Annotated in this window: 72 protein-coding genes and 3 pseudogenes; 43 read left to right on the top strand and 32 right to left on the bottom strand. The window is 73.2% G+C overall.

What is annotated here, in order from left to right; translation table 11 throughout:
• From J2S44_RS42805 to J2S44_RS42780, 6 genes and pseudogenes are all read right to left on the bottom strand, one after another.
• Window positions 1–355 (bottom strand): annotated as a pseudogene (locus J2S44_RS42805) (hypothetical protein); the annotation flags it as partial.
• Window positions 356–690: 335 nt separating this feature from the next.
• Complete coding sequence (locus tag J2S44_RS42800; protein ID WP_310429422.1) at window positions 691–3468, bottom strand: DUF5682 family protein; 2778 nt, start codon at window positions 3466–3468, stop codon at window positions 691–693.
• Window positions 3465–4580, bottom strand: a complete 1116-nt coding sequence (locus tag J2S44_RS42795; protein WP_310429420.1) for an ATP-binding protein — start codon at window positions 4578–4580, stop codon at window positions 3465–3467. Before J2S44_RS42795 ends, J2S44_RS42800 begins: the two co-directional genes overlap by 4 nt.
• Window positions 4581–4602: 22 nt before the next feature.
• On the bottom strand, window positions 4603–5976 hold the full coding sequence (locus J2S44_RS42790) for a vWA domain-containing protein (protein ID WP_310429418.1): 1374 nt from the start codon (window positions 5974–5976) through the stop codon (window positions 4603–4605).
• Window positions 5973–7313: a hypothetical protein gene (locus J2S44_RS42785; RefSeq protein WP_310429416.1), complete on the bottom strand. Its 1341-nt coding sequence runs from the start codon at window positions 7311–7313 to the stop codon at window positions 5973–5975. The genes J2S44_RS42790 and J2S44_RS42785 overlap by 4 nt, the downstream gene beginning before the upstream one ends.
• Window positions 7313–7810, bottom strand: coding sequence for a hypothetical protein (locus tag J2S44_RS42780; RefSeq protein WP_310429415.1), 498 nt, complete (start codon window positions 7808–7810; stop codon window positions 7313–7315). Before J2S44_RS42780 ends, J2S44_RS42785 begins: the two co-directional genes overlap by 1 nt.
• Before the next feature lie 91 nt (window positions 7811–7901).
• Between J2S44_RS42780 and J2S44_RS42775 the strand changes: the two genes are divergently transcribed.
• The 6 genes from J2S44_RS42775 to J2S44_RS42750 all read left to right on the top strand — a co-directional run bounded on the left by J2S44_RS42775 (window position 7902) and on the right by J2S44_RS42750 (window position 12970).
• A complete protein-coding gene (locus tag J2S44_RS42775; RefSeq protein WP_310429413.1) occupies window positions 7902–8639 on the top strand; it encodes a formylglycine-generating enzyme family protein in 738 nt (245 codons plus the stop codon).
• 10 nt (window positions 8640–8649) lie between these two features.
• On the top strand, window positions 8650–9111 hold the full coding sequence (rnhA, locus tag J2S44_RS42770) for a ribonuclease HI (RefSeq protein WP_310429411.1): 462 nt from the start codon (window positions 8650–8652) through the stop codon (window positions 9109–9111).
• Between the two features lie 9 nt (window positions 9112–9120).
• Window positions 9121–10062 carry a phosphotransferase family protein gene (locus tag J2S44_RS42765; RefSeq protein WP_310429409.1) on the top strand — a complete coding sequence of 314 codons (942 nt, stop codon included), beginning with the start codon at window positions 9121–9123 and terminating at the stop codon, window positions 10060–10062.
• Window positions 10063–10207: 145 nt separating this feature from the next.
• Window positions 10208–10951, top strand: coding sequence for a lytic polysaccharide monooxygenase (locus J2S44_RS42760; protein ID WP_310429407.1), 744 nt, complete (start codon window positions 10208–10210; stop codon window positions 10949–10951).
• A gap of 485 nt (window positions 10952–11436) precedes the next feature.
• A complete protein-coding gene (locus tag J2S44_RS42755; protein WP_310429405.1) occupies window positions 11437–12279 on the top strand; it encodes a lytic polysaccharide monooxygenase in 843 nt (280 codons plus the stop codon).
• A gap of 82 nt (window positions 12280–12361) precedes the next feature.
• Window positions 12362–12970 carry a DUF305 domain-containing protein gene (locus J2S44_RS42750; protein ID WP_310429403.1) on the top strand — a complete coding sequence of 203 codons (609 nt, stop codon included), beginning with the start codon at window positions 12362–12364 and terminating at the stop codon, window positions 12968–12970.
• Window positions 12971–13007: 37 nt separating this feature from the next.
• On the opposite strand, the gene J2S44_RS42745 is transcribed toward J2S44_RS42750, so the two are convergent.
• From J2S44_RS42745 to J2S44_RS42710, 8 genes are all read right to left on the bottom strand, one after another.
• Window positions 13008–13547 (bottom strand): acyl-CoA thioesterase, encoded by a 540-nt coding sequence (locus J2S44_RS42745; protein ID WP_310429401.1) that lies wholly within the window; start codon window positions 13545–13547, stop codon window positions 13008–13010.
• A gap of 24 nt (window positions 13548–13571) precedes the next feature.
• Window positions 13572–16499, bottom strand: a complete 2928-nt coding sequence (locus J2S44_RS42740; RefSeq protein WP_310429399.1) for an AfsR/SARP family transcriptional regulator — start codon at window positions 16497–16499, stop codon at window positions 13572–13574.
• Between the two features lie 42 nt (window positions 16500–16541).
• Entirely contained in the window at window positions 16542–16949 is a 408-nt protein-coding gene (locus J2S44_RS42735) for a hypothetical protein (protein ID WP_310429397.1), read from the bottom strand.
• 13 nt (window positions 16950–16962) lie between these two features.
• On the bottom strand, window positions 16963–17472 hold the full coding sequence (locus J2S44_RS42730) for an EndoU domain-containing protein (protein ID WP_310429395.1): 510 nt from the start codon (window positions 17470–17472) through the stop codon (window positions 16963–16965).
• Between the two features lie 3 nt (window positions 17473–17475).
• Window positions 17476–17970 (bottom strand): WXG100-like domain-containing protein, encoded by a 495-nt coding sequence (locus J2S44_RS42725; RefSeq protein ID WP_310429393.1) that lies wholly within the window; start codon window positions 17968–17970, stop codon window positions 17476–17478.
• Window positions 17967–18293, bottom strand: coding sequence for a hypothetical protein (locus tag J2S44_RS42720; RefSeq protein ID WP_310429391.1), 327 nt, complete (start codon window positions 18291–18293; stop codon window positions 17967–17969). Before J2S44_RS42720 ends, J2S44_RS42725 begins: the two co-directional genes overlap by 4 nt.
• Complete coding sequence (locus tag J2S44_RS42715; RefSeq protein WP_310429389.1) at window positions 18290–18718, bottom strand: YbaB/EbfC family nucleoid-associated protein; 429 nt, start codon at window positions 18716–18718, stop codon at window positions 18290–18292. The genes J2S44_RS42720 and J2S44_RS42715 overlap by 4 nt, the downstream gene beginning before the upstream one ends.
• 73 nt (window positions 18719–18791) lie before the next feature.
• Entirely contained in the window at window positions 18792–19697 is a 906-nt protein-coding gene (locus J2S44_RS42710; RefSeq protein WP_310429387.1) for a helix-turn-helix domain-containing protein, read from the bottom strand.
• 125 nt (window positions 19698–19822) lie between these two features.
• Between J2S44_RS42710 and J2S44_RS42705 the strand changes: the two genes are divergently transcribed.
• Entirely contained in the window at window positions 19823–20674 is an 852-nt protein-coding gene (locus J2S44_RS42705; protein ID WP_310429385.1) for an SDR family oxidoreductase, read from the top strand.
• A 76-nt stretch (window positions 20675–20750) separates the two neighbouring features.
• Here J2S44_RS42705 and J2S44_RS42700 read toward each other — a convergent pair whose 3' ends face one another.
• Both J2S44_RS42700 and J2S44_RS42695 read right to left on the bottom strand, forming a co-directional pair.
• Window positions 20751–22595, bottom strand: coding sequence for an acyltransferase (locus tag J2S44_RS42700; RefSeq protein WP_310429383.1), 1845 nt, complete (start codon window positions 22593–22595; stop codon window positions 20751–20753).
• Window positions 22596–22721: 126 nt separating this feature from the next.
• On the bottom strand, window positions 22722–23663 hold the full coding sequence (locus tag J2S44_RS42695; RefSeq protein WP_310429381.1) for a TIGR02452 family protein: 942 nt from the start codon (window positions 23661–23663) through the stop codon (window positions 22722–22724).
• A gap of 108 nt (window positions 23664–23771) precedes the next feature.
• Here J2S44_RS42695 and J2S44_RS42690 point away from each other — a divergent pair, with 108 nt between their 5' ends.
• From J2S44_RS42690 to J2S44_RS42680, 3 genes and pseudogenes are all read left to right on the top strand, one after another.
• Window positions 23772–24152 (top strand): hypothetical protein, encoded by a 381-nt coding sequence (locus J2S44_RS42690; RefSeq protein ID WP_310429379.1) that lies wholly within the window; start codon window positions 23772–23774, stop codon window positions 24150–24152.
• 176 nt (window positions 24153–24328) lie between these two features.
• Window positions 24329–28081: pseudogene (locus J2S44_RS42685) on the top strand (GH92 family glycosyl hydrolase); the annotation flags it as partial.
• Between the two features lie 93 nt (window positions 28082–28174).
• Window positions 28175–30121 carry an Hsp70 family protein gene (locus J2S44_RS42680; protein ID WP_310429377.1) on the top strand — a complete coding sequence of 649 codons (1947 nt, stop codon included), beginning with the start codon at window positions 28175–28177 and terminating at the stop codon, window positions 30119–30121.
• 8 nt (window positions 30122–30129) lie between these two features.
• Here the strand turns inward: J2S44_RS42680 and J2S44_RS42675 are convergent, their stop codons facing one another.
• Window positions 30130–31287 (bottom strand): FAD-dependent monooxygenase, encoded by a 1158-nt coding sequence (locus J2S44_RS42675; RefSeq protein ID WP_310429375.1) that lies wholly within the window; start codon window positions 31285–31287, stop codon window positions 30130–30132.
• Window positions 31288–31346: 59 nt separating this feature from the next.
• Between J2S44_RS42675 and J2S44_RS42670 the strand changes: the two genes are divergently transcribed.
• The 3 genes from J2S44_RS42670 to J2S44_RS42660 all read left to right on the top strand — a co-directional run bounded on the left by J2S44_RS42670 (window position 31347) and on the right by J2S44_RS42660 (window position 35760).
• Complete coding sequence (locus J2S44_RS42670) at window positions 31347–31877, top strand: TetR/AcrR family transcriptional regulator (RefSeq protein ID WP_310429373.1); 531 nt, start codon at window positions 31347–31349, stop codon at window positions 31875–31877.
• Window positions 31878–31914: 37 nt separating this feature from the next.
• Window positions 31915–32631 (top strand): GNAT family N-acetyltransferase, encoded by a 717-nt coding sequence (locus J2S44_RS42665; protein ID WP_310429371.1) that lies wholly within the window; start codon window positions 31915–31917, stop codon window positions 32629–32631.
• A gap of 132 nt (window positions 32632–32763) precedes the next feature.
• Window positions 32764–35760, top strand: coding sequence for an NACHT domain-containing protein (locus J2S44_RS42660; RefSeq protein WP_310429369.1), 2997 nt, complete (start codon window positions 32764–32766; stop codon window positions 35758–35760).
• Here J2S44_RS42660 and J2S44_RS42655 read toward each other — a convergent pair.
• On the bottom strand, window positions 35705–36226 hold the full coding sequence (locus J2S44_RS42655; RefSeq protein ID WP_310429367.1) for a hypothetical protein: 522 nt from the start codon (window positions 36224–36226) through the stop codon (window positions 35705–35707). The genes J2S44_RS42660 and J2S44_RS42655 overlap by 56 nt on opposite strands.
• Window positions 36227–36316: 90 nt before the next feature.
• On the opposite strand from J2S44_RS42655, the gene J2S44_RS42650 reads away from it, so the two are divergent.
• The 4 genes from J2S44_RS42650 to J2S44_RS42635 all read left to right on the top strand — a co-directional run bounded on the left by J2S44_RS42650 (window position 36317) and on the right by J2S44_RS42635 (window position 41341).
• Window positions 36317–36952, top strand: a complete 636-nt coding sequence (locus tag J2S44_RS42650) for a hypothetical protein (protein WP_310429365.1) — start codon at window positions 36317–36319, stop codon at window positions 36950–36952.
• 115 nt (window positions 36953–37067) lie between these two features.
• A complete protein-coding gene (locus J2S44_RS42645; protein WP_310429363.1) occupies window positions 37068–38315 on the top strand; it encodes a glycosyltransferase in 1248 nt (415 codons plus the stop codon).
• Window positions 38316–38509: 194 nt separating this feature from the next.
• Complete coding sequence (locus J2S44_RS42640) at window positions 38510–39502, top strand: intradiol ring-cleavage dioxygenase (RefSeq protein WP_310429361.1); 993 nt, start codon at window positions 38510–38512, stop codon at window positions 39500–39502.
• A 174-nt stretch (window positions 39503–39676) separates the two neighbouring features.
• Entirely contained in the window at window positions 39677–41341 is a 1665-nt protein-coding gene (locus tag J2S44_RS42635; RefSeq protein WP_310429360.1) for a cholesterol oxidase substrate-binding domain-containing protein, read from the top strand.
• Between the two features lie 101 nt (window positions 41342–41442).
• Here J2S44_RS42635 and J2S44_RS42630 read toward each other — a convergent pair whose 3' ends face one another.
• From J2S44_RS42630 to J2S44_RS42605, 6 genes are read right to left on the bottom strand one after another with little or no spacing between them, the layout of a single operon-like run.
• Window positions 41443–42960, bottom strand: coding sequence for a TRAFAC clade GTPase domain-containing protein (locus J2S44_RS42630; protein ID WP_310429358.1), 1518 nt, complete (start codon window positions 42958–42960; stop codon window positions 41443–41445).
• 35 nt (window positions 42961–42995) lie between these two features.
• Window positions 42996–45395: a GTPase-associated protein 1-related protein gene (locus tag J2S44_RS42625; protein ID WP_310429356.1), complete on the bottom strand. Its 2400-nt coding sequence runs from the start codon at window positions 45393–45395 to the stop codon at window positions 42996–42998.
• A gap of 9 nt (window positions 45396–45404) precedes the next feature.
• On the bottom strand, window positions 45405–46598 hold the full coding sequence (locus tag J2S44_RS42620; RefSeq protein WP_310429354.1) for a TRAFAC clade GTPase domain-containing protein: 1194 nt from the start codon (window positions 46596–46598) through the stop codon (window positions 45405–45407).
• On the bottom strand, window positions 46595–49225 hold the full coding sequence (locus J2S44_RS42615; RefSeq protein WP_310429352.1) for a SaeA-related protein: 2631 nt from the start codon (window positions 49223–49225) through the stop codon (window positions 46595–46597). Before J2S44_RS42615 ends, J2S44_RS42620 begins: the two co-directional genes overlap by 4 nt.
• Window positions 49226–49230: 5 nt before the next feature.
• The gene (locus J2S44_RS42610) at window positions 49231–50820 is read right to left on the bottom strand and encodes an Hsp70 family protein (protein WP_310429350.1); all 1590 of its coding nucleotides are present in this window, start codon (window positions 50818–50820) and stop codon (window positions 49231–49233) included.
• Between the two features lie 2 nt (window positions 50821–50822).
• On the bottom strand, window positions 50823–51341 hold the full coding sequence (locus J2S44_RS42605; protein WP_310429348.1) for a molecular chaperone GrpE: 519 nt from the start codon (window positions 51339–51341) through the stop codon (window positions 50823–50825).
• Between the two features lie 178 nt (window positions 51342–51519).
• Between J2S44_RS42605 and J2S44_RS42600 the strand changes: the two genes are divergently transcribed.
• The gene (locus tag J2S44_RS42600) at window positions 51520–56775 is read left to right on the top strand and encodes a tetratricopeptide repeat protein (protein ID WP_310429346.1); all 5256 of its coding nucleotides are present in this window, start codon (window positions 51520–51522) and stop codon (window positions 56773–56775) included.
• On the opposite strand, the gene J2S44_RS42595 is transcribed toward J2S44_RS42600, so the two are convergent.
• Window positions 56770–58356: an Hsp70 family protein gene (locus J2S44_RS42595; RefSeq protein WP_310429344.1), complete on the bottom strand. Its 1587-nt coding sequence runs from the start codon at window positions 58354–58356 to the stop codon at window positions 56770–56772. The genes J2S44_RS42600 and J2S44_RS42595 overlap by 6 nt on opposite strands.
• Window positions 58357–58404: 48 nt before the next feature.
• Here J2S44_RS42595 and J2S44_RS42590 point away from each other — a divergent pair, with 48 nt between their 5' ends.
• Both J2S44_RS42590 and J2S44_RS42585 read left to right on the top strand, forming a co-directional pair.
• The gene (locus J2S44_RS42590) at window positions 58405–58917 is read left to right on the top strand and encodes a toll/interleukin-1 receptor domain-containing protein (RefSeq protein WP_310429342.1); all 513 of its coding nucleotides are present in this window, start codon (window positions 58405–58407) and stop codon (window positions 58915–58917) included.
• On the top strand, window positions 58914–59426 hold the full coding sequence (locus J2S44_RS42585; RefSeq protein ID WP_310429340.1) for a RipA family octameric membrane protein: 513 nt from the start codon (window positions 58914–58916) through the stop codon (window positions 59424–59426). The genes J2S44_RS42590 and J2S44_RS42585 overlap by 4 nt, the downstream gene beginning before the upstream one ends.
• 12 nt (window positions 59427–59438) lie before the next feature.
• On the opposite strand, the gene J2S44_RS42580 is transcribed toward J2S44_RS42585, so the two are convergent.
• Window positions 59439–60713 (bottom strand): flavin-containing monooxygenase, encoded by a 1275-nt coding sequence (locus J2S44_RS42580; protein WP_310429338.1) that lies wholly within the window; start codon window positions 60711–60713, stop codon window positions 59439–59441.
• 157 nt (window positions 60714–60870) lie between these two features.
• Here J2S44_RS42580 and J2S44_RS42575 point away from each other — a divergent pair, with 157 nt between their 5' ends.
• The gene (locus J2S44_RS42575) at window positions 60871–62046 is read left to right on the top strand and encodes a tryptophan dimethylallyltransferase family protein (RefSeq protein WP_310429336.1); all 1176 of its coding nucleotides are present in this window, start codon (window positions 60871–60873) and stop codon (window positions 62044–62046) included.
• A gap of 660 nt (window positions 62047–62706) precedes the next feature.
• Here the strand turns inward: J2S44_RS42575 and J2S44_RS42570 are convergent.
• Window positions 62707–63894 (bottom strand): ROK family transcriptional regulator, encoded by a 1188-nt coding sequence (locus J2S44_RS42570; RefSeq protein ID WP_310429334.1) that lies wholly within the window; start codon window positions 63892–63894, stop codon window positions 62707–62709.
• A 285-nt stretch (window positions 63895–64179) separates the two neighbouring features.
• Here J2S44_RS42570 and J2S44_RS42565 point away from each other — a divergent pair, with 285 nt between their 5' ends.
• The 15 genes and pseudogenes from J2S44_RS42565 to J2S44_RS42495 all read left to right on the top strand — a co-directional run bounded on the left by J2S44_RS42565 (window position 64180) and on the right by J2S44_RS42495 (window position 84073).
• On the top strand, window positions 64180–65289 hold the full coding sequence (locus J2S44_RS42565; protein WP_310429332.1) for a sugar phosphate isomerase/epimerase family protein: 1110 nt from the start codon (window positions 64180–64182) through the stop codon (window positions 65287–65289).
• Between the two features lie 28 nt (window positions 65290–65317).
• Entirely contained in the window at window positions 65318–66499 is a 1182-nt protein-coding gene (locus J2S44_RS42560; protein ID WP_310429330.1) for an ROK family transcriptional regulator, read from the top strand.
• A 70-nt stretch (window positions 66500–66569) separates the two neighbouring features.
• Window positions 66570–68168 carry a sugar ABC transporter ATP-binding protein gene (locus tag J2S44_RS42555; protein WP_310429328.1) on the top strand — a complete coding sequence of 533 codons (1599 nt, stop codon included), beginning with the start codon at window positions 66570–66572 and terminating at the stop codon, window positions 68166–68168.
• Window positions 68165–69220 (top strand): ABC transporter permease, encoded by a 1056-nt coding sequence (locus J2S44_RS42550; RefSeq protein ID WP_310429326.1) that lies wholly within the window; start codon window positions 68165–68167, stop codon window positions 69218–69220. The genes J2S44_RS42555 and J2S44_RS42550 overlap by 4 nt, the downstream gene beginning before the upstream one ends.
• Window positions 69221–69333: 113 nt before the next feature.
• A complete protein-coding gene (locus J2S44_RS42545) occupies window positions 69334–70380 on the top strand; it encodes a substrate-binding domain-containing protein (RefSeq protein ID WP_310429324.1) in 1047 nt (348 codons plus the stop codon).
• 51 nt (window positions 70381–70431) lie between these two features.
• Window positions 70432–71577: a Gfo/Idh/MocA family protein gene (locus tag J2S44_RS42540; protein WP_310430159.1), complete on the top strand. Its 1146-nt coding sequence runs from the start codon at window positions 70432–70434 to the stop codon at window positions 71575–71577.
• A gap of 210 nt (window positions 71578–71787) precedes the next feature.
• A complete protein-coding gene (locus J2S44_RS42535) occupies window positions 71788–75063 on the top strand; it encodes a ThuA domain-containing protein (protein WP_310429322.1) in 3276 nt (1091 codons plus the stop codon).
• 185 nt (window positions 75064–75248) lie between these two features.
• Window positions 75249–76358, top strand: a pseudogene (locus J2S44_RS42530) (inositol-3-phosphate synthase); the annotation flags it as partial.
• Between the two features lie 215 nt (window positions 76359–76573).
• Window positions 76574–77575: an SCO3242 family prenyltransferase gene (locus tag J2S44_RS42525; protein WP_310429318.1), complete on the top strand. Its 1002-nt coding sequence runs from the start codon at window positions 76574–76576 to the stop codon at window positions 77573–77575.
• On the top strand, window positions 77572–78750 hold the full coding sequence (locus J2S44_RS42520; RefSeq protein WP_310429316.1) for a sugar phosphate isomerase/epimerase family protein: 1179 nt from the start codon (window positions 77572–77574) through the stop codon (window positions 78748–78750). The genes J2S44_RS42525 and J2S44_RS42520 overlap by 4 nt, the downstream gene beginning before the upstream one ends.
• Window positions 78747–79379 carry an EboA domain-containing protein gene (locus J2S44_RS42515; protein ID WP_310429314.1) on the top strand — a complete coding sequence of 211 codons (633 nt, stop codon included), beginning with the start codon at window positions 78747–78749 and terminating at the stop codon, window positions 79377–79379. Before J2S44_RS42520 ends, J2S44_RS42515 begins: the two co-directional genes overlap by 4 nt.
• A 235-nt stretch (window positions 79380–79614) precedes the next feature.
• On the top strand, window positions 79615–80466 hold the full coding sequence (locus tag J2S44_RS42510) for a TatD family hydrolase (RefSeq protein WP_310429313.1): 852 nt from the start codon (window positions 79615–79617) through the stop codon (window positions 80464–80466).
• 1 nt (window position 80467) lies between these two features.
• The gene (eboE, locus tag J2S44_RS42505; protein WP_310429311.1) at window positions 80468–81625 is read left to right on the top strand and encodes a metabolite traffic protein EboE; all 1158 of its coding nucleotides are present in this window, start codon (window positions 80468–80470) and stop codon (window positions 81623–81625) included.
• Window positions 81622–83016 (top strand): alkaline phosphatase family protein, encoded by a 1395-nt coding sequence (locus J2S44_RS42500; protein ID WP_310429309.1) that lies wholly within the window; start codon window positions 81622–81624, stop codon window positions 83014–83016. Before eboE ends, J2S44_RS42500 begins: the two co-directional genes overlap by 4 nt.
• A gap of 13 nt (window positions 83017–83029) precedes the next feature.
• Window positions 83030–84073 (top strand): polyprenyl synthetase family protein, encoded by a 1044-nt coding sequence (locus J2S44_RS42495; protein ID WP_310429307.1) that lies wholly within the window; start codon window positions 83030–83032, stop codon window positions 84071–84073.
• Between the two features lie 160 nt (window positions 84074–84233).
• On the opposite strand, the gene J2S44_RS42490 is transcribed toward J2S44_RS42495, so the two are convergent.
• From J2S44_RS42490 to J2S44_RS42480, 3 genes are all read right to left on the bottom strand, one after another.
• Window positions 84234–84710, bottom strand: coding sequence for a Pycsar system effector family protein (locus J2S44_RS42490; protein WP_310429306.1), 477 nt, complete (start codon window positions 84708–84710; stop codon window positions 84234–84236).
• Window positions 84711–84841: 131 nt separating this feature from the next.
• Window positions 84842–86953, bottom strand: coding sequence for an Hsp70 family protein (locus J2S44_RS42485; protein ID WP_310429304.1), 2112 nt, complete (start codon window positions 86951–86953; stop codon window positions 84842–84844).
• Between the two features lie 40 nt (window positions 86954–86993).
• The gene (locus J2S44_RS42480) at window positions 86994–87464 is read right to left on the bottom strand and encodes a MarR family winged helix-turn-helix transcriptional regulator (RefSeq protein WP_310429302.1); all 471 of its coding nucleotides are present in this window, start codon (window positions 87462–87464) and stop codon (window positions 86994–86996) included.
• 106 nt (window positions 87465–87570) lie between these two features.
• Between J2S44_RS42480 and J2S44_RS42475 the strand changes: the two genes are divergently transcribed.
• Both J2S44_RS42475 and J2S44_RS42470 read left to right on the top strand, forming a co-directional pair.
• A complete protein-coding gene (locus tag J2S44_RS42475; RefSeq protein ID WP_310429300.1) occupies window positions 87571–87945 on the top strand; it encodes a DoxX family protein in 375 nt (124 codons plus the stop codon).
• 133 nt (window positions 87946–88078) lie between these two features.
• Window positions 88079–90184 carry a M1 family metallopeptidase gene (locus J2S44_RS42470; RefSeq protein WP_310429298.1) on the top strand — a complete coding sequence of 702 codons (2106 nt, stop codon included), beginning with the start codon at window positions 88079–88081 and terminating at the stop codon, window positions 90182–90184.
• Between the two features lie 221 nt (window positions 90185–90405).
• Here J2S44_RS42470 and J2S44_RS42465 read toward each other — a convergent pair whose 3' ends face one another.
• Together J2S44_RS42465 and J2S44_RS42460 are read right to left on the bottom strand one after the other, a co-directional pair.
• Window positions 90406–91410: a sugar phosphate isomerase/epimerase family protein gene (locus J2S44_RS42465; RefSeq protein ID WP_310429296.1), complete on the bottom strand. Its 1005-nt coding sequence runs from the start codon at window positions 91408–91410 to the stop codon at window positions 90406–90408.
• 256 nt (window positions 91411–91666) lie between these two features.
• Complete coding sequence (locus tag J2S44_RS42460; protein WP_310429294.1) at window positions 91667–93124, bottom strand: aldehyde dehydrogenase family protein; 1458 nt, start codon at window positions 93122–93124, stop codon at window positions 91667–91669.
• A gap of 100 nt (window positions 93125–93224) precedes the next feature.
• Between J2S44_RS42460 and J2S44_RS42455 the strand changes: the two genes are divergently transcribed.
• From J2S44_RS42455 to J2S44_RS42435, 5 genes are all read left to right on the top strand, one after another.
• Window positions 93225–94385: an MFS transporter gene (locus J2S44_RS42455; RefSeq protein ID WP_310429291.1), complete on the top strand. Its 1161-nt coding sequence runs from the start codon at window positions 93225–93227 to the stop codon at window positions 94383–94385.
• A gap of 167 nt (window positions 94386–94552) precedes the next feature.
• A complete protein-coding gene (locus tag J2S44_RS42450) occupies window positions 94553–96349 on the top strand; it encodes a serine/threonine protein kinase (protein ID WP_310429289.1) in 1797 nt (598 codons plus the stop codon).
• A gap of 213 nt (window positions 96350–96562) precedes the next feature.
• Window positions 96563–97807, top strand: coding sequence for an ABC transporter substrate-binding protein (locus J2S44_RS42445; protein WP_310429287.1), 1245 nt, complete (start codon window positions 96563–96565; stop codon window positions 97805–97807).
• Window positions 97804–98679 (top strand): carbohydrate ABC transporter permease, encoded by an 876-nt coding sequence (locus tag J2S44_RS42440; RefSeq protein ID WP_310429285.1) that lies wholly within the window; start codon window positions 97804–97806, stop codon window positions 98677–98679. Before J2S44_RS42445 ends, J2S44_RS42440 begins: the two co-directional genes overlap by 4 nt.
• Window positions 98676–99488 (top strand): carbohydrate ABC transporter permease, encoded by an 813-nt coding sequence (locus J2S44_RS42435; protein ID WP_310429283.1) that lies wholly within the window; start codon window positions 98676–98678, stop codon window positions 99486–99488. The genes J2S44_RS42440 and J2S44_RS42435 overlap by 4 nt, the downstream gene beginning before the upstream one ends.
• Window positions 99489–100198: the final 710 nt, after the last annotated feature.

The following is a 100198-nucleotide window of genomic DNA, read 5'->3' as shown; positions in this document are numbered from 1 at the left end:
CCCCGTCCGGCACCTCGTGCAGCCGCCCGGGCGCCGGATGCCGTTCCTCCAGCACGGCCCGCTGCGCGGCCGCCGCCTGCCGCGCGCGTGCGTCCACGGCCGCCAGTTCCCGCAGATAGGCGACCACACCGGCCGGCAGGTCGGCGACCGTGTCGGCCGGTAGGTGGGCGGTCGTGTCGGCCGGCAGGTGGGCGGCCGTATCCGCCGGCAGGTCAGCACCCGTGTCGGCCGGCAGGTCGGTAGCCGTGTCGGCGTCCGTCCCCACGTCGACCGGCGGCACCGGCGCCACGATGGTGCCGCTCGGCAGGCCCGGCCGCGCCACCCGCGCCGGCCGCGGGACCACGACGCTCTCCATGCCCGCCACGCTATCCGGCCGGCCGGCGACCACACAGGACCCGCGAACGGGGTACGGCCGCGCACGCGCCGGCTTCGGTGATCACCCACCCCGCGAGCGGCGAGGAATACCGGAATACGAGCACGCCGGGAGCGGAAGGGCAGACCGGGTCCGCCGCACGTCGCGTGCGAAGCCCGATTGGCCCGCGGAGCCGTGCGGCCCGCGGAGCCGTGCGGCCCGCGGAGCCGTGCGGCCCGCGGAAGCCGTGCGGCCCGCGGAAGTCGTGCGGCCCGCGGAGCCGTGTGAACCGCGGTGAGCGGTGCCGCGCCCGGGTCGCCGGGCGCGGCACCGGTCGGTCAACGCACCAGCAGCGCCACCGCCTCGGTCGTCTCCGCGTGCGTGGCCAGGAGCGCGGCCACGGCGGAACCGTCCGGACCGGCCGGCGGGCCGGCCGGAGCCCACTCGCCCGCGCAGCCGAGCAGCGACGCGACCGCGCCGGTCGTGGCCGGCTGTGCGGCCAGCAGCGCGCCGGCCGGGCCGCGGGCGGGACCCGCGCCGGTGGCCGGTGCGGTGCGGGGCCGGCGGGGTGGCGCGTTCCACGGCGCGACCCAGGAGTCCACCGCGGGCAGCGTGCCGGGGAACGTGCGGCCGGCCTCGCGGGTCAGCAGCGGCACCAGCTCCGCGGCCTGGTCCTTCAGCGTCATGATGAGCGTGGGGAGCCAAGGGAGCAGCACCGGGTCGGGCAGCCGGGCGAACGCCTTGGAGAGCGTCTCGACCACGAACGGGGCCAACCGCGGCACGGACTCCAGGGACTGGATGAAGCCGGCCACGTACTGCGGGACCGCGGGCACCACCAGCGGGTTGCCGAGCAGCCCGTCGATGCGGGACCGCAGGTCCGCCATCGTCAGCACGCCGAGCTGGTGCAGCGCGGCCCAGAGCAGCGCCACCTTCGCCGGGTGCTCCGGGTGTGACTGGCGGACGGCCAGTTCCAGCTGTGCCCGGTCGCAGCCGAGCGACAGCGCCAGGCTCTCCATGCTGAACAGGAAGCCGAGCATGGCGCCGACCTGCCGGACGCCGGTGTCGTCCGCGACGAACGCGGTCGGCAGCAGCGTGCAGTAGTGCGCGTACCCTGTCCGGACGAACGACTCGGACCAGGCGGGCAGCGTCGGCGTGGTGGCCCGGTAGTGCGCGAGCAGCCGCCGGATGCGGCGCAGCACGGCCGGGGCCTCGTCCACGGTGCGTTCCGCGGCCAGCAGCTCGACCGCGCGCTGGCCGAGCTCGTCGGTCAGGCGCGGGCTGTTCAGGAACAGCAGCGAGTCCTCGACCGCCTTCAGCGCGGTGGCGGCGGTCGCCTTCGGGTCCCAGGCGACGCGGCGCAGGCGCTGTTCCAGGACCTGTTCGACGGTGACGCCCTCGTAGCCCAGCTCGATGATGGTCCGCTGGTGCCGGCCGAGGTCGAGGTCCCAGCTCTCCTGGATGTGCTTCTCACCCAGCCGGCGGGAGCCCATGATCGGGCGTACCGCCTGGTCGGGCAGCAGGTAGCGCAGCATCCAGAGCAGCTGCGAGCACGGTGCCAGTTCCGGCTTCGCGGCCAGGTCGAGCAGCGCGCGCTGGATGCTGCGCTGTTCAAGATTGAGGCCGAGCGGGGCGAGCCGGTCGTAGACGTCGCGGGCCAGCGGCGGCAGCGCGTCGTACCCGACCTGGCCGACCCGGTCCCCGCCGAGCAGGATCTCGCAGAGCCGGCGCACGTCGCGGCGGCCCGGCACGGTGTCCTTCTCGATGCAGGTGACCGCCGCGTCCTGGAAGTCGTACGGCGTCGGCCGCGCGCGTCCGCGCATGCCCGCGAGCAGGATCGACGTCTCGAACACCGCGATCGCGTCCGCGGTGCTGGCCAGATAGCCGTTGCGGCGGGCCAGCCGGACGATGTCGACGCACCAGCCGCGCAACTCCTCCTCGTCCAGCCCGTGCAGCGCGGGCGGTCCGGACAGGTAGCCGGTGAGCTGGTCCGCCACCGGCGCGTCCGGCGTCTGCGCGGGCAGCTTCGCCGGTGCGCGCCTGCTGCCCTTCTGCCCCTGCAGCTGGAACGGCTTCAGGCGCGTCCGGGCGAGGTTCTTCTGCCAGGTGGCGGCCGCGATCGAGACCGAGCCGGGTGCGAGCCCGAACTGCGCCTCGATCGCGGAGTGGCTGGACGGGATCAGGCCGTACAGCCACGTCGTCGCGGTCCGCGGCGTGATGTCGAAGTCGGGCGTGCCGGGCGCCGACCCGACCTCCGCGAGCCGGCTCGCCGCGTGGAACGCGCCGCAGACGTAGAGCCCGTCGGCCCGGTCGATCCCGGAGGACGCCAGGTGCTGGCGGATCCGCGTCCACATGTAACGCTCGCGGTCCTCGTCGGACGCGTACCGCCGGGTGCCGTGCGGCGCCAGCCGCCGGAACAGCGAACCGATCAACACCATGACCTGCCGGTACGTGTCGTAGTCCGCGCCCGCGAGGGGCTGCTCCACGTACTGGTCCCACCACTCGGACCAGTGCCGGACCCGGCCGTGGTGCAGCAGGTGCTCCTCCAGCTCCGCGAACCGGGGCCGCAGGTCGCCGATCTCCACGCCGACCGCGTCACCGTGCAGGTCGTCGTCCGCGTCCGCCGGCTGCTCGTGCGCCTCGGACGCGTCCGGCTGCCACTGGAAGACGTGGTCGGTGGAGCGGTCCACCAGGACCAGTTCCACGCCGGGCGTCTCCAGCGCGTACGAGATCGCCTGGTACTCCGCGGACGCCTCGGTGATCGGCGCGATCACCGACAGCGGTGCCGACTCCTTCGGGAACCCGTCCAGCTCGGACGCGAACGACTGGAGTGCCACCGGCAGCCGGCAGTTGCGCAGCTCGGTCAGCAGCGAACCCATGTCCTCGCACAGCTCCAGGTAGATCACCTTCGGCTGTTTCTCCCGGAGGCGGCGCACCATCGCCAGCGCGGAGGCCGGGGAGTGATGACAGACCGGGAAGATCTCGAGCGGTTCACGGAGAGCGTGATCCACGTCGTCGACGATCCCGCTGAGGATGTCCGGCAGCGTGGCCGGGCCGCCGGCGAGCGCCTCGGCGGCGCCGAGCAGCTGCGTCCGGAGGGCATCGAACGGCCCGCTCACGACAGGGTGGCGATCGCCTGGCGACCACCCTCCAGGAAGCCGTTCCACTCGCCGCCCGCGTCCTTGCTGCGCGGCTCGATCACGCCGTGCCAGTACTTGTTCAGGATCGCCAGGTCCTCCGGGCTGCGCCGGGCCAGCGACCCGACCAGCGACGACGCGAGCGTCGCCGACGTCAGCGACGCCGCGCCGAAGAAGTTGCTGTGCAGGATCGCGTCCTCCAGCACGCCGATCTGCTCGGCCGTGGACAGCGCGGACTCCAGGCGCTCGTCGTCGCTGGTCGCGGACGCGGATGCGGCCCGCAGGTCGGCGAACGACTGGAGCAGCACGTCGAGCAGTGTCGGCGGCACCTCGAGCTCGATGTTGTGCCGGCGCAGCAGCTCCTCGGTGCGGAACCGGACGATCTCCGCCTCGCTCTTCTTGTTCGTCACCACCGGGATGCGGACGAAGTTGAAGCGCCGCTTGAGCGCGGAGGACAGGTCGTTGACGCCCCGGTCCCGGCTGTTGGCGGTCGCGATGATCGAGAAGCCCGGCTTGGCGAAGACGATGTTGTCCTCGTCCAGCTCCGGGATGGACACGTACTTCTCGGACAGGATCGAGATCAGCGCGTCCTGCACGTCGCTGGTCGACCGGGTCAGCTCCTCGAACCGGCCGATCACACCGTTCTCCATCGCGGTCATGATCGGTGACGGGATCATCGACTGCCGGGACTGGCCCTTCGCGATCACCATCGAGACGTTCCACGAGTACTTGATGTGGTCCTCGGTCGTGCCCGCGGTGCCCTGCACGACCAGCGTCGAGTTCCGGCTGATCGCGGCGGACAGCAGCTCGGCCAGCCAGCTCTTGCCGGTGCCCGGGTCGCCGATCAGCAGCAGGCCCCGGTCGGAGGCGAGCGTGACGATCGCGCGCTCCACGAAGCTGCGGTCGCCGAACCACTTCTGCGGGATCTCCCGGTCCAGGCCGTCGGCGCGCTCGGAGCCGAGGATGAACAGGCGCACCATCTTCGGGCTCAGCCGCCAGGAGAACGGCTTCGGGTTGTCGTCGATCGACTCCAGCCAGTCCAGCTCGTCGGCGTACTTCGCCTCGGCCGGGGCGCGCAGCAGCTCGTTGCTCATGTTCGTGTTACTCCTTGAGGTCTCAGACGAGGAAGTTCTTGAGCTCGTGGACGAGCTTCTTGATCCGGCCGGAGAGCACCGGGGTGCCCTGATCCTTGAACCGCTGCCGGAACCACGGGTTGACGGACTGCTGGCCGCCGCTGCTCACCGAACCGACCGGGATGAAGCGGGCGCCGGACCGGTGGATCGCGGCGAACCCGTCCCAGCACTCCTGCTCGCGCCACTCGTAGAAGTCGGAGATCCAGACGACCACGGTGTTGCGCGGGTCGACGATCTTCGGGCGGGCCAGCTCCAGCGCGGCCGTGCCGTCCGTGCCGCCGCCGAGCTGGGTGCGCAGCAGCACCTCGAACGGGTCGTGCACCCACGTGGTCAGGTCCAGCGCGCGCGTGTCGTACGCGATCAGGTGCACGTCGACCTTGGGCAGGCCCGCGAAGATCGACGCCAGGATGGTGCAGTTGACCATCGCGTCGACCATCGAGCCGGACTGGTCCACCACCACGACCAGCCGGGCCGGCTCGACGCGCTTCGCGGTCTGCTTGTAGTACAGCCGGTCGACGTAGAGGCGCTCGTCCTCCGGGCTCCAGTTCGGCAGGTTCTTCCAGATCGTCCGGTCGACGTCCAGGTTGCGGAACACCCGCTTCGGCGGGATCGACCGGTCGATCGTGCCCGTGCTGGCCTGCGCCACCTGCGTCCGCAGCACCTGCGCGACCTCGTCGACGAACCGGCGGATCAGCGCCTTCGCGTTCGCCAGCGCCACGCCGTCCAGGTTGTCCTTGTCGCGCAGCAGCTGCTCGATCAGCGACATGCTCGGCGTGAGCTTCTTCGCCAGCCGCGGATCGGCCAGCACCTCCCGCAACCGCATGCGCTTGATCAGGTCCGCCTCGATCGCGGCCAGCGCCGGCCCGAGGTTCACGGTGAAACCGCTGCCGGGCGCGTTACCGGCGGCGCTGCCCCCGGTGCCGGTGCCGCCCTCGGCACCGCCGGCGCCGGTGGCCGCGGCCCGTCCGCGCAACGCACCCGGCTCGCAGCCCAGCGCCCGCTCGAACCAGCCCGCGTCGGACTGCCAGCGGGCCAGCTGCTCCGCGGTCACGTTGCCGCCGCCGGTCGCGAACACGTTGAGCAGCAGCTTCGACACCAGCGCGGCGCGGCGGACCTCCCGGTCCCGGCCGTCGTCGGCCGGGGCCATCAGACCGTCGATCTCGGCCTCGAGGTCCGGGTACCGCTGGACGACGCTGTCGACCGAGACGGACGGGTCGAGCAGCAGCGCCGGCAGACCGAGGTCGTCGACGATCGCGACGCTCGCGGACTCCAGCGTGGCCTGCTCCTCCGGGTCGAACAGGCGGGCCAGCAGCCGCCAGTAGAGCACCTGCCGACGGTTCTCATGCGCGGTGGTCACTGTCGCAGCAGCCTTCCCGCGCGCTCACGCAGCACGTCGACCGCGGTGCCGGCCGCCGCCTCCGCCTTCGCGGCCTTCGCCTCCGTCGGGCCGAACGCCCACTCGCCCGAGTGCACGGTCACCTGCTTCTTCTTCACCGTCGCCTGCACCGCGAGCGGCTGCACCGACCAGCGGCCGTCCCACCGGAGCAGGCCGAGGCAGGCGGTGGACGCGTCGGCCAGTGCCGGGGTGAGCGGCCCGGCCGCGGGCAGCCGGTCGTAGTCGACCGGGAGCGTGACGCCGCCGACGTCGAAACCGTCCAGCAGCACCGGCGTGGCGAGCGTCGTCGGGTGCCGGTCGAGCGGCGGGATCGCGGGCAGCGTGGCCGCCCCCAGCCGGACCCGCGCGGTGGTGATCGGGTCCGCGGCGTCGCCGGGCGTGGCCTTCGCCTCGTCCCAGATCAGATCGCCGGCCGGGGTCAGCGCCATGCCGTCGATCTCGGCCGTGGTGCCCCCGGTGACCATGGCGCGGAAGACCGGGAAGCCGGCCAGCATGCGCCACGCGGACGGCCCGGTGATCGTGTCGACCTTCGCGGCCGCGACACCGGTCCGGACCACCCGCACCTCGTCACCGGTCTCCAGCAGCGCGTGGACCTGCGCCTGGAACACGGTCGGGTGCTCGTGCAGGTCCACGCCGAGGTAGAGCAGCCGGCCGCTGACCGGGGTGGCCTCGAACGCGGGGAAGTCGTCCTGGCTGAGCAGCAGCCCCCGGGTCCACAGGTCGGCCCAGCGGCGCACCGGCACCCGGTCGAGCGTGGCGACCGGCGCGGCCGCGCGCAGCTCACCGGCGAACCCGTCGAGCAGCACCGCGAGCCGCCGCTGCGCCGGGTCGGCCAGCAGCGCCGACACCGCCTGCGCACCGGCCGCGGCCAGCTCGTGGTCCACGCCGTGCCAGCCCGCGATGGCCAGCTCGCGCAGCCAGGACCGGCCGCCGGCGAGCAGGCCGGGCGCGGCCTCCGCGGCCGCACCCGGCTCCCACGCCGCGCGGGTGCGGCCGAGCGCGGTGTCGACCGAGCCCAGCAGCGCGTCGTGGACGGCGCCGAGCAGCGCGGTGCGGGCACCGGCGAGCGCGAGCAGGTGCTCGTCCGTCACCGTACCCGCGATGATCTTTCCGACGGAGTCGGTGACCCGGTCGGCGAGCGGCGACCCGGCGAACGCGGCCGCGAGATCCTCCAGCGCGGCCGTGCGCTCCTCGTCGAGCCGGGCGAGGCCGTGGGTGAGCGCGTCGTCCAGGCCGTCGACCAGCGCGAGGGACTCGTCGACCCCCGCCGGCGCGGCACGCAGCGCATCCGCCAGCATCAGCGCACCGCCCCGGCGGCCGGGAACCACTGCAACTCCGGCAGCGGATCGGTGCCGGCCGGCAGCTCCAGGTAGGCCAGGTGGCGCAGGAAGCCGGCGAACACCTCGGCCGCCCGGTTCGGCGCGGACGTCGGGTGCAGCGCGGACATCACGCTCGCGCCGTCGGCCACCTCGACCTTCAGGTAGCGGGCCACCCGCTCCGTCCCGTACTGCAACTCGGCCTCGGTGATCATCGCCTCAATGTGTTTGCAGGCATGCGACGACTGGCTGAGCCCGCCGCACGGGCGGTTGTTGTTGGTGTTGCAGCTCAACCCGTGGTCGCCCGCGGTCACCGACGACACGTAGACGCGCTCGATGTCCGAGCCGCTGGACACCACCCCCTGCAGCCGTCCCTCCGTCAGCTCCACGAACGGCACCTTGGCCAGCTTTCGCGGCCGTGCCGGCGCGACGACGGGCGCTGCGCTGCGCCGCTCGTAGGCGACGCCATCGCTTGTCACAACCAGTCCTCCTCACGAACAAGTGCCCGTAGTTGTATCGGAGCGGTGCGACAAAAACCGGTGACCTGGCGCTCTGGCATGATCTCCGGTCATGTGGGAGACGACGTCCGCCGGCGGCCGACCGGCCTGGCGGCACACCGCGTCCGGGGTGCTGTTCCGTGCGGTGCCCGCCGGCACGTTCCGGATGGGCCTGTCCGAGGCCGAGGAGGCGACGCTGGCCGGCGTCGAGTTCGAGGACGGCGGCCTGACGCCCGCGGACCTCGCGCAGATGCGCCCGGTCCGCGACGTACGCGTCGACGGCTTCCTGATGGCCCGGCACCCGCTGACCGTCGCACAGGTGCGGCACTGGCTCCCGGACTACTCCGACGACTACGCAGACGGCGACGACCACCGGGTGGCGCGGCTGGAGTGGCCGGACGAACTGCTGGAGAAACTGCCGTTCCGGCTGCCCAGCGAGGCCGAGTGGGAGTACGCGGCCCGCGCCGGCACCACTACGCTGTGGCACCGCGGCGACACCCCGCCCGGCGAGGACGCCGTGCTCGACACGTTCGGCGACGAACGCGCGACCGCCGCCTCGGAGAACCCGTTCGGCCTGGCCGCGATGGGCGCCACCGCGGACCTGTGCGCGGACACCTACCTCGACGGGTACGCGGACGCGCCCGCCGACGCCCGGCCGCGGCACGCCGAGGACGCCGACCGCGTGGTCCGCGGCGGCGCCGCCGACCTCTACCCGTGGCAGGGCGTCGACGAGTGGCTGATGCTGCTGCCGTCCACCCGCTACGAGTTCGGCGAGTTCGCCTCCGTCCGGCCCGTCGCACCCCTGCCGTAGGGTGCTCGCCATGACGGTCGTGGAGATCTTCACCGACGGCGCGTGCCGCCGGAACCCCGGTCCGGGCGGCTGGGGCGCGCTGCTGCGCTACGGCGAGCACGAGCGCGAGATGTGCGGCGGCGAGGCGGGGGAGACCACCAACAACCGGATGGAGCTGATGGCCCCGATCGAGGCGCTGGAGACACTGACCCGCCCGTCCGAGGTGCACATCCACACGGACAGCACGTACGTGCGCAACGGCATCACCACCTGGATCAAGGGGTGGAAGCGCAACGGCTGGCAGACCAAGGACCGGAAGCCGGTCAAGAACGCGGACCTCTGGCAGCGGCTGGACGAGGCCTGCAAGCGGCACACCGTCGAGTGGCACTGGGTCAAGGGCCACGCCGGCCACGTCGAGAACGAGCGCGCCGACCGCCTCGCCGCCAAGGGCCTGGAGAACGCGGTCGCGGCGGCCCAGCCGGCCCGGGGTTAGCCTCGGCGGATGGTGATCGAGCATGGTTATCGGCGGGAGTTCCCGCGGGAGCGGATCGAGGACGTGCTCGGCCGGGCCGGGGTGACGGCCGGGCTCGCGGACGTGCGGGAGCTCGCCGGGGGGACGTTCAACACGGTCTTCCGGCTGCGGCTGACGGACGGTGCGCGACTGGTTCTCAAGGTGGCGCCGCCGGCGGAGGCGCCGGTGATGCGCTACGAGCACGGGCTGCTGGCGGCGGAGGCGCTCTACTACGAGCGCGCGGCCGGGCGGGCGCCGGTGCCGGAGGTGGTGCACGCGGAGCCGGACCTGCTGGTGATGACGGAGTTGCCGGGCGGGACCGTGGCGGAGCACCTGCGGCACTACTCGCCGGCGGCGCGGGCGCGCCTGCGTCACGAGCTCGGTGGGCATCTCGCGCGGCTGCACACGATCACCGGTGCGGGCGGGTTCGGATATCCGGCGGATCCGCTGCGGGCCGGCTGGCCGGAGGCGTTCGACGGCATGGTCGGCGCGCTCCTCGCGGACGCGGCGGAGTACGGCGTCGCGCTGCCGATGCCGGCCGAGCGGATCCGGCGCCTGATCGACCGGGCGGGCCTGGACGAGGTGACCACGCCGGTGCTGGTCCACTTCGACCTGTGGGACGGCAACATCCTGATGTCGCGGGGGCGGGTCACCGGGCTGATCGACGCGGAGCGCGCGTTCTGGGGTGACCCGGTCGCGGACCTCCCGTCGCTGTCGCTGTTCGGCGAGATCGACGAGGACTTCCTGGCCGGTTACCGGGAGGCGGGCGGCACCTTCGGGGCGGCGGAGGCGCGACGGCTGCGCGCCTACCGGGCCTACCTCTACCTGATCATGTGGATCGAGGGCGGCCCGCGGCGGTTCACCCCGGAACACCTGGAACGGCGGAGGAGCGAACTGCGTACCGTCTTCGATGGATTCGGCGTTTACTGTTAATTAGGTTTTCAGTAGACTGGCTGGCACGTCAGGCGCCTGGTGGAGGGCGTTCCGGCGGTTGGGCCGCAGCGCTGTGCGGGAAACGAGCAGCAGCGCGCAGGCATCGGCCGCGGCCCGTGGATCCCCCCACTCGAAGGAGCCCGTCATGCGGAGACCCCTCGTCACCCTGGCCCTGCTCACGCCGCTGTCCGTCCTCGCCACCACGTTCGTCGCCGTGTCGCCGGCCGGCGCGCACGGGTACATCTCCTCGCCGCCGAGCCGGCAGGCGCTCTGCGCCAGCGGCACGGTTGCCAACTGCGGCGACATCCAGTGGGAGCCGCAGTCCGTCGAGGCGCCGAAGGGCCGCACCCGGTGCAGCGGCGGCGTCGGCCGGTTCGCGCAGCTGGACGACGAGTCGAAGGGCTGGCCGGCCACCTCGGTCGGGTCCAGCGTCACGTTCAACTGGGTGCTGACCGCCCGGCACGCGACCAGCACCTGGCAGTACTTCATCGGGTCGGCCAAGGTCGCGGAGTTCAACGACGGCGGTGCGCAGCCGGGCGCGACCGTGCGGCACACCGTCAACTTCGGCGGCTACGGCGGCCGGCAGCGGGTGCTCGCGGTGTGGAACGTCGCGGACACGCCGAACGCGTTCTACGCCTGCGTGGACCTGCAGTTCGGCGGCGGCACCACCACACCGCCGACGCAGCCGCCGGCCACGCCCCGGCCGCCCGCCACGCCGACGCAGCCGCCGGTCACGCCGCCGGCCGGTGGCACCTGGGCGGCCGGCACCGGCTACACCGTCGGTGCGATCGTGACCTACGGCGGCGCGAGTTACCGCTGCACGCAGTCGCACACCGCGATCGCGGGCTGGGAGCCGCCGCACGTGCCCGCCCTCTGGGACCGCGTCTGATCCGCCGGTCCGGGCATCGCCGCGGTGCGGTGCCCGGACCGGCAACCGATCAGAACCCCTTCCCGGGTACGCCGGGCGGCGCGCATCCGCTCGGAGCCGGCTCCGCCGGCGGACGGGCCGTCGATCCGCTCACGTGGCGGGCCCGGGGCGCGCATGCCCGGACGATGGGACGCCGGTGAGCGCCCGGCGCCGGGGCGCACGGCCGGCCGTACCCGGCGGGAATGTGATCTGGATCTATCCGTTGACGGCCGGCGGCGCGCTGTGGCCGGGACCGTCCACGATGGCCGCGGAGGACGCGACACCGCAGCTCCGATCCGGCCTCGGACCGCCCGCGCACCGGGCCGGGAGAAGATCATAAAGAAGATTTAGGGAACGCATGATCTTACTTTAGGTGCCCCTCTTCTAGCGTGAGTTCCACGCTGAGTGACACCAGGGGCCGGGTGATCACAGAGGCGCGTCCGTCCTACGAAGGAGCACCGTTCGTCATGCGTAGAACCCTCACCACCTCCCTGCTCGCGCTGGGCACCGTCGCCGGTTCCCTGGTGGTCGCGTCGCCGGCCAGCGCGCACGGTTACATATCGTCGCCGCCGAGCCGGCAGGCGAACTGCGCGAGCGGCGCGGCCAAGGACTGCGGCAACATCCAGTTCGAGCCGCAGTCGGTCGAGGGCCCGAAGGGCCTGACCAGCTGCGACGGTGGCCTCTCGCAGTTCTCGGTGCTGAAGGACGACTCGCGGGCCTGGCCGGTGACGAACGTCGGCACGTCCACCACGTTCAGCTGGGTGCTGACCGCCCGGCACAAGACGTCGACGTGGCAGTACTTCGTCGGCACCAAGAAGATCGCGGAGTTCGACGACAAGGGCGCGCAGCCGTCCGCCACCGTGCGGCACCAGGTGAACCTGAGCGGCTACTCCGGCAGGATCAAGGTGCTGGCCGTGTGGAACATCGCGGACACGCCGATGGCGTTCTACAACTGCGTCGACCTGAACGTGGGCGGCACCGGCGGCAACACGCCGGCCAAGCCGGCACCGGCCCCGGAGCAGCCCGCACCCCAGCAGCCCGCCCCGCAGCAGCCCGCGAACCCGGCGCCCGCGTCGCCGTCCGCGTCGGCCGGCACGTCCGCACCGGCCACCGGCGGCAACACCGGCGGCAACACGGGTGGCGGCAACACCGGCAGCGGTGCCGCGACCGACTGGAAGAGCTGGACCGCGTACCGGACCGGCGACAGGGTCACGTTCGAGGGCGTCACCTACGAGTGCCGCCAGGGCCACACCACGCTGCCCGGCTGGGAGCCGCCGATCGTCCTCGCGCTCTGGCTGCCGGTCAAGTGATTCTCCGTGCGGGACCCGTTCCGACCGGCGGGTCCCGCACGGTCCCCCTCGCCCACCGTTGAAGATCGCTAGGAAGCCCACCATGACACGCCGCCCCGCCGCCGCCCTGCTCGCCGTCACCGCCCTGACCGCGCTCCTGACCGCCTGCGGCACCGCCCCCGCCACGCCGTCCGCCGACCCGACGCCCGCGGGCGGTGCCACGGCCGCCGCGAACACCGGCGGGCGCAACGACCACGACGTGATGTTCCTGCAGATGATGGTCAACCACCACGAGCAGGGCGTCCAGATGGCGGAGATCGCCACCGAGAAGGCCACCAGCGACGAGCTGAAGACGCTCGCCTCCGCGGTCGTCGCCACCCAGAAGGACGAGATCGCGACCATGAAGTCGTGGCTGACCGCCTGGGGTGAGGCCGACCGCGCCGACACCGACGTCAACCTGCACGCCGACCACGGCGGTCTGCCGGCCACCACGCCCGAGGAGATCGAGTCGCTGCGCGACACGCCCACGGCCGACTTCGACGGCACGTTCCTCGCGCTGTTCACCGGCCACCAGCACAACGCGGTCGAGATGGCGAAGACCGAGACCACCGAGGGCGAGAACCCGGACGCGAAGGCGCTCGCCAAGAGCATCGACGACTCCCGCACCGCCCAGATCCAGCTGATGCTGAAGATCAGCGCGGGCACGATCTGACACCCACCCGGGGGTACGGCGTGCGCCGTGCCCCCGGTCAGTCCACCAGCACGTCGGCCTCCGTCATCGGCATGCGGGCGACCGCGGTCCACCGGGCGGCCCACTCCGGGACGTCGGTGATCCGCGGGTCCGGCACGGCGGCGAGCAGGTCCTCGCGCCGCACGGTGCCACCGCGGCGGTCGAGCATGCGGATACAGGCGATCACCCGCGCGACGACCTCGCCGCCACGCACGAAACGGTGCTCGAAGACGATGTTCGGGCCGTCCAGGCCGAGGAAGCGCGTCTCGACCGCGAAACGCTGCCACAACCGCAGGCCACGCCGGTAGCGGACCACCTGGCCGGCGATCACGCCGTACCAGCCGAGCCTGCGGAAGATGTCGCCGTACCCGCTGCGGATCACGAACTCCCAGCGGGCGAACGTGGCCAGCGTCAGGTACGTGCCGTTGTTCATGTGGATCAGCGCGTCCAGGTGGTGCGGCCACACCCGCATCGGCGACGCCAGCGTGGCGAACGGGTCGACGCGGGACCGGAAACGAGACCTGACCAGGCGGTACGCGTCAGTGAGTGCGAGGAACATCCCGCGATCGTCGGCGCACCGCCTTCACGCGACCTTCAGATCCGCGCAGACCTCGTCGACCAGGGCCGCGAGCGGGCGGATGCGGCCGGTCCGCCACTGCACCTCGAAGTCCTCGTCACCCAGCTCCCGCCGCAGCCCGGCCAGCTCCCGCTCCTGCTGCTCGGCGAGCCAGGAGAAGAAGCTGCCGCCGGCGGCCCGGCGCACCTCGTGACCGGCGGACAGCAGCATCACCTCGTGCCGCGGCCGGCCCAGGTCGCCGTAGACCAGCGACGCGTAGAACAACGCCAGCGACGTGCCCCACAGCAGGCGGTGCTCGGCGAATGCGCGCAGCGCGCGGCACAGCCCGGCGGCGCCGGCCAGCGGACCGGAGAGGTTGCGGGCCGCCTCCGCGCGCAGCAGCCAGGCGTAGGCCAGCACCTCCGGATCACCCACGTCGCGCAGCACCGACTCCGCCTCGGCACTCAACGCGGCCGTCAACCCCCAGTCGCCGCGTGCGCTGGCGGACAGGCCCTGCTGGGTGAGCGTCCAGCCGAGCAGCCACGGCCAGTCCGCGGCCACGGCCACGGCGTGCGACTCGGCCATCAGCTCGTCGGCCCGGTCGTGCGAACCGCCGAAACCCTCCGCCGTGGCGAGGCGGCGCAGCGCCAGACCGTACCCACGCCGGTCGCCCGTCCGGGTGAAGATCGTGGCGGCCTCCCGGCCGGCGGCCCGGGACGCGGCCAGGTCGCCCTGCATCGAGGTGAGCAGCGTCAGGCCGCTCAGCGCCCGGGCCCGCACGGCCGGCGGCACCGGGCCGCGCGCCTCGAGCGCGAGCGTCGTCCAGCGCCGGCCGACCACGTACTGGCCGCGGCTGTGCCAGTACGTGCAGAGCGCGGCGGCGACCCGCAGCGCGGTGGCGGCGTCGTCCCGGGCGACCGCCCACTCCATCGCGGCCCGGAACTGCTCCATCGTGGTGTCGAGCAGGTGCATCCACCGCTCCCGGGCGCTGCCGACCCGCTCGTTCCACAGCGTGTCCGCGAGCCCGGCCACCAGCGCGGCGTGCCGGTCCCGGACCGTCGTCAGCTCGCCCCGCGCGTCGAGGCGCTCCAGCCCGTACGCGCGCAGCGTCTCCAGCATCCGGTACCGGTCCGCCTCGCGCAGCAGCAGCGACTTGTCGACCAGCGCCGCGACCAGCCGGGCCACCTCGGCCGGCGGGAAGTGGTCCGCGGCGAGCTGCTCCGCCCAGTCCAGGCCGAAGCGGCCGGCGAACGCGCTCAGCACGGTGAACAGCCGGCGTTCGTCCGCGTCGAGCAGCCGGTAGCTCCAGTCGACGACCGCGTGCAGCGTCCGGTGCCGCGGCGCGGCCGTCCGGTCACCGCGGCTCAGCAACCCGAACCGGTCGTCGAGCCGGGCCGCGAGCTCACCGGGCGAGAACGCGTTCATCCGCGCGGCGGCCAACTCGATCGCCAGCGGGACACCGTCCAGCTTCCGGCAGATCGCGGCGACCGCGGCCGCCGTCCCGTCGGCCAGGGCGAACCCGGGGTCGGCGGCGCGGGCCCGCTCGGCGAAGAGCCGCACCGCCGGCGCGCGGCCGGCGGACTCCGCGTCGTCCTCCCCGGTGCCGGGCAGCGCGAGGCCGTGCAGGGGCAGCAGCGCCTCGCCGGTGATGCCGAGCCGCTCCCGGCTGGTCGCGAGGACACGCATGCCCGGGCATGCGGCCAGCAGCGCGGCGGCGAATCCGGCGGCCGCGTCCGTCAGGTGCTCGCAGTTGTCCAGGACGAGCAGCCCGTCGACCGCGCGCAGGTGGTCGAGGACCAGGCCGGTGCGGGGCCGGGCCGGGTGCGACGGCAGGCCCAGGGCGTCACCGACCGCGTCGGCGAGCAGGTCCGGCTGTTCCAGCGCGGCCAGCTCGACCAGCCAGGCGGTGCGTGCCCGCCCGGCGACCTCGGCGGCGAGCCGGGTCTTGCCGACCCCGCCGACGCCGGTGACGGTGACCAGGCGGTGCGCGCCCAGCAGCCGGCCGGCCGCGGCCAGTTCCCGCTCCCGGCCGACGAAGCTGGTCAGCGGCCGCGCCACCGACCGGGCCGGCGCGCCGTTCCCCGCGTCCGCGGCGTCCCGGGCCGCGGACGTGCCTCGCGTCCCGGCGGCCTCTCCCGCTCCGGCGGCGTCAGGTGCTCCGGCGGCGTCACGTGCTCCGGTGGCGTCAGCTTCGGTGGCGTCCGCGCGCAGGATCGTGGTGTGCAGTCGTTGCAGGTCCGGGCCGGGTTCGACGCCGAGCCGCTCGGCCAGTTCCCGGCGGGCCGCACCGAACGTGGCCACCGCCTCGCCGGTCCGGCCGGCCCGGAACCGGGCGCGCATGAGCTGCCCCCAGAACCGCTCGTTCAGCGGATGCTCCGCGACCAGCGCGACCAGCTCGGCGATCATCTCCTCGTGCCGTCCCACGGCCAGATCCGCGTCCCCGCGCGCCTCGATCGCCCGGATCCGCAGCTCCGCCAGGCGCGCCGCCTCCGCCTCCACCCACGACCGATCCGCCACGTCCGCGAACGCCGGCCCCCGCCACAGCGCGAGCGCCGCCCGCTGCCGCGCGGCCGCCGCCCGATGGTCGCCCCGCCGGCCCGCGCCCAGCCCGTCCGCGACCATCCGCTCGAACCGCCACCGGTCCACCGCGTCGTCCGGCACCCGGAGCAGATAACCCTGGTCGTGCGTCTCCAGCTCGGTCGCCGGCCGGCCGCTGACCTCACGCATCGCCCGTCGCACCTCGGCGACCCGCACCCAGAGCAGTTCCGTGGCGCGCGGCGGCGGCGACTCCCACAGCATCTCGGCGAGCCGCGCCGCGGAGACCACCGTGCCGGCCCGCGCCAGCAACGCGGCCAGCAACGCCCGGTGCCGCGGCCCGCCCAGCCGCACCGGCGCACCGTCCCACCACACCTCGAGCGGCCCGAGAACCCGGTACTCGAAGCCCCCGCCCGCCACCAGCCGAAGGCTACCAGCGCCGATCGTCAGCCGATCGATCCCTCAGAAGAGCCGCCCACGGTACGGATGCGGCCGCCCCCACGTCTCCTCCCACAGCTTCAGCTCGAACGCACACTGCTTCGGCCCCGCTTCGCGCGCGATGTGGTGCCAGTAGTCCTGCGCGACGTCCCGCACCTCCTCGAGGCTGTAACTGCCGCGCTTGTCCGCCAGGAAGTTGTTCTGCATCGTCACCCCGTCGGCCCGGCTGAACGTGACGTAGAAACCCTCCCCGTCCCACTCCGTGGTGTCCTCCTGGCCGGTGTAGGCCCGCTCGACCAGGTCGAGCAGGTCGTAACCGAGCGTGGGGCTGTTCTGCACGTCCATGGTCAGGAACATGCCGAGAACCTCGAGTCGTGGCTCCGACTCCCGCCAGCGTGGAAAGCCGTTCTCCGTGAAAAAGGTGAGACCCACTACCTACTCATCCCTACAGGAAAGGGAACCCGTGCTTCAGCGCACCGGTTGCCGTATCGAAGTAACCCATGACCTTGACGCCGTTGTGTTCGCTGTACCAGGTGCCGCTGGCCGTCTTCGATATGTTCGGGTGATTGAATGCCGCGGTCACCGCGTTGTCGACCTGCGCCGGCGTCCAGTCGTCGGGCCAGAACGTGCTCTTGCCCTCGTTGCCCTGCTTCGGCACCCACTCCGGCGGCGGGTTCGCGTTCTTGAACTCGACCTTCGCCTCGTACGCGCCGGTGGCCGGGTTCCGGCGCAGGACCGGGCCGATCCGGCGGTCGGGGAAGTCCTCGCCGCCGGGGCGGTAGTGGTAACCCTTGCGGCTCTCGCCCTCCATCATGTGCCGCAGCCGGTCCGGCGCCATGTCGCCGCCGCGGGCCCGCTTCGCGGCGCGCCCGTCCTGCTTGCGCAGGTAGCGCAGCGCGGCACGGAGCAGCTTTCCGGTGCCGGCGTTGCGTTTCGCGCTGGCACGTTGAGCCATCGCTCAGCCCTCCAGCAGCGTGAGCACGACCTCTTGGATGAGGTTGCCGATGACGGTGCGGGCCAGCGCCTGGAAGACCGGGATCTCCAGCAGCGACGCCCCGAAGGTGACCGCGGCCGTGGCGACGGCCTGGGCGATCTGGATGGCCAGGATGGTGAGCTGCACGATCACCGCGATCTTCAGCGCGAGCACGATCGTGCCGCAGACGATCAGGCCGGTGCCGGTGAGGACCGCGGCGGTGGCGCCGTCGGTGAGCGCGTCGGCGGGGCTGCCGTCCTTCGTCCACCAGGCCTGGAAGGCCGCGATGTCCTGACCGCTGTTCTCCGCCCAGACGGTGCCGGCGCCCGTGTTCGCGTCGCCGACGATCTCGTTGATCGTGGTGGAGAACGAGATCCAGGTCTGGCCCATCTCGAAGAGCCGGTCCTCGTCGGCCTCCGGCCAGGTGTACCCGAGGACGCCGAGCAGCGAGATCAGCTCGCCGGGCAGCTGCAGGCTCACAGCGCTTCCCGCAGCGTGGACATGCGCCGGAGGATCGCCTCCTCGGCGACGGTATAGAGCTGCGCCATGCCGGCCAGGTCCACGCCCGCGGCGGCGATCTCGTCCAGCGCGTCCCGGTAGCATTCGAACGCGACCGCGGAGACCTCGTCGTGGGCGATGCCGATCAGCTGCCCGATGTCGTCCTCGCCCCACGGCCGGCCGAAGCCGGCGATCTCGGCCTGGAACTCGCTCAGCGCGGACGCGAACCGTTCCGCGACCGTGCCGAGCCGCTGCCCGGCGTGCTCCAGGCTCTCCGGCGTGACGTGCACGCCGCCGGAGCTCACCTGCCGCCCCGGTCGGCGATCCGGCCCTGCGCCTCGACCAGCGCGTCGGTGAACGCGGTGAGCCGGCGGGAGGCACTGTCCTGGATGTCCTTGAGCTGCTCGGACAGCGCGGTGAAGTCGGTGGTGCCGGCACCGGCGGCCGCGGTGGCCCTGGACTGCAGGTCGGCCAGCGCGGCGTTGACGGCCGCCATCGTCTCACCGGCGAGCGTGGCCGAGTCCAGCCGCATCGCGGTCGGGCCGAAGGTCAGCGACGTCACCCGCCCGGGTGCCGCGGCGGTCGCGACGATCAGACCGTCGAGCGCCTCACCCGTACCCTCGACGGGTGACGCCTCCGGGTCCGCGTCGGCGGCGCGGACCGAGCCGAGCGCGGATGTGACGTCGGACAGCATCCGCACGATGCCGGACGGATCGGGTGCGGTGGTCATCGTGTGCCTCCGGTGACGGTGCGGATCGGGACGAACACCCGACCATCCTGGCAGATCGCCGCCCGCCGGGCGGTCATGGACGAGTGCGCTTGGCGTACTGGGCCGGCGTCTCGGCGTAGCGGCCGCGGAAGGCGCGGATGAAGTGGCTGCTGTCGGCGAACCGGAAGCGGGCCGCGGCCTCGGACACGGTGTGGCCGGCGGCCAGGGCGTGGCGGGCCTCCTCGAGCCGGCGGCGGCGGATGTAGGCGGCGGCCGGCTCGCCCGTGGTGGCGAACGCGCGGCTCAGCGTGCGGACCGAGACGTGCAGGTCGCGGGCGAGCAGCGCGGGCGTCAGGTCGGCCCGGGTGAGCAGGCGGTCGGCCAGTTCGCGGGCGGCGCGGGCCAGCGCGGGGGCCAGCGCCGGCTCGGTGGTGTCGGCGGCGCGGCGCAGGACGCCGCGGGTCAGTTCGACGAGCGCGTTGCGGGCGGCGTCGACCCCGGCGTCGCTGAGGTCGTCGATCGTGTCGTGGAGCAGGCCGGCGTGGGCGAGCAGCAGCCGGACCTCGGGGGCGGCGGCGGAGCCGGTCAGCGGTGCGTCGACGGTCAGGCCGTGCAGCTCGCGGAGCGGGATCCCGACGGAGTGGCCGGTGGTCCGCGGCGCGGTGGCGAAACCGGTCAGACCCGTCGAACGGTACGCCAGGAAGCCGCCGGACCGGACCGGGAACGCGCCCCGGTCGTAGTCCAGCGTCCAGACGCCCCGCCGCACCAGGTAGAGCCGCAGCTCGGCGGGCTGGTGCGGGTCGACCGCGGTCCGTACGCCGGCGGTCGTGTGGAAGTCGGTGACGGTCACGTCGCCGGCGCGGGAGTCGCGGCCGTGCACGCCGGAACGGGTGACCGCGGGCAGCGGCGCGCAGCCGCTGATCCGGGTGAACCGGTCGTCGTGCCCGCCCGAGCCGGGACGTGCGGTGTCGACCAGGACCGTGCCGCGCGGTGAGCTCATCCGCCCATCGAAGCACGCTGGCCCGGACGTTCCATTCGCTGGCCGCCCGGTTCAAGTCGCGGGCCCACGGCGGCGCCTAGCCTTGCCCGCACAGCAGGGATCCCAGGAGAGCGAGAAACAGGAACATGAGCGACACAGGTGTGGTGCTGGTGACCGGTGCCGGCAGCGGCTTCGGACGGCTGACCGTGGAGGCGCTGGTCCGGCGCGGGCACACGGTCTTCGCCGGGATGCGGGAGCCGGCCGGCCGGAACCGGGCGGCCGCGGCGGCGCTCACCGGCGCGCGCGTGATCGAGCTGGACGTGACCGACCAGGACTCGGCGACGCGCGCGGTGGAGACGGTCATCGGGGAGGCCGGCCGGCTCGACGTCGTGATCAACAACGCGGGGCAGGTCTTCGCCGGGCCGGTCGAGGCGTACACGGCGGAGGAGGCGATGCGCCAGCTGGACGTGAACGTGCTCGGCGCGCTGCGGGTGAACCGGGCCGCGATCCCGCACCTGCGGCGGCAGGGCCACGGCCTGCTGATCCAGGTCGGCTCCACCGCCGACCGGGTGACCGTGCCGTTCACCGGGCTGTACGGCGCGAGCAAGGCGGCGCTGGCGAGCCTGACCGAGGCCTGGCGGTACGACCTGGCCGGCACCGGCGTCGAGTCGGTCAGCGTGTCGGCCGCGCCGCACGACACGGAGCTCGGCGCGAAGGGCACGATGCCCGCGGACGCGGCACGGCTGGAACCGTACCTGCCGGCGCTCGGCGCGTTCATGACCGACCTGACCGCGCGCCAGCAGGAGCAGGACGGCGACCCGCAGCCGGTCGCGGACGCGCTGGTCCGCCTGGTGGAGGCGCCGGCCGGCACCCGGGCGCGGCGGACCGTGGTCGGCCCGGCCGTCCAGGTCGCGGCGCTGGACGAGCTCGACCGGGTGGCGACGGAGACCGCCCGGATCGTCGGCGCCGACATGGGCATCGCGGCCCACCTGCGCTGACCTCCTCGGCCCCGAGGATCACGAAGACCGTTCGGCGGGTACGGCTCGAGCCGCGCCCGCCGAACGGTCTTCGCTACTACTGGCGCCGCTCGTCCGGCGTCTCGTCCATCGGCGGCTGGTACGGCCGGCCGTAACCGGGCTGGTGGTACGGGTCCGCAACGGGCTGGTGGTACGGGTCCGCGCCGGGCTGCTGGTACGGGTCGTGCCGGTCCGCGGCGGGCCGCCGCGGATAGCCGTCCGCCGGTTGCTGCGCGGTCCCGCCCGCCGGCGGCCGGTATCCGTCTCCGCCGCCGGGCGGCTGGTAAGCGGCGCCACCGGCCTGCGGCTGATACGGCACGTCGCCGGCCGGCTGCGAGTACGCGCCGCCGGTCGGCTCCGAGTAGCCGGCACCGCCGGTCTGCTGCGGATAGGTGGCACCGGTCTGCTGCGGGTAGCCGGCACCGCCGGTCTGCTGCGGATAGGTGGCGCCGGTCTGCTGTAGGTAGCCGGCACCGCCGGTCTGCTGCGGATAGGTGGCGCCGGTCTGCTGTAGGTAGCCGGCACCACCGGTCGGCTCCGGGTAGCCGGTACCGCCGGTCTGCGGGTGTGCCGTGCCCGCCGTGGGGCGCCCGTACGCGGTGCCTGCCGCGGGCTGCGGGTAGGGCGCGTCGGCCGGTCCGTAGCCGCCGCCGAACCGCGGCTGGGGCTCCGGCTCCGGCTGGCCCGCGGTCGCGGTCCGGCCCGGCGGCGTCGGCTGGGGCACGTGCACCACGCCGACCGCCCGCGCCTTGTCCGGCGTGCCCGCGCCGGATATGGCGGGCTCCTCGTCCGGCTTGGCGGACCGCGCGCCGCGCGGCGTGACCAGCCCGAACCGCGCGGCCAGCGCCGTCAGCCCGCGCTTGAGCGCCTTCGCGCCCGGCCGTTCGACGTACCGGTGGATCAGCCAGGCGACGCCGCACATCAGCAGCGGTACGGCCAGCAGCAGGACCCAGCGGTTGACGTAGTCGTCGAGGCGGTTCCAGAGCACGACGCCGACCCGGTCGTGGATCAGGTACAGCGGGTAGGTGAGGCTGCCGGCCACCGCGAACCAGGCCCGGCCCAGGCCGCGCGTGATCCGGAGCGCGGTCAGCGTCATCACCACGAAGACCAGCAGCACGATGACGACCACGACCGCGGTGCTGAAGCTCTCCTGGTACCGCTCGCCGACCGCGTTCTTGAAGTCGATCGCCCGGACGACCGCGATCGCGGCGGACACCGCCAGGAGCGCGAACGGCTGCCAGGTCCTGCCGAACCGGTAGAGCAGGCTGAGCGCCATGCCGGCGATGAAGTACTGCGACCACTCCGGCTGGAACACCAGCGTGGCGACGGTCTGGATCGGGCCGGGCAGCACGTTCGCGGCGAGCAGCAGCGAGATCGCGGTCCAGCCCCAGAGGAAGACCAGCACCCGGTTCTTCGTGATGCCGATCATCGTGAAGATCAGGATCATCACGTAGAAGCGCATCTCGGCCCAGAGCGTCCAGTAGACGACGTCCACGTTCGGGATGTTGACCAGCGAGTTGAACATGGTCAGGTTCGCCACGTACTGCACGATGCTGATCGGGAACTGCCCGGCGCCGATCGTGGCCAGCACGATCGCGGTGATGGTCAGCGCCACCCAGTACGCCGGGTAGAGGCGGACCACCCGGGAGATGACGAACTCGGCCGGGCGGCGGCCCATCGCGCTGAGCAGGATGACGAAGCCGCTGATCGTGAAGAACAGGTCGACGCCGAGGTACCCGTACTGGAACAGGCCGCCCAGCTCCGGGTAACCGGTGGCGGTGTGCGGCTCGGGCCCCGCCGCGTTCGCCCACGCGTAGTGGTAGAACATGACGGCGACGGCGGCGAAGATGCGCAGCCCGTCCAGCTCGTACAAGCGGTCGCGCTCGGCGGACTGCTCGGTCACGGCGACTCCCCTTCAGGCTTCGTCGGCGCAGGGGCGCGGGACCCCGGCAGAACGAGACGGACGGAGGGGCAGCGTACCGGAGCCGCGCCGGTCGCCGGGAAAGTGCTGAACACCCGACAATCGGTGTCAGCTGGCGAATCGCGCGGTGAACGCGGCCCGGATCGGTGCGTCGCCGCGGTCCAGCACGGCGAGAACCACCCGGTCGAACCGGCCCGGGAGCGCGTCGAGCGCGGTCGCGAACGCGTCCGCCACCGCGGTGGGTTCGTTGCGGAAGACGCCGCAGCCCCACGCGCCGAGGACGAGCCGCCGCTCGCCGTGCGCGGCCGCGACCTCGAGGACGCGGCGGGCGCGGTGTGCCAGCACGGCGTCGACCCGGGGGAGTGACGCGGGCTGGTTGCGGGTGATCGCGCCGCGGTTCGGGGCGGCCGCGGTCAGCATCGACACCCGGTGCGGCGAGTCGAGGAAGCGGCCCTTGTCGTCCCGGAAGACCGGCACGCCGGGCGAGTAGATCACCCGATCGCTGTACAGCAGGTCGCCCTGGGTGCGGTGGAAGTCGTAGAACTCGGGCACGGCGGTGAGGCAGGGGAACAGCGCGCTCGCGCGGGCGACGCTCTCCTCCTGGGCCTGCGCGCCGGTGCGGAAGCCGCCGCCGGGGTTCTTCGCGGACGCGAACACCAGCGCGGCGACCGGCCCGTCCTGCGCGAGCCGCCGCGCGGCGTAGAGCGTGCTCTCACCGGTCACCTCCACGGCCACCGGCGCGCCCCCGGCCGACCGCACGGCGCCGCCGGAAGAAACAGTGCCGCCGGACGAAGCAGCATCGGCGGAAGAAGCAGCGTCGGTGGAAGAAGCAGCGTCGGTGGAAGAAACAGCGTCGGTGGAAGAAACAGCGCCGCCGGGAAAATCAGCGCCGGTGGGCAGAGGGGCGTCCGGCAGGTGCAGCACGGTGCCGGCGACCGCCGCGTCGACGAGCGCGGTCAGCGGCACGGTCGCGCCGGACGGGGAGGTATAGGCGCCGGCCTCGAGGACGTCGAGGGTCTGGCGGGCGATCTCGCGTAGTCGGGTACTCACGGGCCCCGATTCTCCGGCCTCCGCACCGATCTTGAACAGCGAATATCCCGCTCGGCCGCGCACCGTTGTACCCCGGAAGGTATTAAACGGACAAAAGGAGCAACAATCATGATCCGCCGGATCCTGGGCGTGCTGACCGCCGCGGTCCTCGCCGTCGCGCTCGCGCCCACCGTCGCCCACGCCGCGCCGAACCAGTACTCGCCCACGACGCTGTGCGGCGCCGGATACACGGTGAAGCGGCAGGCCAAGGTGGCGGACGCGGTCGTCTACCAGCTGGTCAGCGGGCGGTGGCAGTGCGTGGTGACGATCAAGACCGCGAAGGTCGGCAAGGCGTCGTACGTGGGCGCGGGCCTGCTGGTGCGCGGCGGCCGGGGCTGGGCGCTGGACGACGGCACCTACCGCTACTACGCCGGGCCGGTGAAGCAGAAGGGCGCGTGCGCGAGCGTGCGCGGGCTGAGCGGCACCTCCGCCGTGTCGTTCAGCTGCTGATCCCGGGCCGTGGAGCCGCGGCCGCCTCGGTGCATGCGCGGGGCGGCCGCATCCGTACCGCATGATCAGATTTTTGTTAAGGAGCCTTTACATATCTGTCTCCGGCGATCGAAGATGGCGGACGGGTCATCAACGTCGATGGAGGTCTCATGCGTCGTCTGCCCGTCGCCGCCACAATGGCATTGGTCCTGCTGGGAGGGTCGGTGATGGTTCCGGGTCCGGCGTCGGCGGCACCGGCGCCCCGCTTCGCCAGCTCGTTCGAGGGCGGTGATCCGCCGCCGACCTGGGTGGACACGGCGGAGCGCGCGTCCGGCGTGGACGGCCGGCTCAACCCGGGACTGCCGGGCTCGGTCGCGGGCCGGGTCACCGCGATCACCGCGTCCGGGGAGAACACCGCGGGCGGTGAGGTCAAGGAGAACCTGAACGACGCGGACCCGGACACGAAGTGGCTGGTCTTCACCGCGACCGGCTGGGCCGCCTACCGGCTGGACGCGCCGGTGCGGGTGGTGCGGTACGCGCTGACCGCGGCGAACGACGCGCCGGAGCGGGACCCGAAGGACTGGCGTCTCGAGGGCTCGAACGACGGCGGCACGTGGACCACGGTGGACACCCGGACCGGGCAGAACCTGGGCGCGCGCGGCAACACGACCACGTTCGACGTGGCGACGCCGGGGGAGTGGAGTCACTACCGGTTGAGCGTCACCGCGAACGGCGGCGTGAACCTGATCCAGCTCGCGGACCTGCAGCTGTCCGACGGCGACGAGACGCCGCTGCCGCCGGCACCGGTGCGCAGCGCGATCGGCGACGGTCCGGGCAACGCGCCGGCCGCGAAGGCGCGCGTCGGGTTCACCGGCGTCAGGGCGCTGGAGTTCGCCGGACGGCACGCGGTGGACGGACGCGGCTACACGTACAACAGGATCTACGACGTCAACCTGCGGGTGAACCGGGACACCGAGCTGTCCTACCTGGTGTTCCCGGAGTTCACCCGCGGTGACATGACCTACCCGGCGACCTACACGTCGGTGGACCTGGCGTTCACGGACGGCACGTTCCTGAGCGGGCTGCGCGCGACGGACCAGCACGGGACCGTGGTCAGCCCGGCGGCGCAGGGCGCGGCGAAGACGCTCTCCGTGAACCAGTGGAACAAGCGCGTCACCCGGATCGGCGACGTGGCACGCGGCCGGACGATCGACCGGATCCTGGTCGCCTACGACAAGCCGAGCGGGCCGGCCAGCCCGTGGCGCGCCTGGTTCGACGACATCAGCATCGCGGACGTGCCGGTGGAGAAGCCCTCGAAGAGCCTCGCCGGGTACGTGGAGACGCGGCGTGGCACGCACTCGAGCGGCGCGTTCTCCCGCGGTAACAACATCCCCGCGACCGCGGTGCCGCACGGCTTCAACTTCTGGACGCCGGTGACGAACGCGGGCACGCTGAGCTGGCTGTACGAGTACCACAAGGGCAACGACGCGCAGAACCGGCCGGCGCTGCAGGCGCTGTCGGTCAGTCACGAGCCGAGCCCGTGGATGGCGGACCGGCAGACGTTCCAGTTCATGCCGCAGGACGGCACCGGCGTGCCGAACGCGGACCGGACCGGGCGGGCGCTGACATTCCGGCACGAGAACGAGGTGGCGAAGCCGCACTACTACGGCGTCACGTTCGACAGCGGGCTGAAGGCGGAGATCGCGCCGACGGACCACGCGGCGGTGCTGCGGTTCACGTTCACCGGCGACGGCGGCAACATCATCTTCGACAATGTGGACAACGGCGCCGGCCTGACCGTCGACGCCGCGACCGGCACGGTCACCGGGTGGTCGGACGTGCGCAGCGGCCTGTCGAACGGCGCGACGCGGATGTTCCTCTACGGGACGCTGGACGCGCCGGTCACCGGCAGCGGGATGCTGCCGAACGGCAACCGGCCCTCGACCGGGTACGTCGCGGTGGGCGCGCGCACGGTCAACCTCCGGGTGGCGACCTCGCTGATCAGCGTGGCGCAGGCGCGGCACAACCTCGAGCTGGAGGTGGCCGCGAAGGACACGATCGAGACGGTGCGGTCCCGGGCCGAAGGGCTGTGGAACACCAAGCTGCGCACCGTCGAGGTGGAGGGCGCGCGCCGGGACCAGCTGGTCACGCTCTACTCCAACCTGTACCGGCTGTTCCTCTACCCGAACTCGGCGCACGAGAACACCGGGACGGCCGCGGCACCGGTCTGGAAGCACGCGGTGCAGTCGTCGGTGTCGACGCCGCCGAGCACACCCACCGAGACCGGGGCCGAGGTCAAACCCGGCAAGGTGTACGTCAACAACGGCTTCTGGGACACCTACCGCACCACCTGGCCGGCCTACTCGCTGCTCACCCCGTCGATGGCCGGCGAGATGGCGGACGGGTTCGTGCAGCAGTACCGGGACGGCGGCTGGATCTCCCGCTGGTCGTCGCCGGGCTACGCGAACCTGATGGTCGGCACCAGCTCGGACGTGGCGTTCGCGGACGCGTACCTCAAGGGGGTCAAGGGGTTCGATCTCGAGGAGGCCTACGCCGCGGCCGTGAAGAACGCGTCGGTCACCCCGCCGAACGACAACGTCGGGCGCAAGGGCATGCGGACGTCGATCTTCAAGGGGTACACGCCGTCGGACGTGACCGGCGAGGCGTTCTCCTGGGCGATGGACGGCTACATCAACGACTTCGGCATCGCGAACATGGCCGCGGCACTGGCCGACCGGGGCGGGCCGGACGCGGCCCGCTACCGCGAGGAGGCGACCTACTACCGGGAGCGGGCGCTCGGGTACGTGAACCTGTTCGACCCGTCCGTCGACTTCTTCCAGGGCAAGGACTCGGCCGGGCAGTGGCGCCGGACCGCGGAACAGTACGACCCGGAGGTCTGGGGCTACGACTACACCGAGACGAACGGGTGGAACATGGCGTTCCACGTGCCACAGGACGGGCAGGGGCTGGCCAACCTCTACGGCGGCCGGTCCGGGCTGGCGGAGAAGCTGGACACGTTCTTCGCCGATCCGGAGGAGGGCCTCAAGGGCGGCTCGTACGGTGGCGTCATCCACGAGATGACCGAGGCGCGGGACGTGCGGATGGGGCAGTACGGGCACTCCAACCAGCCGTCGCACCACATCCCGTGGATGTACACGTTCACCGGGCAGCCGTACAGGACGCAGGCGCTCACCCGTGAGGTCCTCGACCGGCTCTACCTCGGCAGCGAGATCGGCCAGGGCTACCCGGGCGACGAGGACAACGGCGAGATGTCCGCGTGGTACGTGTTCGCCGCGCTCGGCTTCTACCCGCTCCAGATGGGCAGCGCGTCCTACGTGATCGGCTCCCCGCTGTTCACCAAGGCGACGATCAACCTGGAGAACGGTAAGAAGGTGGTGATCCGGGCACCGGGCAACTCCGCGTCCAACGTCTACGTGCAGTCGCTGCGGGTCAACGGCAAGGCGTGGAACCAGACGCACCTGCCGCACTCGGTGCTGGCGAACGGCGCCACGCTCGACTTCACCATGGGCGCGAAGCCGTCCCGCTGGGCGACCGGTGCGAACGCGGTCCCGCCGTCGCTGACCCAGGGCCCGGCCGTCGCCACGCCGCAGCGGGACGTGGCCGGTACGGTGACCACGGCCGCGCTCGCCGACGACTCCTCGGCCACGTCGGCGTCGGTGACCACACAGGACTGGACGCTCGCCGAGGCCGCCTCGGTCAAGCAGTACACGATCACGTCCGCGGCCACCGCGGGGGCGGACCCGGGCGCCTGGAAGCTGCTGGGCTCCACCGACGGGACCACCTGGACGACGCTGGACACGCGCTCGTCGCAGTCGTTCACCTGGCGGCAGCAGACCCGGCCGTTCACGGTCGCCGCGCCCGGCGCGTACACCCACTACCGCCTGGAGTTCACCGGCCCGGCCACCGTGGCCGAGCTGGAACTGCTGGCCTGACGATCAGCCGATCACCGGCCGGTGCCCGCACCCGGGGCGCCGGCCGGTTCCGTCACCACCGCGATGATCACGAGCCGCTATCGTGTCCCGGTGACGCACCTCTGCATCGACTTCGGCACCTCCAGCACGGTCGCGGTGGTGGACGGCCGCCCGGTGCTCTTCGACGGCGCACCCTCGCTGCCGTCCGGGGTCTGTGCGGACCCGAGCGGCCAGTTGCTCGTCGGACCGGACGCGGCGCACGCGGCCCGGACCTCCCCGGAGAGCTACGAGCCGTACCCGAAGCAGCGCGTCGACGAACGGACCGTGCTGCTCGGCGACGTCGAGGTGGCGGTGCAGGACCTGTTCGCGGCCGTGCTGCGCCGGGTGGCCGGCCAGCTGGCCACGCCGCCGCGCCGGGTGACGATCACGCATCCGGCAGCGTGGGGCGGCCGGCGCCGGCAGGTGCTGCTGGACGCGGCCGCCCGGGCCGGGATGCACGACGTCCGCCTGGTCAGCGAGCCGGTCGCGGCCGCGGCGTACTTCGCGTCCACGGTCGGCACCACGATCCCGGCCGGCCGCGGCGTGGTCGTCTACGACCTCGGCGCCGGCACGTTCGACGCGTCCGTGATCCGCCGCACCGGCGACGGGTTCGAGGTGCTGGCCACGTCCGGCCTGTCCGACGGCGGCGGTCTCGACCTGGACGCCGCCATCGTGGCGCACCTCGGTGCCGTCTACGGGCCGAGGGACCCGGCCGCGTGGGAGCGGCTGATGCTCCCGGCCTCGGCCGCGGACCGGCGCGTGTCCCGGGCGTTCTGGGCAGACGTGCGGACCGGCAAGGAGATGCTGTCCCGGTCCGCGGCCACGCACATCCACGTGCCGCTGCTGGAGACGGAGGCGCCGCTCGGCCGGGAGGAGTTCGAGTCCCTGGCCCGGCCGGTGATCGACCGTACCGTGGCGAACACCCGCGCGGTGCTGCGCGAGGCCGGCGTGGCCGAGTCCGCGCTCGCGGGCGTGCTGCTGGTCGGCGGCGCCAGCCGGGTGCCGCTGGTCGCGTCCACGCTGCACCGCGCGCTGGGCGTGGCGCCGACCGTGATCGAGCAGCCGGAGCTCGCGGTGGCGCACGGCGCGTCCCGGGCCGGCGAGGTCAGCTGGACCGACGCCCACGCGACCGTACGGGTCGCCCGGGACCAGGTGCCGTACGCGATGCCGGCACAGGCCGGGTCGGACCTGGCCGCCGTGCTGAACGGACCGCCGGTGCCGCTGATGCCGTTGACCGCGCTCGCGGCCGCCAAGCGGGCCGGTGACGCGGCCGCCCGGCCGGGTGGCACGTCCTCCGTGGAGCCGCCCGCCGCGGTGCCGTCCACCGTGCGGCCGGTGCCGGCGCCCCGGCCGGCATCCGCGGGGCCGGCCGGCGCGCCGGAGCCGCACGTCGGGGTGACCCGGCCGTACGCGCGGGTCGGTGCGCCCGAGGGCACGGTGACCGGCGACCCGGTGCCCACCGGCCCGGCACCCCGGCGACGCCGCTGGCCGGCCACGCTGGCCGCCGTCGTCGTGCTGGCCGCGGCGGGCGGCGGGTATGCCGTGTACCGCAACGACCGCGAGGTGGATCAGTCCCGGGGCGCCGGCCCGTCGGCTCCGACCGGCGCCGCGGCCACCCCCACCGGCCCGCTGCTCAACTCCGCCGGCGATCCGCTGGACCCGCTGGTCGTGCAGGCGGTCCGCGAGGCGAACCCGGACGTCCCCGACGCGTACCGCTCCCTGCCCGCCACCGACTACGCCGGACGGGGACCGATCGTGATGGTGATCGACTCGTCCAACTCCTCCGGCGGCCGGCTGCGGCTCCGGATCCGGGAGGCCGCGGTGGCGAACACCGGCGACACCGACGGGCAGGGCCCGTGGTGGCTCGCGGCCGCCGACGGCGCGGAGTTCCGCACCATCAACGGCGGCACCGTGCCGCTGGCGGACTTCGTGGCCGCGCTGCCCGGATATCCCCGCAGCCAGACGTACGGCATCACGTTCGGCGCCGACCTCACGATCACCGAGATCAGGCAGCTGTAACCCGCCCGTCAGTCGTCGATGGCGAGCGCGGTCGCGTTGCGGTCGATCCGCGAGGAGAGCCGGGACAGGAACGGCGCCGCCCGCAGGCCCCGGTTCCGCAGCCACAGGCCGTGCCGGGTGCGCGGGATCAGGAACGACGCGCCGACCGCCATGTCCTGGTTGCGCCGCACGTAGTCGCGCATCGCGGCCTCGTACCGCGCGAACGCGTGCTCCGGCGCCCGGCGCAGCTGACCGGCCAGCACGTACGCGCCGGCCAGCGCCAGGCTGGTGCCCTGGCCGGACAGGAACGACGGAGCGTAGCCGGCATCCCCGGCCAGCACCACCCGGCCGGCCGACCAGGACGGCATGCGGATCTGGCTGACCGTGTCGAAGTACAGGTCGTCCGCGGCGTCCATCGCGTCCAGCAGGCGGGGCACCTCGCCGCCGAAGCCCGCGAACCGCTCACGAACCCGCTGCCGTACGTCGTCCGCGGTCCAGCCACGGGGCGGCTGCGGGGCGGTGAACACCATCAGAGTGAACAGCGACGGCCGGTCGCGGACCGCGTACATGGTGGCGCCGAGGCCGGGCCCGTTCTGCAGCACCGCCTCGTGGGACAGCCCGGCCGTGTTCGGCACCGAGAACCCGGCGAAGCAGAAGCCGAGACAGCGGTGGTACTGCTGCTCCGGGCCGAACGCCAGCGACCGGGTCCTGGAGTGCAGTCCGTCGCACCCCACCACCACGTCGACGGTACGCGGCGCGCCCCGCTCGAACGTGACGTCGACCCGGTCGCCGTGCTGGGTGAGGGTGCGGACCGAGTCGCCGAAGACGTACTCCACCCGGTCCCGGGTCAGCGCGTACAGCATGTCGCTCAGCTCGCCGCGGGGCAGTTCCACGTCCCGCTGCGTCTGGTCGCCGAGCAGCTTCGCCACCTCCACGCGCGCGGCGACCCGCCCGTCCGGATGCAGCGCGGTCAGCCGCCGGGTGTTGATCGTCGCCTCGCGCAGCGCCGGCAGGATCCCCATCCGCGCGCAGACCTCGATCGCCGACCCGCGGACGTCGATCGGATAACCACCCTGCCGTACGCCCGCCGCCCGTTCCACCACCGTGACGTCGAACCCGTACCGGTCCAGCCAGTACGCCAGCGCCGGGCCCGCGATGCTGGCCCCCGAAATCAGCACACGTCTCATACTTCTCGATGCTTACTTACCGGCCGGCAGGTAGTCAAGCGCGGGTCTATGATCACCGCATGCCACGTCCGAACGCCGACACCCGCGAGGAGGCCCGGCGGATCGCGACGGAACTCTTCGCCACCCGCGGCTACGAACAGACCAGCCTCGCCGAGATCGCGACCCGGCTCGGCATCACCAAGGCCGCGCTCTACTACCACTTCCGCTCCAAGAGCGACCTGCTGCGCAGCCTCGTGGAACCGATGCTCGACGACATCGAGGCCCTGGCCGGCGACCTCCCGTCCGATCCCCGCGCCACGCTCGAGGCCTACTTCGACACCTGCCACCGCCACCGGGCCGTGCTGGTCGGCCTGCTCCGCGACGTCGCCGTCCTCAACGAACTCAAGATCGTCGACCGGATCATCGCGGTCCGCACCCGCATCGACGCCGCGCTCACCGACCCGACCCCGGCCGGCCGGGTCCGCGCCGTCGTCGCGCTCGGCGGCCTCCAGGACGCGGTCGTGCTCTTCCCGGACGACCCCACGCTCACCACCACGCTCCGCACCGAGGCGGTCGACGCGGCCCTGCGTGCCCTGGACCTCCCCGCCTGACGCGGGCCGGCACCCACGCCGGAGTTACAGTCCGTTAGTGATCAACTTTGGGGTGGAGCTGTACCTGGGCAACGCGTCGGCGATGTGGCGGGCGGTGGCGGACGAGGTCCGCGCCGAGGACGATCATCAGCGGGCGGAGACCGCGGCGGTGTCCCGGATCCTGATGACGCGCACGACCGGGCCGGACCGGGTGGCGGAGCTGCTGCGGAGCCGGCTGCCGGGCCGGGCGCTGGTGGTCGAGGACCTGTTCGCGGGCGGCCGGGTCGCGCGGCTGCCGGACGACGCGAGGGTGTGGCAGATCCCGGTGATGGTGCGGCCGGCGGGGGAGATCGCGGTGCCGGACGGCGTGCGGGTCGCCCGGGTGAGCGACGAGAACGACCTCGCGGACGCGGAGCGGCTGATCGTGGACGGCTTCCCGATGGCGGTCTACCAGCCGCTCGTGCGCGGGCGGGCGCTGCCGCCACGGGTGCTCGGAGTTCCCGGGTGGAGCGTGTGGCTGGCCTACCGGGACGGGGTGCCGGCGGCGGCCGGATACACCTACGACGACGGTACGTCGGTGGGGCTCTACTGGCTCGCGACGCCGGCCGAGCATCGCGGGCACGGCCTCGGGCGCGCGCTGCTGAGCACCGCGGTCGCGGCCCACCCGGACCGGCCGGTCACGCTGGTCGCCACGGACGCGGGACTGCCGCTCTACGAGTCGGCGGGCTTCCTGCCGGTCGGCGGGACCGCCTGGTACACCCGCCGCGCCGGCTGACCACCCCGGGTGGTGGAACCGGCCACGCCGGAACCGGCAGGGAGGCCGGCCACGGCCGATCGGTGCCCGCGGGAGCATGCGGACGGCGACCACGCCGGGAGCGGGCAAGCGGATCGGTGATTTAGTGGTGTCATGTCACGGGGACTGACCTATGCGGACGCCGTCAAGATCCTGGGTGGGTCCGGGCCGGCGGCGGCGATCGCGGACAACCTCGCCGGCGGGCTGCTGAGCGCGGCCACGCTCGGCGGCAGCGACGTGGCGCTGAGCCTGTTCGACGCGAAGAACGAGATGGTCCGGCTCGGGCACCTGGTCTCCGGGCGGATCGCGGAGGCGGTCGGCGGGCTCGGGCGGTACGACCGCAACCAGCGGCTGCGGGCGGCGCACAGCGTGCTCGTGGTGTCGGCGTGTTTCGCGGCGGTCGACGACTGCCTGACGGCGGGCGGCGTGGAACGAGCCGGCTTCGACCGCGACGAGCAGCTCACGCTCGCGCTGCGCACGCCGGCGGACGGTGAGTGGCTGCCGCGGCTGCTGAGCCCGGAGATCCCGGCGCCGAGCGCGGACCGCGGCCTGGACCGGCTGCTGCGCGACCTGGAGGCGTGGAGTTCCCGGTTCGCCGAGCGGGTCGCCGCACACCTCGAGGGCCTCGCGGTCTGGGACGCGGCCGACGATCGCACGCGCCGCGCGGTCCGTCGCCTCCTTGAAGATCAAATACCGGTTGACACGCTCCGCCGGTACGAGGAGAGCCTGCGCCGGCTCGCGGCCGACGTACCCGAGTTCGATCTCTGGCTCCGCGGTCTCGAATTCCGGGCGGCCGCGCGTGGGCTGGAGGCGCTCGAGGCGGCACTGCTCCGCGCGACCTCGCACCGCGATCCGCTGCGGCAGCGGGCCCGGCTCGCCACCGCGTACCGGGCCGAACTCGATCGTCCGATCCTCGGCGGGGACGCCGGCGAGCTGGTCCTGCCGTCGCTCGGCGGCGCCTACCTCGATCCGCGTTTCCGGGTGCGTGCCGCCGGCCCGGCCGCGCGCCCGGCCGACGAGTCGTGGTGGGAGGTGACGCCACGCGACGATCTGGCCACGTTCCTCGCCACGCACCTGACCTCGCCGCAGGCCGCGGACGCACCGTTGCTGCTGCTCGGTCAGCCGGGCGCGGGCAAGTCGTCGCTCACCCGGATCCTGGCCGCCCGGCTCCCGGCCGCGGACTTCCTGGTCGTCCGGGTCGCGCTGCGCGAGGTCGCCGCGGACGCGGAGATCCAGGACCAGATCGAGGCGGCGGTACGGTCCACGATCGGTGAGACCGTGTCCTGGCCGTCGCTGGCCGGCGACGCGGACGGCGCGATGCCGGTGGTCCTGCTCGACGGCCTGGACGAGCTGTTGCAGGCCACCGGCGTGCAACGTTCCGACTATCTGGCGCGGGTGGCGGCGTTCCAGCAGCGTGAGGCGGTGCTCGGGCGACCGGCCGCGGTGCTGGTGACCAGCCGGCTGGCGGTCGCGGACCGGGCGCGGGTCCCGGCCGGCAGTCTCGCGGTGCGGCTGGAACCGTTCGACGACGCGCAGGTCGCGCAGTGGCTCGACGTCTGGAACACGGCGAACGCCGGCCGGCTCCGCGAGCCGCTCACGCCGGACGTGGTGTTGCGCTTCCCGGACCTGGCCACTCAGCCGCTGCTGCTGCTGATGCTGGCGCTCTACGACGCGACCGCCGCCGGCGGCGATCTCCGGCGGGCCGACGCCGGCCTCGACACCGGGCAGCTCTACGAGCGGCTGCTGCGCGAGTTCGCGGCGCGGGAGGTCGGGCGACTGCACCGGACCGACACGGCCGAGGTCTCCTCCCGTCTGGTCGACGATGAGCTGCTGCGGCTGTCCGTGGTGGCGTTCGCGATGTTCCATCGGCTGCGGCTGTGGGTGACGGCCGCGGAACTCGACGAGGACCTCGCCGGCCTCGGCCTCGAACCGATCGTCGCCGGACCGGCCGAGGCGTTCCAGCAGCCGGTGACCGCGGGCCAGGAGATGGTCGGCCGGTTCTTCTTCGTTCAGCGCGCGCAGGCGGAGCGGGACGGACAGACCCTGCGCACGTACGAGTTCCTGCACGCCACGTTCGGCGAATACCTGGTGGCGCGGCTGGTCGTCGAAGCCGTGCGGGACGCGGCGGGGCGGTCCCGGGCCCGGACGCTGCGGCTCGGCGCCGCGGACGACGACGACCTGCTGCAATCCCTGCTGGGATACACGGCGTTGATCGCCCGGGCGAACGTGCTCCCGTTCGTCACGGCGCTGCTCGGCCGGCACGAGGCCGAGGACCTCCGACCGTGGCTGATCGAGCGGCTGCGGTCGGCGGTGACCCGGCCACGTCACGCCGAGCGCCGGTACGCGCCGGTCGACAAGCGCGCCGACTACTGGATGTCGACGTACTCGTTCAACCTGCTGCTGCTCACGCTGGCCTGCGGCGGGCCGGTGCGCGCGTCGGAGCTGTTCCGGTATGCGAGGGACCCGGCCGCGTGGCTGCGGGACATGAGTCTGCAATGGATGGCGGCGGTGCCGAGCGGTATCTGGCTGGACACGTTCGACACCGTGTCGGTCACCCGGGTGTGGACCGAGGACCGGCGGCGCGACATCATGCTGCGGGCCGGGCGGCCCGGGGCACACCACGATCCCGGAATCGGCTGGTCGCTCCGGTCCGCACCGGACGCCGAGACCGCGGTCGTCTCCGCGAACCGCTTCCCGCTTCAGCGCGCCCTCGCGTCGATGAACCTGACCGGGGCGCTGAGCGACGACGCGCTCCGGCACGCGGTCTCGCCGCTGCTGGATCGCGCGCCGACGCTGGTCGGGCGGTTCGTCAGGCACGGCCCGGGTGACACGGAGTCGATCGGCCACAGTCTCGTGCGGCTGCTGCTGTCGTCCGCTTTCGAGGACGATCCGGAGGCGCTGTCCGAGGCCTACCGCAGAGCCGCCGCCGCGATCAACGGCCCGTGGCCGCGCCAGGACCGGCAGACGCGCGAATCGGATATGTCCGTCATCCGGCTGGTCGAGCGGCTACTGCACAACGACGAGAGCCGGCTGCCGGCCGATGAGGTCGAACGGATCAGGCGGTCGCTCGTGCCCTTCGCCCCCGACTGGGAGTTCCCACCCGGCACGTGACCAGGATCCACCGCCGACGTGCCCGCCCACGTCCCAGTCCTGCGTTCCTACACCGCCACCGCCGGAGGCCGCCTTCGGTGCGGCCGGTGCGGCCCGGCCACCGCCCTGCGCCGCCATTGGCCGCCTTGGCGCCGGATCGGGCGGTGTCCGCGCTCCTGGCCGCGCCCTGGGCCGCGTCCGCACCCTTCGCCGCGTACTTCGCGCCCTTGACCGCGCTGGCCGCGTAGCCGGCGAACGGAACCGCGGACGCGGCGGACAGCGCCGCGTTGCCGTAGTCGCCCTCGGCCGCGTACCAGGCCGCGTTCGCCAGATCCGCGACCTCGCCGACGCCCGGGACCAGGCCGACCACGTCGAGTGCCGCGTGGCCGATGTCGCTGAGCGAGAAGTGCCCGTCGATCTCGACCTGGCTGACCGGGTTGCCGCCGCCGAACGCGGCGCAGGCGGCCGGCGACGCCATCTCCGTCATCGACGTGCACACCGTCCAGGAGGTCGCGCGGTACGGGACCGGCGCGCAGACCTGCCCGACGCACCTCGCCCGGACCGGGGGCGTGCTCTGGTGCGGGTACGGCTGCGACTCCGGCACGTTCAACGGCGGCATCGGCCGGATCGACCTCGGCGCCTCCACGCCGGCGGCGGAGACCGGGCAGCAGCCCGGCAACGTCCGCTTCCAGCGCACGCCCCGCTCACCGCGCGCGACGACGCGGCCGGGCCGGTCGTCGCCGGCCAGCCGCAGCTGAGCCTCTCCACGGTCTACGTCTACGACGTCGACACCGGCGCGAACACGCTGACCCAGCGCACGTCCGGCACCGCGCCCGGCGGCAACCTCAACGAGATCGCGCTCGACGGGTACGGCGAGACGCTGTTCACCGGCGCCGGATCGCGCAACGCGGTACCGGCCTACGCCACCGCCGACCTGTCCGGCCGCGGCTCGTACTGCACCGGCTACCACCCGGTCGCGGTCGCACCGTCGCCGGACGGCGGCTACCCGGCCACCGGCGTGCGCTCCACCGGCGACGACGTCTACGTGTACGAGATCGGCGGCGTCCAGCCGGAGCGCCGCGTCGACCTGGGCAACGACGTCGTGCTCGCGGCCCGCGGCCTGGCCTGGCGCCCGGCCGAACCCTGGCTGTACGCGATCACCACCCCACCGGCCGGCGGCGCCCCCGGCCCGCACGTCCTACCGAGCCTGTAACCGGCCCGCCGGGATCCGGCGCCGGGCGGGTCGTTCCGGCGACCCGCCCGGCACCCGGACCGCCCGTGGTGGTGGCGGTGCTTGCGGCGGACGGCGGTTCGCGGGACAAAGGATCATGCGAATCGCCATGCTGTGCGTCGGCAGCCGGGGAGACGTGCAGCCGATGGTGGCGCTCGGCGTGCGGCTGCGCCGGCGCGGACACGACGTGCTGCTCGCCGTACCGTCGGATCTGGTGGGTCTCGCGGAACGCGCCGGGCTGGTGGCGGTGTCCGCGGGGGTGGACGCGCGCGAGTTCCTGCAGTCCGCCGACGGCCAGCGCCTGCTCGCCGCGGGGGACTCCCGGCGATACCTGACCGCGCTGGCCCGCAAGCGCGCCGCGGTGATCGGCGACGTGCAGGACGCGCTGATCGGCGCGGTCCGCGGCGCCGACGTGATCGTGGCCAGCCGGCTGGTCGAGGACGACGCGGCCGTGCTCGCCGAGCACGCCCGGATCCCGCTGGTCTGCCTGCACTACGCGCCGTCCCGGCCGAACCGGGCGATCGCGCCCTACTTCGTGACGGTCCGCCGGCTGCCCGGCCCGCTGACCGCGCTCCTGCACACCGTGGCCGCCCGCGTGCACTGGCGGGCGATCGCCGGCAGCGTCAACGCGCTGCGGGCCCGCCTCGGGATGACGCCGGTGCGGGAACCCACCGGCCACCGCCTGGCCCGCGCCGGGACGACGGAGATCCAGGCGTACAGCCGGGTGCTGGTGCCGGCGATCGCGGGCTGGGACCCGTACCGGCCGACGGTGGGTTTTCTGGGTCTGGACGCGGCGACCCGGGCGCGGATCGGCGAACACGGCACCGCCCCGGACCTCGCCCGCTGGCTGGACGACGGCGACCCACCGGTCTACCTCGGATTCGGCAGCATGCCGGCCGTCGAGCCGGACCGGATGCTCGGCATGCTCCGTGACCTGCCGGGCCGGGTGCTGGTCGGCGCCGGATGGGACGTGCCGCCGAGCCGGAACCTGTTCGTGGCCGGCGCGCTGGACCACGACGCGGTCCTGCCGCGGTGCCGCGCGGCGGTGCACCACGGCGGTGCCGGCACGACCGCGGCCGCGCTCCGGGCCGGGCTGCCCAGCCTGGTCTGCGCGGTCCTCGGCGACCAGCCGTTCTGGGGCGAGCGGCTGCGCGCCCTCGGCGCCGGCGACTGGCTGCGCTTCGCCGACCTGGACGCGCGCCGGCTGGGCGACGGCATCGCCCGGCTGCTCGCCCCGGACGCCCGTGAGTCCGCGGCCCGGCTGGCCGGGCGGCTGGCCGCGGAGGGCGACGGCACCGATCGCGCCGCCGACCTCGTCGAGGCGGCGGCCCGGCCCCGTCCGTGACGCCCCGGCCGCGGGGCACCGCACGGCCGGGGCGGGTGCCGGGAATGCCCGGGACGCCGGATCCGGACGGCGACGTGGATTACCGTGAGGGCGGGGTGCCGACCCACAGGCGGGACACAGCGTCCGCTCAGGCGGCGCACGGCGGCGGACAGCACGCTGGCCGGAGAACGACGTCGGCGAGCGGAGGACAACAGATGAGACGCACCTACCAGGGCCGGGTACTGCCCAAGCAGGACGAGGAGGTCGTCGACCAGGGGCTCGGCTTCGACCTGGAGACGCTGCTCGGGCGGCGGCGGGTGCTGCGCACGCTCGGCCTGGGCGCGCTCGGCCTCGGGCTCGCGGCCTGCGGTGACGGCGGCTCGGACACGCCGTCCGCGACGGCCACGACCGGCGGGACCAGCACCGGGGAGATCCCGGACGAGACGGCCGGGCCGTACCCCGGCGACGGCTCCAACGGGCCGGACGTGCTGGAACAGAGCGGCGTGGTCCGCTCCGACATCCGGACCAGTTTCGGCGGTACCGGCACCGCGACGGCCGAGGGCGTGCCGATGACGCTGGAACTGACGATCCTGGACACGGCGAACGGGGACGCGCCGTTCGCGAACACCGCGGTGTACGTGTGGCACTGCGACCGGGGCGGCGGCTACTCGCTCTACTCGGACAACCTGACCGGGGAGAACTACCTGCGCGGCGTGCAGATCGCGGACGCGGCCGGCACGGTGACGTTCCGCAGCATCGTGCCGGCCTGCTACACCGGGCGGTGGCCGCACATCCACTTCGAGGTCTACCCGGACCAGGCGTCGATCACCGACTCGACGAACGCGATCGCCACGTCGCAGGTGGCGCTGCCCGAGGACATGTGCGACACGGTCTTCGCACAGACCGGGTACGAGACGTCCGTGTCCAACCTGGCGCAGCTGACGCTGGACTCGGACAACGTGTTCGGCGACGACGGCGGCGCGTCCCAGCTGGCCACCGTCACCGGCGACGTGAACGGCGGGTACACGGTCGCGCTGACCGTGCGGGTGGACACCCGCACGGAGCCGGGCGGGGGAGCGGCGCCGGAGGGCGGCGCGCCGGGCGGGGGCGACCCGTCCGGTGGTCCGGGCGGCCCCGGTGGGCCGGGCGGCACCCCGCCGTCGGGCATGCCGGGTGGTCCGCCGCCGTCGGGCGCGCCCGGCGCCTGAGCGCGCGGCTTCTGGGCGCGCGGCTTCTGGGCGCGCGGCCGGGCGAGGTCCGCCGGGCAAACGGCACTCGGCGGACCAAGGCCGTTCCGCGGACCAACGCCACTCGGCGGAACATCGCGACGAAACGCCCACGCAGCGAGCGACGTCGATGGTATGGACCTATCGTGCTGCGTCATGGGCATGTCGAGACGCACGCTGCTGTCCGGGTCGGCCGCCGCCGGTCTGCTGTGGACCCCGCTGGGCCGGCTGGGCGATCCGGGCCCCGCGCCGCCCGGCTTCCCGGCCGCGATCCCGCACGAGCGCCGTACCTATCTGAACTGGTCCGGGGAAACCGTCGCGGACGACGTGTGGACCGCGTCACCGCGCACCCCCGCGGACGTCGTCGCGCTCGCGAACTGGGCGCACGGCCAGGGCTGGCGGCTGCGGCCGCACGGCTTCCGGCACGGCTGGTCGCCGCTCACGATCGCCCCCGGCGACGACGCCGACGTGGTGCTGCTGGACATGACCGCGCACCTCACCGGCATGTCGATGGCCGCGGCCGACGAGGTGCGGGTGCAGGCCGGCGCGTCGATGGACGCGCTGCTGGCGTACCTGGAGCAGCAGGGCCGCGGCCTGGCGCACTGCCCCGCACCGGGTGACCTGTCGGTCGGTGGCGTGCTGGCCATCGGCGGCCACGGCACCGCGATCCCGGCCACCGGCGAGACCCGCGCCCCCGGCACCACCTACGGTTCGCTCAGCAACCTGGTCACCTCCGTCACCTCGGTCGTCCGGGACGGGTCGTCCTACGCGCTGCGCACCGTGCCCCGGTCCGCGCCGGACGCGGCCGCGCTGCTCACCGACCTCGGCGTGATCTGCCTGGTCGAGGTCACGATGCGGGTCGGCGTGAACACGAACCTGCGCTGCGTGAGCCGTGTCGACATCCCCGCGGACGACCTCTTCGCGGCCCCCGGCGGCACCGGCCCGAACACCGTGGAGTCGTTCCTGGCCGCGGCCGGGCGGATCGAGGTGATCTGGTTCGCGTTCACCACCCACCCGTGGCTGAAGGTGTGGAGCGTCGCGCCGGAGCAGCCGCTCGGCAGCCGGCCCGCGCTCACGCCGTACAACTACCCGTTCTCGGACAACATCCCGCGGCCGGTGGCCGAGATCGCCGGCGCGATCCTGAGCGGGCAGTACTACCTCGCGCCGGTGCTCGGGCAGCTGCAGTACACCACGTCCGCGGCCGGCCTGACCGCGTCGCTCGCGCTCGACCTATGGGGCCCGTCCAAGAACCTGCTGCTCTACATCAAGCCGACCACACTGCGCGTGCACGCGAACGGGTACGCGGTGCTGACCCGCCGCGCCGACGTGCAGTGGGTGCTGCACGCGTTCGCCACCGAGTACGAGCGCCTGCTGCACGCGTACGCGGCCGAGGGCCGGTACCCGGTCAACGGCGCGGTCGAGATCCGGGTCACCGGCCTCGACGACCCGGCCGACGCGGAGGTGCCCGGCGCGGAACCGCCGCTGCTGTCCGCCGTGACCCCGGCACCGTCGCACCCGGAGTTCGACACCGCGGTCTGGCTCGACGTGCTCACGCTGCCCGGCACCGCCCACGCGAACGCGTTCCTCGCCGACCTCGAGGCGTTCTGCTACGCCACGTTCACCGGCGAGAAAGCGCTCACCCGGGTGGAGTGGTCCAAGGGCTGGGCCTACACCGCCGCCGCACCCTGGACGAATCAGACGCTGCTGGACCGGACGATCCCGGCATCGTTCGGCCCGTCGTGGCAGCGCGCCGCGACCGAGCTGCACGCGCTCGACCCGCACGGCGTGTTCCGCAACGGCTTCACCGGCGGCCTCCTATAGCAGCAGTGCGGGCAGCAGCAACAGGCCGGCGCAGGTGAGGACACCGATCGCCGCCCACGTGGCGAACAGGGCGATTCGCCAGCGCCGGTAGACGGAGCCGGTCATGGACGCACCTCCCAACCGTCGAGGAGCCAGTCGACGAACGTGTTCACCCCCGCTGAGGGATGCCCGGCCAGGCGCGCGTCGACCAGGAAGAATCGGGCCGACGCGGAGTTGAGATCGATCGACCGCACCAGGTTGCCCTGCTCCAGCGGGCCGTCCAGCCAGGTGCGGATCGAATCGGAGTCGCCCACCTGGGCGGCGGTGAGCTGCGGCGCGATCAGGTCCGCCTTGCTCACCACCACCGCCATCCGGGTGTTCCTGGTGCGGACCCGCATCTCGTGCAGCGCGTCGATCGTGTGCTCGAACACGGTCTCCGGTGACTCGGCCGCGCGGACCGGTTCCAGCCGGGCGCGGTCACCGGCGCTGAGCGAGGCCCACAGTGTCGGCACCGACAGCGGATCGACGATGAACACGTACGCCGGCTTCGCCCGCAGGTACAGCAGGTCACGGATGCCGTCACCGCGCCCGAACAGCTCACCGGCCGCGTCGAACAGCACGACCCGGGCCGACCGGCGTCCCCGTTCCAACCACAGCGACACGCCACGTTGCGGCCCGGGCGGCGTCTTGGTGACGGTCGTGCCGCGGGCTCTGATGTCTCCCACCTGCCGGTACCAGGCCTCGCTGTGCGCGTCCGCCGGCCTCATCGAGCCGTCGGTGCGGGAGAACTTCTCGTCGAGCGCGATCGACACCGCGGCCAGGAACTGCGTCTTGCCCGCCCCGGACGCGCCGAGGACCGGCACCACTATCTCCGCGCTCCGACCCACATGGGACGGGAGGTCCTGCCCGCAGTGGGGGCAGAACGCCCGCATCCGGTAGCTGCCCAGCATGAGCAGCGTCGGCATGCGGTGCCCGCACTTGCAGGTACGGTGCAGCATGCCGTACCGGCCGGGGCGGATGTCCCGGTGCTGGTTGCCGCACCCGTCGCAGTAATAGCCCGGATAGGGCACCCGGTGGTAGCAGTGGGTGCAGGTGATCCGGATCCCGCGAACGATCAGCAGCGCGGAGTCGATGAGCCGGAGTGAGTAGATCACGACGATCCCGACCGCCCACAGGATGCCGATCACCAGCGCCTGGATCGCGAGCACGACGGACAGGAGCACGGCGGCGAGCAGGAAACCGGTGACGATGCTGACGAGCATCGTGAAGCCGACGATGCGGTTGCGACTGTCCACCAGTTCGTCGTCCTGGCCGGGGAAGTGCTTCCGCCGGATTCGCTTCTGTTCGGCCTCGGCCGCCTTGGCCTGCCGCTGTGTCGCGATCTTGATGGTGTGCAGGACGTCGCGCCACACCGGACCGAACAGGTACTGCACGTAGGCCGGCTGTTCGGTCGACAGGCGGGGCGCCAGTGGCTCCGCGGTGCGGCCGATGCCGAGCCCGGCGGCCATGCCGATCGCGTAGGCCCGGATCGCCACCACCGCCTCGAACAGCGTGCACCCGATCAGGACGAAGGGGACCGCGGCGAACGACGTACCGATCCGCTGCCAGTCCGGGCCACGCGGCGTCACCGGGATGTACATCGGGAAATACTCCGGTTTGCGGGAACGGCCTGCCATCAGAAAGTCCGCCTTCGCGACTCGGCCTCATCGGAGGAGGACCCGGTGCCGAACGGCCACCGGGATCGGAACCGGTCCAGCAGACCGGGCGGGACCTGTGTGAACCACTGCCGGGCGAACTCCGCGTCCTCCGGGTCGGCGGTGGCGACCAGGATCTTGTGCAGTTCGTTCTGACGGCGGCGGTTCCAGTGGCCGGCCGTGTCCAGCAGCACCCGGTCGAGGGCGACGGCCGTGTCCCGGATCGCCGGTGTCGGCTTGAGCGTCGCCAGATACCGGCGGGTCCGCAGCGCGCGGGCGGCCAGGTGCAGGTCGCCGTCGCGTGGACCGAGCGATCGGGCGAGCTCCGCGTAGTACATCCGGCCGATGTCCCGGCGAGCGATCATCAGCTCGGCGCGCACAGGGGATCGTTCCTCCCGGGAGAGTTCGTACAGCAGCGCCTCCGCGAGATCCTGCTCCGGCGGACCGAGCCGGTCGAACCAGCGTCGGATGTCGTCCCGGACCACGGCCCGGCGAGCCGGTGGGACGGCCATGACGGCGCGGGGCCAGGCGCGTACCTCGCGGACCAGGGTGACGCGCCGGTTCGCCTCCGGCGGCAGCGGGGCGTCGGCCAGCGCCGCGCACAGGTCGGCGTACCGGCCGAGATCCGCCACGGAGGGTGGGGTGAGGACCGCGACCGCCAGCCGGTCGATGATCAGCGCGGTGTCGAAGCGCTCGGTCATGCGCAGGGCGAGATCGGGCGGCCACGGGTCGGCGGGCAGCACCCGCTCCAGCACCCGTGGGTCCGCGTCGGTGCCGAGCAGCGCCATGGCCTCGGCCGGGTCGAGCCGCCCGGCCCGTACCCGTGCGGCGACGGCCAGCTGCCGCAGTTCACGTCCGGCGTCGCGAAGCTCCGCCGCCAGCAGTTCGCCTGCCTCCGTGGCCAGCGCCGCCAGGATCCGGTCGAGCTCGGCGAATCCGACCTCGTCCAGGTAGCCGACGACGCCGGCCCGGACCGGCGCGGACGTCTCGAGTAACGCCCGCGTCGCCTCGTCGCCGGGCGAGCTGAGCAGAGCCGGCCCGACGCGGTGCCCGGTGGCGCGGAGCAGGTCGGCCGGCAACCGGACACCGCTGCCGGACGCCCAGCGCAGGAGTACGACCGCGGCGGGCGCCGGCAGGCCCGGCAGCGCCGCGCCCAACGTCGCCTCGGCGTGCTGATGACCTCGCGGGGTACGGATCGGCGCGGATGTCGTGATCGGCGTCGGGTGCGGCCCGCGTACGCGCGCCACCAGCACGTCGACCGTGCCGCACTCGACCCGTTCGAGCAGGTGCGGTGCGCTGCTCCGGCTCGCGGCCCGGGCCAGGAAGCCGAGCGCCGTCATGATCCGTTCGTCGGAGGCGTCCACGGCCGTCAACCGGTCCAGGACGGTGCCGGCGACGCGTTCCACCAGCGTGCCGTCGAGCCGCGCCGCGTTGTCGGCCAGCCAGGGCACCACCGCCTCCCACGCTCCGGCCGCGGCGGCGGGCGGATCCGGAAGGGACAGCACGGCGGTCGCGGTCACCGGAAGCCAGTCGTCGAACGAGTCCTCGGCACCGGTGCCCAGCTGCCGGCTCAGCTCCCACACGCCCGCCGCCCGGCCCATCGGCAGCCGGCCGAGCAGCAGCGCGAGCGGGTGGGGTTCCAGTTCCGCGGTGCGGCCGGAGACGGAGTCGAACACGTAGTGGCTGGACTGTCCGAGCGCCGTCGCGCCGTCCGGCACCGTGCCGGCGACGTGCACCCGCGCGTACCGGGGATCGTCGAGGTAGGTGGCGAACGACATGCGCCGCGCGGTCCCCGGCGGAAGGAGCACGCTGAGCGCGGCGATCATGCATGCCACGTCGCCGGAATCCTCGGCCACGAGGACGACCTTGCGCTGCTGCCGCCGGATCGCGTCGTCGGCGGCGGTGAGCAGGACGGGCAGGATCGTGCTGTCGGCCCGGTCGGCCAGCCGTACCGCGGCGCGCGGCCCGGTCAGTCCGTCGAGTTCCGGTAGTTCGGGATGGTCGACCGGCTCGTGCGTCCAGAACGGCGCGTCCCACAGCTCGATCGGCAACCGGCCGGCGAAGTCCTCGTCCGGACTGCTGGTGACCAGCGCGTGCGCGAAGTAGTTTCCGGGTCGTCGGGAGTAATCGGCCCCGGTGTAGACCACGTTGGCGACCACGGTGACCGGACCGGGCCGGCAGCACAGGTTACGGGGCGCCCGGCGGACCGCCTCCGCTACCGGCATCGTCGTCAGATCCCGCGGCGGCCGGTACGTGGTCAGCGCCTCGACGTCGCGCAGCACCTCCGGCGCGATGCCCGGGCTGGCCGCGTTGAACTGGAACCCGGCCGTGCCGGACAGCCCGGTCCGGCACGACGTGTAGTACAGCTGGCCGAACGCCATCGCCCGCTCCTACGGCTCGGTCTTCGGGATCGTGCCGAACTCGCTGAGCAACCAGAGGAACGGGTCCGGCACCCGGCGGGGCTGCACCCCGTACTCCGACACCCGGTGTGCACCGTCGTCGGCGACCGGGCTGCCGCCGAGCGCGGACACGGAGAAGAAGCGGTACCGCGCGAAGTTCTTGTCCAGATTCGCGATCATGCCGCCGCTGTGCCATCGGTCGAGCAGTTGCCGGACCTCGTGATCGACGGCGCGACTGTCGGCCTCGTCGAAGACCGGCCGGTCGTGCGGCGCGTCCCGGAGCAGGACATTCTCTTCCGGGAGCGTGCCGAACAGCGCGTCCATCTTCGAGAACACCAGCGCGATCGGTTTCCGGATCCGACCGCGACGGCCGGTCCGCAGCGCGCTCTGGAGCAGCTCGGTGATCCGGCCGAGCACGCTGTCCGGGTGGTCCTCCGGCGCCGGCTGCTGGGGCAACAGCGTGCCGGTCTCGGCCAGCGGGCGGGCGCCGCGCATCTGCAGCGGGTCGAGCATCAGCAGGATGCCGTCCGCCGCGACCAGGTATCGCACGTTGCGTTCCACGCTCTCCGCGGAGCGCAGGTCCTCGCCGGCCGTGTCGAAGAACGAGAAGAGACTGCGGTCGAGCTGGGGCCGGCCGAACCACCGTCGTCGTTCCAGCGCGACGCTGAAGACGAACGGCCGGCTCACGCCCTGAGCGGTGGCTGGCCGGGTCGCGCCGATCAGCCGGCCGTCGTCGTAGAGAAAGTTCTCGTACTCGGCACGGAAGGTGTTCTTGGTGTACTCGTCCGCCCCCATCACCGCGAGGCCGAACTGTTTGCCGACCCGATGGTGCAACTCGTGCAGCAGCACGGTCATGTAGACGGACTTGCCGCTCTCCTTCGCCCCGACCAGCGCGATCAGGTGGGTGCGCGCGTCACCGAACTGGGCCGGCAGTTGGCTGTGGCAGGAGCCGCAGAGCCGCTGGAAGGTCACCTCGCCGCAGATCGGGCAGACCGGATTGCGCCGTCCCGACCGGACCGTGAACGCGGGGTACCGCGGTTCGGTGTCACCGGTGTGCGCGGCGAGCAGCGAGTCGATGCGGGTCTCGCACCGTCGTCCGTTGGGGCCGGGACGGCCCGAGCAGCGGAACGTCATCGGCGAACTCGGGACCGGCCGGTAGCAGTACGGGCAGTGTGGATCCGTCACGATCGGGGTCGTCTCCTGTCCGGTTCGAGGAGCACGGCATCCGGCTCCGCGAGCGTGCATGTCGCCGTGTTCACCGCATCGGGCGGGACCAGCGCGGTCACGTCCTCGTCCAGGTCCTGCTCCGCCGGAAGCGGTCGGGCACGGACGCGACCCAGTTCCCGGGCGCCCACCGACAGCACCAGCTCCGGGAGTTGACAGGCTTGATCGCTGCGGAGCCGGAGCAGGACCCGCCGCGGAACCGGCCAGCGTCCGGCCGCCCGCAGCGCCCACCGCACACGTGGCGGCCGTGCCGGCACGCTGCCGGCCACCGCCGGGGACACCGTCTCCGTGTGCCGCTGCCGGACCACCGTGCGGACCGAGACGGTGACCGGGCGCGGGCCGACCGGTAGCCGGACGCCGCCGTCGTCCAGGAACGCGCGGCGGCTGCACGACAGTTCGCCGCCCCCGTCGGGCGTGGACCACTCCAGCCGCGCCTCCTGTATCCCGTCCGGCCAGATCCATCCGACCAGGACCGTGTCCCACTGCCGCCGCAGCCGGAGGCCGCGGACCACGGCGCTGAGCTCCACCGGTACGGAGGTGCCGATCACCGCCCGGCCCTGGCCCCGGGTGACCGCGGTCAGCACCGACCGGCCCTGCACCGCGGGCAGTACGGCCTCGGCGCGACCGTCCGGCGTGATCGACGGCACCACACCGCACGCCTGGCCGTGGCCGTCCACGTCACGCGCGGAGACGACGGTCCCGGGTGGCCACGGCGGCTCGGCGGCGGCCTGGCGGATCTCCACCCGGCCGGCGGGCGGCACGGTCCAGGTCAGCCGGGTCCGGGGCGTCCCCGTACCGGTCACGACGTCCACGGTCAGGTCGGTGACCGGTTCCGGGGCCGGTTCGACGACCACCCGGCAGATGACGGACGGACCTTCGACGCGGCCGGTGTCCGGGTCCGGGTACACCGGCGTGACGCGGTATTCGTACGCGGCGCCGAGCCGCACGTCGTCGTCGGCGAACGCGGTCACCGCGCCGGGCCGGTGCGCGACGACGGTCTCCGCGCCGTCGGTGCGCCGCATCACGACCACGTCCACAGCGGCGGGCGGAAGCTGCCAGGTGCCGGTCACCCGCCGTTCGGTGCCGGTCAGCTCGAACCCGGACACCGGCGGCAGCACGCGGACCGGGGGTGCCGCCGTCCCCGCGGAGACCGCGGCGCCGCGCTGCGCGAAGACGGTGTAGACCAGACTCGAGGCGACCGGTGGTGCCGGGTCGACGGCGTGGTTCGCGACGGTGCCGGCGACCTGGTCGCCGTCGTCCGGCCCGATCGCCGCCCGCCCGCCGGTTCGGATCACCCGATATGTGATCTCGCCGGACTCGGCGGCACTGTGTGTCCAGCTGATCGTCACCCGGTCGCCGTCCGGGCCGGCGCGCACCGCACCCGGTGGCGGTGGCGGGATCCGGGCGAGGCGCCCGGTCAGTCCCTCGTCGTCGGCGGCCAGCCGCACCGCGTCGGCCAGCAGCCGCGCCGCCTCCTCCGGACGGCCGTCCCGTTCGGCCTCGGTGGCTCGCGCGTCCAGCGTCGCCACCTGCTCCGCCAGCTGACGGACCCGGGCCCGGACGTCGGCCGTGGCCGCATCGTCAGCAAGCCCGGCGAGTAACGCCTCCGCTTCCCGTAACCGTTGCCCGGCGAGCGCGGCGGTGATCAGGGCGCCGTCGTCCGCCGGATCGGCCGCCGCGCCCGGCCCACCGGCGACCGCCACGGTGAGCTCGAGTGCCTCCTCCCGGTCGAGGCCCAGCGCGGCCGCCATGTCCGCCGCGACCCGCGGAGGCATACCGCCGGCCAGCGTGGAGCGGATCGACTGCACGACCTCCCACAGCACCAGCCGGTCGAGTGCGCCGGCGGCCTCGGCGTTGAGGAGCATGGTGAGCACCGTGTCCGCCGCGGTCAGCCGCGAGTCGCGGCTCCGCGTGGCCAGCTCCGCCTTCGCCTTCTCGACCGCCCGCCGGGTCAGCCGGCTGCCGTCGCCGCCGACCAGACGGAACCCGTCCTTGAGCCGGAACCCGCCGGCCAGCTGCTCCGGCGTGAACACGGCCTGCACACTGAGCCGGTGGCCGAGCAGCTTGAGACTGGGGCCGAGCGCGCCGGCGGTGCCGACCGGCGCGGCGCCCGGCACGTCCCAGTCCGGATCGATGACCCGGACCCCGCCCGCGGACAGCTTTGCCCGCACCTCCGCTTCGCCGGTGATGCCTCCGGTCAGTTCGACCAGGTGAGCGACGGCGGCCCGGGTCACGTACGGGATGCCGGCCGCGATGCCGGTGACCCAGGCCTCCAGCGTGGCGTCGGCCCGGCTCCGCTCCTCCTCGACCCGGGCGGTGAAGGCCGCGACGGTGAGCGCACCGTCGCGGCGTAGCTGCTCGTGCGCGGCGAGCAGCGCCTCGGCGAGTGGCTTGTAGACCTTCGTGCTCACCGCGAGTTTCCGCCAGTACCGGACGGTCTCGGTGATTCGTTCCTCGAACCGGTCCCCGGTCCGGTGCGCGCCGCTCATCGCGTATCGGACGAAGAGGTCGCGCGGCGGGACGTTGCCCGCCTGGCGCGCGGGGGCGAGTACCTCGGTCTTGTAGTGGTCCCACGCGTCGGATGCCATGGCCCTCAGGCGCTCACGTGGTACTTGGCGACGGTCGTGATGTTCTCCTGCTGCTTCTCCGGGGTGAGCCCGGTGATGTTCAGCTCGAACGCGACCTCCTGACCGGTGCGCAGCTCCACGGCGTGCACCCGCAGCGTGCCCATCTCGTCCATCTGGAAGGTGACCTCGATGGGCGAGTTGACCGGCAGCGGCGGGAGCCGGTCGATGACGCCCTCACCGATCTTCTCGTTGTCCGGCAGCCGGGCCGACTCGACGGCGCCGGCCTGCTCCCAGATCTCGATGGCGATCGCCCGCTGGTTCGCGACGGAGGTGCCGTACGTCTGGACCGGTGGTGTGGCCGGCAGCGCCGTGTTGGCCCGCAACAGATGATCGACGAAGTAACCGTCCGGGCTGGACTCGTCCAGGACCTTGACACCGAACGCGCGCGGGACGACGGCGGTGACCTTCTTGACGGCGGCGGCGCGCACGGTCTCCGTGTCGACGCCCGCCTTCGCCGCCGCGTCCGCCAGCCGGGCCTCGTCCCGGTCCGGTACCGAGATCCGGACCGACTCGATCAGCGCGTACAGCGCCGCGCCCTTCGCCACCGCGAGGTCCGGATCGTGCAACAGCGGTGCGAATCCGAACCGGGAGCGCAGCATCTCCTGTACGGCGGGCATCCGGGTCGAGCCACCGACCAACAGCACCGCGTCGAAACCCGTCACCCCGGCGGCCTTCGCCGCGTCCACCGTGCGACCGGTGATCTCGGCGGTACGCTCCAGCAGGTCGGCGGTGCTGCTCTGGAACAGGTCCCGGGCGATCTCGATTCGGCAGGTCTGACTGCCGAAGCGCATGTTGAACGGTCGCTTCTCCAGACTGCTGAGTGCCCGTTTGACGTCCTCCGCGCCGTTCGCCAGCTCCTGCAGGAACTCCTCGTCGTGCTCCGCCGCGCTGCCCGGGTGCTCCTCCAGGAAACGTCTGAGGAGCAGCGCGGATATCCGGTCGTCCCAGTCCGCGCCGCCGAGATGGTGGTCGCCGTCCGTGCAGACGACCTTGATCTCCTGCCCGGACAGCCGGATGACGGTGGTGTCGAACGTGCCGCCACCGAGGTCGTAGACGAGGATCGTGCGTTCCCGGTCTCCGCCGATCGTCTCGTAGTGGAGTGCGGCCGCGACCGGCTCCGGCACCACGTTGAGCACGGTCAGCCCGGCCGCGGTGCCGGCCGCGCGGGTGGCCTCGCGTTCCTTCAGCCCGAAGTACGCCGGGACCGTGATCACCACGTCCTCGACCGGCACGTGCGCGACCTCGCCGGCGGCATGCGCCAGTTCGCGCAGGATGAGGGCGGACACGGTCACCGGCGTGTGCCGCTCGCCGTGGAAGTCCAGCTCGACGTCCTCACCCATCCGCCGTTTGATCAACGAGACGACCTGGTCCGGGTAGAGGCGGGCGGAGTTCTTCGCCTCCTGGCCGACCACCACGTTGGTGTCGGTCTCGAAGAACACCACCGACGGTGTGGTGTCCGCGCCGATCAGGTTCTTGATGATGACCGGGCGACCGGTGTCGTCCACCATGGCGATGCACGAGTACGTCGTGCCGAGGTCGATGCCGAAGACCGCCACGCTCACTCCTCGTCTGTCTGACCGTCGGGCGCGGCGCGATGCAACCGCACCCGGATGGGCCGCTGGAACCGTCCGCTCTCCTGCTCCACCAGACCGGCCGAGAGCATCTCCGCCACCGTGTCCGGTTTGCCGGGGCGGTCGGCGAAGCCCGCCGCGAGGTGACGGCCGCGCTCGTACGCCTCACCCGGCTCGGCCGTGACGATCGAGAACCCACATCGCTCCAACGTCATCGCCACGTCGTCCGCGAAGCCGGCGAACAGGGCCTGGTCGGCCTCCCGGCCGGGTTCGGCGGCGAGCCGGACGGCCTGGTCGGTGAGCCGGTCATGGAGTCTCGCCAGATCCGTGACGAGTGGCTGCAGGATCGTGCGGCGCAATCCGTGCCGCAGCACTTGGTTCTCCTCGTGCAACCGGTCGATCACCGATTCCCGGTGGGATGACCGATCATGGAAAGCGCGAAGACTGTCGTCAATCGACCGAAGGGTGCTGTCACGATCAAAATCAGATTCCGCGGGTACGGTCATGTGCCGGCCCCTTTCCGGGCATTGCGCGTCTGCGCATGGACGGAATATCGATCATGAATTGCGGAGCCGTTCGTCACGATAACGTGGATCGGTAGCCGGTATCCATACCGAAAACGGCCAGTTAATGAGGTTCCTCCATGCGATTCTCCGGCGTGCCACCGCTGACATGATCGGAAATGTGCCGAAGGTGTACGTCGCGTGCGGCGATTCCGATCTGGAGCGGGCCGGTGCGCTCGCGGCCGCGTTGGAACAGGCCGAGGTCGAGGTGTTCCACCGGCCGTGGGACCTGGTGCCCGGCCAGGTCGCGCCCCGGGAGATCGACGTCGCGCTCGCCGAGTGCCGGTCGGCTGTCATGGTGCTCGGTGAGGCCGCGACGGACACCATTCACGAGTACCCGGCGCTGATCCTGCGCGCGTTGCGCGGCGACCTGCCGCTCATCCCGGTCATCCTGCATCCCGGCGCCCCGATGACCGAGCTGCTCCGCGCGTTCCGGCCGGTCGACTTCACCGGCGCCGACACCGACGAACGCTACGAGGCCTGCGTGAGCGCGGTGGCGGACGCGCTGCGCGGTGCTCCGGTGCCTCGGTGGGCGAGCGGCCGGCCCGGCGTCGACCGGGCGGTGGAGGGCCCGTTCACGGTCCGCCTGCGGGTCTCCGCCACCGAGACCGCGCTCGTCCTGCCGAACGGCGCCGAGATCATCGACCGGCCCGCCGGATCCGTCCGGCAGATCATGCGGCAACTGGTCGGGGAGAACGCGCGCGGCGGCCCGTCCGGCCGGGACCGGGCCGGCGCGCTGCACCGGCTCGGCGTCGGGCTCGGCCGGGCCTTCCTGCCGGGGCCGGCCGGGCGGGCGCTCACCGAGCTGCTCACGGTGACCGGGCTGCGCAACCAGTCGCTGGCGATCGGCGTCGAGACCCGCGAGGACTGGATCGCCGGCCTGCCGTGGGAGGCCGTGCTGCCGCCCGGTGCCGGGCGACCGGTCGGGCTGCACCCGCGGGTGCGCCCGTTCCGGATCACCGATCTGGGTGTCACCCCGGCGCCGGACATCCCGGGACCGCTGCGCATCCTGGTGGTGATCGCCGCGCCGGACGGCGGGACCTCCGTCCCGCTCGACTACGAGTACGAGCTGAGCAGCGTCCTGACCCGGGTCCGGGCGGCCCGCGCCGGCGACGCCCACGTGCGCGTACTCAACTGGGGATCGCTCGCGGCGATCCGGTCGGCGCTGTCCGAGGAACGCTTCCACGTCGTGCACGTCTCCTGCCACGCACGGCCCGGCACGCTGCTGCTGGAGACCGCGGACGGTGGCGTGGACCCGGTGGACGCCGTGCGGTTCGCCGAGGAGGCACTGGTCGCCGACCGTACTCCGCCACTGGTCGTGCTGGCCGGCTGCTCCACCGCGGTCACCGGGGCCGAGAACCTGCCGGGGTACGCGGCCACGCTGCTGCGGCACGGCGTGCCGGCCGTCCTGGCCATGACGGCACCGGTGACCGACGACTACGCCACCGAGCTGCTCTCCCGGCTGTACGGCGGACTGGCCGGCACGGCGGGGAGCGATCCACTGCCGCTCCTGTCCGACCTGCGCCGGACGCTGGAACTCGAGCGTTCCGGCACCCGGCCACCGGAGTGGCACGTCCCGGCGCTGTTCACCCGGGTCAGGTCCACCGCGCTGTACGACCCGGTCACTCGCGCACCGGTGCCGAGGCCCACCCCGGCGGTACGGCATGCCGCCGGATCCGCGGACCTGAGCAGCGGTGACTTCGTCGGTCGCCGTACCGACCTGCGCGGGCTGCTGCGGGAACTGCGGAACGACGGCCCGGCCCGCGGCGTGCTGCTGCACGGCATCGGCGGGATCGGCAAGAGCCATCTCGCCGGCCAGCTGGCCTGGATGATGGCGGACGCCGGGAACGTGATCCCGGTGCCCTGGCCCGGCCGGGCCACCCCGGACGAGCTGCTGACCGCCGTCGCGCGCCGCCTGCGGTCGCACGTCTCCGACCAGGACGGCGCCGGCTCGCTGTCACGGCGCCTGACCGACCCGGACGTGGACTGGCCCGACCGGCTGGACCTGCTCGTCGACGAGCTGCGGGCCCATGGGCGGACCGTCCTGCTGCTGCTCGACGACCCCGTCACCGACCGGGAGGCGGATGATGAACTCCGCCGTTTTCTGCGCGCGTGGCTGCGGGTGCGGGACGGGCTGCGGATCATCATCACCGCGCCGCGCGCCGACGCGCTCGGCATGACGCATCCGGCGCTGCGCAACTGGCGGCTGGGACCGCTGTCGCGCGCGGAGATCGGCAAACTGATCTGGCGGCTCCCGGCGGTCGCCGCGCTGACCCCGGCCGAGCAGGACCGCGCCTACGGCTATCTCGGCGGCCATCCACGCGCGTTCGAGTATCTCGATGCGCTGCTCACGTTGGGCCGCGCCTCCGGGCACGGCCGGACCTTCCCGGATGCCGTCGAGCGGATGACCCGGAGCCTCGAGAAACGTGGGATCGACGATCCCGAGCGATGGCTGACGGCCCGCGGAGCCGATCTCGGCACCGCGCTCGCCGCGACGGTCGCCGACATCAGCGGTGAGGTCCTGCTGGATCGGATCGTCAACCGTCTCGCCGAGTCGTCGCCCCGCGCCCGCGAACTGTTGTTCGCCGCCGCGGTGTTCCGCGTCCCGGTCGATCGACGCGGCCTGAGCTGGGCGGTCAGCGACCCGGTGGCGCCCACCCCGGAGCGTACGGCCCGCCTGCGCAGGTGGTACCGCGCGCTGCACGAGGTGCGGCGCGCCGACGACGAAGCCACGCTGGCCGACGTCGAGCTACCCGGGATCGAGGAGATCCACCGCGACCTTGCCGCGGGCAGCCGACCACCGGACCTGCCCTGGCTCGACGACGCCCGCGCGGAACTCGTCGCGCTCGGCCTGCTCACCGAGGAGCGAGAACCGGACGGCGCTCCCGTATGGATCGTGCACCGGTGGACCGCCGCCTCGCTGGCCGACTGGGACCCGGTGGCCACCCGCCGGGCCCACCGGCGGGCCGCCGCCTACCACCGCTGGTGGGCGGGGCTGCATGCGCACACCGCCGAGCACCGCCTCGTCGACCTCGCCGAGGCGTGGCAACACTGCCTGCTGTGCGGCGATCTCGACCAGCTGGTCACGGTGGCCGCACAGTGGTGCACGGTGCTGCACTCCCACGGTCTCCTGCACCAGGAGCAGATCGTCTGCACGGACACGATCGCGCTGCTGCGGCCGGATCACCCGGAAACCTGGCACTTCACGCACCAGCTCGGCGTGATAGCCATGCGGCACGGCCGGTACGACGACGCGGAACGTCACCACCGGACCTGCCTGGCCCACGCGGAGTCCGCCGGCGACCCGGTGGCGCAGGCGACCAGCCTTCGCGAGCTGGGATCGGTCGCTCGACTGCGCGCCGACGTGGCCGGCGCGGAGGAGTACTACCGGCGGGCGATCCGGTGCTGCGGCGATCCGGCGGTCCGGGACAGTTCCGCCGCGCTGGCCGTGCTCGCCTCCTGCTACCAGTTGTGCGGCGCGATGGATCTGGCGCGTGAGGACGGTGAGGCGTGGCGGTGGAGTTCGGGAGCGCTCGACATCGCCCAGGAACTGCATGAGCGGGCCGGTCCGGTCGACGGCGAACGCGATCTCGCCCGGCTGGCGCGTGCCGCCGGTGACACCGAGCGGGCCGATGCGCACGACCTCGCGGCGGCGGAGACGGCCACGTACCGGGCGGAGATCCAGCGGCTGATCGCGACGTCCGCGTTGCAGACCGGTGCGATCCGGCTCCTGCGCGGCGCGCCACGCCTGGCCGTCGATCATCTGAAACGGGCGATGGCCGCGGCGTACCAGGACCGGGATCTGTTCCTGCGAGCGCAGTGCCATCGGCTGTTCGCCGACGTGCTGTTCCAGATCGGGCGCCTGGAGGAGGCCGCCGACCTCTATCGCGATCTCGCCGAGCTGGCGAACCAACTGTCGGACCCGGTGCTCGAGGCGGTCGCGGAACAACAGCTCGGCCGGATCCTCGGCGAGATCGGACCGGAGGACCCGGCCGACGCCGCGGAGGCCAACCTCGGTGCGGCGGACGCGATCGCCCGGCGGCTCGGCAACCGCGGTCTGATCGCGGCCGGTCATCTCTACCGGGGTGAGCTGCACGACCGTGCGGGGCATGCGGACCGCGCCCGCCGCGAGCTCGGCACCGCGCTCGACGAGGCGGAGTCGGCCGGTGACGAGGCGGTGTGGCTCGCCGGTGCGCTGCTGCTCGCCGGTATCGACGCGCGGGCCCGGCGTCCGCGGGCCGCGGAGGAGTGGCTCGGGCTGGTGATCGGGCGGGCCCGGGACGGGCGTAACCACCGGGTCGAGGCGCTCGCCTGGATCTCCCTGGCCATGCTGGCCCGCCGGGACGGGCGGACCGAACAGGCCGTGCCGTCGCTGCGGGAGGCGGTCCGGTCGGCGCAGGCCGGCGGACACGTCCGGACGGCGACGACCGCCCGTCTGCACCTGGCCGACCTGGCCGTGAGCGCCGACCGGCCCGAGCAGGCGGAGGCGCACTTCGCCCGGGCCCTGGAGCTGCCCGATCCGGCGACCGACCCGGATCTGGTCGCGGAGGTGCGCCGCCGCCGAGGCCGATGTCGCGCCCGCCGGGACGACGCGGCGGGCGCGATCGCGGACCTGTCCGCCGCACACCGGTTCTACGCTCGATATGAGCCGGCGACCGCCGCCTGGTGCCTGGTCCATCTGTGCCACATGGCGATCCGGGCGGCGGACGAGGACGGGCTGGCCGAGTGGGCCGCTCAGGCCGGTGTGACGGCGGCCCGGCTGCCGGACTCGCCGCTGCGGGTGGTCGCGCTGCTGGCCGCGGGGGAGCAGGCCGTGGACGGCGCCGGACCGCTGGCTGAGGCGCTGTCGGCCGCCGAGGCCGTCGAGACACCACCGCGTTCGCTGACCGCGGACTGCCACCGCTCGCTGGCACACGCCACGGTGGGCCGGGGCGCGCTCGCACACCTGCGGAGCGCGCACGACATCGCCGTCCGCACCGGCGACCGCCTGGGCGCCATGCACGACGAACGGCACCTCGGGCGTGCCTGCCTGGCCGTCGGCGACATCGACGAGGGCCGCCGGTGGCTGACCGTCTCCGCCGACCACGCGGAGACGCTGGGCGACGAACGCAGCGCCCGCGCCGCCCTGGCACTTCGCGACGGGACGGGCGGTCGCGCGGACATCACCGTCGCCGAGTCCCGCTGGCGCGACCTTCGCTGGCTGCGCCGGGCCGGCGCGGTCGACGGGGAGCAGTCCTTCGCCGGTACGGCACGGCGGGACCCGGACCCACCGATCGAGCAGGTCCTGCGGCAACTCGGCTCGCGGCACTCGCCCGCCGCCGGAGTGCCGCTTGCCGTCGGGCCGCACCGGCTGGCCCGGCGCGCCGTCCGGTCATGACAGCCGGTCCACCGCCTCGGTCGCCTCCCGCACCCGCTTGTCGTCCAGCCCGCCGATCTGCACCTCGATGTGGACCTCCTGGCCGGTGACCAGCTCCACGGCCGTCACGGTCAGCAGCCCGCCCTCGGTCATCGAGAAGGTGATGTCGATCGGAGAGCCCTTCGGCAGCGGCGGGAGCCGGCTGATCGTGCCCTCACCGATCTTCCGGTTCGCGTCCAGCAGGTGTGAGACCTCGGTGCCGGCCTGCTCATAGATCGGGACCAGGATGCTGGTCTGGTTCGTGACCGCCGTCTGGTACTGCCGGGTGACCCGGTCGGACGGCAGCGGCGTGTTCGGCATCAACACGTGGCTGACCTCCAGCTTGTGGTCCTTCGGGTCGGTGTCCCGGGCCACCACACCGACGCCGAACGCCCGCGGCACCACGATGGTCACCTTGCGTCCCTGCCAGGCGCGGACCGCGGTCGGTGCCACCCCCAGGTCCGCCGCGACCTTGCGGATCGCGCCGGGGTCGTCGGTGCCCTGTTCGTCCGTCTCCGGCAGCCGCACCCGGATCGTCTCCTGGAGCGCGAACATGGCGGCGCCCTTGGCCACGGCCAGGTGCGGATCGTGCAACTGCGGCGTGAATCCGAAGGCGGACCGCAGCGCCCGGGTGACCGCGGGCATGTGCGTCGAGCCGCCGACCAGCAGCACCGCGTCGGGCGTCCGGTCGGCGGTGGCCAACGTACGGCGGGTGATGTCGATCGTGCGGGCCAGCAGGTCCGCGGTGATCTCCTCGAACGTCTCCCGGGTCAGGTCGGCCGGCAGCGTCCGGCCGTCGAACCGGATCGGGGCCCGCACCGAGATCCGGGTCGACAGCGACTTCTTCAGGGCCTCCGCCTGCAGCCCGAGCTGTTGCAGGAACTCCTCGCTGTCCCCGGCGCCGGAGTCCGGGTACTCGGACATGAAGCACTCGCTGAGGTGGTCCACGATCCGGGCGTCCCAGTCCGCGCCGCCGAGCTGGTGGTCGCCGTCCGTGCAGACGACCGTCACGTCACCGCCCTCCAGGCGGATCACGGTGGTGTCGAAGGTGCCGCCGCCCAGGTCGTACACCAGAATCGTGCGGTCCTCGCCCTCGTGCAGCGCGCCGTAGTACAGCGCCGCCGCGACCGGCTCCGGCACCAGGCTCACCACGTTCAGCTTGGCGATCTCGCCGGCGAGCTGCGTCGCGCGCCGCTCCGACACGCCGAAGTACGCGGGGACCGTGATGACGACGTCCCGTACGCTCTCGCCGCCCGCCTGGCGGGCCAGGTCCCGGATGATGAACGCGGACACGCTCTCCGGGGTGTACGTGACACCGTCGAACTCCAGTTCCGTGTCGCTGCCCATGTGCCGCTTGATCAGACTGACCACCCGTTCGGGGTCGGTCTTCGCGGCGTCCTTCGCCTCCTCTCCGACCTTCACCTGGTACCGCGACGCGAAATAGACCACCGACGGCGTCAGTTCCTGATCGATCGCATTGGGAAGAATGACAGGTGAGCCCTCCGCATCCACTCGCGCTATGCACGAGTAGGTGGTACCGAGATCAATTCCGTAGGTGGTCACGTGTCCCTCTCTCCGCTCGGAGGACGGTATTCCGTGTACGGAGAGAATATGCTGGCCGACATGCCCACGACCACAGACGGCGGCGGTCTCGATCGGTACGATTTCTTCATCAGCTTCACGGATTCCGACCGGGAATGGGCGGACTGGATCGACGCACTGGTGCCCGAGGTGCGCAACGTGGCGGGCGATCCGTGTACGGCGCTGTATCAGGGCACCCAGTTCGTGGCCGGCACCAACTGGGTGGCGATGGTGCAGGACGGGCTGCGGCGGGCGGATCGGTTCGTCGCCGTGTTCTCCGATGCGTACCTGAAGGCCTCCTCGTTCGGCGCCGCGGAGCTGCACGCCGCGTGGCGGACCGACCCGAACGGCGCCTTCCGCCGGGTGGTGCCGGTGCGGGTGAAGGACTGCGAGCCGGAGGGGCTGTTCGGTCCGATCGTGTACATCGACCTGCTCGGCCTCGGTCCGCAAGCCGCGGAGCGCACGCTGGTCGACGGGCTGACGGCGGCGATCCACGGCCGACGGCCGCGCCGCCGGCCGCCGTTTCCCGGTGCCTCGAGGTGATCCGCGGTGACCGCCGGACGGCCGTGCCGGTCCGGATCCGGACCGCCGTCTGGACCGACATCCGCACCGGGGACTACACCACCGGGGAGAAGTACCACGCTGCGGTGCTGGAGCAGTACAAGCTGTGTGTCGAGATGGCCGACCGCACCAGTGCCCGGCGCGGTCTCGCCAACACCTACTTCCTGACGCTCAACACACTGGTCGTGACGGTCGCCGGAGTCTTCGGCCGGACGGTCGCCGGCGCACCGGCGGTGTCACTCCTCATTCCGCTCTCTGTTCTGCTGCTGCAGTGCGTGGCCTGGTTCACGCTCCTGCAGTCGTACCGTCGGCTCAACGCGGCGAAGTATCTGGTCATCGGCGTGCTCGAGCAGCGTCTGCCGGCCTCACCGCTGTGGGCCGCCGAGCGGCCGGCATCCCGGCACCTGCCGCTCACGTTCCTGGAGCAGTGGATCCCGGCGACGTTCGCGGCCGCCTACGTGGCGGCCTTCGTCGTCGTGGTCGTGGGGTGACCGGACGGTGGCTCAGCCGACCCGCAGCGATCGGGCGTACGCGGCGAAGTCGACGTGGACCGTGCTGTACGGGTCCGCGCCGTACTGGCCGGCGATCCCGGCGAGGTAGGTGGCGATCTCGCGGCGCATCGTGGTCGTGGACGGCAGCCGCACCTCGCCGGTGATCACGCCGGCGATCCACCGGGACTGCAGCTCGACGATGCGGGTGATCGCGCCGACCGGCCGGACCATGCCGGCGAACATCAGGCCGGGCTGGTTCACCGACACGATCCGCTTGTACAGGCGCATGCGCCCGGACCGGTCCCGGGCGCTGCCCGCCCGGAGGAACGGGAACCGCGGCGCGTAGCCGGTGCACCAGATGACCGTGTCGACCTCGTCCGTGCGTCCGTCCGTGAACGTCACCCGCCGGCCGTCGAAGCCCGCGATGCCGGGCCTCGGCGTGACCAGGCCGTGGCTGATCTGGCTGAGGATGCTGTCCGAGATGGTCAGCCCGGCGGAGAACAGCTCGTGGTCCGGTTCCGGCAGGCCGTAGTCGGTCAGGTTGCCGTGCATCGTCCACAGCGTGCGCTGGATGAACGCGCGGGCACCGGCGAGGCCGAGCTCGGCGTACCAGGGCTGGTCGGCTATCTCGTCGATCGGCACGCCGTAGAGCCGTTTCGGGGTGACGTGCATGCCGCGCCGGACGGACAGCAGCGTGGTCTCGGCGACCCGGCTCAGGTCACCGGCCACGTCGACCGCGGACGAGCCGAAGCCGACCACCAGCACGCGCTTGCCGGCGAACGGCGCGCTGTCGTGGTAGTCGATCGTGTGCAGCACCTCACCGGTGAAACCCCGGTGGCCGTCCGGCATGCGCGGGTCCTGGTGCAGGCCGGACGCGACGACCAGGTGGCTGAACCGGCGGGCCCGGCCGTCGCCGGTGACCACGGTCCAGCCGCCGTCCGCGTCCCGGTGCGCGGAGTCCACAGTGGTCTGCGTCTCGACGTGGTCGAGCAGGCCGTGCTCCTTGGCGTAGTCCCGCAGGTACCGGGCGAACCGGGCGTGGCCCGGATGGGTCGGGTAGTCGTCCGGCATCGGCGTGTCCGAGTAGCCGGTCAGTCGCTTCGAGGTGTTCAGGTGCAGGCTGGCGTACCCGGGACCGCGCCGGCCGGTGCCCGCCTGGGCCCACATGCCGCCGACCTCGGCCTCTCGTTCGACGCAGACGAACGGCACACCCGCGCGGTGCAGCGCCCGGCTGACCGCGAGCCCGGAGAGTCCGGCACCGACGACGCAGACTGAGCGGTCAGTCACTTGCACTCCTCCACGAATCCGTTCCGAGCGGCCGTGTTCGGAGAGTATCGTCCAGCGTGGACATGCGTAACCACTGAGCACACGATCAGGTACTGATTGTGCAAAGACTCACGCGGAGGGTGACCATGCTCGATTGAGTGGTGCAGAATGTGCCGCTATGCCTGATAAGTCCGGCCGTGCGATCGCCGTGCGGCACCAGCAGCTGTTCAGCGCCCCACCGGACACCACGCACGCCGACCTGCTCGCCTCCCTGTGGGACCGGGTCTGCACGGCCGCCTGGGCGGGCGGCGAGCGCGAGGACGTCCGCGCACACCTGGCCGACATGCTGTACCCGTGGGCGCACCGTCCGATAGAGACGGTGCCGCGATATCCGTCGTTCGTGTCCGGGGACGGTTTCCCGGCCGAACTGTCGGTCAGCTGGCGCAAGGGCGTCACCGAGGTGCGCGTCCTCTTCGAACCGGTCGGCACGGACCCGGCGGCGCGGGCGGTGCAGGACGCCGGCCGGGCCATGGTCCACGCGCTGGCCGGCCGCGACGGCGTGTCGACCGACGGCTACCGGGCGGTCGAGGACCTGTTCACCTCGGACGATCCGCCGGCGTACCGCTCCGGCGTGTGGTTGTCCCTGGCCTGCGGGCCGGACCAACCGCCGCACTACAAGGTCTACCTCAACCCGTACGTCAACGGCACCGGCCACGAGTGGACGACCGTCACCCGCGCGATGGAGCGCCTCGACCTGACCACCGCGTGGGCCCCGGTCGCGGCGGCCCGCGACGCGCTCGCCACGGCCGGCATCGCGCTCGACTACGTGGCACTCGACCTGGCCGCGGGCGCCCACGCGCGCGCGAAGATCTACTTCCGGCACCGCGGGGCCGGCCTGGCCGGCATCCACCTGCTCGGCGCGTTCGCCCGCAGCTACGACGCGGAGCGGATCGCGGACGCGGCGGCGGACCTCTACGGCCGGACGCCGGACGGTGAGCCGGCGATGCCCGACAACGAGCCGATGACCGGCCTGGCGTTCCGGGCCGGCCGGCACTGCGCCGACGAGGCCAACGTCTACTTCCGCCTGCCGGGCGCCGTGCGCAGCGACGCCGAGGCCGCCGACCGGATCACCGCGCTGATGGCGCGCGAGGCCGCGCCCGCCGACGTCTACCGCCGGGTCGCGGACGCGGTCGCGCCCGCCCCGATGGCGACCACGTCCGGCGTCCACGAACTCGTCAGCTACCGCACCCGGGACGCGGGCCCGGCGGACATCGGCGTCTACTTCCGGCTACCGGTGCACGCGTCCGGCGACGCACCCCGGCCGGGCCACGGCTGGCCCCGCGTACCGCTGTAACCCGGCCCCACCACCGATACTCCGCCACTCCACCGCACCCGCCCACGGCGCGACGGGACAACGGCATGCGAGGGAACGGAGCGAGCAGGGCCAACACGCACAGGGCCCCAACGCACAAGGCAAAACCCAAGAGGCAAACCCAAAAGGCCGTTTTCCCGCTTCCGGCGTGGTCGCGGCCCGCATGCTCCCGCGGGCACCGGTCGTCGCCAGGGCTCCTCCCTGCCGGTTCCGCCGTGGTCAACGTCGCACCGCGCGGCCTCCGCCGCGCGGTCGCGGCACCCGCCGCGACCGTGTCGTGCCGCGACCACGGCGGAGCCGGATATGCCGTGATCGTGGCGCCCCCGCGTCAGGTCGAGACCGCGGCGGCACTGTGTCGTGCCGCGATTGCGGCATTGCCGCATCGTGTCGCGGATGCGGCAGCACCGTGTCGTTACGCGAGCGTGGTGGCACGCCGACGCGACCACCACGCCACCCGCGCGACCCGGCCGCCGGCCACCGCGGGATCGCCGCCGGCCGCGTGCGTGCCGCGACAGCGGTGGCATGCCGGTGGCGCGGTGGCGTTCGTGTCGCGCCGCGACCGTGCGGCTGCGCGCGTGGCGTGGTGGTCGCGCCGGCGTGGCGTCACGCGGTGCGGGGTGGGGTGGTGCGGCGGGGGTGTCGTCACGTCGTGTGACCGGTCAGCACGTGGTCGCTGATCATGCGGGTGGCGCCGAGGTAGGCCGCGTCCGGGCCGAGTTCGGAGAGGACGACCGGCATGTCGCCGGTGGCCAGCGGCAGTGACGATCGGTAGACCACGCCGCGGATCTCGGCGAGCAGTGCGTGGCCCATGCCGGACAGCCCGCCGCCGATCACGATCATGCCGGGGTTGAAGAAGCTGACCAGGCTCGCCAGCACCTGGCCGACGCGGCGGCCGCCGTCGCGGACCAGCGTGGTGGCGAACGGGTCGCCGGCGGCCATCGCGTCGGTGACGTCACGCGCGGTGAGCGTGCCGGCGTCCGCGAGCCGCATCGCGAGGATGTCGGAGCGGCCGGCCGCGGCCGCGGCGGTGGCGTCGCGGGCGAGTGCGGCGCCGCCGAAGTGGGCCTCCAGGCAGCCGGTGTTCCCGCACACGCACAGTGGTGGTGGTCCGTCGGACATGACCGCGGTGTGCCCGATGTCGCCGGCGCAGCCGTTCGCGCCACGGTAGACGGTGCCGCCGACCACGATGCCGGCGCCGATCCCCGCGCCGATCTTGACGAACAGGAAGTCGTCGAACGGTTTGGCGATGCCGGCGTGCTTCTCGCCGAGCGCCATCAGGTTCACGTCGTTGTCGACCAGCACCGGGCAGTCCAGCTCGGCCGTGAGGTGGTCGCGCACCGGGTGCCGGTCCCAGCCGGGCAGGAACGGCGGCGACACCGGCACGCCCTCGGCGTAGCTGACCGGGCCGGGGATGCCGACGCCGGCGCCGCACAGGAAGCCGCCGGCCTCCGCGCGCACCTTGACCGTCAGCTCGACGGCGCGGCCGAGCACCGCGGCCGGCCCGCGCCGCAGGTCGACCTGCTCGGTGACGCGCGCGACCGGGCGCAGGGTGCCGTCGGTCAGCGTCACCTCCAGCGAGGTCGCGCCGAGCGCGATGCTCAGGAACCGCATGCCGGCGGCCAGCCGCACGATGGACGAGCGCCTCCCGCCCCGGGACGCGGCGGGTTCGCCACCCTCGATGAGCCCGCGGTCCGCGAGCCGGGTCACCTCGACCGCGGCCTTGGACCGGGACAGGCCGACCGCGTCGCCGAGCTCGGCCCGGGACCGCTCGCCGTCGTCGCGGAGCAGCCGGAGGAGGCGCGCCTGGTGCGTGTTCTCCGGACCGTCCATGTTCCCCACTTTCGCTTGGGCGAAGACAAAGATACCGCTAAGTCAACGGAAAGTTGTGTCAGTGAGGGTCTTTCTTTTCCTGTGACGGCGCGCTAACTTTCCGGGCAGGACGTAACACGGATGACACATGGGAGCCCCGGACCAGCGCCGGAGCCCGCACCACCCTGGGTCCACAGTCGGCGTTCGGCGGCGCTCGACCCGCACACCCATCCCTTCACGACAGCGCGTTTCAACCCGACCTCGGCTCGGGCGATGCCCCCTGCCGTTCTCGAGAGGTGAAGAAGCATGGACGAGGTGCAGCAGAGCCGTTCGAACCTCACCCGCCGCCGGATCCTCGGCGCCTCCGCGGCCGCCGCGGCGGTGATCGGCGGCGCCGGTGGGACCGTCGTGGCCACCGGCCCGGCGCTCGCCGGCGGCAACGGCCACGGTCACGGCAACGGGCGGCTGCGGGCCGAGCCGCTGATCCCGGCCCGCAACCGCGGCATCATCCTCTACAGCGTGCGCGACCGGATCACGGCGGCGCCGGACGACAGCGGTGTGCCGTACGGGTTCGAGCGGGTCCTCGCCCGGCTGGCCGAGCTGGGCTACAAGGAGATCGAGTTCGCCGGCTACAACCAGCACGAGTCGATCCTCGGCCGGCAGATCACGCCGCAGGAGATCCGCAAGATCCTCGACGACAACGGCCTGGTGGCGAACGGCGCGCACACCCAGATCAACGCGGCCACGTTCACGCAGCAGATGGACATCGCGCAGACGCTCGGCATGAAGAACATCGGCACCGGCTCGGACCCGACGAACAGCTCCTACACCAAGGACTGGGACGCGGCGGCCGACCTGTGGAACGAGTTGGGCCGCCAGGCCGCGCGCCGCGGGCTGCGGCTCTACACCCACAACCACGACGCGGCGTACGGTTTCCTGCTCGACGCCGGCCCGAAGGACGCGAACGGCAACCCGACCCGGTCGTCCGGCACCCGCAGGCTGGAGTACTTCTTCGGCCGGACGGACCCGCGCTACGTCTTCTTCGAGATGGACATCTTCTGGGGCTACGTGGCCCGCTACAAGCACCAGAAGTTCACCGACGCGCGCGGCCGGGAGCAGACCGACCTCTTCGACCCGATCATCACGGTCGCGGAGCGGACCAAGCGCTTCCCGCTGTTCCACGCCAAGGACGGCAACCGGAACACCGCCGTGCCCAACGGGTACGACATGGTCCCGCTCGGCGCGGGCGACATCAACTTCCAGCAGTTCTTCCAGACGATCGGCGAGCAGGACTTCCACCACGCCAACTGGGAGCAGGACACTGCACCCGGAGGCGCCGCGAACCCCGGCCAGTCGCTGTCGTTCGCGGAGTTGAGCTACCGGAACATGTCCGAGCTGACGATCTACAAGCGCTGAGTCAGCCCGACGAGAGGTGGAGTTGAACGTGCGACCCGACGAGGCCCTGCACCTGCGGCTGCTGCGGCTGCTGCGCGACCACGGCGCGATCTCCCGCGCCGAGCTCGCCGACCGGCTGCAGATCCCGCGTCCCCGGCTGCTCACGGAGCTGGACCGGCTCGCCGCCGCCGGCTTCGTCAGCGAGGCCGGCATGGCCGCGTCCCGGGGCGGGCGCCGCTCCACCCTCGTCGAGCTCCACCCGCGGCTGCGGTTCGCCGCGGTCGACCTGGGCGCCAGCTCGATCGACATCGAGGTGGTCAACGGCCGGCTGGAACCGGTCGCGGCGTACGCCGAGGCCTCCGACATCCGCTCCGGCCCGAAGGCGATCCTGCACCGGGTCAGCGAGCTGCTCGCCAAGGCGAAGGCGGACGGCGTCTACGAGCGGCTGGACGGCATCGGCGTCGGCGTGCCCGGCCCGGTCAGCTACCGCGACGGCGTGCCGGTGTCCCCGCCGATCATGCCGGGCTGGGACCGCTACCCGGTGCGCGAGCTGCTCGCCCGGGAGCACGGCTGCCCGGCCGTGGTGGACAACGACGTGAACATCATGGCGCTCGGCGAACGGCACGGCGGCGTCGCGCACAGCATCGACGACTTCCTGTACGTGAAGATCGGCACCGGCATCGGCTGCGGCATCTTCCTCTCCGGCCACGTCTACCGCGGCACGGACGGATGCGCCGGCGACATCGGGCACATCATGGCCGAGCCGCACGGCCCGGTCTGCTCGTGCGGCAACTCCGGCTGCCTGGAGGCGCTGTTCAGCGGCGCCGCGCTGGCCCGGGACGCGACCGCGGCCGGCCGCTCCGGCGCCTCACCCGCGCTCGCCGACCGGCTGGCCGCGACCGGCGCGCTGACCGCGCGGGACGTGGGCCTGGCCGCGGCCGAGGGCGACATCACCAGCATCGGCCTGATCCGCGACGGCGGTCGCCGGGTCGGCTCGGTGCTCGCCGGGCTGGTCAGCTTCGCGAACCCCTCCATGATCGTGATCGGTGGCGGCCTGGCCCAGCTCGGGCACGTGCTGCTCGCCGAGATCCGCAGCGTGGTCTACCGCCGCTCGCTGCCGCTGGCCACCGGCAACCTGCCGGTGGTCCTGTCCGAGCTGGCCTCCCGCGCGGGCGTCACCGGTGCCGCCGTGCTGGCCAGCGACGTCGCGTTCGAGCAGGCAGCCGAATGAGCGGGCGGGTGAGCGCGCCGACGGCGTCACGCCGGCCACGACGCGGCCGCAGCCCGGAGGGGAGCCCGGCATGAACGACAACGTGATCCTGAAGCTGACCGACGTGGTCAAGACGTTCCCCGGCGTGCGCGCGCTGGACGGCGTGCAGCTGGAGGTGCGCGCCGGCGAGGTGCACTGCCTGCTCGGGCAGAACGGCGCCGGCAAGTCCACCCTGATCAAGGTGCTGGCCGGGGTGCACCGCCCGGACAGCGGCCGCGTCGAGTGGCAGGGCAAGCCGGTCGAGTTCGCGAACCCGCAGGCCGCGATGCGCGCCGGGATCGCCACCATCTACCAGGAGCTCGACCTGGTCGACGACCTGTCGGTGGCGGAGAACGCGTTCCTCGGCCACGAGCCGCGCCGACTCGGCTTCGTCCGGCGCGGTGAGACCGCCCGCCGTACCGCGGAGATCCTGCACCGGCTCGGCCACGGCGAGATCCCGGCGCGCCGGCCGGTGCACCGGCTGCCGTCGGCCGGCAAGCAGATCGTGAGCATGGCCCGCGCGCTGTCGCACGACGCCAAGCTGATCATCATGGACGAGCCGAGCGCGGTGCTCGCGCACGACGAGGTCGGCAACCTGTTCCGGATCATCCGCGAGCTGACCGCGGCCGGCATCGCGGTCGTCTACATCTCGCACCGGATGGAGGAGATCCGCGAGATCGGCGACCGGGTGACCGTGCTGAAGGACGGCCGGACCACCGCGGCCGGCCTGTCCGCCCGCGAGACGCCCACGCGCGACCTGGTCACGAAGATGACCGGCCGGTCCATCGAGTACGTGTTCCCGGACCGGGTCACGCACGCCGCGGACACGGTGCCGCTGCTGGACGTGCGTGGGCTGACCCGGCACGGCGAGTTCGCGGACGTGTCGCTGACCGTGCGCCCCGGTGAGATCGTCGGCATCGCCGGCCTGGTCGGGTCCGGCCGCTCCGAGCTGCTCGAGACGATCTTCGGCGCGCGCCGCGCGGAGGCCGGCACGGTCACCATGAACGGCCGGCGGCTGCGCCCCGGCAGCGTCGGCGCGGCGGTCCGGGCCGGCATCGGCATGGCGCCGGAGGAGCGCAAGAGCCAGGCGCTGCTGCTCGACGAGCCGATCTACCGCAACGTGACGCTGGCCGGGTTCAGCCGGTTCGCGGCCGGCGGGTTCACCCGCACCGGGCGGGAGACCGCGTCCGCCCGCGCGGTCGCGGAACGGCTCGACCTGCGCCCGCCGGACGTCCGCCGCCCGGTGCGGCAGCTGTCCGGCGGTAACCAGCAGAAGGTCGTGGTCGGCCGCTGGCTGGTCGGCACCGGCCCGCGCAACGGCGGCCCGCAGGACCCGGACGGCACCCCGACCCGCCTGCTGCTGCTGGACGAGCCGACCCGCGGCGTGGACGTCGGCGCGCGCGCCGAGCTCTACCAGGTGATCCGCGATCTGGCCGCGGCCGGCCTGGGCGTGCTGCTGGTCTCCAGCGAGGTGCCCGAGGTGCTCGGCCTGTCCGACCGGGTGCTGATCATGCGCGAGGGCAGCATGATCCACGAGGCGCCCGGCGGGACGCTCGACGAGGAAACGGTACTGGACATGATCATGGCGGGTTCGCTCACCACCGGAGCGCTCGCGGCCGAGACGGACACCACCGAGGGGGAAGCGGCATGAAGGCCACGACGGCGGACCCGGGCACCCGCCCGGAGATACGCAAGGACGGCGGCGACGTGTTGCGCCGCTGGTGGACGAGTGAGGGCAACGAGTTCGCCGGGCGGAACCTGGCGCTGATCGGCGTGCTCGTGGTGCTGGTCGCGCTCGGCGTGCTGACCCGGCCGGACCTCTACGGCGACCCGGAGTGGGTGCGCAACAACATCTTCACGATCCTGCAGCAGGCGTCCGCGATCGGCGTGGTCACGGTCGGCATGACCTTCGTGATCATCGGCGGCGGCATCGACCTGTCGGTCGGCGCGATCATGGCGCTGGCCGGCGTCTGGGCCACCACGGTGGCCACCCAGAGCTTCGGCGCGGGCGGCATGATCTTCACGGCGATCGCGGTCGGCGTCGGCACCGGCCTGGTCAACGGCCTGCTCATCTCGTACGGCCGGCTGGTCCCGTTCATCGCGACGCTGGCCATGATGGTGGCGGCGCGCGGCCTGGCCGCCTCGATCTCCGGCAAGCAGACGCAGATCTCGGGCAACGCCACGATCAACGGCATCGCATCGACCGAGATCCTCGGCGTACCGCTGCTGGTGGTCATCCTGGTCGTGGTCGTCGCGGCCGGCTGGGTGCTGCTCAACCGCACCACGTTCGGCCGGCGCACGGTCGCGGTCGGCGGCAACCCGGAGGCGGCCCGGCTCGCCGGCATCAACGTCCGGTGGCACACGCTGCTGCTCTACGCGCTCTCCGGGCTGTGCTGCGGCATCGGCGCGCTGATGCTGACCGCGCAGGCGAACTCCGCGCAGGCCGCGATGGCGAACCTGTACGAGCTGGACGCGATCGCCGCCGCGATCATCGGTGGCACGCTGCTCTCCGGCGGGCGCGGCACGATCGTCGGCGCGCTCTTCGGTGTGCTGGTCTTCTCCACGATCACGAACCTGTTCGCGATCAACAACCTCACCACCGAGTCGCAGAACATGATCAAGGGCGGCATCATCGTCGCCGCGGTGCTGATCCAGCAGTTCCGGTTCGGCTCGCTGACCAAACTCTTCTCCCGCAAGCCATGACCGGGGCGTCCCCCGGGGCGCCTCGTTCGCGAAACAGCACATAGGCGGCCGTCACGATCGAGACGGCGGCCGGGCACCGCACATCCTGAAATCGATCCGAGAGCGAGGATTCCATGATCCAGGACGCTTCCCGCCGCCGCCTGCTGTTCGGCGGCGCCATGGTCGGCGCGGGCGCGCTGCTCGCCGCCTGCACCAGCAACGAGCAGGGCCCGAGCACGGCGCAGACCAAGGGACCGGAGGGCGACAACGCGAACGCGGCGCCCGGGAAGGCCGTCACCATCGGCTTCTCCGCGCCGGCCGCCGACCACGGCTGGATGGCCGCGATCACGAACAACGCGAAGGCGCAGGCCGCCGCGTACTCCGACGTGACCTTCAACAGCGTGGAGGCGGGCGCGGACGCGGCCGCCCAGCGCGCGGCGCTGGACACGCTCATCTCGCAGAAGCCGGACGCGATCGTCATGCTCCCGCACGACGGCAAGGAGCTGACCGCGTCCGGCCTGAAGGCGATGCAGGCCGGCATCCCGGTGATCAACCTGGACCGGGCGTTCACCCAGGCGCTCGCGTACCGCGTGATGATCAAGGGTGACAACTACGGCATGGGCGTCTCGGCCGGCAACTACGTGGTCGCGCAGATGAAGGCGAAGGGCGTCACCAACCCGGTGATCGGCGAGATCGCCGGGATCGACTCCCTCGAGCTGACCCAGGAGCGCTCGCAGGGCTTCAAGGACGCGCTGGCCGCGGCCGGCTTCACGGTCGCGAACCGGCGCGCCGCCGAGTTCACCGTCGACTCCGGGCAGCGCGAGGCGACGAACCTGCTGCAGGCGCTGCCGAAGATCGACGCGCTCTGGAACCACGACGACGACCAGGGCGTCGGCGTGCTCGCCGCGGTCAGCCAGGCCAACCGCACCGAGTTCATCATGGTCGGCGGCGCCGGCTCGAAGGCCGCGATCGAGGCGATCCAGGCGGACAACACCGTGCTCAAGGCCACGGTGACCTACAGCCCGTCGATGGCCTCGTCCGCGATCTCGCTGGCCCGGCTGGTCGCGCAGGGCCGCGGCCTGTCCGACCTGGTGGAGCTGGCCGTGCCGAAGGACATCACGCTCGCGTCCGAAACGATCACCAAGGAGAACGCGGCGAACTACCTTCAGCTTGGGTTCTGATCACACTTCTTTACAGACAGGGAGCTTTCCGTGGGCGAGCTGCGCATCGGGATGGTCGGTTACGCGTTCATGGGCGAGGCACACTCGCAGGCGTGGCGGACCGTGAACCGCGTCTACGACCTGCCCGTACGCGCCCGCATGTCGCTGATCGCGGGCCGGGACAAGGCGAACGTGGCCGCGGCCGCGGACCGGCTCGGGTGGGACGAGCACACCACCGACTGGCGTGACCTGATCAACCGGGACGACATCGACCTGGTCGACATCTGTACGCCGGGCGACTCGCACGCGGAGATCGCGTGTGCCGCGCTCGCCGCCGGCAAGCACGTGCTCTGCGAGAAACCCCTGGCCAACACGGTCGAGGAGGCCCGGGCGATGGTCGCCGCGGCGGACACCGCCCGGGAGCGCGGGGTCCGCGCGATGTGCGGGTTCACCTACCGCCGCGTACCGGCCGTCACGTTCATGCGTCAGCTGATCGCGGACGGCCGGCTCGGCGACCTGCGGCACGTCCGGGCCGTCTACCTGCAGGACTGGATCACCGATCCGGAGTTCCCGCTGGTCTGGCGGCTGCAGAAGGACAAGGCCGGGTCCGGGGCGCTGGGCGACATCGGCGCGCACATCATCGACATGACGCAGTTCGTCACCGGGCAGTCCATCACCGGCGTGTCCGGGCTGACCGAGACGTTCGTCCGGGAGCGCCCGCTGCCGTCGGCCGACGGTGCGGCGCTCGGCGCGGCGAAGGCCGCTGAAACGAGCAAAGGCCAGGTCACGGTGGACGACGCGGCGCTCTTCGTGGCGCGGCTGTCCGGTGGCGCGGTCGCCACGTTCGAGGCGACGCGGATGGCGACCGGGCGCAAGAACGGGCTGCGCATCGAGGTGAACGGCACCAAGGGCTCGCTGGCGTTCGACCTGGAGCGGCTCAACGAGCTCGAGTTCTACGACGCCACGCTGCCGGGCACGGAGCTGGGATTCCGGCGGATCCTGGTCACCGAACCCGAGCACCCGTACCTGTCCGCGTGGTGGCCCACCGGTCACCTCATCGGGTACGAGCACGGCTTCACGCACCAGGCCCGTGACCTGCTGGAGGCGATCGGCAACGGCACCGATCCGCTCCCGTCGTTCGCGGACGCGCTCGGCGTGCAGCTCGTCCTGGACGCGGTGGAGAAGTCCGCCGGGTCCGGCTCCTGGACCCAGGTGTAACGAGACTCCTCGGGCCGCGCCGGCGAGGGGCCGGCACGCGGTTGCGCCCCGCGTGACGGTGAGCGGGCGCGGCCCGAGGTACAGCACCACCCAGCACCACCTTGGCGGATGTGGCACCGCGCCAGGGGTGAGGCACAACCCCCGTGCCCGTGGCGGGGCGTTTCGGATCGGCACCGGCCCGAAGCGCCTCACTGACCCCGGAGGAACACCATGACAAGATCCGTCCGTCGATGGCTGGCATCCGTGGCAGGCCTGGTCATCGCCCTTCCGATCCTGGCCGCCGCACCGGCTCATGCCGAGCCGTCCCACCCCGACACCCTGATCACCACCGAGAACGGTCCCGAGGCGCTCCGGTCCGGCGCGCGCAAGCCCGGTTCGTACCGGGTGCTGGTCTTCACGAAGACGACCGGCGAGCGCCGGGCGTCCATCCCGGCCGCGGTCGCCGCGATCCGCCTGATGGGCGTGGCGAACGGCTTCCGGGTGGACGAGACCGCGAACGCGGGCGCGTTCACCGCGGCGAACCTCGGCCGGTACCGCGCGGTGGTCTTCCTGAACACCACCGGCGACGTGCTGAACGACGCGCAGCAGTCCGCGTTCGAGCAGTACTTCACGAACGGCGGCGGCTACCTCGGCGTGCACGCGGCCGCGGAGACCGAGCCGGACTGGGACTTCTACCGCGACCTGGTCGGCACGTCCGTGTCCGGCAGGCTCCCGGTCGAGGACGCCACGATCGACGTGGCGGACCGGGCGCACCCGTCCACCGAGCGGATCGCGCGCAAGCTGACGCTGTCCGAGGAGTGGTACAACTTCGCCGGCACCGTGCGCGGCACCGCGCACGTGCTGGCCACGCTGGACGAGTCCACGGTCACCGGCGGGACCATGGGGCACGACCACCCGGTCTCCTGGTGCCGTGACTACCAGGGCGGGCGCACGTTCTACACCGGACTCGGCCACTCCACCCGGTCCTACCTGGACTCGTCGTTCCGCCGGCACCTGCTCGGCGGGCTGCAGTGGGCGGCCGGCGTGGTGGAGGGCGACTGCGGCGCGACCGTGACCGGCAACTACGAGAAGGTCGTGCTGAACGACGAGCCCGGCGAGCCGATGTCGCTGGCCGTGCTGCCGGACGGCCGCGTGCTGCACAACACGCGCGGTGGCCAGGTCCGCCTGTACGACCCGGCCAGCGGCGCCAGCCCGGTGATCAACACGATCGAGGTCTACCAGCACGACGAGGACGGGCTGCAGTCGGTCGCGCTCGACCCGCAGTTCGCGACGAACGGCTGGGTCTACATCTACTACGCGCCCCGGCTGGACACGCCGACCACGGACGCGCCGGTGACCAGCCCGGATCCGGCCGTGTGGGACGCGTACAAGGGCTACAACCAGCTGTCCCGGGTCAAGTTCGTGGAGACGCCCACGCCGCACCTGGACATGAGCACGGAACAGCAGATCATGCGGGTGGACGTGGACCGCGGCGTCTGCTGCCACGTGGCCGGCGAGATCAAGTTCGACGGCAACGGGCTGCTCTACCTGGTCACCGGCGACGACACGAACGCGGGCGGCTCGGACGGCTACACGCCGATCAACGAGTCGCCGACGCAGGGGCCGGGCTACGACGCGCAGCGCTCCTCGGGCAACACCAACGACCTGCGCGGCAAGGTGCTGCGGATCCGGGTCAACGCGGACGGCACCTACGGCATCCCGGCCGGGAACCTCTTCGACGAGCGTCGCGACACGGCCGGCAAGACCCGGCCGGAGATCTTCCTGATGGGGCTGCGCAACCCGTTCCGGTTCGACGTGGACGAGCGCGGCTACGTGTACGTCGGTGACTACTCGCCGGACTCGCAGGTGCCGTCCGCCACGCGCGGGCCGGAGGGGACCGGCCGCTGGTTCGCCACGAACAAGGCCGGCAACTACGGCTGGCCGTACTGCTACTCGCCCACGCTGCCCTACATCGACTACGACTTCGTCACCAAGCAGTCGAAGGGCGCGTTCGACTGCGCGGCGCCGGTCAACGACTCGCCGCGCAACACCGGCCTGACCACGCTCCCGGGCGTGGCGCAGCCGGACTTCTGGTACACGTTCCAGGCCCGTACCCCGTGTGCCGGCTCGTACCTGTCGAACCCGCCGACCACGTGTGACTTCAAGTGGCCGGTGATCGGCACCGGTGGCGTCGGGCCGATGGGCGGGCCGGTCTACGACTACGACCCGCGTTCGGCGTCCGAGTCGAAGTTCCCCGAGTACTACGACAACGCCGTCGTCTTCGGCGAGTTCACCCGCGACAAGATCTTCATGATGCGGACCGACGGCAACGGCAACCTGACCGGCGTCGAACAGTTCCTGCCCGGCGTCGTGTTCGACAACCCGATGGACATGGAGTACGGCCCGGACGGCAACCTCTACGTCCTCGAGTACGGCGACGGGTTCTTCCGGGCCAACCCGGACGCGGCGCTGTCCGTGATCCGCTACGCCAAGGGCACCCGTGCCCCGGTCGCCGCGATCGAGGCCACGCCGGACAACGGGCAGGCGCCGCTGACCGTGCAGTTCTCCTCCGAGGGCACCTACGACCCGGATCCGGGCGAGTCCATCTCGTACGCCTGGGACTTCACCTCGGACGGCACGGTCGACTCCGCCGACCCGAACCCGGCGTTCACCTACACCGCGAACGGCGTCTACACCGCGCGTCTCACGGTGACCGACTCCAGCGGCAAGACCGCGCAGCTCACCCACCAGATCGTGGTCGGCAACACGCGGCCCACGGTCACGGTCACCTCGCCGATCTCCGGCACGTTCTTCAACTGGGGTGACACGGTCCCGTGGACCGTCACCGTCACCGACCCGGAGGACGGCCCGATCGACTGCTCGCGGGTCACGGTCTCGTTCGTGCTCGGCCACGACACGCACGGCCACGGCATGAGCGACGCCAACGGCTGCTCCGGATCGTTCGTCTCACCGGCGGACGGCGCGGACCACGCCGGCGGCTACCTGTACGGCGCGATCAGTGCGAAGTACACCGACCTGGGCGCGAACGGTCAGCCGGCGCTGGAGGACGTCGACCAGGCCGTGCTCCAGACCTGGCGTCAGCAGGCCGAGTTCGCGCAGCAGCAGCTCGGCGTGACCACGGCCAACACGAACGACACCGGCGGGGGCACCCACCTGACCGGCTTCGACCCGAACGAGTACGTCGCGTTCGACCCGATCAACCTGGGCGGCGTCGGCACGGTCACGCTCCGGTACGCGGGCGGCTCCGCCGCCACCGCCGGGCAGCCCCGCGCCACCGTGACGCTACGGCTCGACGCACCCGACGGCCCGATCGTCGGCAGCGCCACGCTCGCCGCCACCGCGTCCGGCACCACCTGGGCGTCGCAGACCGTCCCGGTCTCCGCGGCACCCGGATCCCACCGGCTCTACCTGGTCACCGGCGGCGTCGAGGGCGGGCCCACCACCGGCCTGTTCAACCTGAACTGGGTCGAGTTCGCTCCACAGTAAATGTTCCGCTACTACATGTAACAAGCGGGTCGTACAGTGCACCCGCCACGAACCCCCGTCCGTCGCGTCGCCCCGGGTCCCCGGGGCGGCCGCCCGACGACCGCCGACTGACGGCGCCACCCCGGGTGGTGCCACCCCGGAAGGCGCGGCGGACGGGGCCACCTCACCATCGGAGGTCGGTCCCAGTGTCCTTCGTCTCCCCCCGCACCGGCGTCTGGCTCATCGGCGCCAGAGGCTCCGTCGCCACCACCGCGATCACCGGCGCGCTCGCCGTCCGGGCCGGCCTGGCCGGCACCGACGGCTGCGTCACCGAGCTGCCCGCGCTGGCCCGGCCCTCGCTCCCGCCCATCCCGTCGCTGGTCTTCGGCGGCCACGACATCACCGACACCCCGCTGCCGAAGAAGGCGGAGGCGCTCGGCGCCGCCGGCGTGCTCCCCGCGCACCTGGCCGCCGCGCTGTGCTCCGAACTGTCCGACGTGGACGCGGCCGTGCTGCCGCTGCCCGCGACCGTGGACGGCATCGCGCGCGACATCGTGCGCTTCCGCGAGTCCAACGACCTCGACCGGGTTGTCGTCATCAACGTGGCGAGCACGGAACCCGTACCCTCGGATGATCTTGAAAATGCGGATCTGGACGCGCTGCCACCCAGCTCGCGCGCCGCGTTCGCCGCGTTCCTGGCCGGCGCGTCGTTCGTGGACTTCACGCCGTCCACCGGCGCGCGACTGCCGATGCTGGACGCGCTCGCGCGGGAACGCGGCGTCCCCTACGGCGGCAGCGACGGCAAGACCGGTGAGACGCTGGTCAAGTCCGTGCTCGCGCCGATGTTCGCCGCCCGCAACCTGCGCGTGCGCAGCTGGTCCGGGCTCAACCTGCTCGGCGGCGGCGACGGTGCCCGGCTCGCCGACCCGGCCGCGAACGCCGCCAAGACCGCCAGCAAGCAGCGCGTCCTCGCGGACACGCTCGGCTACGAGCCGCAGGGCACCACCAGGATCGACTACGTGGAGACGCTCGGCGACTTCAAGGCCGCCTGGGACCTGATCAGCTTCACCGGCTTCCTCGGCACCGGCATGCGGATGGAGTTCACCTGGCACGGCTGCGACTCCGCGCTCGCCGCGCCGCTCATCCTGGACCTGGCCCGGCTCACCGCCGCCGCCCACGCGGCCGGCCGCACCGGTCCGCTGCCGGAGCTCGCCTTCTTCTTCAAGGACCCGATCGGCACGGCCCAGGGCGCGCTCGCCGACCAGTGGTCCCGCCTCGTCTCGTTCGTCGACGACCTTTCCCCCACCCACACCGGTACGGCCGACGCCCGCCCCGCCACGCCCGCACTCCCACCGGCCGCACCGCCGGTCCCCGGTGGCGACCCGGCGCCGGGCGCCGCCGCGGACACCATTTCGCACCCCACCGCCGGTCGGGCCGGCCCGTCCGACGCGGCCGCCGGTCCGCACGACGCCGCCGGCCCGCACGCCCGGGACGGTGGCGCCGCGGGCCGGCCCGGTGGGGGAGCGGCGTGATGGCCGGACTCGCCGACCTGGCCGAACTCGTGCGCGCGCCGGCCGCGCTCTCGGTGCCCGGCGACCTGGTCGCCGGCGCCGGTGCGGCCGGGGTGCTCGGGCCGGCGACCGGCGCGCTCTCCGCGGCGTCGGTGTGCCTCTACTGGGCCGGCATGGCCGCGAACGACTGGGCCGACCGGGACCTCGACGCCGTCGAGCGCCCGGAACGGCCGATACCCTCCGGCCGGGTGCGCCCGGCCACCGCGTTCGGCGTGGCGGCCGGGCTCACGGCGACCGGTCTGTGGCTCGCGGCCGCGGCCGGCGGCCGTCGCTCGCTCGCGGTCGCACTGCCGCTGGCGGCCACCGTCTGGGGCTACGACCTGCGCGCCAAGAACACGGCGGCCGGTCCCGCGGTGATGGCCGCCTGCCGCGCCCTCGACGTCCTCCTCGGCGCGACGGTGACGCCGCGCGGTGTCCCGGCCGGCCGGGCCCTGTGGCGGGCACTCCCCACGGCCGCCGCGATCGCCGCGCACACCTGGACGGTCACCGAACTGTCCCGTCGCGAGGTCTCCGGCGCCACCCCGGCACTGCCGGCCACGACGCTCACGGCCACCGCCGCCCTCGGCGCGGCCGTCGCCACCTCCACGCCGCGCGCCACCCGCCGGACCACCGGCTCCACGCCCGGCGCGGTGCGCCCAGGACCGCGCGCCGCCGGGCCCGTGCCTCGCGTCGCCGTGCCTCGCGTCGCCGGGGCCGGGTCCGGTGGTGCCGGGCCGGTGCGCCGGGCCGTCGTCGGTGCGCTGGTCGGGCAGTACCTGGCCGGTTACGGGGCCGCGCAGGCGCGGGCGATCGCGAGTCCGGCGCCCGGGACGATCCGCGCGGCCGTCGGCGCGGGGATCACCGGCCTGCCCGCGTTGCAGGGCGCGCTCACCGCCCGCGCCGGATGCACGCTGGCCGGGCTGGCCGTCGCGGCGGCGGCACCGCTGGCCCGGCTGCTCGCGCGGAAGGTGTCGCCGACATGAGCCCGGCACCGGACGGCGCTGCGGCGACCCCGGCGGAACCGGCCGGTGACCGGGCGGCGGCGCTGCGGTTCGGTTACGGGACGAACGGGTTCGCGAACCATCGCCTCACGGACGCGCTGCGGGTGATCGCGGACCTCGGCTACGAGGGCGTGGCACTGACCCTCGACCACGACCACCTGGACCCGTTCGCGCCGGACCTCGCGCGCCGGACGGCGCGGACCGCGGACCTGCTGCGCGACCTCGGTCTGGCGGTCGTGATCGAGACCGGTGCCCGCTACCTGCTGGATCCGCGCCGCAAGCACGCGCCCACGCTGCTGCACGACGACCGCGCGCTGCGGCTGGACTTCCTGCGCCGGGCGATCGCGATCGGCGCGGATCTCGGCGCCGAGGCGGTCTCGTTCTGGGCCGGGGTACGGCCGGCCGGCGTACCCGCGGATCTGGCCTGGCGACGGCTCGTCGACGGGTGCGCCGAGGCCGGTGCGGTCGCCGCGGACGCCGGGATCCCGCTCGGGTTCGAACCGGAGCCCGGCATGCTGGTCGAGGACATCGCGGGCTGGCACCGGCTGCGCGCCGAGCTGGGCGCGCCGGCGTGGTTCGGGCTGACGCTCGACATCGGACACTGCCGGTGCCTGGAGCCGATCGGGGTGGCCGACTGCGTCACCGCGGTCGCCGAACACCTGGTCAACGTGCAGATCGACGACATGCGCCGGGGGGTGCACGAGCACCTGGAGTTCGGCACCGGCGAGATCGACTTCCCGCCGGTGCTGGGCGCGCTCGCGGCCGGCGGCTACCGCGGCCTGGTCGCGGTCGAACTGCCCCGCCACTCGCACGCCGCACCGACGGTCGCCGCCTCCTCGCTGACCTTCCTCCGCGCGGCCGCGGACAATGCACCTAGCTTCCTAGGAAACGGTAGGCGGTGTGCGGCGGACCACGGCCCGCAACCAGCGCACGACGACGGCGAGGACCGCGATCCGCGCGGAGGCGACGATCCGGAGCGCGCCGGTTCCGCGGTGGGCGGGTTCGCGGGCGGGGGAGAGGCCGAGCGCGCCGAGTCCGCCGGAGGCGGGTTCGCGGGTGCGACGGGTGGCGCGCCGGAACGCGCCGGGTCCGCGGCCGACGGGTTCGTGGCCGGCGGCTTCATGGACGGGGCAGGGACCGACGGGAGGGCGTCATGACGACCGACATCGGCATCGAGGTGCTCCGGGACGCGCTGAGCGACGTACCCGGGCGGGACTGGCTGCGTGACGCGGAAGCCGCGGTGCGCCGGGATCCCGGCGCGATCGGGCGGCTGTTCCCGGCCGTGGGCCGGCAGACCGGCCGGGACCCGCTGCCCGGCGTGCCGGGCTGGACCGCGGACGCCGCCGCCCGCGCCGTGCTGCTGGCCACGTTGCTCGGGACGCCCGGCGGCGCCGGCGAGCTCGCGGAGCTGTACCGCTACGGCGACTCCCGGGAGAAGCTGGCGATCCTCGCCGCGTTCTCGATCCTGCCGGACGCGCCGGACGAGCAGGTGCTCCCGCCGGTGCGCGACGCGCTGCGCACGAACGACACCCGGCTGGTCGCGGCCGCGCTCGGCCCGGTCGCGGACCGGCTGGACGACGACACCTGGCGGCAGGGCGTGCTCAAGTGCGTCTTCATGGGCGTCCCGCTGACCGCGGTGCACGCGCTGCACGACCGCGCGGACGACGCGCTGGCCGACATGCTGGCCGCGCTGGCCGAGGAGCGCGCGGCCGCGGGCCGCGACTTCCCGCCGGACGCGGCCGCGCTGCTCACCGATCTGCGCCGGCGCGGGCCGGTGCCGCGGTGACCGGCGGTCATCACACCGACGGGTGCGGCCGTGCCGACGCTTCGCCGCACCGCCCGCGCGGCCGGGCCGGCGGCCGGTCATGCCACCCGTACGGCCGCGGCCACGGCCGGTCATGTCATCGGCGCGGCCGCGACGGCGCCGCGGTGCGCGGCCCGGGTGGCCGGGTGGACGGCGTCGCGCCGCGGGGCGGGAGCGGCGCCGGGAAATCGCGTGGGACCAGCGAGAGGGGACGGTAATGCGGATCTTCGACCCGCACATTCACATGACGTCGCGGACGACGGACGACTACGCGGCGATGGCGGCGGCCGGGGTGGTCGCGGTGGTGGAACCGGCGTTCTGGCTGGGGCAGCCGCGGACCGGACCGGGCTCGTTCGCGGACTACTTCGACTCGCTGGTCGGCTGGGAGCCGTACCGTGCCTCGCAGTTCGGGGTGCGGCACCACGCGACGATCGCGCTGAACCCGAAGGAGGCCAACGATCCGCGGTGCCGGCCGGTGCTCGAGCTGGTGCCCCGGTACCTGGCCAAGGACGGCGTGGTCGCGGTCGGCGAGATCGGCTACGACTCGATGACCGCGGACGAGGACGACGCCTTCACCCGGCAGCTGGCGATGGCGGTCGAGTTCGGCCTGCCCGCGCTGGTGCACACGCCGCACCGGGACAAGGCGCGCGGCACCGCGCGCAGCCTGGACGTGGTCGCGGAGTCCGGCATCCCGCGCGAGCACGTGGTGATCGACCACCTGAACGAGGTCACGGTCAAGGCGGTCAAGGACGCGGGCTGCTGGGCCGGGTTCTCCATCTACCCGGACACGAAGATGTCGCCGCCGCGGATGGTCGAGATCCTCAAGGAGTTCGGCCTGGACCGCATGCTGGTCAACTCGGCCGCGGACTGGGGGAAGTCGGACCCGCTGCTGACCGTGCGGACCGCGGAGGCGATGCTGGCGGCCGGGTTCACCGAGGACGACGTGGACCGGGTGCTGTGGCGGAACCCGGCCGAGTTCTACGGCCGGTCCGGGCGGCTGGACCTGACCGACCTGAAACCCGCCGACGGTACGTACGAGGGCAGCTCGATCCTGCGCGGAGGCTCCTGAGATGCGGTTGCGGCACCCGGACGGCTCGACCGTCCACCTCGGATACTGCACGAACGTCCACCCGGCCGAGGACCTGCCCGGCATCGTGGCGCAGTTCGACACGTACGCGGTCCCGGTCCGCGAGCGCCTCGGCGTACCCGTGCTGGGTCTCGGTCTGTGGCTGGCGGCACCGGTCGCGGCGGGCCTGGCCGCGGACCGGGCGGCCGTGCACCGGCTGCGCGCCGAACTGACCGCGCGCGGCCTCGAGGTGGTGACGCTGAACGGTTTCCCGTACGAGGCGTTCCAGGCCCCGGTGGTGAAGCACGCGGTCTACCACCCGGACTGGTCCGCGCCGGAGCGGCTGCGGTACACGCTGGACCTGGCCGAGGTGCTGGCCCAGCTGCTGCCGGAGGACGCCCGGCGCGGCTCGATCTCGACGCTGCCGCTCGCCTGGCGCACGCCGTGGGACGCGGGGACGCGGCAGCGGTGCCGGACGGCGCTCGGCGCGCTCGCCGGTGGCCTGGCCGCGCTGGAGCGGCGCTCCGGCCGTACCGTGCGGGTGGCCTTCGAACCGGAACCCGGCTGCGTCATCGAGTCGACCACGCAGGCGGCGGACCTGCTGGGCACCGTGGACACCGAGCGGCTCGGCGTGTGCCTGGACCTCGCGCACCTCGCGTGCGCGTGGGAGGAGCCGCGCGACGCGCTGCGCCGGCTGGACGCCGCGGGCGTGCCGGTGGTGAAGGTGCAGGTGTCGGCCGCGCTGGAGAGCACGGACCCGCGCGCGGACGCCGAGGTGCTCCGCGGGTACGTCGAGCCGCGTTTCCTGCACCAGACCCGCGCCCGGCACGGCCTGGCCACGGACGACCTCGACGAAGCACTGTCCACTCCGGACGGCGGGCCGTGGCGGGTGCACTACCACGTGCCGCTGCACGCGGAGCCGATCCCGCCGCTGCGGGCGACCACCGGCGTGCTGAGCGAGGCGTTGACGGAGCTCGTGGGTGGCCCCGCGGCGCGTTGCGACCACCTGGACGTGGAGACGTACACCTGGGGCGTGCTCCCGCCGGCCCGTCGTCCGTCCACACCGGACGAGTTGGCCGGCGGCATCGCGGCCGAGCTGGCGTACGCGCGGGAACTGCTGACGACGCTGGGACTGACGCACACCGTGGAGGCGACCCGATGACCACCCCGCTGCTCGTGCTCGACGTGGTCGGGCTGACCCCGCGGCTGCTGACCCACATGCCCCGGCTGTCCGCGATCGGCTTCCGGGCCGAGCTCGGCACCGTGCTCCCGGCCGTGACCTGCTCCGCGCAGTCGACGTTCCTGACCGGGCTGCTGCCGTCCGAGCACGGGATCGTCGGCAACGGCTGGTACTTCCGCGACCTCGGCGAGGTCTTCCTGTGGCGGCAGCACAACCGGCTGGTCCAGGGCGAGAAGCTGTGGGACGCGGCGCGCGCGGCCCGGCCCGGCTACACGGTCGCGAACGTGTGCTGGTGGTACGCGATGGGCGCGGACGTGGACTGGACCGTCACGCCGCGCCCGATCTACTACTCCGACGGCCGCAAGGAACCGGACTGCTACACGTACCCGCCGTCGCTGCACGACGAGCTGACCGCGCGCCTCGGCGGGTTCCCGCTGTTCACCTACTGGGGCCCGAACGCCGGGATCGCGTCGTCCACCTGGATCTGCCGGGCCGCCGAGCAGATCATGGCCGACCACGAGCCCGACCTGACGCTGGTCTACGTGCCGCACCTCGACTACGACCTGCAACGGTTCGGCCCGTCCTCGCCGCAGGCCGCCGCGGCCGCCCGCGCCGTCGACGACATCCTGGCCCCGCTGCTGGACGCGGCCGCGCGGCGGGGCGCGACCGTGGTGGCGCTGTCCGAGTACGGGATCACCGACGCGCACCGCCCGATCGACATCAACCGCATGCTGCGCGCCGAAGGGCTGCTCCAGGTTTACACGCAGGACGGGATGGAATACCTCGACCCGTGGACCTCCGCCGCGTTCGCCGTCGCCGACCATCAGATCGCGCACGTCTACGTCCGGGACCCGGCGTCGGTGGACCGGGTGCGGGCGCTCTGCGAGCGGCTGCCCGGCGTCGACGCCGTGCTCGACACGACCGGCAAGCAGGCACACGGCCTCGACCACGAGCGGGCCGGCGACCTGGTGCTGATCGCCGACGCGGATGCCTGGTTCACCTACTACTACTGGCTCGACGACGCGCGCGCCCCCGACTTCGCCCGGCTCGTCGAGATCCACCGCAAGCCCGGCTACGACCCCGCGGAGCTGTTCTTCGACCCGGCCAACCCAGGTGCCGCGAAGCTGCGGGCCGCGACCGCGCTGCTGCGCAAGAAGACCGGCTTCCGCTACCTGATGAACCCGGTCGGGCTGGACGCCGGCGCCCGCGCGGTCCGCGGCTCGCACGGCCGGCTCCCCGCCGACCCGCAGGACGGCCCGGTGCTGCTCTGCTCCGACCCGGCGCTCGCCCGGGACCGCGTCGAGGCCGTACAGGTGAAGGATCTGCTGTTGCGCGCGGCCGGTCTCAGCCATGACGCTGTGTCCATCGACTAGGGAGGGCCGGGTGATGACGGCGGACGTCGTCGCGAACGCCAGCGGCCTGCGGGAACGCTGCGAGACCACGCTGGCGAACTGGCTGGACCGGCAGCGCCCGGCCTGGCCGGACCCGGCCGTGTTCGAGACGGTGCGCCGGTTCGTGCTGCACGGCGGCAAACGGCTGCGCCCGATGTTCTGCTACTGGGGCTGGCGCGGCGCGGGCGGCGACGACGGCCCGGACATCGTGTCGGCCGCGGCCGCGCTGGAGCTGTTCCACGCGTTCGCGCTGATCCACGACGACATCATGGACGGCAGCGACCTGCGCCGCGGCGAGCCGTCCGTGCACCGCCGGTTCGCCGACGACCACCACCGGCACGGCTGGCGCGGCTCGTCGGGTGCGTACGGTACCGGCGCCGCGCTGCTCGTCGGTGACCTGCTCGCCGCGTGGGCCGACGAACTGTTCGCCGTGGCCGACCGCGACCGGCGCGGCGCCGCGCTGTTCGCCCGCATGCGCACCGAGGTGATCGCCGGCCAGTACCTCGACCTGCGCGCCGGCGCGGACGGCGGCTCGGTCGCGGACGCGCTCACCGTGGTGCGGATGAAGTCGGCCCGCTACACCGTCACCCGCCCGCTGCAGATCGGCGCCGCGCTGGCCGGTGCCGGCGACGACCTGCTGGCCGCCTACCGCGCGTTCGGTGACCCGCTCGGCGACGCGTTCCAGCTCCGCGACGACGTCCTCGGCGTCTTCGGCAACCCGGCGATCACCGGCAAACCCGCGCTCGACGACCTCCGCGAGGGCAAGCAGACCGTCCTGCTCGCGCTCGCCCGCGACCGCGCCACCCCGTCCCAGGCCGCCCAGCTCGACCGCCTCGTCGGCGACCCGTCCCTGGACGAGCCCGCCGCCGCCACGCTCCGCGAGATCATCGTCGACACCGGCGCCCTCACCCGCACCGAGCACATGATCCAGACCCGCGCCGCCGCCGCCCACACCGCCCTCGCCGCCGCTCCCATCACCCCCGAGTCGGCCGCCGCCCTCACCGAACTCGCCAACCACTCCATCCACCGCCTCTCCTGACCGACCCCGCCGCCGGTACGCGCTCGCGCGCTACTCGCGCCGGGGCGCTTCGCGGTCCGGGCGCTCGACGGCCCGGCGGCGACGTCCCGCACCGCGCCGGTCCCGCACCCCGCCGCCGGGCTGTCCGGCGGCCCCGCGGCGCCGCGCGACCGGGTGGCCGTCAGGCCGCGAGGACGAGGCCGGGGATCAGCGTGGCGACGGCGGTCAGCCACCACCAGAAGGCGACGCGGATGCGGCGGAGTTTGCGGTCGAGGATGCGGGCCAGCGTCTGCGCGGTCACCCAGGCCTCGCGGCGATCCGCGTCGGCGTGGTAGCCGTCGAGCCGGCCGAGCGAGGCCCGGGCGAGCGTCGGCCAGGAGTAGCGGCTGAACTCGCAGCCGACGATCGCGGGCCGGATCACCAGCAGCAGCGTGGTCAGCGCGACCGCGGCGCTGCCGGTGGCGGCAGCCAGCAGCAGGGCGGCGGCCCACTCGGCCGGGCCGTCCGGCGGGAGCACGGCGGTGATGTCCCGATGGCGGGCGGTGGCCTGCACCACCAGCAGCATCAGCGCGGTGGTGAGCAGCGCGGCCTTCGTGTCCGCGTTGACGATCAGCGTGCTGAACTGGTTCATCGCGAAGCGGGCGTCGTCGGTGGGCATGCACGCCTCCCTGGGCCGCGGGCCGGTATCCACCAGAGTGGACACGCCGTTCCGTGATCGCCAGGATCCGTGACCGGGGACACCTCGGTGGCTGTCTCGCGCCGTCCCTCGCTCCACGCCGTTGCCGGCACTCAGGGCGTTTCCGCGGTACGGGTGAGTTCGACGCCGTAGAACGTGCCGTGGATGACGAGGGTGTCGTCGTGGCACGCGTAGGAGGACGGGTCGTCGGTGGCGGTGAGGTCGCGGGAGTTGTCGAGTTCGCCGTTGACGCGGAGCTCGGACGTGCCGGTGGCGGTGGCGCCGCTGGGGGTGAGCCTGCCCCCGGTGGTGGTGTACCGGCCGGTGATTCGCCCGGTGACGACGTGCTCCCACCGGTCGTCGCGGACCGTGGCCCGGAACGGGCTGCCGCGGTAGACCACCTCGTAGGTGCCGTCCGGGCGGTACGTGTCGGTGCCGGTGTCGTACCCGGTGAAGTCGGTGGGCGCGCCGTCGACGGTGTTCTCGATGACGTACTTCTGCTGCTTCCACACGCCCACCACGCACGGGTCCAGGCCGGGGCTGATCGACGGGGTGGGGGACGGACCGGCCGGGAACGGCCAGCGGCCGGTGGCGGCGGCGCGCACGGTGATCGAGGTGGCCAGGGCCACGGCGAGGACGCTGACGACGGCGACGGCGGCCACCAGGCCGCGCCGGGCGGACGAGGCGGGGACGCCGGCGGCCGGTGCGCCGGAGGCCGGCATGACCGCCGGATAGCCGGACGGCGAGGCCGGCCGGTGAACCGGTGCTGCGGGGTGCCCGGTCCGCGGCGCCGCACTGAGCCCGGGCGGCGCCGCACTGAGCCCGGGCGGCGCCGCACTGAGCCCGGGCGGCGGCGATTGCGGCTGTCCGGCCGGTGGTGCCGCCCGGTGCCCGTCGGCGGCCGGAGGTCCGGGCGATGCCGGCGGATATCCGCGCGGCGGGAGCTGACCGGGCAACGCCGGTGGCCGGCCGGCCGGCGGTGGGACCGATGGCCCGCCGCTCCGCGGCGGCACCGACTCGGGCCGCACCGCGGACGCGCCCGGTGGCGTCCCGGCCGCTCGCCGCCCGCCCACCGGATGCCCGGGGCGGTGCGCGGCGGGCGGGGGAGCGGCCGGTGGTCGCCGGGCCGGGGACCGGACGGCGGTGGGCGGCGCGCTGCCGGCGGCCGGTGCGGTGGCGTAGAGCGCGCCCTCCGCGACCACCAGTTCGGGCTGGTCGAGCAGCGTCGGGCGTACCCCCAGGCTCTGGTGGAGCAGCGAGGCGGTCAGCGGCATGCGGCTCGCGCCGCCGATCAGGAAGACGCCCGCGGGTGCGCCGCCCGCGCCGGCCATCACGCGGCGGGTGGCGACCAGCGTGCGCTCGAGGACCGGGCGGGCGGCCTGGTCGAGCTGTTCGCGGCCGAGCGGGGCCTCCTCGTCGAAGATCGGCACGTGCAGCACGGTGGAGGTGGCGCGGGACAGGACCTCCTTGGCGGTACGGGCGCCGTCCCACAGCGTCCGGGCGGCGCGCCGGTCCGCGCGGGTGGCCGGGGCGGCGAGGCGTTGCCAGGCGGCCGGGTCGCGGGTCGCGAACGTGCGGCCGAGCAGCTCGACGATCGCGGCGTCGACGTCCGTGCCACCGGTGTCGTCCAGGCCCTCGGAGGCGACCACGCGCAGCCCGTCCGGCCCGGCGCGGACCACGGAGACGTCGAACGTCCCGGCGCCGAAGTCGTAGACCACGACCTGACCGCCCGGCGGGATGCGCGCGGCGGCCCGGTGCACCACGTAACCGGCCGCGGCGATCGGCTCGGGCAGCAGCGTGACGTCCGGGAAGACGGTGCGGGCCGCGGACTCCAGGCGCTGCCGGCGCTGCGCGGCCCACGCCGCCGGGTGGGTGAGCACGACGGCGCCGACCGGCCGCCCGGCGACCCGACCGGCCTCCGCGGCCACGTGCCCGAGCACCGTGGCGATCACCGACTCGACGGCCGGCTGCGCGGTGCCGAGCAACATCGTCTCCTCGTCGATGTGCCGTTTCGGGTGCGGCTCGTAACCGGCGGGGTCGGTCTGTGCCGCGTGCCGGGCGTCGCGGCCGACGATCAGGCGGCCGGACGGATCGGCCCAGACCGCGGACGGCAGCAGCGGTGAGCCGTCGAACAGCAGCGGTACCGGCGGGCGCCCGCCGGCCGCCAGCATCCCCACGGTGTGCGAGGTGCCGAAGTCGATGCCGAGCCGCGCGGCCGCGTTCACATCGGACACGGTACGGCTCACGCGCCACCCGGGGCGACGGTCAGCAGTCGCCACCCGGGTTGATCGTGCGCATGATCCGGCTGGCGATGTCGCCGAGCTGGCGGGTCTGCGCCTTGGTGGTCGGGTCGAAGACGAGCCGGCGGACCTCCGCGACGTGGCCGGGCGCGGTCGCGACGACCTTGTCCCAGCCGTCCTCCGTGAGGACCGCCAGCGTGTAGCGTCCGTCGGCCGGGTCGGGCGTCCGCCGTACCCACGCGCGTTTCTCCAGGCGGGAGACCGCCTGCGAGAGGCGCGGCAGGGAACCCGCGCACAGCACGGCGAGCGTGCTCATCCGCATGGTGCGCTCGGGCGCCTCGGACAGGCCGGCGAGGATCAGGTATTCGAAGTGGCTGATCCCGGCGTCGCGCTGCAGCTGGGCGTCGAGCGCGGCGGGCAGCGCGAACAGTAGGCCGGCGGTGGTCTTCCAGGCCGCCAGCTCGTCGGCTGCCAGCCAGCGTGGTTCGTCGCTCACGCTGGCCAGTATAACTTCAACGCTGAAGTGATCCCAACTTGCATGTTTAAGTAACGAACGCTACGGTTCGCTTTACTGCTTAACTGAGCCTACGCTTTGGGGAATCATGAACATCGTTCTGTGGGTCATCGCCGCGCTGCTCGCGGCCGCATTTCTGATGGCGGGCGCGATGAAGCTGATCCAGCCGCGCGAGAAGCTGATCGCGTCCGGCATGGGCTGGGCCGGGGACTTCCCGCCCGCGGCGGTCAAGGCGATCGGCGCCGTGGAGGTGCTGGGCGCGATCGGGCTGATCCTGCCCGCGGTGACCGGCATCGCGCCGGTCCTGGTGCCGCTGGCCGCGACCGGGCTGGCGCTGACCATGGCCGGCGCGATGGTGGTGCACGTGCGGCGCGGCGAGTTCCCGGCGCTGGCTCCGAACGTGGTGCTGCTGGTCCTGGCCGCGGTGGTCGCCTGGGGCCGGTTCGGGCCGTACGCGTTCTGACCCGGGGGTGGTCACGGTGCCACGACATCGTGACCACTTTTCCGTGGAGTCAGGTATGGGCATGCCTCGATCGTGATTCGGCGCTAGTGTCCCCTGCGGGGCACCGGCGGAATCGACCTGCATGGGGGCATGGATGCTGCGACGAACGACCCTGATCGGCACCGTCATCCTGGCGATGCTGCTGACCGGCGCGCAGGGCGCGGCGGCACACGGCGGCGGGTTCCGGCCCGGCGCACCCGGAGCGGGCGATCCGTATTTCCCGCTCGACGGCAACGGCGGCTACGACGTCCGCCACTACGACCTCGACGTGCGCTACACACCGGCCACCGACGTGCTGGCCGGCACCGCGACGATCAGCGCGCGGGCCACGCAGCACCTCTCCGCGTTCAACCTCGACCTCGACGGGCTGACCATCCGGTCGCTGACCGTCGACGGCGCGCCCGCCCGGTGGTCCCGCGACGGCGCCGAGCTGACCGTCACGCCCCGCCGCGGCCTGCCGAAGAACCGGCCGTTCACCGTGGTGGTCCGGTACGACGGCGTGCCGCGGACCATCGACGACCCGCTCCTCGGGCGGACCGGTGTCTTCCACACCGACGACGGCGTGCTCATCGCCGGCCAGCCGGACGTGGCCGCCACCTGGTTCCCGGTCAACGACCACCCGATCGACAAGGCCGCCTACACGATCAGGCTCACCGTGCCGCAGGGCCTGGAGGCGGTCGCGAACGGCGCGCTCACCGGCACCCGCACCCGCGGCGGCTGGACCACCTGGACCTGGGACGCGCCCGAGCCGATGGCGTCCTACCTGGTCACGGCCAATGTCGGTGAGTTCCGGCTGAACGCGTACCGGTCCGGTGGCATCCGCTACTGGGACGCGGTCGACCCCGATCTGTACGCTCCGCCCGCCACGCCGAGCACGGGTGAGCGGTTCGCGCTCAGTGGCACCGGCGAGCCCGGCTACCGGCGGCTGACCCGCGTCGTCGACGTGCCGGCCGGCGGCGCCACGATCGGCTTCGACGCCACCCTCGCGCTCGAGAACGAGTGGGACTTCTTCCTGGTCGAGGCGCGTACGCCGGGCCAGGACGACTGGACCACGCTGCCGGACGCGAACGGGCACACGTCCACCGCGACCGGCGCGGTCTGTGCGTACGCGGAGGCGCTGCACCCGTTCCTGCTGCACTACCTGACGCCCGCGGCCGACGGCAGCTGCGCGTCCGCGACCGGCACCACCGGCGCGTGGAACGCGGCCACCGGTGCCGGCGACGGCGTGCAGGAGTGGTCCGTCGACCTCGGTGACTGGTCGGGCGGCCCGGTCGAGGTCTCGCTCACCTACGTCAACGACGACCTGATCACCCCGGCCGGCGCGTTCGTCGACGACGTGGTCGTCTCCACCGGGGAGGGAAGCACCAGCTTCGAGGAGGACGGCGACCCGTTCGACGGCTGGACACCGGGCGGCCCGCCGGCGGGCTCCCCGCCGAACCCGGCGCAGTGGAGCACCGGCACCACCGGTGACGCCACCACGACCGGCGACGTGATCGACGCGGCGTTCGCCCGGCAGCCCGAGATCATCGCGTTCCTGGCGGACACGTTCGGGCCGTACCCGTTCCGGACGTCCGGCGGCATCGTCGACGACATGGACGGGCTCGGCTTCGCGCTGGAGACGCAGACCCGGCCGATCTACTCGAATGGCTTCTTCAGCGGCCCGGAGAGCGCGGCCGCCGTGATCGTGCACGAGCTGGCCCACCAGTGGTACGGCGACAGCGTCGCGCTCGCCCGCTGGCAGGACATCTGGCTCAACGAGGGCTTCGCGTCGTACGCGGAGTGGCTGTGGTCGGAGCGCGAGGGCGGCAGCACGCCGCAGGAGATCTTCGACTCCACCTACGCGGACATCCCGGCGGAGTCGGAGTTCTGGAACCTGGCGATCGGTGACCCGGGGCCGGGACGGCTGTTCGACGGCGCGGTCTACACGCGCGGCGCGATGACGCTGCACGTGCTGCGCAACCGGGTCGGCGACGCCGCGTTCTTCCGGATCCTGAAGGGCTGGGCGTCGTCGCGGGCCGGCGGCAACGCCACCACGCCGCAGTTCATCGCGTTCGCGGAGCGGGTCTCCGGCCAGCAGCTGGACGACCTGTTCCAGCAGTGGCTGTTCACGGCCGCGAAGCCGACCGTCACCACGGCGGCCCCGGCCGCGAAGGCGGCGCCGGTGCTGCCCGGACCGCTGCAGCCGAAACTGCGCCGTTGACCGGTGCCGCCGACGCCACGCCGGTGCCGCCGACGCCGCGCCGCTGAACCGCATCCGGCCGCGGGTCCAGAAGCACTTCGGAACCCGCGGCCGGCCCGCGTCCACCGCGCCGGTCCGCACCGGTTGGACCGGTCCGCACCGGTTGAACCGGTCCACGCCGGGCGTGTCGGCCCGCACCGCCCGGGCGTCGCTCGGCCCCGGCGGTGCGGACCGGCGGGACGTCAGCGGGAGGAGAACGCGGCGTCGAAGGCCGCGTCGGGGGCGTCGAAGGCGAGGTTCCGGACGAACTTCAGGGCCTCGGGCGCGCCGACCAGGCGGTCCATGCCGGCGTCCTCCCACTCGATCGACAGCGGGCCGTTGTAGCCGATCGCGTTCAGCGCGCGGAAGCAGTCCTCCCACGGCACGTCGCCGTGGCCGGTGGAGACGAAGTCCCAGCCGCGCCGCAGGTCCGCCCACGGCAGGTGCGAGGAGAGCCGGCCGCGCCGCCCGTCGCCGGTGCGGACCTTGGCGTCCTTGCAGTCCACGTGGTAGATCCGGTCGGCGAAGTCCAGGATGAAGTTCACCGGGTCCAGCTCCTGCCACACGAAGTGCGACGGGTCCCAGTTCAGGCCGAACGCTGGCCGGTTGCCCACCGCCTCGAGGGCGCGCTTGGTCGTCCAGTAGTCGTAGGCGATCTCGGACGGGTGCACCTCGTGCGCGAACCGCACGCCGACCTCGTCGAACACGTCCAGGATCGGGTTCCACCGGTCGGCGAAGTCCTGGTAGCCGCGTTCGATCATCGCGGGCGGCACCGGCGGGAACATGGCCAGCGTGTGCCAGATGGACGAGCCGGTGAACCCGACCACGGTCTTCACGCCCAGCTTCGCCGCGGCCCGCGCGGTGTCGGCGATCTCCGCGGCCGCGCGCTGTCGCACGCCCTCCGGCTCCCCGTCGCCCCAGATCCGGGCCGGCAGGATGTCCTGGTGCCGCTCGTCGATCGGGTGGTCGCAGACGGCCTGCCCGACCAGGTGGTTGGAGATCGCGAAGACCTGCAGGTTGTGCTTGGCCAGCTGCTCGCGCTTGCGGTCCACGTACGACTCGTCGGACAGCGCCTTGTCCACCTCGAAGTGGTCACCCCAACAGGCGATCTCCAGCCCGTCGTAGCCCCACTCCGAGGCGAGCCGGCACACCTCCTCGAACGGCAGGTCCGCCCACTGGCCGGTGAACAGCGTGATCGGTCGCGCCATGTGTCTGTCTCCCTCGGTGCCCGCGTTCTGATGCAGCGACAGGTGCGCGGCGACCGCCGGGTGCCCACGGCGACAGGGCCGGGCGGCGGTCAGCCGAACGGCGGCGAGGGTGGCCGTTCCCGGACCCGCCGCGGCGCACCCCGGCCGGGCCGACGGTTCATTCGGCACCGGGAACCGGTGCTCAGCACCCCGGGCGGGTTGCGCCTCCCGCCCGAGCCGTCGGCCCGCGGGCACACCCGCGGATCCGGGACCCACGCTAGCCGACCCGATCGCCGCTTTCCAGGACCCGCGACGGCTTCTTGTAGACGTACTGGGTCTGCAGTTCCGCGTACCCGTCGACGCCGGTCGTCCCGCACTCGCGCCCGATCCCGGAGTCCTTCACGCCGCCGAACGGGATGTGCGGCGCGACCTCCGCGTGCGTGTTGACGTACGCGGTCCCGCACTCCAGCCGCGCCGCGAGCCGCTCACCGGCCGCGATGTCGGACGTCCAGACCGAGCCGCACAACCCGTACGGCGTGTCGTTCGCGGCCGCGATCGCCTCGTCCACGTCGCGGAAGCTGAGCACCGGCAGCAGCGGCCCGAACTGCTCCTCGTCCACCACCCGCATGCCGGGCCGTACCCCGGTCAGGATCATCGGCGCCTGGAAGTAGCCGCCCTCGTCCGCCCGTGCCCCGGCGTTGGCCGGTTTCGCGCCGTGCGTGAGCGCGTCGTCGAGCAGCAGGCGCACCCGCTCGAACTGCGGGCGGGTGGAGATCGGGCCGAACGAGCCGCCCGCGGACTCCGGCACCGGCGTGGCCGCGTCGGCCAGCCGGGCGAGCGCCTCCACCATCCGCGGATAGATCGACTCGTGCACGTACAGCCGTTTGACCGCGGCGCACACCTGACCACTCATGATCATGGAGGAGGTGAACAGCTGCGCGGCGACCAGGTCGACGTCCACGTCCGGCAGCACGATCGCGGCGTCGTTGCCACCGAGTTCCAGCAGCACCCGTTTCAGCGCGGGCGCCGCGGCCGCCGCGATCTGCCGCCCGGCCTCCACCGAGCCGGTGAACGAGATCAGCCCGGTGTCCGGGTGGGCGACCAGCGCCTTCCCGGTGTCGTCGCCGCCGGCCACGATGTTGACCACGCCGGGCGGCACCACGTCCTTCCAGATCTCGCCGAGCAGCAGCGTGGCGAACGGCGTGAACGGCGACGGCTTCAGCACCACCGTGTTCCCGGCCAGCAGCGCACCGGCCACCTTCACGCACGCGATCAGGATCGGCGAGTTCCACGGGGTGATCGCCGCGACCACGCCGACCGGCTTGCGGACCACCCGTACCAGCCGCTCGTCGTTGTCCTCGATGATGTCGACCGGCAGCGGCGCGGTCGCGTGATGCCCGAGGAACGCCGGCCCGCCGTACGCCTCGATCGCGCCGCCCGTCGCGCCCTTCTCCAGCGCGGACACCGCGACCACGTCGTCCAGGCGCGCGGTCAGCGCCGCGGCCATCGCGCCGATCACCCGGCGCCGTTCCTGCTCGCCGGCCGCGTGCCAGCCCGGTTGCGCCCGCCGCGCCGCCGCGACCGCGGCGTCGACCAGGTCGCCGGTCGCGTCCGGGCAGTCGCCGACCGGCGCGCGGGTGGCCGGGTTCTCCACCGGGAACGTCGCGTCGTTCCGCACGATCCGGCCGTCGACGAGGTGACCCAGGGCGGCGATCGTGGCGTGGATGTCCTCCATGGCGGGCGTCCTTCCGCAGATCTCGGTTACGCAGTCATGCTAGTCAATATCGCCGGGTAATTCGGTGTCGTCGGCCGGGCCGGAACGGTACGAATGATCGATGCCCGTCGTCGCACTGTTCGCCGCCGTCCTGCTGCTCGGCGTCGCGGACTCAATGATCAACTCCTATATCGTGCTGTTCGGTGCGGACGAGGCCGGCCTGACCCCGATCCGGATCGGCGTGTGGTCGTCCGTGTTCGCGATCGCCGGGATGACGATCAGCTGGTGGCTCGGCCGGCGATTCGACCGGCGGCCCGCCCGCCGGTACGCGGTCGTGGTGATCCTGCTCGGCGCCGCCGGATATCTGGTGCTGCCGCGGGTGACCAGCTTCCCGGTGCTGCTGCTGATGGCGGCGACCGTGCTCGGCGCGATGGGCGCGGCGTTCCCGCAGCTGTTCACGCTGGCCCGGGCCGTGCTCGGCGAGGGCGCCGCCGGGCAGCGCTCCGCGCCGCTGCTGCGCACGGCCTGGTCGCTGGCCTGGGCCGGTGGGCCGCTGCTCGGCGCGCTCGTGCTGTCGCGTGGTGGCTACGACGCGCTGATGCAGATGGCCGCCGCGGTGTTCGTGCTGTGCGCGCTGGTCGTGCTCACCGTGCCCCGGCCCGGTCCGGTCACGACCGTGCACCCGGCGCCGGGCGGCACGCCGGTCCTGCTCACCGCGTCCGTCACGCTGTTCTTCACGGCCATGTTCGCCGGCAGCCTGGCGCTGCCGCTGTTCGTCACGCGCGCGCTGGACCAGGGGCCGGCCGCGGTCGGCGTGCTCTACAGCGTCTGCGCCGCGGTCGAGGTGGTCGCCACGCTCGGCCTCGCCGCCGTCCCCGAGCGGGTCAGTCAGCGGACGCTGATCCTCGGCGGCTTCGGCTCGTTCGTCTGCTACTTCGCCGTCACGGTGGTGTCCACCGGCATGCCGATGCTGGTGGCCGGGCAGGTCCTGCGCGGTGTCGGGATCGCCGTCGTCGGCGCGGCCGGCATCCGCTACTTCCAGGACCTCCTGGCGCCGGCGACCGGCCGGGCCACCACGCTGTTCTCCAACGCCACCACGGCCGGCCTGCTGGTCTCCGGCGTGCTGGCCGGCGTCGCGGTCGACCGGTTCGGATATCGCACCACGCTGTTGCTCTGCGGCGTGACGGCGGCACTGGGCGCGGTCGCGTTCGCGCTCGGCACCCCGGCGGCGGAACGGCTCCGGCGACCGGTCGTGCACAGTGGACGCTCCTCCGACGGGTGACCGCCGCACCACCGGACGGCTGGACGGTCGAGGCTCGGCCGCGGGCGCCGTGCGCCGGGATTCCGGCCGGATCGCGGTGGCACCGCGCACCGGCCGACCGTCCGGATCGGCTGATACCATGCCCGGCGCGTGGCAGCCGTGATCGACGGGACTGTTTGGAGCACGACGTGAGCTGGTTGGGGCCGCTGCTGGAGGGTGACCCGGCTCGCGTCGGCGACTACGAGATCGTCGGGCGGCTCGGGGCCGGCGGCATGGGCGTGGTCTACCTGGCCCAGGACGAGGCCGGGCAGCGGGTCGCGGTGAAGCTGGTGCACGCGGAGGTGGCCGGCGACCCGGAGTTCCGACGCCGGTTCCGCGACGAGGTGGCCCGGGCCCGGCAGGTGCCGCCGTTCTGCACCGCCGAGGTTCTCGACGCCGACCCGGACGCGGCCCGCCCGTACCTGGTCGTCGAGTACGTCGACGGGCCGACGCTGGACGAGGAGGTGCGGCAGCGCGGACCGCTGAACCCGTCGAACCTGCACGGGCTGGCGATCGGCGTGGCGACCGCGCTGACCGCGATCCACGGCGCCGGCGTGATCCACCGGGACCTGAAGCCGGGCAACGTGCTGCTCGCGCCCGGCAGCCCCAAGGTGATCGACTTCGGTATCGCGCACGCGCTGGAGGCGGCCCAGGAGCGGCTCACCCGGACCGGCGTGTACCTGGGCACCGTGAACTACATGGCACCGGAACGCTTCGCGGAGGAGGCCGGCCCGGTCACGCCCGCCGCGGACGTGTTCGCCTGGGGGTGCGTCGTCGTGTTCGCCGGGACCGGCCGGGCGCCGTTCGACGGCGGCACGGCGATCGCCACCATGGCCCGGATCATCAGCCAGCCGCCGCGCCTGGACGGGATGGCGGAGGGACCGCTGCGCCGGCTCGCCGAACGCGCGCTCGCCGCGGACCCGGCGAGCCGCCCGACCGCGCGGGAACTGCTCGACCAGCTGCTGGGCGACGTCCCCGCGGGCGCGCTGGACGGCCGGCCGGACCTGCGGTCCGCCTCGGCGGAGGCGTCGATCACGGCACCCACCCCGAGCAACACCGACGACACCGGGACCGGGACGGAGACCGAGGCCCGGGCCGCGTTCGACGCCGGGGCGGCCGGCGCCACGCCGGCACCGCACCGGCGTACCGTCGCGGTGCTGGCCGCGACCGTCGCCGTTCTGGTCCTGGCCCTCCTCGGCGGCGCGGGCGTCGTCCTCCAGCAGCGCGGCCGCGCCGGCGCGCAGCCGGCCGGTTCCGCCCCCGTGGCGCAGCCGCCGATCGCGCTCCCGGCGTCGCCCACCGCCGCCGCCCCCAGCCCGGCCGCGTCCCCGTCGCCCGCGCCGTCGTCCACCCCGTCACCGACGCTCGAGGCCACCCGTTCCGCCGAGGTCACGCCGACGCCGAAGCCCGCGGTGGCCGCCGGGGGCCTCGACGGCCGGCCCCCGGTCAGCGCCGCGGACGCCACCCAGTCCGTGTACGGCCCGTACCTCGTCCACAACCTGCGGACCGGTCGGTGCGTGGACCTGGACGGCGTCGCCGCCGGCGCACCGAACCAGCCGGTTCTGCAGGACGTCTGCCGGACGACCGCGGACAACCAGGAGTTCTCGTTCGTGCCTCGGGGCGCCGACCGGTCCGGACACCAGCTCTACTGGATCCGCAACACCGCCGACGGGCTCTGCCTGGACGTCGACGGCGTCGGCACGGTCCCACGTGCCACGCCGGTCGTCGAACGCGAGTGCTACGACCAGGACAACCAGGACTACCGGCTGGATCCGAAGCTCACCTCCGACGGCCGTCAGTACTACTGGCTCGTCAACACCGCCTCCGGCCTGTGCCTCGACGTCTTCGGCAAGGGCGACGGCGACAACGGCGCACACCTCACGCTGGTCAACTGCGTGTCCGGCGACGACCACGAATGGGCGCTGGTCCGCCGCGCCGACTGGTGAGCGAGCAGGCCGTACCTTTTGTCGATATTCGCGGTAGGCGTACGGCCGTCCGCAGGTTCGTAAATGCCGGTCCAGCAATGCGCCCCCGTACGCCTGTCAGAGGTTCGTATATGCGCATGCGTCGCTCTTGACGGACCGGGAGGTCATCGCGAAGCTTCACGCTCACCAGTAAATGAACTACTAACGAACCTGGTTCGTGGATGGGGGCCTCCGATGAACCTGCGTCGATACGCCGCCGTGCTCCTCACCGTCGCGCTGACCGCCGGCTGCGGTGGCGGCCCGGCGGACGACAGCGGCAGCGGTGAGCTGGTCTTCGCCAACTGGCAGTGGCTCGAACCCGGGCGCGGCGAGGCGCTGTGGCAAGCGGTGAACGGCTACACCGCGACCGATCCCGCGGTCACGCTGAAGCAGCAGGCCATCGCGCGCAAGGACTACGAGAGCACGCTCAAGACGCAGATCGGGGCGCGCGGCGGCCCGGACATCCTGATCGTCCCGGACACGTTCCTGCCGGAGCTGGCCGAGGCCGGCGCGCTCGAACCGCTCGACGACGTGCTGGACGACGCGGGCAGGGCCGCGCTGAACGCGACCAACGACGCCGGCGTGCTCGACGGCAAGCAGGTCGGCTACGCCTGGGAGATCGTCAACTACGCGCTGTTCTGGAACACGGCACTGCTCGACCGGGCCGGCGTCCAGCCGCCCACCGACTTCCCCGGCCTGGTCGCGGCCGCCAAGACGATCAAGGAGAAGACCGGCAACCCCGGCTTCGCGGTACGGCACCAGATCAACGAGGAGGCGCCCTGGTGGATCGACTTCTCCAACTGGTCGTACGGCTTCGGCGGCGCCTGGTCCCGGGACGGCGCGCTCACCATCGACAGCCCGCAGAACGTCGCCGCGGTCACCGCGTTCCGTGACATGTACGAAAGCGGCGCGATGGCGGTCGGCGACGACGCCTCCACGTTCCGCTCCAAGTTCAAGGCCGGCACGGTCGGCATGATGATCGACAACAGCTCCGCGCTGGCCACCATGGTCGCCGGCAACACGGTCGTGCCGAGCACCGGCGTCGGCGCGAGCCCGCTGCCGTTCCCGGCCAGGGCCAGCGGTCAGGCCGGCTTCTTCGTCGGCATCAACGCGTTCTCGACGAACAAGACCGCCGCGAAGAAGTGGCTGCGCTGGTTCTACGGCGCGGACCCGCAGAAGCAGGCCGCGGCCGCGCTCGGCGCCAGCGTGCTCGGCACCGACACCACCCCGCCGGCCGAGTTCGTCACCGCGAACCCGTGGGTGCCCACGTTCCAGGCCCAGGCCGCGCTGTCCACCGACGCGGTGATCGACGGCTTCGAGACCGCCACGCCGCGGATCCGCCACATCGTGCTGACCGAGGTGGAGAAGGTGCTGGTCGACGGCGCGGACCCGGCCGTCGCGCTGGCCCGCGCCCAGGAGGCGGCGGAGAAGCTGCGGTGACCCGCGCCGACCGGCTCGCCCCGTACATCTTCGCCTCCGCGGCCGCGCTCTACCTGCTCGTCTTCACCGCGTGGCCGCTGCTCGACGGCGTCTGGCTGTCGTTCACCGACACCGGGCTGCTCAACCCCGCGGCCGGCGAGTGGGTCGGCACGGACAACTACGCGGCGCTGTTCGCGGACCCACGGTTCGCCGGCACGCTCGGCGTCACGCTGCTCTACAGCGCGGCCACCGTCGCCGGCGCGCTGCTGCTCGGCACGGCCGGCGCGGTACTGCTGGACCGGTCGTTCCGCGGCCGGACCACGCTCCGCGCGCTGCTCACCCTGCCCTGGGCCGCGCCGACCGTCGCGGTCGCGCTGATCTTCGTCTGGATCCTCAACCACGACGACGGCGTGCTCAACGGCGTCACCGAGGCCGCCGGACTCGGCCGGCACGGCTGGCTCACCGCCTACGCGCTGGCCACGGTCACCGCGGTGTCGGTGTGGAAGGTCTTCCCGTTCGTGCTGCTGGTCGTCCTGGCCGCGCTGCAGACCGTACCCCGGGAACTGGTCGAGTCCGCGGTCGTCGACGGCGCCGGCCCGGCCACCGTCTTCCGCCGGGTCACCTGGCCGTTCCTGGTGCCCACGCTGCGCGTGATCGCGCTGCTGATGACGATCTGGTCGTTCCGCCGCTTCGAGATCATCTGGCTGCTCACCCAGGGCGGCCCGGTCGACCGCACCACCACGCTGGTGATCGACGTCTACCGCACCGCGTTCCTCGAGTCCGACCTCGGCCGGTCCGCCGCGACCGGCACGATCGGCCTGCTGCTGTCCGCGGCCGCCACCGTCGCCTACGCCCTCGCCGAACGCCGCTCCACCGCAAAGGACCTGACATGAGGGTACGGTTCATCGCGCTCGTCCCGTTCGTCGTCGTCGCCGGCTTCCCGCTCTACTGGATGGTGGTCACCGCGACCCGCCGCCAGGACGAACTGTTCGGCGGCGACGTGCACTGGCTGCCCGACGTCACCCGGCTCGGCACCGCGTTCACCGCGGCCGTCGACGGCGCCCCGATGCTGCGCTGGCTCACCAACAGCGCGTTCGTGGCCGCCGGCACCACCGTGCTCAGCCTGGCGCTCGCGGTCCTCGCCGCGTACGCGCTGTCCCGCTTCTCGTTCCGCGGCCGCGGCGTCCTCGGCTTCGCGTTGTTCGCCACCCAGATGCTGCCCGAGGCGCTGATCGTCGTACCGCTGTACGCGCTCTTCCTGACCCTCGGCCTGCTCAACAACCTGTGGGGCCTGGTGCTCGGCAACACCGCGTTCGCGATGCCGGTCGCCGTCTGGATCATCAAGACCGCGATGGACGCCATCCCCCGCGAGATCGAGGAGGCCGCCGCGCTCGACGGCTGCTCCCGCTACGCCATGCTGCGCCGCGTCGTCCTCCCGCTCACCGCACCGTCGCTGGCCGCCGCCGCGGTCCTCGCCTTCTTCGACAGCTGGAACGAGTTCCTCCTCGCCAACACCTTCATGGTCGACGAGGAGAAGTGGCCCGCCTCCAAGGGCCTGGCCTCCTTCGTCGGCGAGTTCGTCACCCCGATGCCCACCGTCATGTCCGCCGCCCTCCTCTTCACCCTGCCCGCCGTGGTCTTCTTCCTCCTGGTCCAGCGCCACATCGTCGCCGGCCTCACCGCCGGCGCCGTGAAGGGCTGAAAGATCAAAGGCGCAGAGGCGATCTTCCCGCTCCCGGCGCGGTGCGGCCCGCATGCTCCCGCGGGCCCCGGTCGTCGCTGGCGCTCCTCCCTGCCGGTCCCGCCGTGGCCAGGACAAACCCTCGCGGCCTCCACCGCCGGGCACGTGCTGCGCCGAGCTCGCTCCCGCCGCACCACGTGCCCGGCGTCGCGCCGCGGGCTTGCGGTGCTGGCGTGGGTCCTCTCCGGCACCGGGCGGAACCGGCTCCGACCGAGCCGGGCCAGCCCCGCGGCGCCGCCGTCGGCGAGCAACCGCACGGCCTCGGCGACCGGGTGCGGCCGGCCGGCTGCGCCAGGTCGGTGCGGAGCCGGTGCCGCGGCGTGTGCGGCACGGTCTCGATGCCGTCCTCGAGCCGGACGCTGCCGCCGGCCGGGGTGAGGAAGTCCGCGGAGTAACCGACCGGTGGGGCCGGCTGGAACAGCAGCCGGGCGTCGGCGGGCAGCCGCGGGTCGCGCACTCCGGGCCCGGTCGCCGAACATCCCGCCGGCGGTACGTGAGCCGAGCGTGTGCGCGCTGAGCAGCGTCTCCCAGCGGGGTCGGCCGCCGGGGCGAGCCGGACACGTGCGAGGTCATCCGCGGTGACGTGAATCCGCGGCACCATTGACCCCTCTCCGTGAGTCGATGACCACCCTATGTGCCTTGTGGACGGTTGTCGGGCGGGATCGGGACAC

It is taken from the genome of Catenuloplanes niger, assembly GCF_031458255.1.
Lineage (GTDB): Bacteria > Actinomycetota > Actinomycetes > Mycobacteriales > Micromonosporaceae > Catenuloplanes > Catenuloplanes niger.
This window is presented reverse-complemented; position numbering and strand designations above follow the sequence as displayed.

Coding starts and splice junctions, on each gene's coding strand:
- J2S44_RS42795 (WP_310429420.1), bottom strand. CDS start 4,580: ATGAGCAACGAGCTGCTGCGCGCCCCGGCCGAGGCGAAGTACGCCGAC.
- J2S44_RS42785 (WP_310429416.1), bottom strand. CDS start 7,313: ATGCTGGCGGATGCGCTGCGTGCCGCGCCGGCGGGGGTCGACGAGTCC.
- J2S44_RS42775 (WP_310429413.1), top strand. CDS start 7,902: ATGTGGGAGACGACGTCCGCCGGCGGCCGACCGGCCTGGCGGCACACC.
- rnhA (WP_310429411.1), top strand. CDS start 8,650: ATGACGGTCGTGGAGATCTTCACCGACGGCGCGTGCCGCCGGAACCCC.
- J2S44_RS42765 (WP_310429409.1), top strand. CDS start 9,121: ATGGTGATCGAGCATGGTTATCGGCGGGAGTTCCCGCGGGAGCGGATC.
- J2S44_RS42760 (WP_310429407.1), top strand. CDS start 10,208: ATGCGGAGACCCCTCGTCACCCTGGCCCTGCTCACGCCGCTGTCCGTC.
- J2S44_RS42755 (WP_310429405.1), top strand. CDS start 11,437: ATGCGTAGAACCCTCACCACCTCCCTGCTCGCGCTGGGCACCGTCGCC.
- J2S44_RS42750 (WP_310429403.1), top strand. CDS start 12,362: ATGACACGCCGCCCCGCCGCCGCCCTGCTCGCCGTCACCGCCCTGACC.
- J2S44_RS42745 (WP_310429401.1), bottom strand. CDS start 13,547: ATGTTCCTCGCACTCACTGACGCGTACCGCCTGGTCAGGTCTCGTTTC.
- J2S44_RS42730 (WP_310429395.1), bottom strand. CDS start 17,472: ATGGCTCAACGTGCCAGCGCGAAACGCAACGCCGGCACCGGAAAGCTG.
- J2S44_RS42715 (WP_310429389.1), bottom strand. CDS start 18,718: ATGACCACCGCACCCGATCCGTCCGGCATCGTGCGGATGCTGTCCGAC.
- J2S44_RS42710 (WP_310429387.1), bottom strand. CDS start 19,697: ATGAGCTCACCGCGCGGCACGGTCCTGGTCGACACCGCACGTCCCGGC.
- J2S44_RS42705 (WP_310429385.1), top strand. CDS start 19,823: ATGAGCGACACAGGTGTGGTGCTGGTGACCGGTGCCGGCAGCGGCTTC.
- J2S44_RS42690 (WP_310429379.1), top strand. CDS start 23,772: ATGATCCGCCGGATCCTGGGCGTGCTGACCGCCGCGGTCCTCGCCGTC.
- J2S44_RS42675 (WP_310429375.1), bottom strand. CDS start 31,287: ATGAGACGTGTGCTGATTTCGGGGGCCAGCATCGCGGGCCCGGCGCTG.
- J2S44_RS42670 (WP_310429373.1), top strand. CDS start 31,347: ATGCCACGTCCGAACGCCGACACCCGCGAGGAGGCCCGGCGGATCGCG.
- J2S44_RS42660 (WP_310429369.1), top strand. CDS start 32,764: ATGTCACGGGGACTGACCTATGCGGACGCCGTCAAGATCCTGGGTGGG.
- J2S44_RS42655 (WP_310429367.1), bottom strand. CDS start 36,226: ATGACGGAGATGGCGTCGCCGGCCGCCTGCGCCGCGTTCGGCGGCGGC.
- J2S44_RS42645 (WP_310429363.1), top strand. CDS start 37,068: ATGCGAATCGCCATGCTGTGCGTCGGCAGCCGGGGAGACGTGCAGCCG.
- J2S44_RS42640 (WP_310429361.1), top strand. CDS start 38,510: ATGAGACGCACCTACCAGGGCCGGGTACTGCCCAAGCAGGACGAGGAG.
- J2S44_RS42635 (WP_310429360.1), top strand. CDS start 39,677: ATGGGCATGTCGAGACGCACGCTGCTGTCCGGGTCGGCCGCCGCCGGT.
- J2S44_RS42630 (WP_310429358.1), bottom strand. CDS start 42,960: ATGTACATCCCGGTGACGCCGCGTGGCCCGGACTGGCAGCGGATCGGT.
- J2S44_RS42625 (WP_310429356.1), bottom strand. CDS start 45,395: ATGGCGTTCGGCCAGCTGTACTACACGTCGTGCCGGACCGGGCTGTCC.
- J2S44_RS42615 (WP_310429352.1), bottom strand. CDS start 49,225: ATGGCATCCGACGCGTGGGACCACTACAAGACCGAGGTACTCGCCCCC.
- J2S44_RS42605 (WP_310429348.1), bottom strand. CDS start 51,341: ATGACCGTACCCGCGGAATCTGATTTTGATCGTGACAGCACCCTTCGG.
- J2S44_RS42590 (WP_310429342.1), top strand. CDS start 58,405: ATGCTGGCCGACATGCCCACGACCACAGACGGCGGCGGTCTCGATCGG.
- J2S44_RS42575 (WP_310429336.1), top strand. CDS start 60,871: ATGCCTGATAAGTCCGGCCGTGCGATCGCCGTGCGGCACCAGCAGCTG.
- J2S44_RS42570 (WP_310429334.1), bottom strand. CDS start 63,894: ATGGACGGTCCGGAGAACACGCACCAGGCGCGCCTCCTCCGGCTGCTC.
- J2S44_RS42565 (WP_310429332.1), top strand. CDS start 64,180: ATGGACGAGGTGCAGCAGAGCCGTTCGAACCTCACCCGCCGCCGGATC.
- J2S44_RS42555 (WP_310429328.1), top strand. CDS start 66,570: ATGAACGACAACGTGATCCTGAAGCTGACCGACGTGGTCAAGACGTTC.
- J2S44_RS42550 (WP_310429326.1), top strand. CDS start 68,165: ATGAAGGCCACGACGGCGGACCCGGGCACCCGCCCGGAGATACGCAAG.
- J2S44_RS42545 (WP_310429324.1), top strand. CDS start 69,334: ATGATCCAGGACGCTTCCCGCCGCCGCCTGCTGTTCGGCGGCGCCATG.
- J2S44_RS42540 (WP_310430159.1), top strand. CDS start 70,432: ATGGTCGGTTACGCGTTCATGGGCGAGGCACACTCGCAGGCGTGGCGG.
- J2S44_RS42535 (WP_310429322.1), top strand. CDS start 71,788: ATGACAAGATCCGTCCGTCGATGGCTGGCATCCGTGGCAGGCCTGGTC.
- J2S44_RS42525 (WP_310429318.1), top strand. CDS start 76,574: ATGGCCGGACTCGCCGACCTGGCCGAACTCGTGCGCGCGCCGGCCGCG.
- J2S44_RS42520 (WP_310429316.1), top strand. CDS start 77,572: ATGAGCCCGGCACCGGACGGCGCTGCGGCGACCCCGGCGGAACCGGCC.
- J2S44_RS42515 (WP_310429314.1), top strand. CDS start 78,747: ATGACGACCGACATCGGCATCGAGGTGCTCCGGGACGCGCTGAGCGAC.
- J2S44_RS42510 (WP_310429313.1), top strand. CDS start 79,615: ATGCGGATCTTCGACCCGCACATTCACATGACGTCGCGGACGACGGAC.
- eboE (WP_310429311.1), top strand. CDS start 80,468: ATGCGGTTGCGGCACCCGGACGGCTCGACCGTCCACCTCGGATACTGC.
- J2S44_RS42500 (WP_310429309.1), top strand. CDS start 81,622: ATGACCACCCCGCTGCTCGTGCTCGACGTGGTCGGGCTGACCCCGCGG.
- J2S44_RS42495 (WP_310429307.1), top strand. CDS start 83,030: ATGACGGCGGACGTCGTCGCGAACGCCAGCGGCCTGCGGGAACGCTGC.
- J2S44_RS42490 (WP_310429306.1), bottom strand. CDS start 84,710: ATGCCCACCGACGACGCCCGCTTCGCGATGAACCAGTTCAGCACGCTG.
- J2S44_RS42475 (WP_310429300.1), top strand. CDS start 87,571: ATGAACATCGTTCTGTGGGTCATCGCCGCGCTGCTCGCGGCCGCATTT.
- J2S44_RS42470 (WP_310429298.1), top strand. CDS start 88,079: ATGCTGCGACGAACGACCCTGATCGGCACCGTCATCCTGGCGATGCTG.
- J2S44_RS42465 (WP_310429296.1), bottom strand. CDS start 91,410: ATGGCGCGACCGATCACGCTGTTCACCGGCCAGTGGGCGGACCTGCCG.
- J2S44_RS42460 (WP_310429294.1), bottom strand. CDS start 93,124: ATGGAGGACATCCACGCCACGATCGCCGCCCTGGGTCACCTCGTCGAC.
- J2S44_RS42455 (WP_310429291.1), top strand. CDS start 93,225: ATGCCCGTCGTCGCACTGTTCGCCGCCGTCCTGCTGCTCGGCGTCGCG.
- J2S44_RS42445 (WP_310429287.1), top strand. CDS start 96,563: ATGAACCTGCGTCGATACGCCGCCGTGCTCCTCACCGTCGCGCTGACC.
- J2S44_RS42435 (WP_310429283.1), top strand. CDS start 98,676: ATGAGGGTACGGTTCATCGCGCTCGTCCCGTTCGTCGTCGTCGCCGGC.